This is a genomic window from Kocuria sp. WN036 (genome assembly GCF_002287015.1).
GTDB classification, from domain to species: Bacteria; Actinomycetota; Actinomycetes; order Actinomycetales; family Micrococcaceae; genus Kocuria; species Kocuria rosea.
On the sequence record NZ_NSKF01000014.1, the window covers coordinates 1 to 101840 of the forward strand.

81 protein-coding genes, 5 tRNA genes, 4 pseudogenes and 1 riboswitch are annotated in these 101840 nt (G+C 72.7%); of the genes and pseudogenes, 24 read left to right on the top strand and 66 right to left on the bottom strand.

The window, feature by feature from the left end; genetic code table 11:
* Nucleotides 1-613: pseudogene (locus CK505_RS18450) on the top strand (hypothetical protein); the annotation flags it as partial.
* A gap of 80 nt (nt 614-693) precedes the next feature.
* Here CK505_RS18450 and CK505_RS10005 read toward each other — a convergent pair.
* Nucleotides 694-2430, bottom strand: a complete 1737-nt coding sequence (locus tag CK505_RS10005) for a formate--tetrahydrofolate ligase (protein WP_017832821.1) — start codon at nt 2428-2430, stop codon at nt 694-696.
* 117 nt (nt 2431-2547) lie between these two features.
* Between CK505_RS10005 and CK505_RS10010 the strand changes: the two genes are divergently transcribed.
* Nucleotides 2548-5160: an RNA helicase gene (locus tag CK505_RS10010; RefSeq protein WP_017832822.1), complete on the top strand. Its 2613-nt coding sequence runs from the start codon at nt 2548-2550 to the stop codon at nt 5158-5160.
* Nucleotides 5161-5272: 112 nt separating this feature from the next.
* Here the strand turns inward: CK505_RS10010 and CK505_RS10015 are convergent, their stop codons facing one another.
* The 3 genes and pseudogenes from CK505_RS10015 to uvrB all read right to left on the bottom strand — a co-directional run bounded on the left by CK505_RS10015 (nt 5273) and on the right by uvrB (nt 10507).
* Nucleotides 5273-6601 (bottom strand): TerC family protein, encoded by a 1329-nt coding sequence (locus tag CK505_RS10015; RefSeq protein WP_017832823.1) that lies wholly within the window; start codon nt 6599-6601, stop codon nt 5273-5275.
* Nucleotides 6602-7141: 540 nt separating this feature from the next.
* A pseudogene (locus tag CK505_RS10020) lies at nt 7142-8101 on the bottom strand (TerC family protein); the annotation flags it as partial.
* Between the two features lie 285 nt (nt 8102-8386).
* Nucleotides 8387-10507 carry an excinuclease ABC subunit UvrB gene (gene uvrB / locus CK505_RS10025; protein WP_017832825.1) on the bottom strand — a complete coding sequence of 707 codons (2121 nt, stop codon included), beginning with the start codon at nt 10505-10507 and terminating at the stop codon, nt 8387-8389.
* A 190-nt stretch (nt 10508-10697) separates the two neighbouring features.
* Here uvrB and CK505_RS10030 point away from each other — a divergent pair, with 190 nt between their 5' ends.
* Nucleotides 10698-11552: an SDR family oxidoreductase gene (locus CK505_RS10030; protein WP_095651022.1), complete on the top strand. Its 855-nt coding sequence runs from the start codon at nt 10698-10700 to the stop codon at nt 11550-11552.
* Between the two features lie 25 nt (nt 11553-11577).
* On the opposite strand, the gene CK505_RS10035 is transcribed toward CK505_RS10030, so the two are convergent.
* The 9 genes from CK505_RS10035 to CK505_RS10075 all read right to left on the bottom strand — a co-directional run bounded on the left by CK505_RS10035 (nt 11578) and on the right by CK505_RS10075 (nt 20936).
* Nucleotides 11578-11850, bottom strand: a complete 273-nt coding sequence (locus CK505_RS10035; protein ID WP_017832827.1) for a hypothetical protein — start codon at nt 11848-11850, stop codon at nt 11578-11580.
* Nucleotides 11851-11980: 130 nt separating this feature from the next.
* A complete protein-coding gene (locus tag CK505_RS10040; RefSeq protein WP_095650979.1) occupies nt 11981-12808 on the bottom strand; it encodes a DUF1206 domain-containing protein in 828 nt (275 codons plus the stop codon).
* Nucleotides 12809-12913: 105 nt separating this feature from the next.
* Nucleotides 12914-13915 (bottom strand): sugar phosphate isomerase/epimerase, encoded by a 1002-nt coding sequence (locus CK505_RS10045; protein WP_095650980.1) that lies wholly within the window; start codon nt 13913-13915, stop codon nt 12914-12916.
* Nucleotides 13916-13961: 46 nt separating this feature from the next.
* On the bottom strand, nt 13962-15131 hold the full coding sequence (locus CK505_RS10050) for a Gfo/Idh/MocA family protein (protein ID WP_095650981.1): 1170 nt from the start codon (nt 15129-15131) through the stop codon (nt 13962-13964).
* Entirely contained in the window at nt 15128-15997 is an 870-nt protein-coding gene (locus CK505_RS10055) for a sugar phosphate isomerase/epimerase (RefSeq protein WP_095650982.1), read from the bottom strand. The genes CK505_RS10050 and CK505_RS10055 overlap by 4 nt, the downstream gene beginning before the upstream one ends.
* A 100-nt stretch (nt 15998-16097) precedes the next feature.
* Nucleotides 16098-17330 (bottom strand): substrate-binding domain-containing protein, encoded by a 1233-nt coding sequence (locus CK505_RS10060; protein ID WP_095651023.1) that lies wholly within the window; start codon nt 17328-17330, stop codon nt 16098-16100.
* Nucleotides 17330-18427 (bottom strand): ABC transporter permease, encoded by a 1098-nt coding sequence (locus tag CK505_RS10065; protein WP_095650983.1) that lies wholly within the window; start codon nt 18425-18427, stop codon nt 17330-17332. Before CK505_RS10065 ends, CK505_RS10060 begins: the two co-directional genes overlap by 1 nt.
* Nucleotides 18424-19431: an ABC transporter permease gene (locus CK505_RS10070; RefSeq protein ID WP_095650984.1), complete on the bottom strand. Its 1008-nt coding sequence runs from the start codon at nt 19429-19431 to the stop codon at nt 18424-18426. Before CK505_RS10070 ends, CK505_RS10065 begins: the two co-directional genes overlap by 4 nt.
* Nucleotides 19428-20936: a sugar ABC transporter ATP-binding protein gene (locus CK505_RS10075; RefSeq protein ID WP_095650985.1), complete on the bottom strand. Its 1509-nt coding sequence runs from the start codon at nt 20934-20936 to the stop codon at nt 19428-19430. Before CK505_RS10075 ends, CK505_RS10070 begins: the two co-directional genes overlap by 4 nt.
* 115 nt (nt 20937-21051) lie before the next feature.
* Here CK505_RS10075 and CK505_RS10080 point away from each other — a divergent pair, with 115 nt between their 5' ends.
* On the top strand, nt 21052-22272 hold the full coding sequence (locus CK505_RS10080; protein ID WP_095650986.1) for an ROK family protein: 1221 nt from the start codon (nt 21052-21054) through the stop codon (nt 22270-22272).
* An 84-nt stretch (nt 22273-22356) separates the two neighbouring features.
* Here the strand turns inward: CK505_RS10080 and CK505_RS10085 are convergent, their stop codons facing one another.
* Together CK505_RS10085 and CK505_RS18185 are read right to left on the bottom strand one after the other, a co-directional pair.
* On the bottom strand, nt 22357-23703 hold the full coding sequence (locus CK505_RS10085; protein WP_141246803.1) for a VWA domain-containing protein: 1347 nt from the start codon (nt 23701-23703) through the stop codon (nt 22357-22359).
* A gap of 346 nt (nt 23704-24049) precedes the next feature.
* Entirely contained in the window at nt 24050-24544 is a 495-nt protein-coding gene (locus tag CK505_RS18185; RefSeq protein WP_141246804.1) for a hypothetical protein, read from the bottom strand.
* A gap of 212 nt (nt 24545-24756) precedes the next feature.
* Between CK505_RS18185 and CK505_RS10090 the strand changes: the two genes are divergently transcribed.
* Nucleotides 24757-25038, top strand: a complete 282-nt coding sequence (locus CK505_RS10090) for a hypothetical protein (protein ID WP_017832839.1) — start codon at nt 24757-24759, stop codon at nt 25036-25038.
* 508 nt (nt 25039-25546) lie between these two features.
* Here CK505_RS10090 and CK505_RS10100 read toward each other — a convergent pair.
* Nucleotides 25547-26386, bottom strand: coding sequence for an SDR family oxidoreductase (locus tag CK505_RS10100; RefSeq protein ID WP_017832840.1), 840 nt, complete (start codon nt 26384-26386; stop codon nt 25547-25549).
* A 431-nt stretch (nt 26387-26817) separates the two neighbouring features.
* Here CK505_RS10100 and CK505_RS10105 point away from each other — a divergent pair, with 431 nt between their 5' ends.
* A complete protein-coding gene (locus tag CK505_RS10105) occupies nt 26818-27699 on the top strand; it encodes a manganese catalase family protein (protein ID WP_031282674.1) in 882 nt (293 codons plus the stop codon).
* A 98-nt stretch (nt 27700-27797) separates the two neighbouring features.
* Here CK505_RS10105 and CK505_RS10110 read toward each other — a convergent pair whose 3' ends face one another.
* The 3 genes from CK505_RS10110 to CK505_RS10125 form a co-directional block, all read right to left on the bottom strand.
* Nucleotides 27798-28766 carry an FRG domain-containing protein gene (locus CK505_RS10110; RefSeq protein ID WP_095650988.1) on the bottom strand — a complete coding sequence of 323 codons (969 nt, stop codon included), beginning with the start codon at nt 28764-28766 and terminating at the stop codon, nt 27798-27800.
* On the bottom strand, nt 28763-29782 hold the full coding sequence (locus tag CK505_RS19010; RefSeq protein ID WP_303621203.1) for a glycosyltransferase family 2 protein: 1020 nt from the start codon (nt 29780-29782) through the stop codon (nt 28763-28765). Before CK505_RS19010 ends, CK505_RS10110 begins: the two co-directional genes overlap by 4 nt.
* Before the next feature lie 575 nt (nt 29783-30357).
* The gene (locus CK505_RS10125; RefSeq protein ID WP_095650990.1) at nt 30358-31065 is read right to left on the bottom strand and encodes a GntR family transcriptional regulator; all 708 of its coding nucleotides are present in this window, start codon (nt 31063-31065) and stop codon (nt 30358-30360) included.
* Nucleotides 31066-31181: 116 nt separating this feature from the next.
* On the opposite strand from CK505_RS10125, the gene CK505_RS10130 reads away from it, so the two are divergent.
* The 4 genes from CK505_RS10130 (at nt 31182) to CK505_RS10145 (ending at nt 36590) form a co-directional block, all read left to right on the top strand.
* Nucleotides 31182-32348, top strand: coding sequence for a mandelate racemase/muconate lactonizing enzyme family protein (locus tag CK505_RS10130; protein ID WP_095650991.1), 1167 nt, complete (start codon nt 31182-31184; stop codon nt 32346-32348).
* A 348-nt stretch (nt 32349-32696) separates the two neighbouring features.
* Entirely contained in the window at nt 32697-34304 is a 1608-nt protein-coding gene (locus CK505_RS10135; RefSeq protein ID WP_255250931.1) for a DASS family sodium-coupled anion symporter, read from the top strand.
* Between the two features lie 208 nt (nt 34305-34512).
* Nucleotides 34513-35457 carry a phosphoglycerate dehydrogenase gene (locus CK505_RS10140; RefSeq protein WP_035923997.1) on the top strand — a complete coding sequence of 315 codons (945 nt, stop codon included), beginning with the start codon at nt 34513-34515 and terminating at the stop codon, nt 35455-35457.
* A 53-nt stretch (nt 35458-35510) separates the two neighbouring features.
* Nucleotides 35511-36590 carry a tartrate dehydrogenase gene (locus tag CK505_RS10145; protein ID WP_017832850.1) on the top strand — a complete coding sequence of 360 codons (1080 nt, stop codon included), beginning with the start codon at nt 35511-35513 and terminating at the stop codon, nt 36588-36590.
* 42 nt (nt 36591-36632) lie between these two features.
* Here CK505_RS10145 and CK505_RS10150 read toward each other — a convergent pair whose 3' ends face one another.
* Together CK505_RS10150 and CK505_RS10155 are read right to left on the bottom strand one after the other, a co-directional pair.
* The gene (locus tag CK505_RS10150) at nt 36633-38129 is read right to left on the bottom strand and encodes a sugar porter family MFS transporter (RefSeq protein ID WP_095650993.1); all 1497 of its coding nucleotides are present in this window, start codon (nt 38127-38129) and stop codon (nt 36633-36635) included.
* A 224-nt stretch (nt 38130-38353) separates the two neighbouring features.
* The gene (locus CK505_RS10155) at nt 38354-38653 is read right to left on the bottom strand and encodes a GntR family transcriptional regulator (protein ID WP_052132726.1); all 300 of its coding nucleotides are present in this window, start codon (nt 38651-38653) and stop codon (nt 38354-38356) included.
* A gap of 186 nt (nt 38654-38839) precedes the next feature.
* Between CK505_RS10155 and CK505_RS10160 the strand changes: the two genes are divergently transcribed.
* From CK505_RS10160 to CK505_RS10170, 3 genes are read left to right on the top strand one after another with little or no spacing between them, the layout of a single operon-like run.
* Nucleotides 38840-39868, top strand: a complete 1029-nt coding sequence (locus tag CK505_RS10160; protein WP_095650994.1) for a Gfo/Idh/MocA family oxidoreductase — start codon at nt 38840-38842, stop codon at nt 39866-39868.
* Nucleotides 39865-40653: a TIM barrel protein gene (locus CK505_RS10165; RefSeq protein ID WP_095650995.1), complete on the top strand. Its 789-nt coding sequence runs from the start codon at nt 39865-39867 to the stop codon at nt 40651-40653. The genes CK505_RS10160 and CK505_RS10165 overlap by 4 nt, the downstream gene beginning before the upstream one ends.
* Nucleotides 40650-41708, top strand: a complete 1059-nt coding sequence (locus CK505_RS10170) for a LacI family DNA-binding transcriptional regulator (protein ID WP_208746196.1) — start codon at nt 40650-40652, stop codon at nt 41706-41708. The genes CK505_RS10165 and CK505_RS10170 overlap by 4 nt, the downstream gene beginning before the upstream one ends.
* A gap of 103 nt (nt 41709-41811) precedes the next feature.
* Here CK505_RS10170 and CK505_RS10175 read toward each other — a convergent pair whose 3' ends face one another.
* The 5 genes and pseudogenes from CK505_RS10175 to CK505_RS10195 all read right to left on the bottom strand — a co-directional run.
* Nucleotides 41812-42981, bottom strand: a complete 1170-nt coding sequence (locus tag CK505_RS10175; protein WP_141246805.1) for a DUF4175 domain-containing protein — start codon at nt 42979-42981, stop codon at nt 41812-41814.
* Between the two features lie 228 nt (nt 42982-43209).
* Nucleotides 43210-43479: a hypothetical protein gene (locus CK505_RS10180; protein WP_017832857.1), complete on the bottom strand. Its 270-nt coding sequence runs from the start codon at nt 43477-43479 to the stop codon at nt 43210-43212.
* A 121-nt stretch (nt 43480-43600) separates the two neighbouring features.
* Entirely contained in the window at nt 43601-45358 is a 1758-nt protein-coding gene (locus CK505_RS10185; protein ID WP_095650997.1) for a BCCT family transporter, read from the bottom strand.
* 137 nt (nt 45359-45495) lie between these two features.
* Entirely contained in the window at nt 45496-46113 is a 618-nt protein-coding gene (coaE, locus tag CK505_RS10190) for a dephospho-CoA kinase (RefSeq protein WP_095650998.1), read from the bottom strand.
* 106 nt (nt 46114-46219) lie between these two features.
* Nucleotides 46220-47878: pseudogene (locus CK505_RS10195) on the bottom strand (alpha-amylase family protein); the annotation flags it as partial.
* Between the two features lie 90 nt (nt 47879-47968).
* Between CK505_RS10195 and CK505_RS10200 the strand changes: the two are divergent.
* On the top strand, nt 47969-48688 hold the full coding sequence (locus CK505_RS10200; protein ID WP_017832861.1) for a YigZ family protein: 720 nt from the start codon (nt 47969-47971) through the stop codon (nt 48686-48688).
* A gap of 114 nt (nt 48689-48802) precedes the next feature.
* Here CK505_RS10200 and rpsA read toward each other — a convergent pair whose 3' ends face one another.
* The 4 genes from rpsA to CK505_RS10220 form a co-directional block, all read right to left on the bottom strand.
* Nucleotides 48803-50293 carry a 30S ribosomal protein S1 gene (rpsA, locus tag CK505_RS10205; protein WP_035924005.1) on the bottom strand — a complete coding sequence of 497 codons (1491 nt, stop codon included), beginning with the start codon at nt 50291-50293 and terminating at the stop codon, nt 48803-48805.
* A gap of 172 nt (nt 50294-50465) precedes the next feature.
* Nucleotides 50466-51878: a GNAT family N-acetyltransferase gene (locus CK505_RS10210; RefSeq protein WP_095650999.1), complete on the bottom strand. Its 1413-nt coding sequence runs from the start codon at nt 51876-51878 to the stop codon at nt 50466-50468.
* Between the two features lie 62 nt (nt 51879-51940).
* On the bottom strand, nt 51941-54829 hold the full coding sequence (gene polA / locus CK505_RS10215; protein ID WP_095651000.1) for a DNA polymerase I: 2889 nt from the start codon (nt 54827-54829) through the stop codon (nt 51941-51943).
* Between the two features lie 84 nt (nt 54830-54913).
* Entirely contained in the window at nt 54914-55516 is a 603-nt protein-coding gene (locus CK505_RS10220) for an ANTAR domain-containing response regulator (RefSeq protein WP_031282683.1), read from the bottom strand.
* A 227-nt stretch (nt 55517-55743) separates the two neighbouring features.
* Here CK505_RS10220 and CK505_RS10225 point away from each other — a divergent pair.
* Nucleotides 55744-55827: transfer RNA gene (locus CK505_RS10225), tRNA-Leu, on the top strand.
* Nucleotides 55828-55876: 49 nt separating this feature from the next.
* Here the strand turns inward: CK505_RS10225 and CK505_RS10230 are convergent.
* The 13 genes from CK505_RS10230 to CK505_RS10290 form a co-directional block, all read right to left on the bottom strand.
* A complete protein-coding gene (locus CK505_RS10230) occupies nt 55877-56353 on the bottom strand; it encodes a PaaI family thioesterase (protein WP_095651001.1) in 477 nt (158 codons plus the stop codon).
* Nucleotides 56350-57828: a pyruvate kinase gene (pyk, locus tag CK505_RS10235; RefSeq protein WP_095651002.1), complete on the bottom strand. Its 1479-nt coding sequence runs from the start codon at nt 57826-57828 to the stop codon at nt 56350-56352. Before pyk ends, CK505_RS10230 begins: the two co-directional genes overlap by 4 nt.
* 270 nt (nt 57829-58098) lie before the next feature.
* Nucleotides 58099-59562, bottom strand: coding sequence for a glutamate synthase subunit beta (locus CK505_RS10240; RefSeq protein WP_031283259.1), 1464 nt, complete (start codon nt 59560-59562; stop codon nt 58099-58101).
* Nucleotides 59555-64225 carry a glutamate synthase large subunit gene (gltB, locus tag CK505_RS10245; RefSeq protein WP_095651003.1) on the bottom strand — a complete coding sequence of 1557 codons (4671 nt, stop codon included), beginning with the start codon at nt 64223-64225 and terminating at the stop codon, nt 59555-59557. Before gltB ends, CK505_RS10240 begins: the two co-directional genes overlap by 8 nt.
* Nucleotides 64226-64528: 303 nt before the next feature.
* Complete coding sequence (gene lgt, locus CK505_RS10250; RefSeq protein ID WP_095651004.1) at nt 64529-65419, bottom strand: prolipoprotein diacylglyceryl transferase; 891 nt, start codon at nt 65417-65419, stop codon at nt 64529-64531.
* Between the two features lie 77 nt (nt 65420-65496).
* Nucleotides 65497-66300, bottom strand: coding sequence for a tryptophan synthase subunit alpha (gene trpA / locus CK505_RS10255; protein WP_052132747.1), 804 nt, complete (start codon nt 66298-66300; stop codon nt 65497-65499).
* Between the two features lie 47 nt (nt 66301-66347).
* The gene (gene trpB / locus CK505_RS10260; protein ID WP_095651005.1) at nt 66348-68474 is read right to left on the bottom strand and encodes a tryptophan synthase subunit beta; all 2127 of its coding nucleotides are present in this window, start codon (nt 68472-68474) and stop codon (nt 66348-66350) included.
* A gap of 149 nt (nt 68475-68623) precedes the next feature.
* Nucleotides 68624-68887, bottom strand: coding sequence for an HGxxPAAW family protein (locus CK505_RS10265; RefSeq protein ID WP_017833959.1), 264 nt, complete (start codon nt 68885-68887; stop codon nt 68624-68626).
* 195 nt (nt 68888-69082) lie between these two features.
* Nucleotides 69083-69682 (bottom strand): Trp biosynthesis-associated membrane protein, encoded by a 600-nt coding sequence (locus CK505_RS10270; RefSeq protein WP_095651006.1) that lies wholly within the window; start codon nt 69680-69682, stop codon nt 69083-69085.
* On the bottom strand, nt 69675-71273 hold the full coding sequence (locus CK505_RS10275) for an anthranilate synthase component I (RefSeq protein WP_095651007.1): 1599 nt from the start codon (nt 71271-71273) through the stop codon (nt 69675-69677). The genes CK505_RS10270 and CK505_RS10275 overlap by 8 nt, the downstream gene beginning before the upstream one ends.
* A 53-nt stretch (nt 71274-71326) precedes the next feature.
* On the bottom strand, nt 71327-71707 hold the full coding sequence (gene hisI / locus CK505_RS10280) for a phosphoribosyl-AMP cyclohydrolase (RefSeq protein ID WP_017833956.1): 381 nt from the start codon (nt 71705-71707) through the stop codon (nt 71327-71329).
* Between the two features lie 78 nt (nt 71708-71785).
* Nucleotides 71786-73126: an ATP-binding protein gene (locus CK505_RS10285; RefSeq protein ID WP_255250932.1), complete on the bottom strand. Its 1341-nt coding sequence runs from the start codon at nt 73124-73126 to the stop codon at nt 71786-71788.
* A gap of 127 nt (nt 73127-73253) precedes the next feature.
* Nucleotides 73254-73919, bottom strand: coding sequence for a Pr6Pr family membrane protein (locus CK505_RS10290; RefSeq protein WP_017833954.1), 666 nt, complete (start codon nt 73917-73919; stop codon nt 73254-73256).
* Between the two features lie 150 nt (nt 73920-74069).
* On the opposite strand from CK505_RS10290, the gene CK505_RS10295 reads away from it, so the two are divergent.
* Complete coding sequence (locus CK505_RS10295) at nt 74070-74576, top strand: hypothetical protein (RefSeq protein ID WP_141246806.1); 507 nt, start codon at nt 74070-74072, stop codon at nt 74574-74576.
* Nucleotides 74577-74580: 4 nt separating this feature from the next.
* Here CK505_RS10295 and CK505_RS10300 read toward each other — a convergent pair whose 3' ends face one another.
* From CK505_RS10300 to CK505_RS10380, 17 genes are all read right to left on the bottom strand, one after another.
* The gene (locus CK505_RS10300; RefSeq protein ID WP_217987547.1) at nt 74581-75585 is read right to left on the bottom strand and encodes an AraC family transcriptional regulator; all 1005 of its coding nucleotides are present in this window, start codon (nt 75583-75585) and stop codon (nt 74581-74583) included.
* 324 nt (nt 75586-75909) lie between these two features.
* Nucleotides 75910-76674, bottom strand: a complete 765-nt coding sequence (hisF, locus tag CK505_RS10305; RefSeq protein WP_095651009.1) for an imidazole glycerol phosphate synthase subunit HisF — start codon at nt 76672-76674, stop codon at nt 75910-75912.
* Between the two features lie 42 nt (nt 76675-76716).
* Nucleotides 76717-77562 carry an ATP phosphoribosyltransferase gene (hisG, locus tag CK505_RS10310; protein ID WP_095651010.1) on the bottom strand — a complete coding sequence of 282 codons (846 nt, stop codon included), beginning with the start codon at nt 77560-77562 and terminating at the stop codon, nt 76717-76719.
* A gap of 60 nt (nt 77563-77622) precedes the next feature.
* Complete coding sequence (locus tag CK505_RS10315) at nt 77623-77886, bottom strand: phosphoribosyl-ATP diphosphatase (RefSeq protein ID WP_017833948.1); 264 nt, start codon at nt 77884-77886, stop codon at nt 77623-77625.
* A 70-nt stretch (nt 77887-77956) separates the two neighbouring features.
* Nucleotides 77957-78436: a 6,7-dimethyl-8-ribityllumazine synthase gene (gene ribH / locus CK505_RS10320; protein WP_017833947.1), complete on the bottom strand. Its 480-nt coding sequence runs from the start codon at nt 78434-78436 to the stop codon at nt 77957-77959.
* A complete protein-coding gene (locus CK505_RS10325) occupies nt 78433-79218 on the bottom strand; it encodes a GTP cyclohydrolase II (protein WP_095651011.1) in 786 nt (261 codons plus the stop codon). The genes ribH and CK505_RS10325 overlap by 4 nt, the downstream gene beginning before the upstream one ends.
* Nucleotides 79215-79889 carry a 3,4-dihydroxy-2-butanone-4-phosphate synthase gene (gene ribB / locus CK505_RS10330; protein WP_126347014.1) on the bottom strand — a complete coding sequence of 225 codons (675 nt, stop codon included), beginning with the start codon at nt 79887-79889 and terminating at the stop codon, nt 79215-79217. Before ribB ends, CK505_RS10325 begins: the two co-directional genes overlap by 4 nt.
* The gene (locus CK505_RS10335) at nt 79889-80566 is read right to left on the bottom strand and encodes a riboflavin synthase (RefSeq protein WP_095651012.1); all 678 of its coding nucleotides are present in this window, start codon (nt 80564-80566) and stop codon (nt 79889-79891) included. Before CK505_RS10335 ends, ribB begins: the two co-directional genes overlap by 1 nt.
* An 80-nt stretch (nt 80567-80646) precedes the next feature.
* Nucleotides 80647-81705 (bottom strand): bifunctional diaminohydroxyphosphoribosylaminopyrimidine deaminase/5-amino-6-(5-phosphoribosylamino)uracil reductase RibD, encoded by a 1059-nt coding sequence (gene ribD, locus CK505_RS10340; protein WP_035924014.1) that lies wholly within the window; start codon nt 81703-81705, stop codon nt 80647-80649.
* A gap of 117 nt (nt 81706-81822) precedes the next feature.
* Nucleotides 81823-81986: riboswitch (FMN riboswitch) on the bottom strand.
* 55 nt (nt 81987-82041) lie between these two features.
* Complete coding sequence (rpe, locus tag CK505_RS10345) at nt 82042-82707, bottom strand: ribulose-phosphate 3-epimerase (RefSeq protein WP_095651013.1); 666 nt, start codon at nt 82705-82707, stop codon at nt 82042-82044.
* Between the two features lie 31 nt (nt 82708-82738).
* Nucleotides 82739-84328, bottom strand: coding sequence for an RsmB/NOP family class I SAM-dependent RNA methyltransferase (locus CK505_RS10350; RefSeq protein ID WP_095651014.1), 1590 nt, complete (start codon nt 84326-84328; stop codon nt 82739-82741).
* Entirely contained in the window at nt 84325-85248 is a 924-nt protein-coding gene (gene fmt / locus CK505_RS10355) for a methionyl-tRNA formyltransferase (RefSeq protein ID WP_095651015.1), read from the bottom strand. Before fmt ends, CK505_RS10350 begins: the two co-directional genes overlap by 4 nt.
* Nucleotides 85249-85282: 34 nt before the next feature.
* Nucleotides 85283-85855 carry a peptide deformylase gene (gene def, locus CK505_RS10360; RefSeq protein WP_035924017.1) on the bottom strand — a complete coding sequence of 191 codons (573 nt, stop codon included), beginning with the start codon at nt 85853-85855 and terminating at the stop codon, nt 85283-85285.
* Between the two features lie 74 nt (nt 85856-85929).
* Nucleotides 85930-86784 carry a hypothetical protein gene (locus CK505_RS10365; RefSeq protein WP_035924018.1) on the bottom strand — a complete coding sequence of 285 codons (855 nt, stop codon included), beginning with the start codon at nt 86782-86784 and terminating at the stop codon, nt 85930-85932.
* Between the two features lie 164 nt (nt 86785-86948).
* Nucleotides 86949-87023, bottom strand: a tRNA-Val gene (locus tag CK505_RS10370).
* 50 nt (nt 87024-87073) lie between these two features.
* A tRNA-Cys gene (locus CK505_RS10375) sits at nt 87074-87144 on the bottom strand.
* A gap of 60 nt (nt 87145-87204) precedes the next feature.
* Nucleotides 87205-87277 (bottom strand) — tRNA-Gly (locus tag CK505_RS10380).
* 298 nt (nt 87278-87575) lie between these two features.
* On the opposite strand from CK505_RS10380, the gene CK505_RS10385 reads away from it, so the two are divergent.
* Nucleotides 87576-87647, top strand: a tRNA-Val gene (locus tag CK505_RS10385).
* Nucleotides 87648-87771: 124 nt separating this feature from the next.
* Here CK505_RS10385 and zapE read toward each other — a convergent pair.
* Nucleotides 87772-88833, bottom strand: a complete 1062-nt coding sequence (gene zapE, locus CK505_RS10390; RefSeq protein ID WP_017834193.1) for a cell division protein ZapE — start codon at nt 88831-88833, stop codon at nt 87772-87774.
* Between the two features lie 280 nt (nt 88834-89113).
* On the opposite strand from zapE, the gene CK505_RS10395 reads away from it, so the two are divergent.
* Genes CK505_RS10395 through ybaK form a run of 3 tightly spaced genes read left to right on the top strand, consistent with a single transcriptional unit; the run spans nt 89114 to nt 90982 of the window.
* Nucleotides 89114-90022, top strand: coding sequence for a sulfurtransferase (locus CK505_RS10395; RefSeq protein ID WP_095651016.1), 909 nt, complete (start codon nt 89114-89116; stop codon nt 90020-90022).
* Nucleotides 90019-90474, top strand: a complete 456-nt coding sequence (locus tag CK505_RS10400) for a SufE family protein (protein WP_035924019.1) — start codon at nt 90019-90021, stop codon at nt 90472-90474. Before CK505_RS10395 ends, CK505_RS10400 begins: the two co-directional genes overlap by 4 nt.
* 16 nt (nt 90475-90490) lie before the next feature.
* Complete coding sequence (gene ybaK, locus CK505_RS10405) at nt 90491-90982, top strand: Cys-tRNA(Pro) deacylase (RefSeq protein WP_095651017.1); 492 nt, start codon at nt 90491-90493, stop codon at nt 90980-90982.
* A 25-nt stretch (nt 90983-91007) separates the two neighbouring features.
* Here ybaK and CK505_RS10410 read toward each other — a convergent pair whose 3' ends face one another.
* Entirely contained in the window at nt 91008-92321 is a 1314-nt protein-coding gene (locus tag CK505_RS10410) for a S9 family peptidase (RefSeq protein WP_035924021.1), read from the bottom strand.
* A gap of 168 nt (nt 92322-92489) precedes the next feature.
* On the opposite strand from CK505_RS10410, the gene msrB reads away from it, so the two are divergent.
* The 3 genes from msrB (at nt 92490) to CK505_RS10425 (ending at nt 95095) form a co-directional block, all read left to right on the top strand.
* Nucleotides 92490-92924: a peptide-methionine (R)-S-oxide reductase MsrB gene (gene msrB, locus CK505_RS10415; protein WP_017834188.1), complete on the top strand. Its 435-nt coding sequence runs from the start codon at nt 92490-92492 to the stop codon at nt 92922-92924.
* 103 nt (nt 92925-93027) lie between these two features.
* Nucleotides 93028-93696, top strand: coding sequence for a DUF3000 family protein (locus CK505_RS10420; protein WP_095651018.1), 669 nt, complete (start codon nt 93028-93030; stop codon nt 93694-93696).
* A 103-nt stretch (nt 93697-93799) separates the two neighbouring features.
* The gene (locus tag CK505_RS10425; RefSeq protein ID WP_095651019.1) at nt 93800-95095 is read left to right on the top strand and encodes an HRDC domain-containing protein; all 1296 of its coding nucleotides are present in this window, start codon (nt 93800-93802) and stop codon (nt 95093-95095) included.
* A gap of 130 nt (nt 95096-95225) precedes the next feature.
* Here CK505_RS10425 and CK505_RS18885 read toward each other — a convergent pair whose 3' ends face one another.
* Nucleotides 95226-95669, bottom strand: a complete 444-nt coding sequence (locus CK505_RS18885; protein WP_017834185.1) for a hypothetical protein — start codon at nt 95667-95669, stop codon at nt 95226-95228.
* Between the two features lie 246 nt (nt 95670-95915).
* Between CK505_RS18885 and CK505_RS10435 the strand changes: the two genes are divergently transcribed.
* Nucleotides 95916-96353, top strand: coding sequence for a Rieske (2Fe-2S) protein (locus CK505_RS10435; protein ID WP_095651020.1), 438 nt, complete (start codon nt 95916-95918; stop codon nt 96351-96353).
* Nucleotides 96354-96360: 7 nt separating this feature from the next.
* Here the strand turns inward: CK505_RS10435 and dxs are convergent, their stop codons facing one another.
* The 3 genes and pseudogenes from dxs to CK505_RS10450 form a co-directional block, all read right to left on the bottom strand.
* Entirely contained in the window at nt 96361-98400 is a 2040-nt protein-coding gene (gene dxs, locus CK505_RS10440; protein WP_017834183.1) for a 1-deoxy-D-xylulose-5-phosphate synthase, read from the bottom strand.
* Between the two features lie 167 nt (nt 98401-98567).
* Nucleotides 98568-101393 carry an aconitate hydratase gene (locus CK505_RS10445; RefSeq protein WP_095651021.1) on the bottom strand — a complete coding sequence of 942 codons (2826 nt, stop codon included), beginning with the start codon at nt 101391-101393 and terminating at the stop codon, nt 98568-98570.
* A gap of 143 nt (nt 101394-101536) precedes the next feature.
* Nucleotides 101537-101840, bottom strand: a pseudogene (locus CK505_RS10450) (class I SAM-dependent RNA methyltransferase); the annotation flags it as partial.

Genomic DNA, 101840 nt, shown 5'->3' on the forward strand with positions numbered 1-101840 from the left:
GGCCGTCCCGGCGGTCACTGCCGCGGAGGTCGGCGCCGCCCGCGGCGGCGCGCTGCGGCGGTCCGCCCTCGCGGGTGCGGCCGCCCTGTCCCTGCTGCTCCCGCTCGGGGCGGCCGTGCCGTTCGGGCGCGCGGCCGCGGTCCTGCTGCTGGTGCTCGGCGTGCTCGCACTGGAGCGCCTGAGCGCGGTGCTCGCGCTGCGCGTGCCGAGCCGCGAGGGCCTGGACGAGATCGGGCGGGCGGTCCTCGTGGTGCCGGCCGCGGTGGCGGTCTGGGCCGTGGCGGCCCTGACCGGCCTCCCGGGGCTCGTGCCGGACGGCGCCGGAGCGCGGGCCGCCGTGCTGGCCGTGGCGCTGCTGGCGGTCGGTGCCCTGCTCCTGGCGGGGTGGGTGCAGCCCGTCTGGGCCCTCGCCGTCGTCCCGGCCGCGGCGGCCGTCGGCGGCGCCGCGTCCTGGGTGCTGTGGTCCTGGGCCGGCGGCCCCGGGTCGCTGTGGACCGACCTGGCGGCCGTGGCCGGGGCCGCCTACGCCTGGGCGGCCGTCCTGTGGTGGGCGCCCGCCGAGGGCATGCTGCGGCGGCACGGCCCCGGTGAGGAGCTGCTGCCCCGCCGGTGAGCCGTCCACTCCGGGGCGGGAACGGGGCGGGTCCCGGACCGGGCAGGTCCGCGACGAGGCGGGTCCCGGAGGGGCAGGCCTCAGAAGAGACCGGTGACGCGCCCGTCGTCGTCGATCCCGATCCGCTCGGCCGCCGGGGAGGTGCCCAGTCCCGGCATGGTGCGCATCGTCCCGCAGATCGCGTAGAGGTACCCGGCGCCCACGGCGGCGCGCAGCTCCCGGACGGGCAGGGACCACCCGGTGGGCGCTCCCTTGCGGGCCGGGTCCGCCGTGGTGGACAGGTGGGTCTTGGCGATGACGACCGGCAGCCCCCCGTAGCCGAGCTCCTCGTAGCGGGCCAGCTGGTGCTCCGCGGCCGGGGTGATCTCGAGGCCGTCCGCGCCGTAGACCCGGGTGGCGACCGCGGTGAGCTTGTCCTCGAGGGACTCGGTGAGCCCGTAGGTCGGGGTGTACCCGGCCGGGTGCTCGCACGCCGCGGCCACGGCGTCGGCGAGCTCGGCCGCCCCGGCGCCGCCCTCGGACACCGCCGTGCACACGGCCACCTCCGCCCCGGTCGCCCGGGCGATCCGGCGGATCGCCTCGTGCTCCGAGGGGTGGTCCCCGGGGAACGCGTTGATCGCCACGACCGGGGAGATCCCGAAGGACCGGGCGATCGCCAGGTGGTGGAGCAGGTTCGCCGCCCCCGCCTCCACGTCCCCGGGGTTCTCCTGGAGCATCTCCGCCGGCAGCGCCCTGCCCGGGCGCACGCTGTAGCGGCCGGAGTGGGTCTTCAGCGCCCGCACCGTGGTCACGAGCACCGCCGCGTCCGGGGTCAGCCCCGAGGCCCTGGCCTTGACGTTGACCAGGCGCTCGAGGCCCATGTCCGCGCCGAACCCGGCCTCGGTGATGACGTAGTCGGCGTGGGCCATGGCCACGTAGTCGGCGACCACGGAGGAGTTGCCGGTCGCGATGTTGCCGAACGGCCCGGCGTGGACCAGCGCCGGGGTCGCCTCGAGGGTCTGCAGCAGGTTCGGCTGGAAGGCGTCCTGCAGCAGCACCGCCATGGACCCGGCGGCCTTGAGGTCCTCGGCGGAGACCGGCTCGCCGTCGTACGTGGCGCCCACGACGATCCGGCCCAGGCGCCGGCGCAGGTCGGCGAAGGACGTGGCGAGCGAGAGGATCACCATCACCTCGGACGCGGCCGTGATGTCGAAGCCCGTCTGGCGGGGGACACCGTCCTGGTGGTCGCCGAGGCCCACCACCACGGTGCGCAGCGCCCGGTCGTTGACGTCGAGGACCCGCCGCCACGTGATCGAGCGGGCGTCCAGGCCCAGGGCGTTGCCGTGGTGCAGGTGGTTGTCGATCATCGCCGCCAGCAGGTTGTGGGCGGCCGTCACGGCGTGGAAGTCCCCGGTCAGGTGCAGGTTGAGCTTGTCCATCGGCAGCAGCTGGGCGTACCCCGCCCCCGCCGCCCCGCCCTTGATCCCGAACGTCGGCCCCATGGACGGCTGGCGCAGGGTCAGGGCGGCGGAGCGGCCGGTGGCGGCCATGCCCTGGGCCAGGCCCACCGCCGTGGCCGTCTTCCCCTCGCCGAGCGGCGTGGGGGTCAGCGACGTGACCACCACGTACCGCACGCCGCGGGCGTGCTTGCGCGCGGCGGCCTCCTCGGGGGTGGACACCTCGTCCGGGCGCGGGTCGACCTTCGCCACGAAGCGCCCGTAGGGCTCCAGGCGGTCGGCGGCGATCCCGGCGGCCGCCGCGATCTCGCTCACGGGGCGGGGCCGGGCGGCCTGGGCTATCTCCAGGTCCGAGGGCATCGGGTCGGTGACGTGCGTCATGGGGCCAGTCTGCTGGACCCGGGGCGTCCCGGCCAGTGCCCCGCCGTCCTCGCGCGGGCCCCGGCGGCGCGGAACCGGCACGGGCCGGGGCGCGCCGTCCCGATACAGTGGAGGACGATGAAACTCCTCGAAGCCCTCTCCCCCGAGCTCGGCACCCCGGGCCACCCGTACTACCGCGGCGACTTCGCCACCAACGCCCTGTCCGGGGACGAGGTCTACGAGGGGTTCCTCGGCTGGATCGCCTCCCGGGACATGGAGCTCTACCCCGCCCAGGACGAGGCCGTGCTCGAGTTCGCGAGCGGGTCCAACGTGATCCTCGCGACCCCGACCGGGTCCGGGAAGTCCACGGTGGCCGTCGCGGCGCACTACGCGGGTCTCGCCGCCGGGCAGCGCTCGTACTACACCGCCCCCATCAAGGCGCTCGTGTCCGAGAAGTTCTTCTCGCTCGTGGAGATCTTCGGCGCGGAGAACGTCGGCATGGTCACCGGGGACTCCGCGGTCAACGCCGCGGCCCCCATCATCTGCTGCACCGCGGAGATCCTCGCCAACGTCGCCCTGCGCGAGGGCCGGGACGCGGACGTGGGGCCCGTGGTGATGGACGAGTTCCACTTCTACTCCGACCCGCAGCGCGGCTGGGCGTGGCAGGTGCCGCTGCTGGAACTGCCCCAGGCGCAGTTCCTGGTCATGAGCGCCACGCTCGGAGACGTCTCCCGCTTCGAGGAGGGGATCACGGAGCTCACGGGCCGCCCGACCACGACGGTGTCCTCCGCGGAGCGGCCCATCCCGCTGCACCACTACTGGTCCGAGGATCCCATCCACGAGGCCCTCGAGGAGCTGCTGAGCACCAACCAGGCCCCGGTCTACGTGGTGCACTTCTCCCAGCTGCAGGCCATGGACCAGGCCCAGAACCTGATGTCCGTCAACGTGCTGACCAAGGAGGAGAAGGAGCGCATCGGCGAGCTCATCGCCGGGTTCCGCTTCTCGGCCGGCTTCGGCAAGACCCTCAACCGGCTGGTCCGCCACGGCATCGGGGTCCACCACGCCGGGATGCTGCCCAAGTACCGCCGGCTCGTGGAGCAGCTCGCCCAGACGGGGCTGCTCAAGGTCATCTGCGGCACCGACACCCTGGGGGTGGGCATCAACGTGCCCATCCGCACCGTGGTCATCACGGCGCTGTCCAAGTTCGACGGCGAGCGCACCCGCCGGCTCAACGCCCGCGAGTTCCACCAGATCGCCGGCCGGGCCGGGCGCGCCGGCTACGACACGGCGGGCACCGTGGTGGTCCAGGCGCCCGAGCACGTCATCGAGAACAACAAGGCCATGAAGAAGGCCCACGCCAAGTTCGGCGACGACCAGAAGAAGCTGCGGCAGGTGGTGCGGAAGAAGCCGCCGCAGGGCTTCGTGTCCTGGGGGAAGCCGACGTTCGAGACCCTGGTCGCCTCCGATCCGGAACCGCTGACCTCGTCCTTCACGGTGACCCACTCGATGCTGCTCAACCTCCTGCAGCGCCCCGGGGACCCGGTGCTCGCGGCGTGGCACCTGCTGACCCACAACCACGAGACGCGGCCGCGGCAGCGCGCCCTGCTGAAGCAGGCCATCGGCATCCTCAAGGAGCTGCGCGCCGCCGGCGTCGTCGAGAAGCTCCCGGAGCCCGACGAGGAGGGCCGCACCTGGCGGCTGACCGTGGAGCTGCAGGAGAACTTCGCCCTCAACCAGCCGCTGTCCCCCTTCGCCCTCGCCGCCCTCACCCTGCTGGACCGGGAGGACCCGGGCTACGCCCTGGACGTCGTCTCCGTGATCGAGGCGACCCTGGAGAAGCCCCGCCAGGTCCTGAACATGCAGGAGAAGAAGGCCCGCGGGGAGGCCGTGGCGTCGATGAAGGCCGAGGGCCTCGACTACGACGAGCGGATGAAGGAGCTCGAGGACGTCAGCTACGCCAAGCCGCTCGAGGAGCTGCTGACCCAGGCGTTCGAGACGTACCGCACCGGCGCCCCGTGGGTGGCGCAGTTCGAGCTGACGCCCAAGTCCGTGGTGCGGGACATGTACGAGCGCGCCATGACGTTCGGCGACTACGTGCAGTTCTACGGCCTGGCCCGCTCCGAGGGCATCCTGCTGCGCTACCTCTCCGACGCCTACAAGGCGCTGCGCCAGACCGTGCCCCTGGACCTGCTCCGGGAGGACCTCGAGGACCTCGTGGAGTGGCTGGGCGAGCTCATCCGGCAGACCGACAACTCGCTGCTCGACGAGTGGGAGAAGCTGGCCGCCGGGGAGGAGTCCCCCATGGGCACCTCCGCGGACTCCCTCGAGGAGCTCATCGACGAGCAGCCCCCCGTGATCACGTCCAACCCGCGGGCGTTCCGGGTCATGGTGCGCAACGCGCTGTTCCAGCGCGTCGAGCTGTTCGCGGACGAGAAGGACAAGGTCCTGGGCGCCCTCGACGGCGAGCACGGCTGGGACCGGGACCGGTGGGCGGACGCCATGGACGCGTACTTCGGCGAGCACGAGGACATCTACACGGACCCCCAGTCGAGGGGGCCGGGGCTGATCCGGATCGACGAGCAGCCCGAGGGCCTGCCGGGGTTCTGGACCGTGGTGCAGGTCTTCGACGACCCGGACGGCCACCACGACTGGGGCATCAACGCCCGCATCGACCTGCGGGCCTCGGACGAGGACGGCTTCCCCGCGGTGGTCGTGGACAACGTGGGGCCCATCACCGAGACGGGCCGCTGAGCCGGGGCCGCCCGGCGGTCCCTCCCACGACGACGGAGCCCCCGGTGCGCACCTGCTCGGTGCGCGCCGGGGGCTCCTGCTCCCGGTGCGCGGGGCACCGGGATGGGGTGGCTCAGACGGCGGAGCTGCCGCCGCCGCGGGGGGCGTCCGGGGTCGTGGTGCCGGCCGACTCCTGGGTCTCGGCCCGGGCACCGGAGAGGGCCTCGGCCTCCGGGGCCGGCACGGCGTCCGGCTCCGGGCCCACCCCGGTGCGCTCGAACTCGCGGTGCTTGCCGCGGGCGCGGTCCAGGAGCTCGTGGAACTGCTTCTCGGACTCGAGCAGCTCCTGGCGGTGCTTGTCGGAGATCTTCGGCATCTGCCGCTGGTACTTCGCGGCCTTCTCCGCCAGCTTCTGGCGCTCCCCGGCGGGGGCGTCCTGCGGCAGGGTCACGTACTTCTCGGCGACGGTCTGCAGGCCGTTGAGCACGCGCAGGGCCCGGCCCTTGGGGCTGTAGAGGGAGGCCAGGACGGTGATGATCAGCACCCCCACGATGACGGTCAGCGAGAGGCTGATGCCGACCTCGACGACCTCCACGTGCTCACCGTTGTTGATGAAGCCCAGGTTGTTCTCGTGCAGGGCGTGCAGGATGAGCTTGACGCCGATGAAGCCGAGGATGATCGCCAGGCCCCAGGAGAGGTAGATGAGGCGGTCCAGGAGACCGTCGATGAGGAAGTAGAGCTGGCGCAGGCCCATGAGGGAGAACGCCACGGCGGTGAACACCAGGTAGGTCTGCTGGGTCAGGCCGAAGATCGCGGGGATGGAGTCCAGCGCGAAGAGCACGTCGGTGCCGCCGATGGCCACCATCACGAGCAGCATCGGCGTCATGACCTTCTTGCCGTTCTCCATGGTGAACAGCTTGTCGCCGTCGTACTCGTCGGAGGTGTGCATGAAGCGCTTGGCGGTGCGGATGATGAAGTTGTCCGCCTCGTCGTGGGCGGACTCGGACAGCTCGCCCTTGATCAGGGAGCCGGCCGTCAGCAGCAGGATGAGGCCGAACAGGTAGAAGATCCAGGCGAACTGGTTGATCAGCCCGGCGCCCACGAAGATCAGGGCGGTGCGGGCGATCAGGGCGAACGTGATGCCGAACAGCAGGACCTTCTGCTGGTCCTCGCGCGGGACCTTGAAGGACGCGATGATGATGAGGAAGACGAAGAGGTTGTCGACCGACAGCGCCTTCTCGGTGATGTACCCGGCGTAGTACTCGCCGGCGTACCGGCCGCCCCACTGGACGAGGACGAACAGGCCGAAGAGGAGGGCGATGCCCACGTAGATCGCGGACCAGATCGCGGCTTCCTTGAGCTGCGGTTCGTGGGCCTTGCGCACGTGGAACACGTAGTCGAAGAGCAGCAGGCCGATGATGGCCGCGATGGTGACGATCCAGACGGTGAGTGAGACTTCCATGGTTCTGCTTTCGGGGTCGAGTACGGGACAGCCGTAAGTCTCTCCGCCGTTCCCGCCGGACCGTTCCGGTCCAGTGCTGGGCTCGACCGCTGCGTCCGGCCGGGTTGTGGCACCCGACGTGCTGACGTCCACAGCGCTGAGGGATACTCCCCTAGGCTCGGCCCAGTCTATACGGACGTCCCGGCCGGCACGGCCAGGGGCCCGGTCCGCCGTGCGGCGGACCGGGCCCCTCCCCGCACGGGCCGTCGAGGACGGACCCGGGCGCTCAGCCTGCGGTGGTGCTCAGTGCCGGGCCTCCCGGTGCTCCGCGTGCTCCAGGTGCCGGCTCTCGCTGTGGTGCTCCTCCGCGGTCTTGCCCGTGTGCTCGTGGAGGTCGGGCAGCTCCACGGCGGAGCGTTCCGAGGCGCCGCGGGCCGCACGGTGCTTCTGCACGAGCTCGGCCTGCACGATGCGGATCTCCTGGGTGGGGGTGCCCTCCGGGATGCCCCGGTAGACCTCGATGGCCCGGTGCAGCTCGGCGACGGCGTGGGCGGACCGGCCCTTCGGGCTGACCATCGAGGCGACCGTGGCGACCACGATGATGGCCACGATCACGCCGAGGGACACGAAGGTGGAGATCTCAGGGGCCCACCCGATGTGCTCGCCGCCGTTGATGAAGGGCACCTCGTTCTCGTGCATGGCGTGCAGGATGAGCTTGACGCCGATGAACGCCAGGATCAGCGACAGTCCGTGCTTGAGGTAGATGAGCCGCTCCATGAGCCCGCCGAGCAGGAAGTAGAGCTGGCGCAGGCCCATGAGGGCGAAGATGTTGGCCGTGAAGACGATGAACGGGCTCTGGGTCAGCCCGAAGATCGCCGGGATGGAGTCGAAGGCGAACATCAGGTCGGTCACGCCGATGGTCACGAAGACGACGAGCATCGGGGTGAAGAGCTTCTTGCCGTCCACGGTGGTGCGCAGCTTGTTGCCGTCGTACCGGTCCGTCATGGGGACCACGGTGCGCAGCCTGCGGATGAGGCCGTTCTCCTCCGACTCGTCCTCGCCGTCGTCCTTGGCCTGGTGGTACGCCGTCCAGAGAAGGAAGACGCCGAAGAGGTAGAAGACCCAGGAGAAGTTTGCGATGATCGTGGCGCCCAGCAGGATGAAGATCCCGCGCAGGACCAGCGCGATGATGATGCCCACCATCAGCACCTCCTGCTGGTACTTCCGCGGCACCGCGAAGCGGGTCATGATCACGATGAACACGAACAGGTTGTCGATGCTGAGGCTGTACTCCGTGATCCAGCCCGCCACGAACTGTGTGCCCTGCTCGGCGCCCGCGAAGGCGAACATCAGGGCGCCGAAGACCAGGGCGAGGGCCACGTAGACGCCCACCCAGATGCCGGCCTCCTTCATGGAGGGCTCGTGGGGGCGCTTGGCGACCATGATCAGGTCGAAGAGAAGGATGCAGCCGAGAACGACGAAGGAGCCGATCTCGAACCACGCGGGTAGCTGTGTGTGCACGCGAGTTCTTTCGCTTGGAGATGGGTGAGCCCGCGGGCCGGCGTCGTCCGGGGAACGGGGCGGACCGGGGCATCACGATGAGCCGCAAGTCTCTCCACCGCCCCCGGCGGGCTGGAGGCCCGGGTGCCGAGGTGCGGTCGCTGCGACCGGCCCGGCTCCGTTGCCCGGCGTGCTGACGACCGCAGCGCTGAGGGATACTCCCCTACGCGGAGAGCACTCTACCCGAACCTGGGAGAACGCCGGGAACGGACGCGGCCCCGGGTCCCGGTCCCGGCCGGAGCGGGCTCAGGCGTGCCCTGCCTGCTGCATCTGCCGCAGCTCCTTCTTGAGGTCCGCGAGCTCGTCGCGGATCCGCCCGGCGAGCTCGAACTGCAGCTCGGCGGCCGCGGCCTGCATCTGCTCCGTCATCTGCGCGATGAGGTCCGTGAGGTCCTCCGCCGGCGCGGCCGCGAACCCGTCCCGGCGCAGCTTGTCCTCCGCGGCCGTCACGGCGTCCCGCCCGCCCTTCGCCCCGGTCGGCGCGGTCTTCTTCCCGGCGGCGGCACGGCGGGCGAGCAGCTCCCGGGTGTCCTCCTCCTCGCGCTGGAGCTGGTCGGTGATGTCCGCGATCTTCTTCCGCAGCGGCTGGGGGTCGATCCCGTGCTCCGTGTTGTAGGCGACCTGGATCTCCCGGCGCCGGTTCGTCTCCTCGATGGCCGTGGCCATGGAGTCGGTGATCCGGTCCGCGTACATGTGCACCTGGCCGGAGACGTTGCGGGCGGCACGGCCGATCGTCTGGATGAGGGACGTCGTGGAGCGCAGGAAGCCCTCCTTGTCGGCGTCGAGGATCGCCACCAGGGAGACCTCGGGCAGGTCCAGGCCCTCGCGCAGCAGGTTGATGCCCACGAGGACGTCGAACGTGCCCATCCGCAGCTCGCGCAGCAGCTCCACGCGGCGGAGGGTGTCCACGTCCGAGTGCAGGTACTGGACCCTGACCCCGTGCTCCATGAGGTACTCGGTGAGGTCCTCGGCCATGCGCTTGGTGAGGGTCGTGACGAGCACGCGCTCGTCCCGCTCGACCCGCACGTTGATCTCGTCGAGGAGGTCGTCGATCTGCCCCTTGGTCGGCTTGACGACCACCTCGGGGTCGATCAGCCCGGTGGGCCGGATGATCTGCTCCACGTAGCCGTCCGCCTGGGACAGCTCGTACTTGCCCGGCGTGGCCGAGAGGTAGACGGTCTGGCCGATGCGCCCCAGGAACTCGTCCCACTTCAGCGGGCGGTTGTCCATCGCCGAGGGCAGCCGGAAGCCGTGCTCCACGAGGGTGCGCTTGCGGGACATGTCCCCCTCGTACATGCCGCCGATCTGCGGGATCGTCACGTGGGACTCGTCGACCACCAGCAGGAAGTCGTCCGGGAAGTAGTCGATGAGGCAGTGCGGGGCGGAGCCGCGGGGGCGGCCGTCGATGTGCAACGAGTAGTTCTCGATGCCGTTGCAGTAGCCCATCTGCTCCATCATCTCGAGGTCGTACGTGGTGCGCATCCGCAGCCGCTGGGCCTCGACGAGCTTGTTCTGGGACTCCAGCTCCTTCAGCCGCGCGGCGAGCTCGTCCTCGATGGACTTCACGGCCGTGGCCATCCGGTCCGCGCCGGCCACGTAGTGGGAGGCGGGGAAGACGTACATCTCCGTCTCCTCCCGGATGATCTCCCCGGTGAGCGGGTGCAGGGTGTAGATCGACTCGATCTCGTCGCCGAAGAACTCCACCCGGACCGCGTGCTCCTCGTACATCGGGATGATCTCCACGGTGTCCCCGCGCACGCGGAACGTGCCGCGGTGGAAGTCGACGTCGTTGCGCGCGTACTGCATGTTCACGAACCGGCGCAGCAGCTCGTCGCGGTCCATCTCCTCCCCCCGGCGCAGCGTGACCATCTGCGCCACGTACTCCTCGGGGGTGCCCAGACCGTAGATGCAGGACACGGTGGCGACCACGACGACGTCCCGGCGGGTCAGCAGCGCGTTGGTCGCGGAGTGCCGCAGCCGCTCGACCTCCTCGTTGATGGAGGAGTCCTTCTCGATGAAGGTGTCCGTCTGCGGCACGTAGGCCTCGGGCTGGTAGTAGTCGTAGTAGGACACGAAGTACTCGACGGCGTTGTTGGGCAGCAGCTCCCGCAGCTCGTTGGCGAGCTGCGCGGCGAGCGTCTTGTTCTGCACCATGACGAGGGTGGGCCGCTGGACGCGCTCGATGAGCCACGCGGCGGTCGCGGACTTGCCGGTGCCGGTGGCTCCGAGCAGCACGACGTCCTTCTCCCCCGCCTCGATCCTCGCGGCGAGCTCCTCGATGGCCCGGGGCTGGTCGCCGGCGGGCACGTAGTCGGAGATGACCTCGAAGGGGGCGACGACACGGTTGATCTTCTGGGCGAGGCTCATGGCACCAGGCTACGCGCCGCCCCGGACACGGAGGCCGGGTTCCTCCGGAGGCGATCGGCCCCGCGGCCGCCGGGGCCGCACGCCGGAAATACGCCGCGGGCGCCGCCCGTTGCACAGGACACACCGCCGCGCCGGGCGGGTGCCGGCGGGCCCCGCCGGCAGCGGCCGGGCCACCACCGGGAGGAACACCGTGTCCATCGTCATCACCGGCGCGACCGGCCGGCTGGGCCGTCACGTCATCAGCTCCCTGCTGCGCCTGGACGTGCAGCTGCCGGACCTCGTGGCCGCCGGCCGCGACGAGGAGAAGCTCGGCGCCCTCCGGGAGCTGGGCCTGGCCACCGTCCGGGCCGACTACACCGAGCCCGCGACCCTCGACGAGGCGTTCGCGGGGGCGGACACGGTCCTGCTGATCTCCAGCAGCGAGGTGGGGATCCGCGTTCCCCAGCACCGGAACGCGGTCGACGCCGCCGTCCGGGCCGGGGTCTCCCGCCTCGTCTACACCAGCGCCCTCGGCGCCGACCGCGGGAAGCTGCTGCTCGCCGACGAGCACCTGGCCACGGAGGAGGCGATCGCCGCGTCCGGGCTCCCGTTCACGATCCTGCGCAACGGCTGGTACACCGAGAACTTCGAGCCGGCCCTGCGGCACGCGGAGACCACCGGCGTGGTCCTGGCCAGTGCCGGGGACGGCCGGGTGGCCAGCGCCACCCGCGAGGACTACGCGGAGGCGATCGCCTCGGTCCTCGCCCAGGACGGCCACGCGGGGCAGACCTACGAGCTCTCGGGGGACGTGGCGTGGAGCTTCGACGAGCTGGCCGCCGCGCTGACCGAGGTCCTGGACCGGGAGGTGACCTACCGGCGGCTCACGCCCGAGCAGCACCTGGCGGAGCTGGAGCGGACCGGCGTGGACGAGAGCACCGCGCGGTTCCTGGTCGCACTGGACGCCAACATCGAGGACGGCGCCCTGGACCTCGTCACCGGGGACCTGTCGCGGCTGCTCGGCCGGCGCACCACGGGGCTCGTGGACGCGCTGCGCATGATGCGCTGACGCGCGGGGCCGCGGGCGGGAGTCGTCAGTTGCGGGACGTCCCGGCCCGGGGGCCGCCGCGGGAGTCGTCGCGGTGGTAGAGGTACTCGTTGCCGTGCTCGTCCCGCTCGATCACGAAGTGCTTCTGGCACTCCTCGTACCAGGCGTGGGCCCGTTCGCTCTCCCCGGCGCCGTGGGTCTCCGGCGCCACGCGATCGGCCGCGCCGTAGATCTTGAGCGCGATCTGGTTCAACCGGTCCAGGAGGCGGTAGCCCGACGACGGCGCGTCCTCGTTGACGGTGTGCTGCTCTTCAGACATGACGTCCCCCAGGTGACCGCGGTGCGGATGGGACCATTCTATTCCTCGTGCCGCGCCCCGCGAAGGCCGGTCGGCCGGCAGCTCCGGACGCCCGGGCGGCGCGCCAGGAGGGCCCGCCGGGAGGGCGCGGTCACATCCGCTGGTACCTGGCCCGGACCACCATGAAGACCCCGTAGCAGATGAGGCCCAGGGCCACGGCCCCGAGGATCCACGCCCCGAAGGGCTGCTCCTGGAGCGCCTTGAGCGCACCGTCCAGCCCCGAGGACTGCTCCGGGTCGCTGCGCACCGTGGCGACGACGACGAGCACCCCGAGCACCGCCAGGGCCACGCCCTTGGCCGCGTAGCCGGCCGTGCCCAGCCACATGACCCCCCTGCCGGCCGTGCCCGGCGGCAGGCTCTTCAGGTTCTCCCGGAAGGACCTCGTCACGCCCCGGTGGACGAAGAAGGCGCCGGCGACGACGAGGCCCAGCCCCACGGCGATCAGCAGCACCGTGCCGGCCGGGTGCGCCATGAGCCGGGCGCTGAGCGACTGGGTGGACCCGCTGCTGTCGCTCGTGCCGCCGAGGGCGTAGGTCCCGAACACGGCGCCGATGGCGCCGTAGACGACCGCCTGGCCGCCCATCTTGACGCGGTGCTTGAGCCGGTCCCGGTCCGAGCGCTGCGTCGCGCCGAAGAAGATCTCGCTGAACAGGAAGACGGCGAGCGCCGCGCAGCCGAGGAAGCACGCCCACAGCAGGACGGTGCCGCCCGGGCTGCCGGCGAGCGCGGCGACCGCCCCCGACTGGTCCGCCGAGCCCGAGCCGCCGGTGGCCACGCGCAGCGCGATGACCCCGATCATGACGTGCAGCAGGCCCGCCGCCACGTACCCGGCGCGGGCCGCGAGGACGAACCCGCGGGAGTCCGTCGCGTCGTCCGCGGCGTCGGCCGCCCTTGTGGCCTGCCGGCCGACCTCGCCCATGGTTCCTCCTGCGGTGTGGGTCTCCATCGTGCGCCTGCCGGCCGCCGGTGTCCACGACGCCGTTCGGCTGACACCGGGGTCCGCCCGGGTGCCGCCCCGGACCGGCTACTGCCGGAAGGCGGCGTCGAACGAGGCGCCGGAGGGGGCGAAGTCGAAGCGCTTCAGGAAGGCCAGGGCCTCCGGGGCGCCCCGGAGGCGGTCCATGCCGGCGTCCTCCCACTCCACGGAGATCGGTCCGTCGTAGCCGATGGCGGTGAGGGCGCGGAAGCTGTCCTCCCACGGCACGTCGCCCCGCCCGGTCGAGACGAAGTCCCAGCCGCGGCGGGGGTCGCCCCAGGGCAGGTGCGAGGACAGGACGCCGTTGCGCCCACCGCCGGTCCGCATCTTCGTGTCCTTGCAGTCCACGTGGTAGATCCGGTCCGCGAAGTCGGAGATGAACGCCACCGGGTCGATCTGCTGCCACAGGAAGTGGCTGGGGTCCCAGTTCAGCCCGAAGGCCGGGCGGTGGCCGATGGCCTCCAGCGCCCGGTGCGTGGACCAGTAGTCGTAGGCGATCTCGGAGGGGTGGACCTCGTGGGCGAAGCGCACCCCGCACTCGTCGAAGACGTCCAGGATGGGGTTCCACCGGTCCGCGAAGTCCTGGTACCCGGCGTCGATCACCTCCTGGGAGACGGGCGGGAACATCGCCACGTACTGCCAGACGGAGGACCCGGTGAAGCCGACCACGGTGTCCACGCCCAGTCTCCGCGCGAGCCGTGCGGTGTGCTGCAGCTCCTCGGCGGCGCGGGTGCGCACTCCCTCGGGCATGCCGTCGCCCCAGACCCGGGGTCCCACTATGGACTCGTGCCGGAAGTCGATCGGGTCGTCGCAGACGGCCTGGCCCTTGAGGTGGTTGGAGATGGCCCACACCCCGAGGCCGTGGCGCTCGAGGATGTCGAGCCGGTCCCGGACGTAGGCGTCGTCGTCCCACCGCCAGGCGTCGAGGTGCTCGCCGGAGACGGCGATCTCCAGGCCGTCGTAGCCCCAGCCGGCCGCCAGCTCGGCGACCTCCTCGAGCGGGAGGTCGGCCCACTGGCCGGTGAACAGCGTGTAGGGGTGGTGTCCCATCGTCGGTCCTTCGGGTCGGGGAGAGCGGTGCTCCGCTCGTCCGGGGTCAGAGGTGGACGGTGGCGCCGGAGCGCGCCGCGCTGTCCGTCACGGCGGAGAGCACCCGCTGGACCTCCAGGCCGTCCTCGAACCCGGGGGCGGCCGGGGCCCCCGTGTCGATGGCCCGCAGGAGCTCGGCGGCCTGGCTGGTGAACGTGTGGTCCCAGCCCAGGACGTGCCCGGCCGGCCACCACGCCCCCACGTAGGGGTGGGTGGCCTCGGTGACGAGGATCCGGCTGCTGCCCTGGGTGTCCGGCGGCGCGGTGGCGTCGAACAGGTGCAGCTCGTTGAGCCGCTCGAGGTCGAAGCGCAGCCCGCCCAGCGATCCGTAGACCTCGATCCCGAGGGCGTTCTTGCGGCCGGTGGCGCAGCGGGAGACCTCCAGGCCGACCACCGCCCCGGAGGCGGTGCGCAGGGTGGCCCAGGCGGCGTCGTCGACGGTCACCGGCTCGGGGCCGTCCTCCCCCGTCCGGGTGGGGACGAACGTGGTGAGCGTCCCGGAGACGGACGTGACCGGCGAGTCCAGGAGGAAGCGCACCTGGTCGACGGCGTGGGAGGCGAGGTCGCCCAGCGCTCCGGACCCGGCGGTCTCCCGGCGCAGGCGCCAGGTCATGGGCGCGTGCTCGTCGGCGAGCCAGTCCTGCAGGTAGCTGACCCGGACCTGGCGGACCCGGCCCACGCGGCCGTCCGCGATCAGCTGCCGGGCCAGCGCCAGGGCCGGCACCCGGCGGTAGTTGAAGCCCACCATGGAGTGGACGCCGCGGGTCCGGGCGGCCGCCGCGGCGGCCGCCATCCGCTCGGCCTCGGCCACCGTGTTGGCCAGCGGCTTCTCCACGAGCACGTGCTTGCCGGCCTCGAGGGCGGCCACGGCCATGTCGGCGTGCAGGTGGCCGGGCGTGCAGATGTCGACGACGTGGACGTCGTCCCGTTCCAGCACCGACCGCCAGTCGGTGCCGCTCTCCTCCCAGCCGTACCGCCGGGCGGCCTCGGCCACGTGCCCGGCGTCCCGGCCCACCAGCACCTTCTGCGCCACGCGGGGCGTGGGGTAGAAGGCGTTGACGTTGCGCCAGGCGTTGGAGTGGGCCTTGCCCATGAAGGAGTGGCCGAGCACGGCGACGCCCAGGGCGGCGCTCCCGTGGGCGGGGGGAACGGCGGGGTCGGGCACGGTGGTGGTCATGGGTGTCCTCCTGGGGACCGGGCGGCGCACGAGCGCAGGAACGCCAGTCCGTCCTCGGCGAGCTGGTCCTGGCTCTCGGCCAGGGGCCGCCAGATCGAGGCGGCGGTGGCGATGCTGGCGTTGCGGGCGGTGAAGCTCTCGATGCTGAGGGCGCCGGTGTAGCCGACGGCGTCCAGGGCGTCGAAGATTTCCGTCCAGTCCGTCTGGTCCCCGCCGGGGGCTCCCCGGTCGTTGCCGCAGACCTGGACGTGGACGAGGTGCCGGCCGGCCGCCCGGACGGCGTCGGCGGAGGAGCGCTCCTCGATGTTCAGGTGGTAGGTGTCCAGGGCCAGTCCCACGCCGTGGCCGAGCAGCGGCCCGAGGGCCTCGAGCGCCTGGGCGGTGGTGTTGAGCAGGGACGTCTCGTAGCGGTTGAGCGGTTCGATGCCGAGGACCACCCCGGCGGCCTCGGCCTCGGCGGCCAACGGGGCGAGACGGCGCCGCAGCTGCGCGTAGGCGTCCGCGCGCTCCGCCGCGTCCATCCGCCACACCCGGCCCGTGCGGGCGTAGAAGGGCCCGCACACGGCCGGCGCGCCGATGTCGTGGGCCAGCCGGATGCAGGCGCTGAGATAGTGCTGGGTGCGGGTGATCACGGCGTCGTCCGCCAGGACGAGCTCGCGCCCGGGCGCCATGGCGCCGACGAGCAGCGGGCTGAGCCCGCCGAGGGCGTCCCGCACCACCCCGGCCGAGAGGTCGCCGACGTTCTCCAGCGGGAGCTCGACGGCGTCGAAGCCCATGTCCGCGATCCTCGCCAGGAGCGGGGGCAGGTTCGCGTCGGTGAGGGGGGACTCCCACACCCAGGTGTTGACGGCGATCGGGCGCTGCACGGGTCTGCCTCCTCTCGGTGCGGTGGGCTGGATGGCGCCCCGCCCGCCGCCGGGGTCTCCCGGGGCCGGGCCGGTGGCGGGCAGGGCGCGGTCGGGCGGGTCAGGGGATGACGCGGTCCCGCCAGACGTCGGGGTAGCCCGGCAGGTCCTCGCCGCCGAACTTGGCGTAGTGGCCGTCGGGCATCCCCTCGTTGTCGGCGAGGAAGTCCGCCCGCTGCTCCTCGGTGATCGGCTCCTGCGGCAGGACCCACTCGGCGGGGACCTCCTCACCGGCGAAGATCTGCTCGAGCGCCAGCAGCGGGGTGCGCCACTGGAAGTTCGAGTACACCGGGGCGAGGCCGGTCAGGCCGGTGTCCTCCCACTTGCGCAGGTAGCTCATCTCGTCCTCGCCGGTCATCACCGGGTAGTCCGCGCCGGCGTCCTCGAACGCCTCGATGGCGGCGACGGCGCCGTCGCCGGCGTCCATCCACACGCCCTGCACGTCCCCGGTGGCGAGCTCGTCGGAGATGATCTTCTTGATCTCGGTGGGGTCGGCGCCGGTGAAGTAGTCGGTCGCCTCGATCCCGTTCTCCTCGAAGATCCGCTCGGCCGCGGCCCAGCGCTGCTCCAGGACGTCGACGCCCGGGAGGATGCGCAGGGCCACCACCTTGTCGCCCTCCTGCAGGTTGTCCACCAGGAAGTTCGCCGAGTCGATGCCCCAGGCGAAGCCGCCGATGGGGTGGATGAACGTCGTCGCGCAGTCGGTCTCCACCCCGCGGTCGAAGACCACCACCGGTTTGCCGGTCTCGCACGCGCGCTCCACGGCGGGCGTCAGGGCGGCGGTCGAGTTCGGCGAGATGATGAACCCGTCGCACTCGCCCTCGGCGATGAAGTAGTCGATGTCGGCGATCTGCGTGTTGTCGTCGTCCTGGGCGTCGCGGGTCTCCATCTCGGAGATCACCCCGGAGTCCTGGAGCACCTTCAGCTGCTCGTTCATGGTGATCCACCCGGTCTGGCGCCAGGGGTTGGAGATGGAGGCGTTGGAGAAGCACACCTTCTGCGGGCCGTCGGCGGCGAACTCCCCTGTGGCGGTCGTCTCCCCGTCGATGTACTGCGTCCAGGGCTGCTCCGGGTCCCCCTCGAAGGAGGCGGAGCGCTGGTCGAGCTGCCGGTCGTACTCCGCCTGGTCGAACCACTCGTCACCGCCCTCCGGGGCCGGCGTGGCGGCGGCCTCCGCGCCCCCCGTCTCGGCGGGCGGCGGCTCCTCCATCGACTGGTCGGTGGTGCAGGCGGTCAGTCCCAGCAGCGCTGCCGCTGCCACCACGGTGATCCTTGACTGGATGCTTCGGCGCATCATGTTCCTTCCTCGTCGGTGCCCGGGGTGGGCGGTGCTGCGATGGCACGTCTCGGCTCCTGCGCCGCCGCGGTCCGGCCGCGCCGGCGGCGCTTCCAGGTCTGGGTGCCGGCGGCGACGGCGAGGATGATGATCGCGCCCTGGACGGTGTCCCGCCAGGTCGACTGGACCCCCAGGAAGTTCAGGAGCGCGAAGAGGGTCTCGAGGGCGAAGGCGCCGGCGGCCGCGGAGAGCACCCAGCCGCGCCCGCCGCCCAGCACGACCCCGCCGAGGACCACGGCGGTGATGGCCGTGAACTCGTAGCCGCGCCCCACGGACGGGTGCACGCCGGCGTAGCCGACGAGGATGATCCCCGCCACGGTGGCGGCCAGGGAGGAGAGCATGAACGCCCGGGTGCGCACCCACCAGACCCGGGCCCCGGTCAGCGCGGCGGCCCGGGGGTTGTCGCCCACGGCGACGAGCGTGCGGCCGTAGGGCCGGCGCATGAGCCAGAGGGCGGCGAGCGCGACGACCGTCACCAGGACCACCGGGTAGGGCAGGATCCCCAGGACCGGGACGTCCTGGATTCCGCCGCGGCCGATCTGCCGGAAGCTGTCCGCGGGGTTCCCCGTCGCGGCGCCGCCCGTCCAGTAGAGCACCAGCCCGAGCAGGGCGAGCATGGTGCCGAGGGTGACGATGAAGCTCGGCACCTTCAGGAGCGTGGTGACCAGTCCGTTGACCAGGCCCACGAGCGCGCCGAGGACGAGCATCAGGACCAGGACGGGCACCGTCCGGCTGTCGTCCTGGCCGATGAGGTTGCCGGCCACGAACACCTGGGCGGTGACCACCGAACCCATGGACAGGTCGAACTCCCCGGAGACGATCACGAAGTACTGCCCGATGGCCGCGATGGCGATCGGCGCCGTGCGGCCGACGAACCGGATCAGCGAGCCCGGTTCGCCGAAGGACGGGTTGACGGCGACGGCCGCGACCATCAGCACCAGGAGGAGCACGAAGACGGCCCCGCCGGGCGTCCGCAGCCCGCGCAGCACGCGCTCGTGCCACGGTGACCGGTTCTGCTGCAGGACCGCGGTCCGGTCCGTGACGGTGGCGCTCATGCCGTGACCTCCTGCGCGGTCCGCCCGCTCCGGTCGTCGAAGCGCGCGGGCCGGCTGACCACCCGGCGCCGGGCGTAGACGGCCACGGCTACGACGATGACGATGCCGCGGACCACGTCCTTCAGGAACGGGTTGATCTGCATCACGCTCATGATGTTGTCGATCATCGCGAAGATGAGGACCCCGCCCAGCGTCCCCACCAGCGATCCCTTGCCGCCCGCCAGGAGCGTCCCGCCCAGGACCACGGCGGCGATGGAGAGCAGGTCGTACCCGCCCTGGGACCCGATCGTGGGGCTGCCCACCCCGAGCCGCGCCGCGAGCAGCAGCCCCGCGAGACCGGCCATGACGGAGCAGATGACGTGGGCGGCCACGATCGGGGTGCCGGTCCGGATCCCGGACATCCGGGCCACCCGGATGTCCCCGCCGACCGCGTACATGTGGTGGCCCAGGCGGCTGCGGGTCAGCATGAGCAGCACCGCGCCCGCGCAGGCCAGCATGATCAGCGTGGAGATGGGGACCGGGCCGATGCCCGTGGCCCCGATGAGGCGGAAGGCCACCGGGGTCTGCCCCGAGCTGCCCTTGTAGTTGGTGGCGAGGTAGCCGCTGACGACGAGCCCGGTGCCCAGCGTGGCGATGAACCCGTGGACCTTCAGCCCGGACACCACCAGGCCGTTGACCAGGCCGATGCCCGCGGAGACGACCAGGGCCAGCGCCACGCCGGGCAGGATGTTCCCGGGCTGGTTCGCCATGAGGCCGGCCGAGAGCAGGCTCGCGAGGCTGATGACGTACGGCACGGACAGGTCGAGGCTCCCCACCAGGATCACGAGCGTCTGGCCGATCGCGATGAAGCCGAGGACGCTGGTCCCGGTGAGGATCGCGGAGATGTTGCCGGCGCTGACGAAGCTGCGCCCGGTGGCGCCCACGAGCACCGTGCCGACCACGACGGTGAGCAGCACCACGAGGTAGACGATGTGGGTGGACGTGAGCCTCGAGAACGCGTTCACGGTCTCGCCCCTTCCGTGCGGGCGCCGGTGGCCAGCCGCAGCACCTGCTCCTCGGTGCTGTCCGGCGGGAGCTCACCGGCGATCCGGCCGTCGCGCAGGACCACGATCCGGCTGGACATGCCGAGGACCTCCGGCAGTTCGCTGGAGACCATGAGGATGGCCCTGCCCTCCGCGGCGAGCATGCGCATGAGGTTGTAGACGGCGATCTTGGCGCCCACGTCGATCCCTCGGGTGGGCTCGTCGAGCAGCACGACCCGCGGGTCCACGGCCAGCCACTTGGCGAGGACGACCTTCTGCTGGTTCCCGCCCGAGAGGTACTGGACCTCCTGGTCCAGGTCCCGGGCCACGACCTCCAGCGAGGAGAGGACCCCGGGGACGTCCTTGCGGGCCGCCGCGGTCCGCCGCGGGAAGACGGAGCGGATCACGCCCAGGGCGTTGTCCAGGATGGACTGGTCGAGGCTCAGCCCCTGGGACTTGCGGTCCTCCGTGATCAGGGCCACGCCCTGACGGACGGCCTGCCGGGGCGAGGTGGCCGTGTACGGCCTGCCGCCCAGCGCCATGGACCCGCGGGTGAACGGGTGGACGCCGAAGACGGCCTCCACCAGCTCCGTCCGCCCCGAGCCCTGGAGCCCGGCGACCCCCACGATCTCCCCGGCGCGCAGGGTCAGGTCGATGCCGTCGAGCTGGTCGTTGCCGCCGCCGTCGATCCTCAGGAGCTCCCGCCCCACCCCGGTGCCGGGCACCGCCTCCGGGAAGTAGGCGGAGATCGGGCGGCCCACCATCATCCGCACCAGGGCGGCGTCGTCCATGGCGGAGGCGGGCTCGGTGCCCACCACGCGGCCGTCCTTGAGGACGGTGATGGTGTCGCACAGGTCGAAGATCTCCTTCAGCCGGTGGGACACGTACAGGATGGCGGTGCCGCGCGCCCGGAGCCGGCGGACGATCGCGTAGAGCAGGTCCACCTCGGGGCCGGCGAGGGCCGCGGTCGGCTCGTCCATGGAGATGATGCGGGCGTCGTAGCTGATGGCCTTGGCGATCTCCACGATCTGCTGCTGGGCCACGGACAGCGAGCTCACGGTCGTGGTCGGCCGGATGCTGGTGATGCCCAGGTCCTCGAGCAGCTCGCTCGTCCTCGCGTTCATGGCCCGCCGGTCCACGAGCAGGCCCCGGCGCGGCTCGCGGCCGAGGAACACGTTCTCGGCCACGGTGCGGTCGGGCAGCAGGTTGAACTCCTGGAACACCGTCGACAGCCCGGCCACGTGCGCCTGGGTGGGGTGGTGGAACTCGACGGGGGTGCCGCCGATCTGCACGGTGCCCGCGTCCCGCTCGTGCACCCCGGCGAGCACCTTCATCAGGGTGGACTTGCCGGCGCCGTTCTCGCCGACGAGCCCGTGCACCTCGCCGGCGTGCAGCCGCAGGTCCACGTCCTCGAGCACCGGCACCCCGAAGAAGGACTTCGACAGGCCGGTGACGTCCAGCACCGGGGAGCTCGTGCGCTCGTTCATGCGGTCACTGTGACACGCACCACAGACTTCTGTCGACAGTCCTGCAAAAGTTGTTCCATCACTGTGCGTTTGTGACGTGCTTGACCCCCCTAAGGGGGCATGCTCTACTGAAAAAGTGCTGCAGACTCCTCCGTCGGCGCCGTCGCCGCGCTCCTCGGACTCGCCCGCCCCGGGGGCGAGCGAAGTCTTCCAGCTGCTGCGCGACGGCCGCCCGAGGACCCGGGCGGAGCTCGCCCAGCTGACCGGGCTGGCCCGCTCCACCGTGGCGTCCCGCGTGGACACCCTCATGACCCTGGGACTCGTCGCACCGTACGGCGGGGCCGCCTCCACCGGGGGGCGTCCGCCCTCGCTCTTCGCCCTGAACCCGGGCGCCCGGGTGGTGGTCGGCGCGGACTTCGGGGCGACGCACGCCCGGGCCATCCTGGCGGACCTCTCCGGCCGGGAGCTCGCCGAGGAGCGCCAGGCGCTCGCGATCGGCGAGGGCCCCGAGGCGGTCCTGGGCTGGCTCGTGCGCACGGTCGCCGCGCTGCTCGAGCGCGCGGACCGCCCCGCCGCGGACCTCGGCTCCATCGGCATCGGGCTGCCCGGTCCCGTGGAGCACGAGACGGGCCGGCCGATCAACCCGCCCATCATGCCGGGGTGGGACCGCGTCGACGTCCCCGCCCTCGTGCAGGCCCACTACGAGGTGCCCGTGCTGGTGGACAACGACGTCAACATCATGGCCCTGGGCGAGCGCAGCCTCTTCTGGCCCGCAACCACCGAGCTGATGTTCGTCAAGGTGGCCACGGGCATCGGCGCGGGGATCATCTCCGGCGGCGCGCTCCAGCGCGGCGCCCAGGGCACCGCGGGGGACCTCGGCCACGTCCGGGTGCCGCGCGGCGACGAGCTGCTCTGCCGCTGCGGCAACACCGGATGCCTCGAGGCGCTCGCCGGCGCTCCCGCCCTCGTGCGGACGCTCAACGAGCAGACCGCCAGCACGCTGTCCACCAGCCAGGACGTGATCGACCTCGTCCGCTCCGGGGACCCGCTGGCCGTGCAGGCGATCCGCCAGGCGGGGCGGGACATCGGCGACGTCCTGGCCACCTGCGTGAACCTCATCAACCCGTCCGTGATCGTGATCGGCGGCAGCCTCGCCCAGGCCGGGGAGCACCTGCTGGCCGGCATCCGGGAGGTCGTCTACCGGCGGTCCCTGCCCCTGGCCACGGAGCACCTGAGTGTGGCGCCCTCGGTCGCCGGCGAGCGCGCCGGCGTCATGGGGGCGGCGGTGCTGGCCATCGACCACGTCCTGTCCCCGGAGTCCATCGAGGCCGCGTGCGCGGCCCTCGGCGCAAGCTGAGCCCGTCGCCGCTCCGGGCCGCCTCCGGCGCTCTCGCCCCACGCCGTCGCGGCCGGCTCCGGCCGGACCCGTCCGCGCGGCGGGTCAGTCCTTCTGCAGGCGCTCGTAGTACTCGCTCCACTTGGCCTCACCGCGGTCGTAGACGGCCCGCCAGTCCTGCTGGTGCCGGTCGTCGGCGGCGCCCCAGTTGGCCTGGTGGGTCCGGTCGCCCCAGTCCCAGACCGTCGCGCCCCGCTCGTCGAAGAAGTCCCAGACCTCGCGGCGCACCTGTTCGTCCACGTCGGCGCCGAGCAGGTTGGCCACGCGCTTGCCCTGGTTGGCCTCCTCGTTGGCGGTCCGCTTGATGCGGTTGCCGACCTCATTGGCGAGCCGCTTGTTGGCGTTGCCCGCCTCGTTGATCTCCCGCAGCTCGGTGTTGCGCCACTCGTTCCAGGCCCGGGCCATCGCCGTGTTCTGCTCCCGCCAGTAGGTCTCGAGCTCCGCCCGGGAGCCGGCGCGGGTGTACTCGCCGCCCCCGGCGGCGGCGATGTCGGCCAGTGCCCGCTGGTCGGTGTCACCGGCCTGGAAGCCGATGACGTTGATCACCGGCTCGACACCGGACCCGCTCAGCCGCTCGGCAGCCGCCACGGGGTCGCCGCCGCAGGTCTCCACGCCGTCGGTCACCACGTAGACGATGCCGTCGGTCGCGTCGTCGGGAAAGTCGGCGGCGGCCTCCTCGATGGCCCGGGCCAGTGGGGTGTAGCCGGTGGGCCGCACTCCGGCGAGGACGTCCGCGAGCTCCGCGGCGTCGGCGTCACCTGAGTAGGCGACCTCGGTGGTCGTGCACGACTCCTTCTTCCCCGGCGCAGAAGTGTCCCCCGCGTTCCCGTAGAGCCGCAGGCTCACCGTGCTGCCCTCCGGCAGCTCCTCGACGAACCCGGTCAGCGCCGTGCGCGCCGCGTCCATCCGCGAGCCGTCGCCGGAGTCCCCGGCCATCGAGTCGCTGGCGTCCAGGACGAGCGCGAAGTGGTTCGTGCCCACGCTCCGGTCGCCCACCGGTCCGGTCACGGCGTCGGTGGGCTCCGCGCCGCGCTCCCCGGTGCCCGGGTCGAAGCGCACCACCGTCTTGACGTCCTCGGCGTAGTCGCCGTGGATCTGCGCGAGGATCGCCGCGCTCCACTCCCCGGCGGTGCGCGGATCACGCTCGCGGGCGGCGGCCAGCACCTCATCGTCGGTCCCGTCCTCGGCGTGCGGTCCGGGTTCGACGAGCAGGGACCGCTCCAGGGCGGTGAGTTCCCGCGGGGCGTCCTCGAAGGACACCGCGGCCAGCCCGTGCTCCACAGACCCCGGCCCGGTCTCCGCCCTGCCGGCCGAGGACGCGGTGGTGGACGGCGTGGCGGTCTCCCCCGGTTTCCCCGCGTCCCCGACGGCGCACCCTGCCAGAAGCACCACGACGCAGACGGCTGTCAGGGATGAGCACACACTGTTCCGCACGGGGACCCTTCCACGGTCATCCAGAGTTTTCCATTGCACACTATAGGCCTCACCGGTCGGGATGCCGCGGACGAGGGACACCGTCGAACGGACGCACCCGCAGAACCGTCGAGGACGGTGGTGTCCCGCTGCGGGAGCGGGTGGCCGACGGGCCGCTGCCTTCGCGTGCGGCCCCGGCATGGCCGATGGACGACGAACGCGCCGCGGGCCGGGACGGGAATCGGGGCGCTGTCCGTGCACCCGCTGCGGCGGCGGACCGGCTGCGCCCTGGCCGCATCGGAGCGGCTCGGGGTCGGTGAGCCGGTCAGCGGGTGAACTCACCGCAGGCGTGCAGCAGTGCCAGGGCTGAGGCGGTGGTGGTGTCCGTGATCCGCCCGGAGCACAGGTGCTGGAGCAGCTGCTGATCATCGGCCCACTCCACCCCGGGGATGCCGGCCGGCTCCAGTGCCTCGCCGTACTCGGCATCGGTCCGGCGCGCCACTGCGAGCAGCACGTCGATCCGCTCCTCCTTGCGCGGATCGGCGTAGAGGATCCCCAGCGGAGCGATCACCGCCGCGGACATGCCCTGCCCGAACTCCTCCTCCAGCAGCACCGCCGCCCCGGCGCGCAGTTCGTCGGGGTCGACCACCGGGCCCTGCGGGAAGATCAGCATCTGCCCGCCCGGGTCCAGTTCGGCCTGCACCAGCCCGTAGCGGGTCCGGGCGCCGGAGCCGTCGTGCACCCTCGGAATCACGACGATCGAACGCTGGGCTGGTACGGGGTGCAGCATCGCCGGTCGGTCCGGAGCGACGTCAGTCATCAAGCAGTCCTCATGTCGGGGAACGCATCGGCGCCTGCGGCCTCGGAACACGCAGGCGATGCGCACGAACAGCCTACGATCGACTGCTCAACGCAGCCCGGGAGGAGCACGTGCGGGACCTCCACAGGCTCCTCTCCCAGGTCCCAGGGTGGTTCCGCTCCGTGAGTCAGGTCACTAGGGTGGGAGGCAGGGCTCAGCACAGGAGGTTCTCCATGACCACCCCGCACAACGACGACGCCCCGGACCTCGACGACGTCATCGAGCCCGAGGGCGACGCCCTGCCCGACCCCATCCACCAGGGCCACGCCGGGATGCCCGAGCATCTCGACGACGAGGCACTGGCCGCAGCCACCGAACAGGAGCGGGTGGCCGCCGGGCTGACCGACTACGCGCCCGGGCAGGTCCCACCGGCCACCGACCCGCTGCCGGAAGACGCCTCCGAAGCGGCCGACCGCGCCCAGCGGGGTCTGCTCGAGGAGGACGGGAACGCCTGACGGGCCGTCCCACCGAAGTATGCCGTCCCATCCCTGCAAGGAGATCGACAGGGCCGAGCGAGGCAACACCAAGCACAGCGCGGAACTGGACGACCAGATGAAGCACGAGGTCGCCGGCGAGGTGGCCGGCATCCAACCCGACCACGTGGAGGAGCACCGCCAGACCGAGCCCTGGGTCGACGACGCCGACGACCCGGAGGTGCGCTCCGCGGTGGAGGAGCGCGAACGCGCCCCCCCGTCCCGACAACCAGCAGCAGCGCCCCCGGGCGGGTCGGGTCGGTTCGGTGCTGGCGAAGAACTCTCCCGCCGGGCACGACATCCGGCTTACCCGTCGGGGCGGCTCCCCGACACGACGTCCGTCGACTTCAGAGCCGGAGCCCGTTCGGATGCCCCGCGTTGCGGATTCCGGTTCCCGGCCGGCGGGCCCACCCCCGTGTGCCGTTCGGTCGTGGGCGAGGTCCCGGTGGATCCCGTCGGCACGGCCGTCCGCTCCGCGGTGGACCCGGGCTCAGAGGATCGGCTTGCCGCCGGTGACGGCGACCCGCGAGCCGGAGATGTAGCTGCCGTCGTCCGAGGCCAGCAGGACGTAGACGGGCGCGAGCTCGGCGGGCTGGCCGGCACGGCCCAGGGGTACGTCGTCGCCGAAGGCTCCCACCTTCTCCGCGGGCATGGTCGCCGGGATCAGCGGCGTCCAGATCGGACCCGGGGCCACGCTGTTGACCCGGATGCCCTTCTCGCCCAGCATCTGCGCAAGCCCGGCGGAGAAGTTCGCGACCGCCGCCTTGGTGGCCGCGTAGGGCGCCAGCTGCGGGGACGGCTGGTCGGACTGCACCGAGGAGCTGCCGATGATCGCCGAGCCCGGAGGCATGTGGGGCACGGCGGCCTTGGTGAGGTGGAACATGGCGCCGATGTTGAGCCGGAACGTGTAGTCCCACTCCTCGTCGCTGATCTCGTCGAGGCTGTCGCGGCTCATCTGGTAGGCGGCATTGGAGACCAGCACGTCGATCCGACCGAACTCCTGCACGGCCCTGTCGACGACAGCCCGGCAGTGGGCCGGGTCCGAGAGGTCTCCGCGGACCAGGACGGCGCGACGCCCGGCCTCCTCGATCCAGCGGGCGGTGTCCTGGGCGTCGTCGTCCTCCTCGAGGTAGGCGATCAGGACGTCGGCGCCCTCGCGGGCGTAGGCGATCGCGGCGGCACGGCCGATGCCGCTGTCCCCGCCGGTGATGATGGCCGCCTTGCCCGCGAGCTTGCCGGAGCCGCGGTAGCTGTGCTCGCCGCAGTCCGGGACGGGGGTCATCGCGGCCTGGACGCCGGGGACCTCCTGCTGCTGCTCTGGCTGGCTCATGGCGTGGTCCTTCCGTGGTCGAGTGGTCCGGACGGTGCGCGCGCTGCTCACCGGGCTGCCCCGATGATCAGCACACTGTCCACTTTAGATGCTCGTGACGGAGTTGTCGTGCTCCGTCCCGCGCCGCAGGCCGGGCACGACGACCAGCAGGGACGACCCGGGTCCCCGAGACCCCTCAGCCCGGTCGAACTGCTGACCCCCAACGGATTGCGCGCCCACGGGCCTGCCCCACTCCCACCTCGCACCGCCCGCAGACCCCGGGGCGGAACGACCCAGGGTGCCCGGCCTCAGCTCATCTGATACCCCCCTCCATTCAATAAGCAGGCTTCCCTTTTGGGGGCCGGATCACTAGCGTGGAGATCAGAGCCGGGAATCACGGGCGCGGTGTGCCGCGCCACCGCCGGCCGCAGCAGCCGATGACGGAGGTCAGCATGTTCTTGCACCAGCAGAAGCTCCAGTACAAGTCCACCCCCGAGGCCCCGGACGCGGTCTACGCGCGCAAGCTCCAGGAGGTGATCGGCGGGCAGTACGGGGAGATCACCGTGGCCATGCAGTACAGCTTCCAGGCCTGGAACGCCCACATCCCGGGCAAGTACCGGGACCTGCTCTTCGGAACCGCCGCCGAGGAGTTCGGTCACATCGAGATGCTCGCCACGATGGTCGCCCAGCTGTTGGAGAAGGCCCCGCTGGGCATCACCGAGGACGCCGTGCAGGGCGACCCGGCGGTTGCGGCGGTGATCGGCGGCACCGACCTGCAGCACGCGATCGTGGCCGGGGCCGGGGCACGGCCGGTGGACTCGATGGGCAACCCGTGGTCCGGGTCCTACGTCACCGCCTCGGGGAACCTGCTGGCGGACATGACCGCCAACGTCAACGCCGAGATGCAGGGCCGCACCCAGGTCGCCCGGCTCTACCACATGACCGAGGACAAGGGGATCCGGGACATGCTGTCGTTCCTGCTGGCGCGGGACACCATGCACCAGAACCAGTGGATGGCCGCGGTCAAGGAGCTGCAGGCCGACGGGCTGGAGCAGATGCCGGTGCCCTCGAACTTCCCGCAGGCCAAGGAGGCCACCGAGTTCTCCTACGACTACTACAACTTCTCCGACGGCGCGGCCGCCGCGGAGGGGTCCTGGGCCTCCGGGCCGACGCCGGACGGCAACGGGCAGTTCGGCTACCAGGACCAGCCCATGGCGGGGGTGCCGATGCCGCCTCCCACCCACCCGGACGCCCGGTTCTACGGCACCACCGAACAGCCCAACATCATGGAGAAGGCCGCTGGCAGCATCCAGGACAAGCTCAAGAAGGAATAGCCGCCGGCTGGGTCCGCACCTGAGGCCCACCGACGGACACCGTTCGTTCCCACGGAACAACGAGAAGCGGCTCCCCACCACGGGCGGGGAGCCGCTTCTCACCGGTCCGGCGACGGGACCCCACCCCAGGGTCCGGTCGAGAAGTCCACCCTCAGCCGGCCGGGGCAGAGCCCGGGAGCGGCTCCGGCTCGTCGCCCATCGCCGGTGAGGCCGGCCTCTGCCCTGGCGCCCTGCTCCCGGCGCGGCCCGTAGTAGCGGGTCAGCCAGCGGGACAGTCCGTCGAGGCCGGGGAAGAGGACGCGCTCGGTCATGTTCGCCTGGTCGAGGTGGTCGCGGATCCGCCACTTCAGACCCGCCGGGATGACGACCTTCCGGCAGAGCTCGGGGTGCTCGCCCAGCCATTCGTGCAAGGACGCCGTGGCCGCGGACATGGCGGAGAACACCGCGGCCTGGTTCACGATCCGCTCGTCCAGCGACGGAGGTTCGAAGAACAGCGGCACCGCCCGCCCGTGCTGGTCCCGGAACCGGTCGAAGTCGGCCATGCTGTATGCGACCCGCCCCAGCATGTCGGTGGTGAACAGGCCCGCCGCGTGCGCGGTGATCTCCTCGCGCAGCGGTGCCGGCAGCAGATCGTGCACCGCCGAGTAGGCCACGCACCACACCGCTCCGGGGAGGTCGTAGCAGCGCGGGTCCGCGGTGGCGAAGTGCAGCGCCACGTAGGGCGAGTTGGACCAGTCCAGCAGTCTCGTGGGCAGCCCGTTGTGCTGGGCGACGGACAGCCAGTTCCAGTCGGAGTCCCCCGGGGAGGTGTCCCGGGCGGCGTACTTGCGGAAGTTCCGCAGGATGCGGGGGTCGATCTGCTCGCTCGAGGTGCCCCGGAGCCGGAAGAGACTGGTGTCCAGGTCCCGGTCGGCCACCGCGTGGCCGCGGTAGACCACGTTGATCCGCAGGCTCCCGCCCGAGGGCTGCCAGTCGTTGTGGGTCAGGGTCGCGATCAGCCCGTACAGGTCGTCCTCGGCGATCTCGACGACCGGACCCGCACCCGCCGGCCCCGTCCCCACGCTCACCGCCGCCCCCTCACCCGTCCGGTGCCGGCGTCGACCAGCAGCGAGTCCTCGCCCGGGCCGCGCAGGCGCCGGCGCAGGGCGGTCCGGGAGTGCCCGGCGGTGCGCAGCCGGGACCCCGCGTAGGACACCCCGCCGCGCACCCGGACGGCCACGGCCGCCCACACGCACACCGACCGCTCCAGCACCCACAGCGGAACCCACAGCACCGTGCCCCCCGGGTAGACCGCTGCTCCCCCGTGCCGGCGTCGGCCGAACTCGGCCACCCCGCACACGGCCAGGGCTCCGGCCGCGCACCGCCCCGGTCGCCGCACCGCCCAGCCCAGCAGGGGCAGCAGCGACAGCAAGGCGAGCAGACGGGCGGGTTGGGCGAAGTCGTCGTAGGCCTGACGGACGCGCTGGCCGAGGAAGTGGGACACGGTGGGCGGCATCCTCCCCACCAGCACGTCCAGGGCCACGATCTCTCTCCCACCGGCCGCCCGCACGGTGCGCACGAGCTCGAGGTTCTCGAACAGGACGTAGCCGTCGTAGCCTCCCGCGTCCAGCAGGGCCGACCGGCGCACGCCCAGGGTGCCGGGCCAGTCCCCGCCCAGAGCCCGGTTGAGCAGGGTCCGTCCGGTGTCCCAGCGGGCCTGCCAGGGAAGTTGCAGATAGTAGTTCTGCGGGCGGACCACCTCGGCCTCCCCCAGCAGCCCCACGATGCGCTCCAGGGTGCCCCGGGTGTGGCGCACGTCGTCGTCGGCCACCACGATCCGTTCCTCGGCCGCCCGGCGGACACCGGTCATCACCCCCGCCACCTTGCCGTTGGCCCCCTGCCACCGATCGGGGCGCACGTGCTCGACCGTCTCCGGCAGCGCCGTGCGATGAGCTGCGAAGAGCTTCTCGGCGGAACCGTCGACGACGGTGACGGGCATCCACGTGACGACCTCGGCCAGGTAGTGGGCGAGTTCGTCCAGGCCGGTGTCGTCGGACCACTTCAGCGGCAGGACATACCGGGCATCGGCCAAGAGGCCGGACATGGGAGCGGTCCTGCGGAGGCGGCCCGGAGTCGCCTCGGCAGAGGGTTCATCGCGGCGGGCGGCCTCGGCCGGCACGATCAAGGTGTGGTCCACAGGAGCTTCCTCCATCGACAGCGGCACGCTGCGGGCCAGCTGCTCGACCACACCTCACCCTAACCACAGTTCCCTCAGGCGGACCAGGCATCATGCGGGAATCGGCTCCCCGATCCCCACGGCACCTCGCGACGATGCCGCACGACAGTGCCCCGGGCAGTCCACGGGAGGCAACCGCGGGAACCGTCCACGAGGTCCCGGGCCCGGTCGAGCACCGACAGCGGAACGGCCGCCAGCACGTTGCCCGGCGGCCGCCGAGCCACCACCGGGTGGGCGTGCGTGGGTGCGGTGCGCCGCACCACCTCCCAGGCCGGCCCGAGTGCACGCAGCCGGGTCCGGCTCAGGACCGCCTGCGGCCGCGGAAGCAGGACGTCCTCCTCGTCGTCCATCGAGGAACCGGCGGTCCGTCGGCATCCTTCCGGACGATGCACGACTGCTTCGCCGGGGCACTCCCGTGCCGTCTGCGGCCTTCCGCTGAGGGGTCAGCCGGCGTAGGAGCGGTACGACAGCTGGAGCGGGCCGCTCTCGCGGGCTTCCAGCGCGCCGGTGACAGAGGCCGTGAGGCTGTTGAGGATGTGAGCGCGGGTCAGGTCGGCAGCGGCAGGCCCATCTCCGGCGATCACCAGCTCGAGGAGCCGGTGGTGCTGGTTGAGGTCGATGGTGCGCGGCTCGTCGCCGGCGGGGAGCTCCAGTCCGATCCGCCGGTACCGGTCGGACTTGTCCCACAGATCGTCCAGCAGCCGGATCATCACGGTGTTGTGCGAGGCGAGGTAGATCGCCCGGTGGAACGCCCGGTGGGCGGTCACAGCGTCCTCACCCCAGGTGCGGGTGACGGGCAGGAGCTTCTCGGCCGCGGCCCGCATCACGGCGACCTCCTGGTCGGTGCGCCGGAGGGCGGCCAGCTCGGTGGCGGAGGGCTCCAGGGAGAGACGGACCTCCAGGAGCTGGCGCGCTTCGGAGGCGCTCATCGGCGCCACCCTCACGTCGCGGTGGGTGTCCACCTCCACCCAGTCCTCGCTGGCCAGCTGCCGCACCGCCTCGCGCAGGGGCGTGATGCTCATGCCCATCTCCTCGGCCAGGTCGTACTGCGACAGGCGTGACCCCGGGGCCAGATCGCCGGAGAGGATCCGGCGGCGCAGCTCGGTGTAGGCGATCGCCCCCTTGCTCGAGGAAACCTTCGTAGTGCTCATGGCCGCATCGCTCCCGGGTTCTTCTCCACAGGGGTTGTGCCCTGCATCACGCCCAGTGTAGTGTCCTGAACACCTTATAAGCGTCTTATAAGATATCTACCGTCAGGAAGAGGACCATGAGAATCGTCTCCGCCCACGTCGACACCATTCCGATCAGCTCCTCGATGCGCAACGCGTACATCGACTTCAGCAAGATGGACTGCACCGTCCTCGCGCTGGTCAGTGACGTGGTCGTCGACGGCAAGCCCCTGGTCGGCTACGGCTTCAACTCCAACGGCCGGTACAACGCCACGGGCATCCTGAAGGAGCGGATGCTCCCCCGCGTGCTCAACGCCCGGACCGAGGACCTCCTGGACGAGCACGGCGAGCTCTCCCCGGAGAAGGCCTGGGATCTGATGATGAGCAACGAGAAGCCCGGTGGCCACGGGGAGCGCTCAGTCGCCGTGGGCGTGGTGGACATGGCCCTGCACGACCTGGCCGCCAAGATCGCCGGGGTCCCGCTCTACCGCTGGATCTCCGACCACTACGGTGACGGCGACCCGGACCAGGACGTCTTCGTCTACGCCGCCGGCGGCTACTACGCCCCGGGCAAGACCCTGCAGGACCTGCAGCACGAGATGCGCGGATTCCTCGACGCCGGCTACGACGTGGTGAAGATGAAGATCGGCGGCACCGACCTGGCAGATGACCTCACCCGCATCGAGGCGGTCCTGGAGTGCCTGGGCGGTGACGGGTCCCGCCTGGCGGTGGACGTCAACGGCAAGTTCGACCTGCAGACGGCTCTGGAGTACGGCAAGGCCATCGACCAGTACGGCCTGTTCTGGTACGAGGAGGTCGGCGACCCGCTGGACTACGCCCTCAACGCGGCCCTGTCGGAGCACTACACCAACCCGATCGCCACCGGCGAGAACCTGTTCTCGGTCCACGACGCCCGCAACCTCATCCGCTACGGCGGCATGCGCTCGGACCGCGACTACATCCAGGTCGACCCCGCACTGAGCTACGGGCTGACCGAGTACCGCCGCGTGCTGGACATGCTCGCCCAGCACGGCTGGTCCTCCCGCCGGTGCATCCCCCACGGCGGTCACCAGTTCTCCCTGCACATCGCCGCGGCCCTGAAGCTGGGCGGCAACGAGTCCTACCCGGGGGAGTTCCAGCCCACCGGCGGCTTCACCGACGACGCCGTCGTCGTCAACAGCCGCGTGGCCCCCGGTGACCTCCCCGGCATCGGCCTGGAAGGCAAGGCCGAGTTCTACAAGGTCCTGAGCGCCCTGCACCACTGATCACCTCGAGATCGGCAGTTCCCGGCCTGATCCCGGAGACGGGAACTGCCGATCACGGCACCATCGCTTCACCCCATCAATGGCGCACCAACAAGTCCTCTGTGTGACTGCTGCCCAGGGGTACCGGTCCCGCGACCGAGCTCGTCAGCTCTTCTCCTCCTGCAGAGCGCCCGCAACCCTCCAGTGGTTCGCGACCGATGTCGACCCATGCGACATCCGCACCGTGTTCCTGCAGTCGACCCTGCTGAGTCAACCAACCCAGAAAGCGCTGCCATGGCAACATCTGCCTTGAATTCCCTATGGGGAAAACTGTGGACCTCGCACCGAGAGACCAAGCGTCTCCTGACCTTGTCGAGAATCAGGCAGTCGGCGGGGCACACCCCGACGGCCGCCGACCAGGACAAGACCAGCCCGGCGCCGGCCCAGGACGCGACGAAGGGTCCCGGATCGCCGCAGAGCCCCGGAAACCCAGGGCCTGGCTACACGCCCGCACGCCTCACCGGTCTGATCCTCGGCCCGGCACTGTCCGTGGCGGCCATGCTGTTCTTCAACCCGGCAGGGCTCTCCCCGGAAGGGCAGGCGGTCCTCGCCGTCACCCTGTGGGTGGCGACCTGGTGGATCACCGAGGCGATCCCGATCCCGGTGACCTCCCTGCTGCCCGTGGTGCTCATGCCATTGACCGGGGCCCTGGAGGGCGACGCGGTCGTCTCCGCCTACGGCAACGACATCATCTTCTTGTTCATCGGAGGCTTCACCCTGGCGATCGCGATGGAGAAGTGGAACCTCCACCAGCGCATCGCCCTCTCGATCGTCTCGGCGATCGGCACGAGTCCGAAGCGCATCGTGCTCGGTTTCATGGTCGCCACCGCCTTCCTGTCGATGTGGGTCTCCAACACCGCGGCCACGATGATGATGATCCCCGTCGGCCTGGCCGTGGTGTACCAGGCGGCCCACACGCTGCGCGGCGGGGAGCATGCAGCCGAACTGCCGAAGTTCGAGAAGTCCATCGTCTTCGGCATCGGCTACGCGGCGACCATCGGCGGCCTGGGCACCCTCATCGGCACCCCGCCCCTGGCGATTCTCGCCGCGACGACCGGGGAACTGTTCGGGGAGACCATCTCCTTCGGCCAGTGGATGATGTTCGGGGTTCCCATCGTCATCCTCCTGCTGGCCTTCACCTGGTTCTTCCTCACCAACGTCTCGTTCAAGGTGCGGTTCAAGCACCTTCCCGGCGGTGCAGAGCTGATCCGCAGTGAGAAGAAGGCACTGGGCGCGATGTCGCACGAGGAGAAGGCCGTGCTCGCGGTCTTCCTGGGCGTGGCCTTCCTGTGGGTGACCCGCTCCTTCATCTGGGAGGACGTGCTCCCGGGCATCAGCGACGGCATCATCGCGATCATCGCCACCGTGGTCCTGTTCACCCTGCCCACCCGCCGTGCCGACGAGAGGCGCATCATGCAGTGGGAGGACTCGAAGAAGATTCCGTGGGGGATCCTCCTGCTCTTCGGCGGAGGCCTGGCCATCGCGGCGGGGTTCGTCGAGACCGGCCTGTCGGGATGGATCGGAGAGCAGCTGCGCGCCCTCGACGGGGTCGACGTCATCCTCATCATCCTGCTGGCCACCGCCCTGGTGCCGTTCATGACCGAGATCACCTCGAACGCGGCCACCGCCACCATGATCCTGCCGGTCATGGCAGCGTTCGCGATCGCTCTGGGCATCCACCCCTTCGCCCTCATGGTGCCCTGCGCCATGGCCGCCAACTGCGCCTTCATGCTCCCGGTGGGCACACCCCCGAACGCGATCCTGTTCGGCACCGGGAAGGTGACGATCATGGAAATGGTCAAGACCGGCTTCTGGTTGAACATCGCCGCGCTCCTGCTCATCGTCGCCGCGGTGCTCTACGTCCTGCCGTCCCTGTGGGGCATCGATCTGATGTCCACCCCGGCGGCCTTCCAGTGACCCACCATTCCGGCCCGGCACCCGTGCAGCCGTCACTCGAGGGCAGCCCAGAAAGCCACCGGTGATCCCGTCACCGGTGACCTCGGCGCCCGGCATCCCGGGTGCCGAGGTCGCCGGGACGGCGCGCTCGAGCTTCCCCGTCCCAGGGCACCGCACCGAGAATGACTGAGACACCACACACCACACCACACATGGAGGACACCCGATCGTGGGACGCATCCTGATCACCACCGACTACCTCGTCCCCGGCGACGACGTGGACCGGCTCCTGCGCCGGCACGGCCACGAACCCGTGCACTCCCCCTCCACCGGAACCCGACAGCCCGGCGATCGGGCGGTGTTGTTCGACGGCATCGACGGGGCCATCCTGGCCAGCGAACCGGTCACCGCCGACATGCTCACCGACGCCCACAGTCTGAAGGTCCTGGCTCGCAGCGGCGTCGGGTACGACTCCATCGACGTGCCCGCCGCCACCGCCGCCGGCATCCGGGTGTGCAACGCCCCGGGCACCAACCACCACTCCGTGGCCGAGCTGACCATCGGGCTGATCATCATGGCCGCCCGCCGCCTGGCCGACGTCACCACCGCCGTCCGGGCCGGCCGGTGGCCCCGCGACGCCGGCCACGAGCTCCGGGGCGCCACCCTGGGCATCATCGGCTACGGGCCCAGCGGCCGGGCCACCGCCCGGCTCGGTGCCGCCCTGGGAATGACCGTCATGGTCAGCACCTCCCACCCCGACGCCGATGATCCGTCGGTAGAGTTCACCGACCTCGACACCGTCATCCGTACCGCCGACTACCTGTCCCTGCACACCCGGGCCGGTGGCACCACCGGGCGGCTCATCGACGCGCCGCGGTTGCAGGCGATGAAGCCGACCGCGGTGCTGGTCAACACCGCCCGCGGCTCCTTGGTGGACGAGAACGCCCTGGCCGCCGCCCTGCGCGACGGCAGCATCGCCGCCGCCGCCCTGGACGTGCTCGAGACCGAACCGCTCCCCCAGGACAGCCCGCTGCGGGCCCTGGAGAACGTCATCATCACCTCCCACCTCGCCGGCCAGACCGTCGAAGCACGCGCGCGCGCCGGGCTGGCCGCAGCCCAGGCCGTCATCGACGTCCTCGCCGGCCGCGAACCGGCCCACCCGGTGGACCGCTGAGCCCCACCGTCAACCCTGCAACGTCACCAGCACAGATCAAGGAACAGATCCTGATGTCGAACACCCACCGCATTGCGGTCATCCCCGGCGACGGAATCGGCACCGAGGTCGTGCCCGAAGGACTGCGCGTCCTGGACACGGTCGCCGCCGCCTTCGAGCTGAATCTCGAGTTCGAGCACTTCGACTTCGCCTCGGCGGCCTACTACTCCCAGCACGGCAAGATGCTGCCCGACGGGTGGTTCGACCAGCTCAACCAGTTCGACGCCATGTTCTTCGGGGCCGTCGGCTGGCCCGAGGTCGTCCCCGACCACGTCTCGCTGTGGGGAAGCCTCCTGCAGTTCCGCCGCCACTTCGACCAGTACGTCAGCCTGCGCCCGGTCAAGCTCCTGGCCGGGGTCCCCAGCCCGCTGGCCGGCCGTACACCCGGAGATGTCGACTTCTATGTCGTCCGCGAGAACACCGAAGGCGAGTACTCCAGCATCGGCGGGAGACTGTTCGACGGCACCGAGCGGGAAACCGTGATGCAGGAGACCGTGATGACCCGCACCGGTGTCGACCGGATCCTCAAGTACGCCTTCGACCTGGCCCGGACCCGCCCCAAGAAGCACCTGACCTCGGCGACGAAGAGCAACGGCATCTCCATCACCATGCCGTACTGGGACGAGCGCGTGGAAGCCATGGCCGCCGCCTACCCCGACATCGACGTGGACAAGTACCACATCGACATCCTCACCGCGAACTTCGTCATGCACCCCGACTGGTTCGACGTTGTCGTGGCCAGCAACCTCTTCGGCGACATCCTCTCCGACCTCGGACCGGCCTGCACCGGAACCATCGGCATCGCCCCCAGCGGCAACATCAACCCCGAACGCAAGCACCCCAGCCTCTTCGAACCCGTCCACGGCTCCGCCCCCGACATCGCCGGCAAGGGCATCGCCAACCCCGTCGGACAGATCTGGGCCGCCGCCATGATGCTGGACCACCTCGGCGAAGCCGACGCCGCCGCCGCCGTCACCACCGCCATGGAAGAGGTGCTGGCCGGCGGGCCCCAGGCCCTGACTCCCGACATGGGCGGCAGGTCCACCACCGAGGAGCTGGGCAAGGCCGTCGCAGCAGCCATCACCACGCCCTGACCCGCCCACCCCACGGCCTGCGCGCGGGTCACGCCGTGGGGCTCAGGACCGGTGGGCGTCGGCGGGCTCGGCGACCTGGTAGATCGCTCCGGTGGAGACGTCCTCCTCGAGGTCCTCCAGGGAGCGGTTGCGGGTCTCGGGGACCTGGGTGGCGACGAAGATCAGGGCGAGGACGCCGATGCCGGCGAAGAGGAAGAACGTGCCCGAGATCCCGACCGCGGCCACGAGGGACGGGAAGAACAGGGCCAGGAAACCGTTCATGGTCCAGCCGAAGAACACCGAGATGCCGATGCCCAACCCGCGCATGTGCAGCGGGAAGATCTCTGCCAGCCACACCCAGACGGCGACGTTGAGGAACGTCTGCATCGAGAGCACGAAGGCGACCACGAGGACGAGGATCACGATCGGGCGGGCCGGGTTGCCTTCGGGCAGGAGGTTGCCGGCGATGCCGATCAGCAGGTGGCAGGTGGTGGTGAGGCTCAAGCCGATGATGAAGGTCTTGCGCCGGTCGAGCCGGTCCATGTTGTACAGGGCGATGATGCCACCGATCACCGCCACGACACCGAAGGCGATGTTGGCCAGCACGGCCTGCTGGGCGGTCATCCCGGACTCCTCCAGGATGCGGGTGCCGTAGTACATGACGGAGTTGATGCCGGTCAGCTGCTGGGTCATGGACACCCCGATACCGACCAGGATGATCCGCAGCAGCCACTTGTTCGTCAGGACCGCTTTCAGCCCGATCTGGTGGGCCTGGACCTCGATGGCGGCGATGCGCTCGATCTCCTGCAGCTCGGCCTTGGCCCGGTCGGCCGGGCGGACCGTCTCCAGCACCGCCAGGGCCTCGTCGTACCGGCCCTTCTCGGTGAGCCAGCGCGGGGACTCGGGCATGCGCAGCATCCCGATGAACAATCCGATCGCCGGCAGCGCGGAGACGGCGAACATGATCCGCCAGATGCCCTCCACGACGTCGCCGAGGGTGACGGCGATGATCGCGTTCATCACGAAGGCGGCCAGCTGGCCGAACACGATCGCCAGCTCGTTGCGGCCGGTGATCGACCCGCGGATCTCGTAGGGGGCGAGCTCGGCCAGGTACACCGGCACCACCGTGGAGGCTCCACCGACGGCCAGGCCGATCAGGATCCGCCCGCAGACCAGGACCGTGTACCCGGTCAGGGAGAACGTTCCCTCCTCAGCAGGCGTGGGGGTGAGGACCACCAGGGCGGTGCCGGCGAAGAACAGCACGGCCAGCAGGATGATCGTCCTGCGCCGGCCCCAGGCATCCGAGACCCGGCCCCAGACCAGGGCGCCGACGGCGGCGGCGAAGATGAGCGAGCTGATCACCACGCCCAGCTGGAGCAGGTTCAGCCCCAGGTCCTGGGCCATCGGCCCCTCGGCGCCGTTGGTCACACCGGTGTCGTAGCCGAACAGCAGCCCGCCCAGGCAGGCCACGACCGAGATCAGTCCGAGCCGCTTCCGGTGCGGCCCCTGGGTCAACGGCGGGAGGGCGACCCGGCTGTCGCTCGGAGAATGGTGGGACATGGGAACTCCTTGGGTGATGACCTCGTGAAGCACGGTCGAACCGTGTGCGGCACCGGTCGGATGGTGGGTTGTTCGTGCGGGTGGATCGGGGATCGGCCGAGAAGGCAGGACGCCGCTGAAGGCCGGCGGGCGTGCCGGCGGAATGCGCTTCGCCGCCCGGACGGGCTCGCGGCTTCTCCGGTCGGTTGCCGCACCCGACATCCGGTGCGACGGTCGCGAAACGTCTACAGCGACTGCTGCGACGTGGAGTGCGCCGGAGGGCGCGCCCACCGGTGGGGCGGGGTGACGTGCGTGCCGGATCCGGGGGTGCGTACCACCAGGCCGGCCTCGACCAGATGCTGCAGAGCGCTGCGCACGGTGACCCGGGCAATGCGCAGTCGGGACGCGAGCTCGAGCTCGTTGTCCAGCTTGGTGCCCGGCGCCAGATCCCCGCTGTGGATTACCCCTTCCAGGAGGAGGGCGAGTTGGTGGTAGAGGGGCACCGGGGAGTTCCTGTCGATCGGCAGGAACAGCGTTGCGGTCATGAAAGGTCTCCTCTTCTGGCCGGGCCTCGGCCCTTCGACGCGCTGCCGGAAACTTGTTCGGCAGAGGTGTTGGCGATCACACTAATACGTACTAGTGTTTCTGCCAAGGGTTTGTCAGGACATATTGAGGACACCGTTCCCGGGCATCCCCTTCCGCGCTCCAACCCTGACCTGAAGGAGAATCCCGTGTCCGAGCCCCGTACCCTGAACATCGGCCTGATCGGCGCCGGCCGGATCGGTTCCAGCCATGCCGAGCTGATCACCCGCACCGTGCCCAACGCCCGACTGGTCGCGATCGCCGATCCCGTCGAGGGCGCCGCGGCACGCCTGGCGGAGGCGTTGTACGTGCCTGCGGCCTACACCGACATCGCAGAGCTGCTGGCCGACCCGGAGGTGGAGGCGGTGGTGATCACCGCACCGGCCCGGTTCCACACCGAGCTGGTGGAGCAGGTCGCCGCGGCCGGCAAGGCGATCTTCTGCGAGAAGCCGGCCGGGATGACGCTGGAGGAGATCGACCGGGTCCACCAGGCCGTCGAGACCCACGGAATGCTGTTCCGGATCGGGTTCAACCGCCGCTTCGCCGACGGATTCCCGCAGGCCCGGGCGGCCATCGAGGCCGGGCGGATCGGCTCCCCGCAGCTGCTGCGCTCGACCACCCGCGACCCGGGACTGGCGAACCCCGGCGCGGTGGCCCCGTGGACGATCTTCCTGGAGACCCTGATCCACGACTTCGACACCCTGAACTTCCTCAACCCCGCCGCCCGGGCGGTACAGGTCCACGCGGTGGCCGACGCCCTCGTGGCCCCGGACTTCAAGGACGCCGGGCTGCTGGACACCGCCGTGGTCACCATCCGCTACGACAACGGGGCGATCGCCACCGCCGAGGCCAGCTTCTCGGCCGCCTACGGCTACGACACCCGGGCGGAGGCCTTCGGCTCCGCCGGCATGGTCACCGCCGGGGACCTGGCGGCCTCGAGCATGCGCTACTACGGCCCGGAGGGTCTCGCCGCGGAGACCGTCCGCGCCGACACCCAGTCGATGCGCGGCGCCTACACCGCGGAGCTGCAGGCCTTCACCGACACCGCCCTCGGGCACCTCTCGCCGGGTCCGGGGGTGGAGGCGGCCCGGGACGCGCTGCGGATCGCCCTGGGCTGCGTCGAGTCCTGCCGCACCGGCGCCCCGGTGAGCCTGGACCCGGTGGGAGCCACCCGATGAGCGGCTTCACCCTGGCGGCGAGCGCGGAGATGGTCTTCGTCGACCTGCCGTTCGAGCAGCGGGTGCGCCGGCTGCACGAGGCCGGGTTCGAGGTGGAGATCTGGGACTGGACCGCCAAGGACCTGCCCGCCCTGGCCGCCACCGGGGCCCGGTTCGGGTCGATGACCGGCTACGTGCGCGGGGCCCTCGTGGACCCGGACGGGGCGGCGGAACTGCTGCGCACCGCAGAGGACTCGCTGGCCGCCGCCGAGGTCGTCGACTGCCCCCGGCTCAACGTCCACGGCACCGGCCTGGACCCCCAGGGGCTCCCCGTGGTGCCACACGAGGTGGTCACCGGGGCGGACTGGCTGGCAGCGGCCCGCACGCTGGAGCGGCTGGCCGTCCTGGGCGAGCGCCACGGGCGGGTCTTCACCCTGGAGAACCTCAACCGCGCCGTCGACCACCCGGGGGTGCCCTTCGGGGCGGCCGAGGACACCCTGGCGCTGGTCGCGGCGGTGGACAGTCCGCACCTGCGGCTGAACCTGGACCTCTACCACGCCCAGATCGGGGAGGGGAACCTGGTAGAACTGTGCCGGAGGGCCCTCCCGTACGTGGGGGAGATCCAGGTGGCCGACGTCCCCGGGCGGTGCGAGCCGGGCACCGGGGAGATCCACTTCCCCCGGGTGGCCACCGCCCTGGCCGAGGCCGGATACGAAGGAGTGATTGCGATGGAGGCCTTTGCCGCCGCCGACCCCGAGCTGGCGCTGAGACGATTCCGGGACGCCTTCACCGTTCCCTGCCCGTGAGCCCGGACGCCCCGGGGCGGGAAGCCCCCGGCCACCCGTCCGGGCGCCGCGTCACCATGCGCGACGTCGCCCGGGCGGCCGGGGTCTCCCAGCCCCTGGTCTCGATCGTCTTCCGCGACGCCCCCGGCGCCAGCGAGGAGACCCGGGCCCACGTCCTGCGGGTCGCCGCCGAGCTGGGCTACCGCCGCGACGAACGTGCCCGGCTGCTGCGCCAGGGCCGCTCCCGGCTGCTGGGGGTGGCCTTCGAGCCCGTGCAGCCCTTCCACGGAGAGATCCTCGACGGTATCCACACCGCCGCCCAGCAGCGGGGCTACGACGTCGTGCTCTCGGCCGTCACACCGCACCGGGCGGAGGACGCCGCGGTGGAGGCCCTGCTGCGCGACCGGTGCGAGGCCCTGGTCCTGCTGGGCAGCGCCCTGCCACGGACCCGCCTCGAGCAGATCAGTGCGACCCTGCCGGTCGTCTCCGTCACCCGGGCTTTCGACGCGGCGGCCTTCGACAGCGTGGCCACCGACGACCACCGCGGCGCGGTGCTGGCCGTGGAGCACCTCCTCGACCTGGGGCACCGGCGGATCGCCTACATCGACGCCGACCGCGAGGCCGGCGGGGCGAGGCGCCGGGCCGGCTACCAGGACACCATGGCCGCCGCGGGCCTGGTCGACGAGATGCTGATCGTGCGCGGTGGCGCCTCGGAGGCCGGCGGCGCCACCGCCATCACCGGGCTCCTGGCCCAGGACCCCGCGCCGACCGCTGTCATCGCCTTCAACGACCGCTGCGCCGTCGGGGTGATCAGCCAGGCCCGCGTCCTGGGCCGGTGCGTGCCCGAGGACCTGTCGGTGGTCGGCTTCGACGACTCCGAGCAGGCGTCCCTGCCCTACCTCGACCTCACCACCCTGGCCCAGGACCCCTGCCTGCTCGCGCACACCGCCGTGGACCTGGCGCTGCGCCGCTTGGATGCGACGGCTGAGAACACCGCGGTGACCGGCGAGCACGTGGTGCTCCCCGCCCAGCTGGTCACCCGCACCAGCACCGCACCCGTCCCCGCTGCCCCCTGAGGCGGCTCCCTCGCCACTCCGGCCCAGGACCGAGCAGGCGGCACTTGCGGGACGGGGCCCTTCCGCACCGATCAGGAACCCCGCCTGTCCCCCGATGAACGGACTACACGGGGCCCCCGACGAGGTCGTGCCGGGGCACGCTGCGCTTCACGAGCAGGTACGGGGCCCACAGCAGGGCCGCGGAGAGGACGGTCAGCCCGAAGCCGATCATCGCTGTCCGCTCGGCAGCCGACCCCATCTCCACGCTGCCCACCAGCACCGAGAAGGAGATGACCACCAGCAGAAGCCAGCACACCAGCCCGTGGAACCAGCGCAGGCCACGGCGCAGCGGCAGGAAGAAGAGCGCGGCCGCCGGCAGGACCACGAGGAGCTCCAGCGGCCAGACGGCGGCGGGCAACCACCCGTGCTGGACGAGGTAGGGCAGCAGGAAGCCGGCGCTCAGGGCGTACATGCCGGCGAACCATGCACCGAGGATCCAGTGCCGGCCGGTGGGCCGCTGACGCGCCTCCTGCAGCGCGGGGTCCCGGCGCTCCGCCTGCTCCTGGGCCTGCGCGGCGTTCTGATGCCAGCGGTTCTCCAGCCGGATCGTGTTGTCCAGCCACCCGCCGGTGGCGGGGAAGGGGATGACCTCTTCGGTGGTCGCGAGGTGCTCGAGCTGGGCCTCGGGGCCGAGGTAGGCCTCGCCCTTCCACGAGAGCGGCCGGGCGGTGTAGCCCAGTTCCACGCCGTGCTTCCGCAGCGCTGCGATCCAGACGTCGACCGCGGGGTCCTTGTGCGAGGAGAAGGGGACGCTCGTGATCCGGCGGCTCCCGTCCTGGTCGAACAGGATGTGCAGGACGGGGGCCGTCTCGGTCAGTGTTCCGCCGCCGTTCTCGACGAGGATCGTGCGGCGCAGGATCCGGTAGGAGGCCACGACGGAGGCCACGGCCTCCCACGGGATGGCCCGGCGGACCGGTGCGTCGGCGCCGAAGGTGTTCCACTCGGTCGTCTCGATGCCGGTCTCGCGCAGGGTATAGGTCGAGCGGTGGCGGGCGTGCCAGGCTCCCCTGCGCACCAGGTCCACCGTCCTGACAAGGAGCAGGACCCCGGCCGCCACGAAGACCAGAGTGAACAGCAGCCACGGGTTCCAGAACGCGATCATCAGCCAGACGGGGACGCCGATGAAGAGCGCGACGATGGCCGCGACGAAGAACAGGCCGACCACCGCGGCGCCGCGCCAGAACAGGTCCTCCCGCTGCTCGCTCTGGACGTGGACGACCGGACTGTCAGTCACGGCGGTCCGGGAGACGGGGTGGGGATCCGGTGTCACGACAGGTGCTCGCTCTCGGTGCAGGGGCGGGTGCGTCCCGGGCAGGGGTGTTCCGGCGCTCTCGGAGCCTATCGGGGACCAGGGCTCGGGGCGCTGACCCGACACGGCGCCGTCCCGTCGCCTCCGCCCGTCCGGAGAGCGCACGCAGAAGGGCGGGGAGCCTCCGGAGGCTCCCCGCCCTTCGCGAGAGTTCTAGTTGCGCGAGCTGCCGGTGTTCGTGCCCTCGCCGGAGTCGTCCCGGTGGTAGAGGTACTCGTTGCCGTGCTCGTCCTTCTCCACGTAGAAGTGTTCCTGGACCTCCTGGTACCAGGTCTGGGCGGCCTCGCTCATCCTCTCGCCCTCCTGCGCCTGGGCCAGCCGGTCCCCCGGCCCGTAGACGCGCATCGCGATGGCGTTGAGCCGGTCGAGGATGCGGTGCTGCTGCTCGCCGTCCCGGTTGGTGTTCTGCCTGTTCCGCGCCATGACGTCCCCCGTTGCCGACTGTGATGGTGATCACCAGTCTAGCGCCTGGGTGCCGGCACGGACCGGGCCCACCGGCGGGTGTGACGCCGGTGGGGCCATACGGTCCCTGGTGTGCGGGCGGCTACTCGACGTCGCGGATCTGCTTGAGGGAGCCGGTGCTCGTGCGGTACTCCCGCACGTAGTCGGGCTGCTCCGGGTGCTCGATGGCCGGGGCGTTGGCCGGCTCCGAGCCGTGCACGTAGTCCGGGGCCACGACGATCTCCTCGTCCACCTCGGCGCCGGTGGAGGTGCGGCGGCGGAACTCCTCGGGCGGCAGCACCCGGCGCCACTGGCGGGTGGGCAGGACGCCCACCTCCCCGGCGTCCTCGCGCAGGGCCCGGAGCAGCGAGTAGATCATCACGTACCCGAGCACGAAGAACGGCAGGCCGATGAGGATCGCCACGTTCTGCAGCGCGGCGAGCCCGGTGGCGCCGGTGGCGGTCAGCAGGATCGCGGCGATGAGGCCGATGGCGACGACCCAGAACACGCGCTGGTGCACCGGGGACTCCTCCTCGTGGCCGCTGCCCATGGTGTCCATGACCAGGGCGGCCGAGTCGATCGAGGTGATGAAGAACAGCACCACGATGAGCACGCCCACGGCGGAGGTGACGGTGGAGAACGGGAAGTTCTCGAGGAAGACGAACATCGCGCCGGGGATGTCGCCCTCGTCGACGACGGCCTCCACGAGCCCGCCCCCGCCGTTGAGCTCGATGTCGAACACGCCCATGCCGAAGATCCCGAACCAGATGACGGAGAACAGCGTGGGGAAGGCGAGCACCCCGGAGACGAACTGGCGGATGGTGCGGCCGCGGGAGATGCGGGCGATGAAGATGCCCACGAACGGGGACCACGTGATGGTCCACGCCCAGTAGAAGACGGTCCAGCCGCTCTGCCACCCGGTGTCCGCGAGCGAGTCGTTCCAGAAGGCGAGCGCCGGGAGCATCGACAGGTACGTGCCGGCGGACTCGACCATGCCCTTGAGCATCAGCACGGTGGGCCCGGAGACGAGGATGAAGACCAGCAGGGCGATCGCGATGAGGATGTTGGTGTTGGACAGCCGCTTGATGCCCCGGTCGAGGCCGAGGGCCACGGAGACCGAGGCGACGAGGCTGACGGCGGCGATGATGAGGATCTGCGACAGCGCCGACTCGGAGATGCCGAAGAGCCGTGCCAGGCCGCTGTTGATCTGCATGGTGCCGAGCCCGATCGAGACGGCCACGCCGAAGAGGGTGCCGACGATGGCCAGGATGTCGATGAGCCGCCCGACCGGCCCGTGGATGCGCTCCCCCAGCAGCGGCTGGAACATGGAGCTCACCCGCGGCGGGAGGTTGCGCTTGTACATGAAGTAGCCGAAGGCCAGTGCCGGGAGGGTGAAGATCGTCCAGGTGTGCAGCCCGAAGTGGTAGAGCGTGAAGCCCATCGCCTCGGTGGCGGCCTCCATGGAGGCCGGCTCGACGCCCTGCCGGGGCGGGTTCGCGAAGTGGTTCACCGGTTCGGCGACGGCCCAGAACATCAGGATCGTGCCGATGCCCGCGGCGAAGAGCATCGAGAACCAGGACAGGTTGGTGTGCTGGGGCCGTTCGTCGTCGGCCCCGAGCCGGACCTGACCGAAGCGGCTGACCATGAGGTAGATCAGGAACAGCAGGAAGACGGTCACACCCAGGATGTAGAACCAGCCGAGCTGTTCGATCACCCAGGTCGAGCCGTCCGCGAAGACAGCGTCCATGGACTCCGTGAACACCAGCGTCAGGACCACGAACGCGGCGATCACCAGCGCGGAGCCGAAGAAGATGGTGGGACTGGTCCGCAGTCGCAGGGAGTCGTGCAGTCTGTTCAACATCGCCGTGCTTCCCCGGCTGCCCTCGGCCTCGGACGAGCGGACGGCCGCCGTGTCTCGGTTGTGTGCGTCGGTCGTGTGGATCGGTGGTGCGTTCTGGTTGCTACGACCCTACCGCGTGGTCGTCCTGAGGCGGAGGCTCACTCCGGGGGCGGCGTGGACGCCAGGCGCGGCTCCACGTGCCACTCCCACCACGCGTCCACGCGGTCGAGCAGGTGCTGCACGGTGCCGTCGTTGACCAGCACGGTGCTGGAGACGGCGGCCCGCTCCTCGTCGGTGGCCTGGGCGGCGATCCGGGCGCGGGCGTCGGCCTCCGTCATGCCGCGGTCCTCGACCATCCGCCGCACGCGCTCCTCCGCCGGGGCCTGGACCGTGAGGACGAGGTCGAAGCGCCCGTGCTGGCCGGTCTCCACGAGCAGCGGGATGTCCTCGACCAGGACGGCGTCCTCCCCGGCCGCGGCCGCGAGCCGCTCGGCCTCCGCCCGGACGAGGGGGTGGATGATCGCGTTGAGCCGGGCGCGCGCCTCCGGGTCCGCGAACACGCGGGCGCCGAGCGCGGCCCGGTCCAGGCGGCCGTCCGGGGTCAGCACGGAGGGTCCGAACTCCTCCACGATCCCCTCGAGGCCGGGCCGGCCCGGCTCCTGCAGGGCGCGGGCGATCGCGTCGGCGTCGACCACGGTGGCCCCGAGCTCCATGAGCCGCCGGGAGACCGTGGACTTGCCCGAGGCGATCCCGCCGGTGAGTCCGATGGTCAGCATGGGACCATGCTATCGGCCGGTCCCGGCCGCGCCCCGCCGGGCGCTCAAGCCTCCCGGCCCCGGCCACGGTGGTCATGACGTCCGGCAGCGTGCCGGGCCCGTGCGCCCGCTGCACCCGCAGCCAGCGGTACCCATAGCCCTCCAGGGCCAGCTCGGCCGAGGAGTCGGCGTCGAGGGTGCACGTCCCGCTGCCCAGCAGGTCCAGCAGCTCGGTGCCCTCCTCCTCGTCCGGCAGCCGCAGCGGCACCGTGGTGGGCTCGGCGGAGAAGTTGTGCAGCGCCACGATGCCGGAGCCCTCCCACGAGCACCGGTGGGCAAGGACCTCCCGCCGCGGCTGGTCCAGGACCTCGGCGGGCCCCCAGGCCAGCTCGGTGCACTCGCGGTAGCGGCGGGCCAGGGCGGTGACGAAGTTCAGCAGGGAGTCCGGGTCCCGCTTGGCGTCGGCCACGTTCACGGCCGCGGGGCCGAACTCTCCTTCGACGACGGGGCCGGAGAGGTCCTCGGCGCCGGCGGAGGAGAACCCCCCGTTGCGCCCGGAGGTCCACTGCATGGGCGTGCGGACGGCCATGCGGCCCTCGGCGGCGAGGTTCTCGCCCATGCCGATCTCCTCGCCGTAGTACAGCACCGGGGTGCCCGGCAGGGAGAAGAGCAGCGAGTAGACCATCCGGATGCGCTGCCGGTCCCCGTCCAGCATGGGCGGCAGCCGCCGGGTGAGGCCCCGGCCGTAGATCTGCATGCGCTCCTCTGGCCCGAAGGCGGCGAAGACCTCCTCCCGCTCGGACGCGGAGAGCTGGTCGAGGGTGAGCTCGTCGTGGTTGCGCACGAAGTTGGCCCACTGGGCGTCCTGCGGGATGCGGGGCCGGTTCTTCAGGGCGGTCGCCAGCGGCCCGGCGTCCCGGCGGGCCAACGAGAGGTAGAGGTTCTGCATGGCCACGAAGTCGAAGATCATGGTCAGCTCCCCCGCGTCCTCCGTGCCGAACAGCTCGAGCTGCTGCTGGTAGGGCAGGTTGACCTCGCCCAGCAGGGCGGCCCGGCCGTTGCGGCGGTTGGCGAACCTGCGCAGCGAGCGCAGGAACCCGTGCGGGTCCGTGAACCCGCCCTGGTTCTCGAAGTCGTCGCCCTGCGCCAGCGTGAGCAGCTGGGGGATCCCGTCCACGCGGAAGCCGTCGAGGCCCAGGTGCAGCCAGAACCCGACGATCTTCGCGATCTCGTCCCGCACCTTGGGGTGGGAGAGGTTGAGGTCGGGCTGGTGGCGGTAGAAGCGGTGCAGGTACCAGTGCCCGGTGATCTCGTCCCGGGTCCAGATGCCGCCCTCCTGGTCGGGGAACACGGCCTTCCCGGAGGTGTCCGGCGGCTCGTCGGCCCGCCACACGTAGTAGTCGCGGTACGGGTTGTCCGTGCTCGAACGTGCGGCCTGGAACCACGGGTGCTGGTCGGAGGTGTGGTTGACCACGAGGTCGGCGATGACCCGCAGACCGCGGTCCTGGGCGGTGCGGACGAGCTCCACGAGGTCGCCGAAGCTGCCCAGCCGCTGGTCGACGCCGTAGAAGTCGGTGATGTCGTAGCCGTCGTCCCGGTTGGGCGAAGGGTAGAACGGCATGAGCCACAGGCAGGTGACGCCGAGCTCCGCCAGGTAGTCCACCCTCTCGGCCAGCCCGGCGATGTCGCCGACGCCGTTGCCGTCCGTGTCCAGGAACCGCTCGACGTCCACGCAGTACACGACCGCCTGCTTCCACCAGAGGTCGGAGGTGTCGGCGATGCGCATGTCTGCTCCCTCGGTCGCGGCTGCTCCCCTGTCTAGCACCCCGTCCCGGTCCCGTCGAGGGCGCGCGGGGCCCGGCCTAGAGTGGGGAGCATGGACCCGGACCCCCTGCTCAGCCGCGCGACCCGGTACACGACGCTCGCCGCGGGCACGGAGGCGGTGGCCGAGCTGGAGATCAAGCGCTCCCGCTTCCTGGCAGTGCTGCGCCGGGCGCCCACGGAGGCCGAGGCCCGGGCCCTGGCCGAGGAGCTGCGGCGCGGATTCCACGACGCCCGCCACCACTGCTCGGCGTTCGTCCTGGGCCCGGACCGGGACGTGCAGCGCTCCTCCGACGACGGCGAGCCCGCCGGCACCGCGGGCCTGCCGATGCTCGAGGCCCTCGTGCTGCGGCGCACCGCCACGGACGCCGCCGGCCGGGACGTCACCGACCTCTCGGACGTGAGCGCCGTGGTGGTCCGCTGGTTCGGCGGCACCCTGCTCGGCGCCGGCGGGCTGGTCCGGGCCTACTCCGAGGCCGTGTCCCAGGCCCTCGACGGCGCGTCCCTGGTGGTCCGCCGGCGGCAGCGGCTCTACCGGCTCCCCGCCTCCCACGCGGACGCGGGCCGGATCGAGAACGAGCTGCGCGCGGCCGGGACCACGGTCCTGGACACCGCCTACGGGGCGGCCGGCGCGGAGCTGGGCCTCGCCCTGCCCGACGACGACGCGGCCGTCGCCGCGCTGCACTCCCGCGTGGCCTCGCTGACCGCCGGCGCCGGTGTCCTGCGGCCCGTCGGCACGGACTGGGTGGACACCCCCGCCGGCAGCCGGCCCTGAGCGGCGCCCGGCCGGTCCGGCGGCCCCGGGAACAGCACGACGGCCCCCGCCCTGCGAAGGGTGGGGGCCGTCGTGGTCAGCGCCGTGCGGAACGGCCTGGCGGTGCCTGTCGGATCAGGCTCCGGTCAGCTTCTCGCGCAGAGCGGCCAGGGCCTCGTCGGAGGCCAGGGTGCCGGAGTCGGCGGCCGGGGCCTCGGAGGAGTAGCTGGTCGGGGCCGGCGCGGACGAGGAGGAGGACGAGGAGGACGAGGACGAGGAGCTCGTCGTGCCGCCGGCGGCGGCCTCGGCGTCCTCGGCGATCGACTTCCGGACCTGCTCCTTGTGCGCCTCCCAGCGGGACTGGGCGTCGGCGTACTGCTGCTCCCAGGCGGCGCGCTGGGTCTCGTAGCCCTCGATCCACTCGTTGGTCTCGGGATCGAAGCCCTCGGGGTACTTGTAGTTGCCCTGGTCGTCGTACTCGGCGGCCATGCCGTACTGGGCCGGGTCGAACTCGGTGGAGTCCGGGTCCACGCCCTCGTTGGCCTGCTTGAGCGACAGCGAGATGCGGCGGCGGTCCAGGTCGATGTCGATGACCTTGACGAACAGCTCGTCGCCCACGGAGACGACCTGCTCGGCCATGTCCACGTGGCGCTGGGCCAGCTCGGAGATGTGCACCAGGCCCTCGATGCCGTCCTCGACGCGCACGAACGCGCCGAAGGGGACGAGCTTGGTGACCTTGCCCGGCACGACCTGCCCGAGGGCGTGGGTGCGGGCGAACAGCTGCCACGGGTCCTCCTGGGTCGCCTTCAGCGACAGGGAGACGCGCTCGCGGTCCATGTCGACGTCCAGGACCTCGACGGTGACCTCCTGGCCGACCTCGACGACCTCGGAGGGGTGGTCGATGTGCTTCCAGGACAGCTCGGAGACGTGCACGAGGCCGTCGACGCCGCCCAGGTCCACGAAGGCACCGAAGTTGACGATCGAGGAGACCGTGCCCGTGCGGACCTGGCCCTTCTCGAGCTTGTGCAGGAAGTTGGAGCGGACCTCGGACTGGGTCTGCTCGAGCCAGGCACGGCGGGACAGGACCACGTTGTTGCGGTTCTTGTCCAGCTCGATGATCTTCGCCTCGATCTGCTGGCCGATGTACGGCGCGAGGTCGCGCACGCGGCGCATCTCGACGAGGGAGGCGGGGAGGAAGCCGCGCAGGCCGATGTCGAGGATGAGGCCGCCCTTGACGACCTCGATGACGGTGCCGGTGACGACGCCGTCGTCCTCCTTGATCTTCTCGATGTCGCCCCAGGCGCGCTCGTACTGAGCCCGCTTCTTGGACAGGATCAGGCGGCCTTCCTTGTCCTCCTTGGTGAGGACCAGAGCCTCGACCTCATCACCCACGGTCACGACCTCGTCCGGGTCGACATCGTGCTTGATGGACAGCTCGCGGGACGGGATGACGCCCTCGGTCTTGTAGCCGATGTCGAGAAGGACCTCGTCGCGGTCGACCTTGACGACGGTGCCCTCGACGAGGTCGCCGTCGTTGAAGTACTTGATGGTCGCGTCGACAGCGGCGAGGAAGTCCTCGGCGGACCCGATGTCGTTGACGGCAACCTGCGGGGTGGTGGTGGTCATGTAGTAGGGGCTCCGATGGGGATAGTTTGTGATCAGTCGGAACGGAGATTGTCCGGCCGGACCGCGGCCGTTCCGAAGGATTGCTGGACAGGGCACGTGCAGAGCACGCACCGGGTCAGTCTACGGACGGAGGAAAAGGGGCGCAACACGCGACCCGCCGTGCCGCGCGGGCTCAGAACTGTGTGACGCCGTACGGGGCGGTCGGGGTCTCCATGAAGTCCTGCAGGTCCCGTAGCGAGTCCTCGTCCCGGGCCACGATCAGTCCCGCCTGCGCGAGGGTGCTCGCCTTCACCGCCCCGAGGTACAGGGACCCGAGCACGTCCACCCGCATCGCCACGTCGGCCCCGTCGGGCAGCTCCACCGCGGGGACCGACCGCCCGGCGTCGTCGTCGGCGGTGCGGGGCCGGTCGCCCAGCCGCTCGACCACGGGCGTGCCGCTGCTGGTGTCCAGTGCCCAGACGCCGTCGGCGTAGCCCATCGAGTCCACGAGGGAGATCACGATCCGCCCGCGGAAGGTGTACGGGCGGGCCTCCAGCGCGGCGGCGGGGTCCAGGACCCGCACCCACACCTTGTCGGACTCCGCGGTGACGCGGTACTTGGCCCGGTCCGCCATCGCCCACACCAGCGGGTCCTCCACGGGGGCGCGGCCGAAGCGGACCTGGTCCACGAGGTCCAGGGAGGTCACGAACTCCCACAGGGCGATCGACACGTCCGGGGAGGCGCCCACGAGGTCGAGCACCGTCAGGGTCAGCGGGTAGGAGGTGTTGGGCTCGAACCGGTAGGTCACGTAGCCGTCCGGGCGCATCGCGTCGTCGTAGTGCACGGCGCAGCGCACCTCGGGGTCCGCCTTCTGCGGGGTGATGGCGTACTCCCCCGTGTACTCGGGCCAGTGGTAGGCCACCCGGCTCACCGACCCGTGGGAGCTCTCGTGGAAGCGCTGGAAGAGCACGGGGGCGAGCTGGCGCACCGCCTCGCCGTCGGCCATCTCCACGCTGCCCACGGTCGGGGCCTTGAGCTGCAGGCGGGTCGTGGCGTCCACGGTGACCTCGCGGTTGAACGTGGCCGCGCCGAAGCCGAACCGGCCGTAGATGGTGGCCTCGGTCGCGGTCAGCAGCGCCACGGGGTAGCCGTCCCGCCGGGCGCGGTCGAGCTCTCCCGTCATGAGCCGGCGCAGCAGCCCGCGGCGGCTGTGCGTGGGCCGCACGGTGACCTCGGAGATGAGCCGGGCCCGCAGCAGCCGGCCGCGGCCCGCGTTGAGCGAGCCCTCCCAGGAGGTGAAGGTCGCCACGGGCCGCCGGGTGGGGAGCGCCGCCTCCGGCACGGCGTGCGGGTACGCCGCTCGCAGCCGCACCCGCTCGGCGTGCATCCAGGACAGGGTGCGCTCGAGGGTCTCGTCGGTCGGCTCCGCCTGGTGGAAGCCCTGCCGGATGGCCCGCACCCACTCCACGGCGGCCGGGTTGGCCGCGACGCCGCCGGGGCCCACGCCGAACTCCGCGAAGGTGTAGTCGTGCCCGCCGGCCGAGTAGGACTCGGTCACGGTGCCGGGGGTGGACGGTGTCGTCGGAGCGTCGTGCTGGGGGTCCATGGTGGGTTCCTCGTTCGCGGTGGGGTCGGGGAGCGGGCCGGCCGGGGCGCCGGTCCGGCCGGTCAGTGGGCCGCCTCGTGCCAGGAGCGGCCCGCGCCGACGTTGACCTCCAGCGGCACGGACAGCTCGGCGGCGCCGCCCATCTCCTCGCGCAGCACCCGCTCCACGGTCTCGCGCTCCCCGCGCACGACCTCCACCACGAGCTCGTCGTGGACCTGCAGGAGCATCCGGGAGCCGAGGCCCTCGTCGGCGAAGCGCCGGTCCACCCCGAGCATCGCCTTCTTGATGATGTCGGCGGCCGAGCCCTGGATGGGGGCGTTGAGGGCGGCGCGCTCGGCCATGGAGCGCAGCTGCCGGTTGTCGCTGGAGAGGTCCGGGAGGTACCGGCGGCGGCCGTCGATCGTGGCCGTGTAGCCGTCCTCGCGGGCCTGCTCCACGACGCCGCGCAGGTAGTCGCGCACCGCCCCGAACCGGGTGAAGTAGTCGCTCATCAGGGTGCGGGCCTCGTCGACGGGGATCCGCAGCTGCTTGGAGAGCCCGAAGGAGCTCAGCCCGTAGACCAGCCCGTAGCTCATGGCCTTGACCTTGGAGCGCATGGGCGCGGTGACCTCCTCCGGGGCCACGCCGAAGATCTTCGAGCCGACGAAGCGGTGCAGGTCCTCGCCGCTGCGGAACGCCTCGATCAGCGCCTCGTCCCCGGACAGGTGCGCCATGATGCGCATCTCGATCTGGGAGTAGTCGGCGGTGAGCAGCTGCTCGTAGGCCCGCCCGTCCTCCGGGCGCCCGACCACGAACAGCCCGCGGATGCGGCGGCCCTCCTCGGTGCGCACGGGGATGTTCTGCAGGTTGGGGTTGGTGGAGGACAGCCGGCCGGTGGCGGCGACGTTCTGCATGTAGGTGGTGTGCACACGGCCGTCCTCGGCGATGGCCTTCTGCAGGCCCTCGACGGTCTGGCGGAGCTTGTTGGCGTCCCGGTAGGCCAGCAGGCCGGCGAGGAAGCGGTGCCCCTTGGAGTCCGGGTCGGTGCGGGTGAGCAGCTCCGCCACGGCGTCGGCATCGGTGGTGAAGCCGGACTTGATCTTCTTGGTCTTCGGCAGCCCCAGCTCCTCGAACATCACCTGCTGCAGCTGCTTGGTGGAGCCGAGGTTCACGGGCTCCGCGATCTGGGCGTGCGCCTCCTGCTGCGCCTGCTCGATCACCCGGGCGAAGTCGTCGAGCAGGACCTGCACCCCCTCGGGGTCCACGGCGATCCCGGCGAGCTCCATCCGGCCCAGCACCACGGCCAGGGGCAGCTCGAGGTCCGTGAGGAGGGCGGTCTGGTGGGTCTCGGCCAGCTTCTCCAACAGGTGCTCGGAGAGCTGGACGGTGGCGACCGCCAGCTCCGCCTCCCGCCGGAGCACCGCCGGGGCGGGCCAGGGCTCGGCGTCCAGGGCGAGCTGCTGCTGCCCCTCGGCGGCGGGGCCGTCCGCGGCGGGGGCCACCGCCAGGCCCAGCCGGTCCTCGAGCAGCGCGGGGAGCTCGTAGCTGCGCCGCGCCGGCTGCAGCAGGTAGGCCGAGAGCTGGGGGTCGTCCACGACCCCGGCCAGCGGCAGGCCGCGCACCGCGAGGGACTTCCAGACGTCCTTGAGCCCGTCCACGATCTTGGACCGGTCCGCGTCGGCCAGCCAGCGGGCCAGTGCGGACTCGAGGTCGGAGTCGGCGGCCGCGAGGTCCAGGAACAGCGCGGACGGCTGGTGGCCGCCGCGGGCGAGGACCACTCCGGAGAGCTCGCGGGCGCCCGGCAGCACGGGGTCGTCGTCGCGGTGCAGGGCGTGCAGCACCACGGGGCCCTCCCCGCCGGCCAGCCACTGCTCGAGGTCCTCGGCGGTGCCGGGGCGCTCCACCTCGCCCAGGCCGAGGTCGGCCGGCGGGGCCGCCTCCTCGGCGGGGCGCCCGAAGGCGTCGAAGAGCCGGTTGCGCAGGCCGTCGCCGAACTCGAGGTCGTCGAAGACCTCCCCCACCGCCTGGGCGTCGGGCACGGGCAGGCCGGCGTCGGCGAGGTCGACGTCCAGCGCGAGATCGGTGATCAGGCGGTTGAGCCGGCGGTTGCGCTCGACGTCGGCGCGGTGCTCGCGCAGCGCCTCGCCCTTCTTGCCCTTGACGCGGTCCGCGTGCGCGAGGATCGCGTCGACGCCGCCGTAGGCGAGGATCCACTTGGCCGCGAACCCCGCTCCCACGCCGGGGATCCCGGGGAGGTTGTCGGCCTGCTCCCCGGTCAGGGCCGCGAGGTCCGGGTAGTGCTGGGGCGGCACCTTGTACTTCTCCACCACGGCGGCGGCGTCCATGTGCTTGAGGTCGGACGGGGTGCGCCCGGGGTAGACCACCGTGACGTGCTCGTCGATCATCTGGAAGGCGTCCCGGTCCCCGGAGAAGACCAGCACCTCGTAGTCCTGCTCGGCGCCGCGGCGGGCGAGGGTGGCGAGGACGTCGTCGGCCTCGTGGCCCTCGGCGGTGACCACGGGCACGCCCAGGGCGTCGAGGATCCGGCGGATCTGCGGGACCTGCCCGTGGAACTCCTCGGGCGTCTCGTCCCGTCCGCCCTTGTACTCCTCGTACTCCTGGGAGCGCAGAGTGGGGCCGTCGAGGTCGAAGGAGACCACCAGGTGGGTGGGCTTCTGCTCGCGGATCAGCTTCACGAGCGTGTTCACGAAGCCGTAGACGGCCTCGGTGTGCCGGCCGTCGGAGGTCACGAAGGCGGGCCCGCCGCCGTACTCCGCGGCGCGGGACAGCGCGAAGAACGCGCGGAACGCCAGGGAGTGACCGTCGACCAGCAGCAGCTTGCGCTCGGGCCGGGAGACCGGGTGGGGGATCTCGACGTCGACGGGGTGGTCGGTGTCGGTCCCGACGGTCACCGTGCGGACAGCGGTCTCGGGGCTCGGGTCGGTCTGCGTGTGCTGCGTCGTTTTCTCCACGGACCCATCCTAGGGCCGGGCGGGAGCCGGGACCGGCGGTCCGCCAGGGCCCGGCGGGTCAGCCGGCGCGGCCGGACGGTGTGCTCAGGCGACCTGGTTGATGATGGCCTCGGCGACCTCCCGCATGGACAGCCGGCGGTCCATGGAGGTCTTCTGGATCCAGCGGAACGCCTCGGGCTCGGTGAGGCCCATCTTGGTGGTCAGCAGCGACTTCGCGCGCTCCACGAGCTTGCGGGTGGCGAACTGCTCCTTCATGTCCGAGACCTCGCGCTCGAGCGCGGCGATCTCCTCGGCTCGGGAGATCGCGATCTCGATGGCGGGCACGAGGTCGTCCACCGTGAACGGCTTGACCACGTAGGCCATGGCCCCCGCCTCGCGGGCCCGCTCCACGAGCTCCCGCTGGCTGAAGGCCGTCAGCAGGACCACCGGGGCGATCCGGTCCGAGGCGATCTGCTCCGCCGCGGTGATCCCGTCGAGGACGGGCATCTTCACGTCCATGAGCACGAGGTCGGGGCGGTGCTCGCGGGCGAGCTCCACGGCGCGCTGGCCGTTGTCGGCCTCCGCGACCACCTCGTAGCCCGCATCTTGGAGCATTTCCACGATGTCCAGGCGGATCAGGGTCTCGTCCTCGGCGACCACCACCCGGCGGGCCGGGCGCAGGTCGTTCTCCGCCGCCTCGCCGGACAGGTCGTCGCGGGTCTCGGGCTCCTCCGCCGGGGAGGGGTTCGGCTGCTCCGTCACGCTGACTCCTTGGCTGCTGGTGCGTCGTTGCCCGCGCCGCGCGGGCGGCGGGGCCGGCGGCGCCAGACTGCCCGGCGCCGCGCGTTCCGTCCGATCAGCCCCAGCCTATAACTGTTGTAGAGTGGTCGAGCGCAGGAGCCGCCCTCCCGAGGCGGCGCGGACTGCGACCGCAGGCCCAAGTGGCGGAATTGGCAGACGCGCCGCACTCAAAATGCGGTTCCCCTGGAGTGTGGGTTCGAGTCCCACCTTGGGCACCAGCACCCCGGACCTCTCGGTCCGGGGTCTTCTCGTCCCACCCCCGTGCCGTCAGCCCGCGGCGCCCCGCTCCCGCACCAGGTTGGTGACCCGGGCGGTGGACAGCCGCCGCCCCCGCTCGTCGGTCATCACGACCTCGTGGACGGTGAGCGTGGCGCCCAGGTGCAGCGCCGTGCACGTGCCGGTGACCGTCCCGGAGGCCACGCCGCGCTGGTGCGTCGCGTTGACGTCGACACCCACCGCGTACCGCCCCGGACCGGCGTGCACGCTCGCCGCGGTCGAGGCGAGCGTCTCGGCGAGGACGCAGTGCGCTCCCCCGTGCAGGATCCCGCCCGGCTGCGTGTTCGGCTCGACCGGCATCGTGGCGACCGCCCGCCCGGGCGTGAGCTCCGTGAACCGGATGCCCATCGCCCGGGCCAGACCGCCCATCCCGTGACCGGGGAAGGCGGCGTGCAGCTCCTCGGGGACCCCGTGCTCGCGCAGGTCCCGGGAGTGCTCCTCGGGGGTCATGGCCGGGGGGTTGCTCACCCCTCCCGCCACGGTCCCACGCGCTCGCGCCGCTGCCCGCTGCCCAGCAGCTCCCCGGCGTCGGCGACGTCGCCCACGCGGTGCACCTTGACGAGGTTCGTGGTGCCGGCGACCCCTGGGGGCGAGCCGGCGCAGATCACCACGAGGTCGTCCTTGCCGGCCAGGCCCTGCTCCTGCAGGTGCAGGTCGACCTGCCGGGTCATCTCGTCGGTGTGGTCGACCTTCGCGACCTGGATGGGCTGCACCCCCCACAGCAGGGACATGAGTGCGGTGACGAGGGGCTCCGGGGTGAAGGCCAGGATCGGGTGGGCCGGGCGCAGCCGGGAGAGCCGGCGGGCGGAGTCCCCGGACTGGGTGAACGTGCAGAGGTAGCTGACGTCGAGCTGCCGGGCGATGGTCACCGCCGCCCGCGTCACCGCACCGCCGCGGGTGCGCGGCTCCGTGCCGAGCGCCGGGACCCGCTCCAGGGCCTGGGACTCGATGGCCTCGATGATCCGGGCCATCGTCTCGATCGTCTCGATCGGGTACTTGCCCACCGAGGTCTCCCCGGAGAGCATGACCGCGTCGGCGCCGTCGAGCACGGCGTTGGCGCAGTCGGAGGCCTCGGCCCGGGTGGGGCGCGGGCTGTCGATCATCGACTCGAGCACCTGGGTGGCGACGATCACGGGCTTGGCCCAGCGCCGGGCGAGTTCGATGGCGCGCTTCTGCACGATCGGGACCTGCTCCAGCGGCAGCTCCACGCCCAGGTCCCCGCGGGCGACCATGATGCCGTCGAACGCGTCGATGATCTCGTGCAGGGCGTCCACCGCCTGCGGCTTCTCGATCTTGGCGATCACCGGCAGCCGCCGGCCCTCCTCGTCCATGATCTCGTGCACGCGCACGATGTCCTTGGCATCGCGCACGAAGGACAGGGCGATCAGGTCCACGCCGCGGCGCAGGGCCCAGCGCAGGTCGTCCTCGTCCTTGTCGGACAGGGCCGGGACGTTCACGGCCACACCGGGAAGGTTGATGCCCTTGTTGTTGGACACCGCCCCGCCCACGACCACCTCGGTGGTGACGGTGGTGTCGGAGACGGCGGTGGCGCGCAGGGCGACCCGGCCGTCGTCGATGAGCAGCGGGTCGCCCACGTTGACGTCGCCCGGCAGGGCCTTGTGCGTGGTGGAGCACAGGCTCGCGGTGCCCTCGACGTCCTCGACGGTGATGGAGAACACGTCGCCGGGGAGCAGCTCGTGCGGGCCGTCCGCGAAGCGGCCGAGCCGGATCTTCGGCCCCTGCAGGTCCGCGAGGATCGCGACCGTCTGCCCGGCGTCCGCCGAGGCGCGCCGCAGGTTCTCGTAGGACGCGTCGTGCACGGAGTGGTCGCCGTGGCTCATGTTGAGCCGGGCCACGTTCATGCCGGACCGGATCGCCTGGGAGAGGTTCTCGTACGAGGAGATGGCCGGGCCGATCGTGGCCACGATCTTTGCTCGTCGCATGTGTGCCGCCTTGGGTCGAGGGATGCCACCGGGGAGGACGCGCACAGCACTGCGGCCGGGGGCTCCGTCGCGCAGGACACGACGCAGCTCCCGGCCGCACTGCCTGGATGTCCGCCCTGGGGCGGGAGGTCGTTCCCAGCCTACCAACGCCGCCGCCGGTGTCGAGGCGCCCGGCCCGTCGGCCCGCCCCGGACGTGCGACGGCGCGGGCCGCCTCCCCCTCTCGGAAGGGGGCGGCCCGCGCCGCGGGACCGTGGGGCCCGGTGCCGTCCTACAGGGTGAGGTCGATGGCCCGGTCGGTCGGGGCCACGGGCTCGGGCAGACGGGTCGAGCCCATGAGGAACCGTTCGACGGCGGCCGCGCAGGCGCGGCCCTCGGCGATCGCCCAGACGACGAGGGACTGGCCGCGGCCGGCGTCGCCGCACGCGAAGACGCCGTCCACGCTGGTCATGTACCGGTCGTCCCGGGCCAGGTTGGTCCGGCCGTCCAGCTCGGCGCCGATCTGCTCGGTGATGTCCTCGGACTCGTTGCCGGTGAAGCCCAGGGCCAGGAAGACGAGGTCCGCCGGGATCACCCGCTCGGTGCCGCCCTTGGGGGCGCGCCGGCCGTCGGGCAGGTACTCGGTCTCGGCGACCTTCAGGCCGGTGAGCCTGCCGCCCTCCCCCACGAACTCCACGGTGGAGGCCATGTAGGTGCGGTCGCCGCCCTCCTCGTGGGAGGTCGAGACCTCGAAGACCTTGGGCATCATCGGCCACGGGTCGGCGTCGGAGCGGTCCGCGGCGGGCTTGCGCCCGATCGCCAGGGACGTGATCGACGCCGCGCCCTGGCGGTTGGCGGTGCCGATGCAGTCCGAGCCGGTGTCGCCGCCGCCCAGGACGATGACGTGCTTGCCCGCCGCGGAGATCTGGTCCTCGACCTCGTCGCCGGCCACCACGCGGTTGCCCTGCACCAGGTAGTCCATCGCGAAGTGGACGCCGTCCAGGTCCCGGCCCGGGATCTCGAGGTCCCGCGGCCGGGTGGCGCCGGTGGCGACCACCACGGCGTCGTAGCGGCGCTTGAGCTGGTCCCAGGTGATGTCCTTGCCGATCTCCACCCCGGGGCGGAAGCGGGTGCCCTCGGCGCGCATCACGTCGAGGCGCCGGTCGAGGACCTCCTTCTCCATCTTGAAGTCGGGGATGCCGTAGCGCAGCAGCCCGCCGATGCGGTCGTCGCGCTCGTAGACCGCCACCGTGAACCCGGCCTGGGTCAGCTGCTGGGCGACCGCGAGGCCGCCGGGCCCGGAGCCCACGACCGCCACGGTCTTGCCGACCAGGCGCTGGGGCACGTACGGCTTGACGATGCCCTCGTCGAAGCCCATCTCCCCGATCGAGTACTCGATCTGCTTGATGGTCACCGCCGGCTGGTTGATGCCGAGCACGCACGAGGACTCGCACGGGGCCGGGCAGACCCGCCCGGTGAACTCCGGGAAGTTGTTGGTGGCGTGCATGCGCTCGACCGCCTCGGCGTCGAGGCCCCGCCACACGAGGTCGTTCCACTCGGGGATCAGGTTGCCGAGGGGGCAGCCCTCGTGGCAGAAGGGGATCCCGCAGTCCATGCACCGGCCGGCCTGCTTCTGCAGGACCCCCCGGTCCTGGGCCTCCTGGACCTCCTTCCAGTCCATGATCCGGACGGGCACCGGCCGCTTGGGGCGGTCGACGCGCTCGGTCACCTTCATGAAACCGCGCGGATCAGCCACGGGTCGTCACCTCCAGGATCTTGTGCCAGGCCTCGTCGCCGTCGGGGTCCTGCCCCTGGCTCCGGGCCTCTTCGCGGATGCCCTGCACGGCGGCGTACTCCCGCGGCAGGACCTTGGTGAAACGCCCGAGCGTGGCCACGGGGTCGGCCAGGAGCCGGTCCGCGAGCTCGGAGCCCGTCTCCTCGGCGTGCTTCGTGATGAGCGCCAGCACGACTTCGGCGTCCGCCTCGTCCAGGGGCAGCAGCTGCAGCTCGCCGCCGTCGCGCGCCTGCTTGTTGACCGAGGTCTCGGCGAGGTCGATGACGTAGGCCACGCCGCCGGACATGCCGGCGCCGAAGTTGCGCCCGGTGCGGCCGAGCACCAGGGCGGTGCCGCCGGTCATGTACTCGCAGCCGTGGTCGCCGATGCCCTCGACCACCGCCGTGGCGCCCGAGTTGCGCACCAGGAACCGCTCGCCCACGGTGCCGCGCAGGAAGATCTCCCCGCTCGTGGCGCCGTAGCCGATCACGTTGCCCGCGATGACGTTCTCGGAGGCCTCGAACACCGCGTCCCGCTCGGGGCGCACGATGATCCGCCCCCCGGACAGGCCCTTGCCGCTGTAGTCGTTGGCGTCGCCCTCGAGCCGCAGGGTGATGCCCTGCGGGAGGAACGCGCCGAGGGACTGGCCGGCCTGGCCCGTGAGCGTCACGTCGATGGTGTCGTGGGCGAGGACGTCCGTGCCGAACGTCCGCGTCACCACGTGGCCGAGCATCGTGCCGACCGCGCGGTCCGTGTTGATGATGTGCTGCTGGATCCGCACGGGCTCGCGCTTCTCCAGGGCGGCCCGGGAGAGCCGGATCAGCTCGTTGTCGAAGTGCTTCTCCAGCTCGTGGTCCTGGCCGCGCATGTTGCGCACCGCCGCGCCCCGGTGCTCGAGCACCGTGGAGTGCAGGATCGGCGAGAGGTCCAGCCCGTGCGCCTTCCAGTGGTCGATGGCGTCCTTGGTCTCGAGGACCTCGGCGTGCCCGACGGCCTCCTCGATCGAGCGGAACCCGAGCTGGGCCAGGTACTCCCGGACCTCCTCGGCGATGAACTCGAAGAAGTTCACCACGTGCTCGGCCCGCCCCGTGAACCGCTTGCGCAGCTCCGGGTTCTGGGTGGCCACGCCTACCGGGCAGGTGTCCAGGTGGCACTTGCGCATCATGATGCAGCCCTCGACGATCAGCGGCGCCGTGGCGAAGCCGAACTCCTCCGCGCCGAGCAGCGCGGCGACGATCACGTCCCGGCCGGTCTTCATCTGCCCGTCCGCCTGGACGACCACGCGGTCCCGCAGCCCGTTGAGCATCAGCGTCTGCTGGGTCTCGGCGAGGCCGAGCTCCCAGGGGGCGCCGGCGTGCTTGAGGGAGTTCAGCGGGGCCGCGCCCGTGCCGCCGTCGTGCCCGGAGACGAGCACCACGTCCGCCTTGGCCTTGGTGACGCCCGAGGCCACGGTGCCGATGCCGATCTCGGAGACCAGCTTGACGTGCACCCGGGCCTGCGGGTTGGAGCGCTTGAGGTCGTAGATCAGCTGCGCCAGGTCCTCGATCGAGTAGATGTCGTGGTGCGGCGGCGGCGAGATCAGGGACACGCCCGGGGTGGAGTGGCGCGTGCGGGCGATCCACGGGTACAGCTTCTGGGCCATGAGCTGGCCGCCCTCGCCGGGCTTCGCGCCCTGGGCCATCTTGATCTGGATGTCGTCGGCGTTGGTCAGGTACAGGCTCGTGACGCCGAACCGGCCGGAGGCCACCTGCTTGATCGCCGAGCGCCGCTGCGGGTCGAGCAGCCGGTCGACGTCCTCGCCGCCCTCACCGGTGTTGGACTTCGCGCCGAGCCGGTTCATCGCGATCGCCAGGGTCTCGTGCGCCTCCTGGGAGATGGAGCCGTAGCTCATCGCCCCGGTCTGGAAGCGCTTGACGATCGAGCTGACGGGCTCGACCTCCTCGAGCGGCACCGGCTTGCGGTCCGCGGTGAAGCCGAGCAGCCCGCGCAGGGTCAGCAGCTTCTTCGTCTGGTCGTCCACGAGCTTCGTGTAGGACTTGAAGATGTCGTAGCGGCCGGTGCGGGTGGCGTGCTGCAGCCGGAAGACGGTCTGGGGGTTGAACAGGTGCGGCGGGCCGTCCCGGCGCCAGTCGTACTCGCCGCCGGTCTCGAGGTCCCGGTGGGGCTCGGTCACGCCGTCCGCCGGGTACGCCCGGCGGTGGCGGGAGGCCGTCTCCTCGGCGATCACGTCGAGGCCGATGCCGCCGATCTGGGTGTGGGTGCCGGTGAAGTAGTCGTCCACGAGCTCGCGCGACAGGCCGAGGGCCTCGAAGACCTGGGCGCCGCAGTAGGAGGAGACCGTGGAGATGCCCATCTTGGACATGATCTTCTGCACGCCCTTGCCCAGGGCCTTGATCAGGTTGTGCACCGCGTGCTCGGTGGTGATCCCGGTGAGGTCGCCCGAGCGGACCAGCTCCTCCGCGGACTCCATCGCCAGGTAGGGGTTCACCGCGGACGCGCCGTAGCCGATGAGCAGCGCCACGTGGTGGACCTCGCGCACGTCGCCGGCCTCCACGACCAGCGCCACCTTGGTGCGGGTCGCGGAGCGCAGGAGGTGGTGGTGCACGGCCGAGGTGAGCAGCAGCGACGGGATCGGGGCCCACGCGCCGTTGGAGTCGCGGTCGGAGACGATCACGTACTCGACGCCGCGGGCCACTGCCGCGGAGACCTTCTCGCAGATCTCCGCGATCCGGGCGCGCAGGGACTCCGCGCCGCCGTCGGGGCGGTACAGGCCCCGGACCTTGAGGGCCGCGGGCATCCCGTCCTCGCCCTCGAGGTGCAGGAACTGGTCGAGCTGGTCGTTGTCGATGACCGGGAAGTCCACCGCGACCTGGCGGGTGCGGACCCGCTCGGTGGTCAGCAGGTTGCCGGAGGGGCCCACGGAGCCGCGCAGGCTTGTGACGAGCTCCTCGCGGATGGCGTCCAGCGGGGGGTTGGTGACCTGGGCGAAGGACTGCACGAAGTAGTCGAACAGGGTGCGGGACTTCTCGGAGAGCACGGCGATCGGGGTGTCGGTGCCCATCGCGTAGATGGGCTCGGCGCCCTTGGCCGCCATGGGCCCGACGATCATCTTCAGCTCCTCCTGCGTGTACCCGAAGGTCTTCTGGCGCAGGGTGATGGAGGAGCGCGGGTGGATCATGTGCTCGCGCTCGGGGAGGTCCGTGATGTCGACGATGTTGCTGTCGGCCCACTCCTCCCACGGGGCGGCGGAGGCGATCTGGGCCTTGATCTCGGCGTCCTCGACGATCCGGCCCTGCGCGGTGTCCACGAGGAACATCGTGCCCGGGGACACGCGGCCCTTGCGCACGATCTTGCGGTCCCCGACGTCGACGACGCCGACCTCCGATGCGAAGACGACCAGGCCGTCGTCCGTGACCCAGAACCGGCCGGGGCGCAGCCCGTTGCGGTCCAGCAGGGACCCGACCTGCACGCCGTCGGTGAAGGCCACCGCGGCGGGCCCGTCCCACGGCTCCATGAAGGAGGCGTGGTAGCGGTAGAACGCCTTGCGGGCGGGGTCCATGGTCTCGTGGTTCTCCCAGGCCTCCGGGATCATCATCATCATGGCCTGGGTGACCGGGCGGCCGGAGAGCACGAGCAGCTCGGCGACCTCGTCCAGGGACTGCGAGTCGGAGGCGCCCTCCGAGCAGATCGGGAACAGCTCCTCGGGGTTGCGGCCCAGCAGCGGGGACTTCAGCTGCGACTGGCGGGCGCGCATCCAGTTCCGGTTGCCCTTGACGGTGTTGATCTCGCCGTTGTGCGCGAGCGTGCGCATGGGCTGGGCCAGCGGCCACGAGGGGAAGGTGTTGGTGGAGAACCGGGAGTGCACGATCGCGAGCTCGGTGGTGAACCGCTCGTCGGACAGGTCCGGGTAGAAGGGCTCGAGCTGCTGGGTGGTCAGCATGCCCTTGTAGACGATCGTGCGCGAGGACAGCGAGGGGAAGTAGACGCCGGACCGGTTCTGGGCGCGCTTGCGCAGCCGGAACGCCTTCTGGTCCAGGCGCCGCCGGGCGGCCTCGTCCTCGGGGGCCGGCGTGGTCTCGGCCACGAAGAGCTGCACGAAGTAGGGCATGACCTCCCGCGCGGACCGGCCCACCACGGACTCGGCGATCGGGACGGGCCGCCAGCCGAGGACCTGCAGCTCCTCGGAGCGCGCGAGATCCTCGAGGGCGCCCTGGATCCGCTCCGCGTTCTCCCCGCCGTGCGGGAGGAACGCGGTGCCCACGGCGTAGCCGCCCAGGGGCGGCAGCTCGAAGTCCAGCACGGCGCGGAAGAACGCGTCCGGCAGCTGGGTCAGCAGCCCGGCGCCGTCACCGGTGCCCTCGTCGCCGCCCACGGCGCCGCGGTGCTCCAGGTTGCGCAGTGCCGTCAGCGCCGCGTCGACGATCTCGTGGCTCGGGGCGCCGTTGAGGGTCGCGACCACGGCGAGGCCGCACGCGTCCTTCTCCTCGTCCGGGTGGTAGAGGCCCTGCTCCTCGGGCGCGTTGGAGAACTGCTCGAACGGGGACTCCGGCTGCTCCTGCGCGGTCTCGGCGGGATCGGCCGGACGCGGGTCCGTGCCGCCCTGGGCGGAAGTGTCACCGGGGGTGCCGGCCGGGGTAGAGGTCATGACTGACGTCTCCTCACCATGGGATGCGGTCAACAGGAGCGGCCCCCGCGGCAGAGCTCCGGTCGGGAGGTGCCGCCGGATCGTGAGCTGCCGCCGACGTCCTCGAGCAGTGGTCGAAGAGGTGCCGGGCGGCGGAAGGGCCCCGTTCCAGGAATGTCCGACGATGGACGATCGTGGCGTGCACCGGAGCGGTGGACGTGGTTCACCCGTCCGCCCGTCAGGCGCTGGAAAAATCTAGCACTCAGATGTTACAGCTCTGAAAACTCTCCGGCCAGGAGCCCCGGTGCGGCCCCCGGTGCGGTATCAGGCGCGCGAGGGCTCCACCGCGGCGCCGCGGGCCCTGCGGCGGCGGAGCACCGCCGCCGCGAAGAGGGCCAGCCCGAGCAGCACGAGCCCCAGGGCGGTCCACACGTGCACGCGCAGGCCCAGCACCATGAGGGACGGGTCGATCCGCAGGAACAGCTCGATGAGCATCCGGCCCAGGCCGTAGTGGACCAGGTAGAGCGCGAAGAGGCGGCCGCCGTCCAGGCGGAACCGCCGGTCCAGGGCCAGCAGGAGCACCACGCCGAGCAGGTTCCACAGGGACTCGTAGAGGAACGTGGGGTGGAAGAGCGTGTCGGCCGGCAGCCCGGCCGGGAAGTTCGGGCTGCCGGGGTCGATCTCGAGGCCCCACGGCAGGGTGGTGGGCCGGCCGAAGAGCTCCTGGTTGAACCAGTTGCCCCAGCGCCCGATCGCCTGCGCGAGGAGCAGGCCGGGTGCCGCGGCGTCGGCGAAGACGGCCAGGGAGACGTTGTTGCGGCGGCACACCCACCACGCGGCCGCCGCGCCGAAGGCCACGGCCCCCATGATCCCGAGGCCTCCCTCCCAGATCCGCAGCGCGTCGACGGGGTCGGCGCCCGGGCCGAAGTAGCCGGCCGGGTCGGTGATGAGCACGTGGTAGGCGCGGGCGCCCACGATCCCGGCGGGAACGGCCCACATCACGATGTCCCACACGATCTCCGGGTCCAGCCCCCGGGCCGCCCAGCGGCGCGTGGTCAGCCACAGCGCCGCCGCGATGCCCGCGAGGATGCACAGCGCGTAGGCGTGCACGGTCAGCGGGCCGAGCGAGAAGCCGGACCAGTCCGGGGAGGGGATGCCCTGCCGGAGCGGGGCGCTCATCAGGGCGGGCACGGGGGGAACGGCGCTCAGCAGCATGCGGTGGGGCCTCGGCTCGTGGGGTCGTCGGGACGGGCGGCCCCGCCCGGAGGAGGGCGGGGCGCCACGTCACGCTATCAGGCGCGCCCGGCCAGTTCCCGGGCCAGCGCGCCCACGGCCTCGGGGCCGCCGTCGGCCAGCGCCTGCACGAGGGCGGTGCCCACGATGACGCCGTCCGCGTAGGCCCCGATCTCCTCGACGTGCTCCCGGCGGGAGACGCCCAGGCCCACGCACACGTGCTGGGCCCCGGCGGCGCGGGTGTCCGCCACGAGCTTCTCGGCGACGTCGGAGACGGCGTCCCGGGCGCCGGTGACACCCATCACGGAGACCGCGTAGACGAAGCCGCTCGCGGCCTTGACCACCAGGTCGAGCCGCTCCCGCGAGGAGGAGGGCGCCACCAGGAAGATCCGGTCCAGGCCGTGGGCCTGGGACGCGGCGAACCACTCCCGGGCCTCGTCGGGGATCAGGTCGGGGGTGATCATCCCCGCTCCCCCGGCCTCGGCGAGCCGGCGGGCGAACGTGTCGACGCCCATCTGCAGGACGGGGTTCCAGTAGGTCATCACCACGGGCACCGCGTCGGTGCGCTCGGCCACGGCACGGACCACGCGGAACACGTCGGCCACCCGGAACCCGTTGGCGAGGGCCGTGGTGGTCGCGTGCTGGATCACCGGCCCGTCCATGACGGGGTCCGAGTACGGGATGCCGATCTCGATGACGTCGGCGCCGTTGGTGCCCAGGGCCACGGCCGCCTCGATGGACTCGTCGACGGTCGGGAAGCCGGCGGGGAGGTAGCCGACGAGGGCCGGCCGGCCCTGGTCCCGGCACTCGGCGATGCGCGCGGCGAGCCTCGAGCCGGGGTCGGCGCTCAGGCCCGGCGGCAGGAGGCGGGAGGCGAGGTCCGCCCCGGGGGTCTCGTGTCGGGTGGTGCTCACAGTCGCTCGCCCTTCTCACCGAGCTCGGCCTCGGCGCTGTCGTCCGGTAGCATCCCGAACCATTCCGCGGCGGTCGCCACGTCCTTGTCGCCGCGCCCGGAGAGGGAGACCACGATGATCTTCTCCGCGGCCGCCTCCGGCCCGAGCTCCTCCACCCAGCGCCGGCCGATCTTCAGCGCGCCGGCCAGGGCGTGGGAGGTCTCGATGGCGGGGATGATGCCCTCGGTGCGGCACAGGAGCCGGAAGGACTCCATCGCCTCCACGTCGGTGATCGCCTCGTAGCGCGCCCGCCCGATGTCGTGCAGGTAGGAGTGCTCGGGGCCCACGGCCGGGTAGTCCAAGCCCGCGGAGATCGAGTGGGACTCGAGCGTCTGCCCGTCCTCGTCCTGCATGAGGTAGGTCCGGGCGCCGTGCAGCACCCCGGGGCGGCCCAGCGAGATCGTGGCGGCGTGGCGTCCGGACTCCACGCCGTCCCCGCCGGCCTCGAGGCCGTAGAGCTCCACCGAGGGGTCGTCCAGGAAGCCGTGGAAGATGCCGATCGCGTTGGACCCGCCGCCCACGCAGGCCGCGACGGCGTCCGGGAGGCGCCCGGCCTGGGCCAGGATCTGCTCGCGGGTCTCCTCGCCGATCTGCTCGTGGAAGTAGCGGACCATCGCGGGGAACGGGTACGGCCCCGCCGCGGTGCCCAGCAGGTAGTGGGTGTGCTCGACGGAGGCGACCCAGTCCCGCAGGGCCTCGTTGATCGCGTCCTTCAGCGTGCGGGAGCCGTTGGTCACGGGCACCACGGTGGCTCCCAGCAGCTCCATGCGCGCGACGTTGAGGGCCTGGCGCCGGGTGTCCTCCTCGCCCATGTAGACCACGCACTCCATGCCGAACAGGGCGGCGGCGGTGGCCGAGGCCACGCCGTGCTGGCCGGCGCCGGTCTCGGCGATCAGCCGGGTCTTGCCCATCCGGCGCGCCAGCAGGGCCTGGCCGAGCACGTTGTTGATCTTGTGCGAGCCGGTGTGGTTGAGGTCCTCCCGCTTGAGGAAGATCCGGCACCCGGCCTCGGCGGCGAAGCGCTGGGCCTCGGTGAGCAGGGAGGGCCGGTTCGAGTAGTCGCGGGAGAGCCGCTGGAACTCCGCGGTGAACTCCGGGTCGGCCTTCGCCTTCTCGAACACGTCCGTGAGCTCGTCGAGCGCGGCGATGAGGGACTCGGGCATCCACCGGCCCCCGAAGTCCCCGAAGTACGGTCCGGGGGCCTCGCGCAGGGAGGCGGCCTCCGCGGCGACGGCCTCCGCCTCGGCCTCGGGGACGTGCCGCCGGGCGCGCGCGGCGGCACCGGCCGCGCGGAAGGCCGCGATGGTGGACGCGGGCTCGGCGCTGCGCACGAGGGCCTCGCCGACCAGGACGGCCTTGGCACCGTGCGAGGCGTAGAGGGCGATCTGCTCCTCGCCCTCGACGCCGGACTCGGCCACGATCACCGCGTCCTGGGGCAGGAGGCCGGCGAGCCGGCCGAAGGTCTCGACGTCGGTGTCGAGGGTCTTGAGGTTGCGGACGTTGACGCCCACGATGCGGGCGCCCACGGCGACCGCCCGCTCGATCTCCTCGGGCGTGTGCGTCTCCACCAGGGCGTGCATGCCCAGCTCGTGGGTCAGCGCGAGGAAGCGGCGCAGCTCGTCGTCGGAGAGGGCGGCGACGATCAGCAGGACGAGGTCGGCCCCGTGGGCGCGCGCCTCCCAGATCTGGTACTCGTCGACCGTGAAGTCCTTGCGCAGCACGGGCACCCCCACCGCCGCGCGCACGGCGTCGAGGTCCGCCAGGGAGCCGTTGAAGCGTCGCTGCTCCGTCAGCACGGAGATCACCGAGGCCCCGCCGTGCTCGTAGGCCGCGGCCAGGCGCGCCGGGTCCTCGATCGGGGCCAGCGCGCCCTTGGAGGGGCTCGAGCGCTTGACCTCGGCGATGACCTGCACGGCGTCCGTGCTGGGTCCCCGGAGCGCCGACTCGGCGTCCAGGGCCGGCGGCCGCTGCGCGGCGGCCCGGCGGAGCTCGTCGAGGCCGACGCGCTCACGGCGCTCCGCGAGATCCGCCCGGACGCCCTCGATGATGGCGTCCAGGACCGTCCCGGTGCTCTGTTGCGACATGGTTTCCTGTCCTCTCGGCGGCGCTGGCCGCGCTGGTGCGTTCGTGGGCCGCGCCCGGACCGGGCGGGGACGGCGACCGGTCCCTTCCGGGGACCGGTCGGCCCGTGCGCGTGCCGCGCTCCCGGGGCCGGCCCGTGCCGGCCCCGGTCTCAGCCCTGGTGCTGGCGCGCCTCGTGCTTGCGCTGCTCGGAGCCGCTGCCGTGGCCCATCCTGCTCAGCACGGCGCCGGCGACGAGCCCGACGACGACCAGCACGATGCCCGCGATCAGCAGGGCGGTGCTGCCCACCGTGAAGCCCACCACGCCGACGATGACGCCCACCGACATGATGCCGACGGTCACCCACGCGGCCAGCGTGTTGCCGTGCCCCACGAAGCCGGTGTGGTCGAGGACGATCTCGTTTCCGTTTGCCATGTTGTTGCACTCCCGATTTCCCTGCCGGAGCCGGCCGGCTCCGCGCGCACGGCCCCGGCGGGGCGCGGCGGTTGCTGACAGTCTGTCCCGTCCCATTGTGCCACCCCTCGGCCCGCGCCCGCGCACGCCCCACGGGGCCCCGGGGCGCCCGCTGCCCCGCCGCGGCGGGCCCGGGCCCCGGGGCGGGCAGGGTGCTCAGGCGGTGGGGTCGTGGCCCTCGGTGAGGGCGTCCCACGAGTCGATCTCGTCGCCGGAGCGGGCCGTCGCGGCCGGGGGCCCGTCCGCCCCGGAGCGCTCGTAGCGCCGGGCCGCGGTCCAGGTGCGGCCGGCCACGAGGGCCCAGGCGCCGCACAGCGCCACGAGCGCCGAGGCGGCCGCCGCGAGCGGGGGCCAGGCGGTGACGGCGAAGTCGCCGCCGGCGTTGATCATGCCGGTGGCCTCGCCCACGGCGGTCTGCGCGGCCCCGGCCGGATCGGCCAGCACGGCCACGGACGCGGCCAGTGCGCCGAGGCCGGCGAGCACGACCACCACGGACACCACGGTGCGCAGCACCCGGCCGGAGATCGCCGTGGTGAGGGCACCGGCGGCCGCGACGAGCCCGAGGGCGGTGACGGCCGGCGCGGCGTCGGACCCGGCGACGTCCACGGTCACGGGCTCGAGCGTGGTCTGCACCGTGGCGGAGACCCAGGTGGCGGCCGAGCAGGCGAACACGGCCAGGGCGGCGACCAGGGTGGCGAGCACCACCGTGGACCGCCGGGACAGCGCCGCCCGCCGGGAGCCGCGGGCCTCAGGCACGCCCGGCGCCCGTCTCCGGCACGGCCACCCGGTCGAGGTCCAGGGCGTGCAGCCGCTCGGCGAGCAGCACCGCCCGCAGCGGTGCGGTGGCCTTGTTGAGGGACTCGAGGGCCTCGGTCTCGGGGTCGGAGTCGGCGACGATCCCGCCGCCGGCCTGGACGTAGGCCTTGCCGTCGACGAGCAGGGCCGTGCGGATGGCGATGGCCATGTCCATGTCCCCCGCGAAGTCGAGGTAGCCGACCACGCCGCCGTAGACGGCGCGGCGCAGGGGCTCGTACTCGTCGAGCAGGCGCAGGGCCCGGGGCTTGGGCGCCCCGGAGAGGGTGCCGGCGGGGAACGTCGCGGCGAGCACGTCGTAGGCGGTGGCGTCCGGGCGCATCCGGCCGACGACGTTGGAGCACAGGTGCATGATGTGGCTGAAGCGCTCCACCTCCATGAACTCCGTGACCTCCACCGAGCCCGGGACGGCGATCTTGGAGATGTCGTTGCGCGCGAGGTCCACGAGCATGAGGTGCTCGGAGCGCTCCTTCTCGTCCTGGAGCAGGTCCCGCTCCAGCGCCAGGTCCTCCTCGACCGTGCGCCCGCGCGGGCGGGACCCGGCGATGGGGTGGGTCACCGCCTGGTCCCCCGTGACGGTCACGAGCGCCTCCGGGGAGGAGCCGACGATCGAGAAGGGACGGCCGCCGGCGTCCTCGAAGCTGTACAGGTACATGTACGGGCTGGGGTTGATGGCGCGCAGCATGCGGTAGACGTCGAGGGAGTCGGCCGTGCACTCGGTCTCGAAGCGCCGGGAGACGACCACCTGGAAGATGTCCCCGTCCACGATGGCCTTCTTGCCCTCCACGATGGAGTTCATGAACAGGGTGCGGTCCCAGCTCTGGTCGACCTTGGACTCGAGGTCCCCCCGGATCTCGTCGCTGCCGGTGAGCGTCGAGGCCGTGCCGTGGCCGAGGGGCCGGGCGAGCCGCTCGAGCATCGCGTGCACCCGGTCCACGGCGTCGGCCCAGGCCTCGTCGACGCGCTCGTCGGTGTCGTCGAAGTTGATCGCGTTGGCCACGAGCATCACGGTGCCGTCCGTGTTGTCGTGGACGGCGATGTCCGAGACCAGGTTCATGGCCAGTTCGGGGATGCGCAGGTCGTCCTCCGGCGGGTGCGGGAGCTTCTCCCAGCGGCGCACGGCCTCCCAGCCGACGAAGCCCACGAGCCCGGAGGTCAGCGGGGGGACGTCCTCGAAGCGCTCCGTGTGCAGCAGCGCCATGGTGTCCCGCAGCGCCTCGACGGGATTGCCGCCGGTGGGGGCGCCGGCCGGGGCCTGCCCGATCCAGTGCGCCTCGCCGTTCCGGGCGGTGAGCGTGGCCCGCGAGTTGGCGCCGATGAAGGAGTAGCGGGACCAGACGCCGCCCTCGGCGGCGGACTCGAGGAGGAACGTGCCCGCCCGGGCCGCCCCGTCCTCGAGGGCGAGGGCCCGGTAGAGACCGATCGGGGTCATGGCGTCCGCGAGGATCTTGACGCGGACGGGGATGACGCGGCGCTCCGCGGCGAGCGCGCGGAACTCCTCGAGCGTGGGGCTGATGCTGCCCAGGTCCTGCATGGGTGTCGACCTGACTTCCTGGTGGCGGACGGGAGGGAGGAGGGTGGCGGGGCTCAGACGGCGGCGACGGCGCCGAGGTCGCGGCCGTCGAAGCAGCTGCGGGTGCCGGTGTGGCAGGCCGCCCCGGTCTGGTCGACCCGGACGAGGAGGGCGTCGCCGTCGCAGTCGAGGCTCACGCTGTGCACGGCCTGGACGTGCCCGGACGTGTCGCCCTTGCGCCAGTACTCCTGGCGGGAGCGGGACCAGAACGTCACGCGGCCCTCCGTGAGGGTGCGGCGCAGGGCCTCGTCGTCCATCCAGCCCAGCATGAGCACCTCGAGGGTGTCGTGCTGCTGCACCACGGCGGCCACGAGGCCCGAGGGGTCGCGCTTGAGCCGCCGGGCCACGGCGGGGTCGAGGACGTCGGTTCCGGTGTCGGGGGTCTGCTCGCTCATCGCCACCCATCCTATCGACCTGTCCGGGAGGCCCGGCCCCCGGCGTCCCCCGGCGTCCGCCGGGGACCTCCGGAGCCGTCAGGGGGCCTCCGGCCGGGCGCACCACCGGAGCCCGTCCGTGTCCTCGCCCGTGTCCTCGCCCGTGTCCTCGTCCGTGTCCTCGTACTCGTCGGGGGACTCCCCTGTGTCCGCGTGGCCGAGCAGCCGGCGGGTCAGCGCCTCCCGGCCGGAGAGGAGCCCGTCGAGGGCGGCGGACAGGTCCGCGTCCGCCGCGTCCTCGCCCCGGACGGCCGCCGCGAGGACGGCCCGGCGGACCAGCTCCTTCGGGAAGGAGCCGGTGGTCCCCTCCGCGCGCGCCGCCGCGGCGTCGAGGGCGGCGGCGGAGAACCGCTGCTCCCCCGCGTACCGCCGGAACAGCCGGGACCGGGCGTCCGCGTCCGGCAGCGGCACCTCGACCGCGAGGTCCACGCGCCCGGGGCGCTCGGCGAGCGCCCGCTCCAGCACGGCCACGCGGTTGGTCGTGAGCACGAACGCGACGTCGGCGTCGCCGTCGAGCCCGTCCAGGGCGTCGAGCACCTCGAAGAGCACCGGCTGGGGCCCGGGCCCGAGGTCCCGGTCCATCGCCACGAGGTCGACGTCCTCGAGCACCACGATCGACGGCTGGAAGGTGCGGGCCACCTCGGCGGCGGCCCCGATGAGGTGCAGGCCCGACCCGGTCAGCAGGATCGCCGTGGTCCCCGGGGTGACGGAGAGCAGGTGCCGGACCGTGAGGGTCTTGCCGGTCCCCGGCGGGCCGTGGAGCAGGATCCCGCGCTTGAGGTGCTGGCCCGCGGCCCGGAGCGCGTCGCGGTGCTCCCCGATGCCCACGACGTGCCCCACCACCTGCTCCAGCAGGCCCGGGGGCAGCACGATCTCGTCGGCGGGCACGTGCGGGCGCGGCAGGAACGTGGCCCCGGCCTCGCTGCCGTACTCGGTGGCGGCGAACGAGAGCACCTGGCCGCGCAGCACGCTGCGCTCGAGCATCAGCGCCCGCAGCCGGGCGAGGAACGTGGCGCAGACGGCGGGGTCCGCGGCGAGCACCTCCAGGACCACCTGCGACCGGCCGTACTCGGGCCGGGGCATGCGCTGGAGCACGGCCACCGGCACCCCGTCCACGGTGAGGCACCGGATGCCGAACGCGACGACCTGCCGCTCGGTGGCCGGGCCCGTGGCCCGGGTCGCGTAGTCGACGGGGCCGATGTCGGCCCCGGAGTACGGGGCCGTGAGCAGCTCGGCGAGGCCGAGGTCGTCGCGGCTCCGGCCGCCGCTGACGCCGAGGAGGGAGCCCGGCCCGTCCCCCGACAGCTCGGCGAGGGCGATGTCGACGTCCGCCAGGCGGTGCGGGGCGAAGTCCTCCGAGACCACGGGCAGGGTGCGCACGTCCGCGCCGAGCACCGCGGACAGGTGCCGCCCGAGCGGCGTGGGCTAGTCCCCGCGCTCGGGCGGCAGCGCGGCGAGGCGGTCCACCAGGCGCCGGAACGAGCGCAGGAGCTGGGCGTCGTCCGGATCAGGGACCGGGCCGGCGGGAGAGGAGTCGTCCATGGGCCGACCCTACCGGGACGGTGGGCAGACGGGTGGCGGCGACGGTCAGGAAGGACACCGCGAGGATCAGCACGGACAGCCCGAGGGCGTAGGTGCCCACCGCGCGATAGCCGCCCACCAGGGCGGGGTCGAGGAAGAAGTACGGGTACCAGCCCACCAGCTGCCCCCGGACCAGGGTGTACACGGCCCACAGCGCCGGGAACACGGTGGACGCCCAGGTGGCGGCCCAGCGCAGCCGCCGGCGGCCCGGGCACAGCAGGAAGTCGGCCACGGCGTAGACCGGCAGCACGAAGTGCAGCACCTGCGAGGACAGCGGGACGAGGAAGAGGTGGCCGAACAGCTCCGCGTTGGCCAGCAGCACCCCGAACACCGCCCCGGAGACCACGGTGTAGGTGGTGGCCATCGCCCGGAGCCCGGTCAGCCAGCCCGGCTCCTGGGCCCCGGCGGCGGTGTGCAGGAGGGCCAGCAGCACGGCCAGGATCAGCAGCACGGCGCTGTGGACCGTGAAGTAGCTGAACAGGTTCGACCCCAGGCAGGTGCGCGTCACGAAGGCGCAGTCCGCCCGCGAGACCAGGGCCCAGACCGCGACGGCCAGGGCGCAGGCCCGGGCGGCGACGACGACGACTCGCACGTTCGTCCTCCTCCCGGCCGTCCGGGCTCCAGGATAGGAGTTCCGGCACCCGCAGGCCGTGCCCGCCCGCCCGTGGCCCTGCCGGGTCGGGTCGGCGGCGCCTATGGTGGGAGCAGGACCAGAGCGGCGACGGCGGGCGGGACCGAGACGATGCATCCCAGGACGGCGACGGGGCGGCGCCCCGCCCCCGGCACGGCGGTGGCCGCGCTCGTCGTCGCGGTGCTGTGCGGATGCGGGAGCCCCGGCGCCCCGGGCCCGCCGACCGGCTCCCCCACTGCCGCGGCGCCCCCGGCCTCCCCCGCTGCGTCGACCGCTCCCGCCACGGACGTCACGTGGGGCGCCTATCCGGACCGCCGGGAGGCGTGCGCGGCGGTCGCCGACGACCTCCTGGTGCTCGCGCTGCTGCCGGCCGGCCTCTCGGCGGGCCCGACCGTGGCGGAGGTGCAGGACGTCGAGGACGAGGTCGAGGCCGTGCGCGGGGCCGCTCCTCCGGCGCTGGCCGCCGACTACGCGCGGGTGCAGCTGCTGGTCGACTCCTACGGTGAGGACCTGGCGGAGGATCCCTCGGCGCGGTTCGACGGGCAGGCGCTCGACGAGGCGCTCGTCCCGGTGCGGGACTGGTTGGAGGGGACTTGCCGGGACGGGGACCGAGCCTGAGGTCTCAGCGGTGCAGCGTGGTGCCGGGCGGCTCCCCGAACCGGGCCCGGTAGGCGGTCGCGAAGCGCCCGGGAAGGCCGAAGCCCCAGCAGGCGGCGACGGCCGCGACCGTCGCTCCCCCGGCCGGGTCGGCCCGGAGCAGCTCCTGCCGGGCGGCGTCCAGGCGGGCCTCCCGCAGGTAGCCGACGGGGGTGCGGCCGAGCTCCCGGCGGAACGCGGCCTGCAGCCCGCGGGGACTCATCCGTGCCGCCGCGGCGATCTCGGCGAGACCGACGTCCTCGTGCAGGTGCTCGTCGACGAAGGCGACCGCCCGGCGCACCTGCGCCGGCAGCGCCGGTGCGCTCTCCGACGGCGCCGGCTGCGCCAGGAAGGTGTTCGGGAAGCAGTGCAGCAGGGCACCGGCCAGCGACCGGAACGCCTCGGCCCGCACCAGGGGCGTGCGCAGCGCCTCCGCGTTGGGCAGCAGGTCCCGGTGGAAGTGCCGGACCTGGGCCAGCCAGTACCGCGTCATCTGCGCGGACACGGGCGTGCTGCCCGTGAAGCGCAGCGCGAAGTCCGGGGCGCCGAGCAGGTTGCGCGCGATCGCCTCGACCGAGCGGGCGTCCAGGACCACGGTGCTCAGCTCCAGCAGCCCGTCCCACCGGCCGCCGTACAGACCCTGGGGCAGCAGGAACGGCAGGGTCGTGCCGATGCGCTCCTTCCCGGAGCTGACCGTCAGCCGCCCGGTCAGCACGTGCACGACCGAGTACGTGCCCGAGACGTCGCCCGTGCCGGAGGACTCCGAGGTGGACAGCCGGAACCGGTGCGCCAGGAGCGGGCCCGTCGAGGCCGCCGCCATGCGCAGCTCGAACGAGCCGTCGGTGGGCGGGCGCATGCCGAGACCCGTGTAGAGCTCGGACATGGCGGCGATGCCCCGGTCGGCGTCGTTCGTGGCGAACGACGTCCGGCGGACCGGGTCCGCCGCGGGGCCGGAGTTCTCGCCCGGGGCGGACGGCTCGGTCGTGGTCATGGATGTCCTCGGCATGTGCAGGGCGGCCCCGTTCCGGGGCCGCCCCGCGTGCGGTGCGCTATCGGCGGTTGAGGAGGCCGCGCAGCATGCCGCCCAGACCGCGGCCGCTCCTGCCCGCGCCCGCCTGTCCGGCGGCGTTCATTCCGCGGGTGCCCCGGCGTCCGCCGGCGGGGCGGCCGGCGGTCCCCCCGGCACGTCCGGTGAAGCTCCTGATGATGCTGTTCAGTCCCACGGTGGACTCTCCTTCGGGTCGGCCTGTCGAGCGACTGTCGTCAGCTCACTGTCGACTCTACGCCCGGTGGCCGTCCCGGACCACGGGGCCGTTCAGCGGACCTCGTGGCCGGCCGCGCGCAGCGCGTCCTTGACCTCGGCGATCGCGTGCACGGGACCGAAGTGGAAGATCGAGGCGGCGAGCACGGCGTCCGCGCCCGCGTCCACCGCCGGCGGGAAGTGCTCGGGGGCGCCCGCGCCGCCGGAGGCGATCAGGGGCACGTGCACCCGGGCGCGCACGGCGCGGATCATCTCCAGGTCGAAGCCCGCCCGGGTGCCGTCCGCGTCCATGGAGTTGAGCAGGATCTCCCCCACGCCGCGGTCCTCGGCCTCCTGCGCCCAGTCCAGGGCGTCGAGACCGGTCAGCGTGCGCCCCCCGTGGGTCGTGACCTCGAAGCCGGAGGGCGTGTTGCCCGTGCGGCGGGCGTCGAGGGAGAGGACGAGCACCTGGCTGCCGAAGTGCCCGGTGATCTCGTCGATCACGCCGGGCCGGGCGACCGCGGCGGTGTTGATGGACGCCTTGTCCGCGCCGCAGCGCAGCAGCCGGTCGACGTCGGCGACCGCGCGGACGCCGCCGCCCACCGTGAGCGGGATGAAGACCTGCTCGGCCGTGCGGGAGACCACGTCGAAGGTCGTGGCCCGGGCGGCCGAGGACGCCGTGACGTCGAGGAACGTCAGCTCGTCCGCACCGGCCTCGTTGTAGCGCTTGGCGAGCTCCACCGGGTCACCGGCGTCGCGCAGGTTCTCGAAGTTCACTCCCTTGACGACTCGACCGGCGTCGACGTCCAGGCAGGGGATGACACGTACGGCAACGCCCACGGGCGGCACCTCCTCGGCTGCGGGGATGGGGCGGGAAGGGGGTCAGATCCGGGCGGCCTGGATCGGGGAGACCAGGATGGCGCGGGCCCCGACGTCGTAGAGGGCGTCCATGACCTTGTTGGTCTCGGACTTGGGGACCATGGCGCGCACGGCCCAGGCGTTGCCGCGGCCGAGCCGGGAGATGGTGGGCCCCTCCATGCCGGGGGTGATCCGGGTGGCGGCCTCGACGTACTCCTCGGCGACGTCGTAGTCCATCAGCACGTACTGCCGGGCCACGAGCACGCCCTGCAGGCGCCGCCGGAGCACGGCCAGGCCCTCGGGCTCCCCGGCCGCACGGCTGCGGATGAGCAGCGCCTCGGAGGTCATGATGGGGTCGCCGAAGACCTGCAGGCCCGCGGCGCGCAGGGTGTTGCCGGTCTCCACGACGTCGGCGATCGCGTCCGCCACGCCCAGCCGGATGGAGGACTCCACGGCGCCGTCGAGGCGGACCACGGAGGCCTCCACGCCCTGCTCGGCGAGGTAGTCGCGCAGCAGGCCGTCGTAGCTCGTGGCGATCCGCCGGCCCGCCAGCTCGGTGATCGAGGAGAACTCGCCCGCCGGGCCCGCGAACCGGAACGTGGAGCGGGCGAAGTCCAGCCCGAGGTCCTCGTCGGCGTGGGCCCCGGAGTCCAGGAGCAGGTCCCGGCCGGTGATCCCGACGTCGAGGATGCCCCCGCCCACGTACACCGCGATGTCCCGGGGGCGCAGGTAGAAGAACTCGACGTTGTTCTCGGGGTCCACGAGCACCAGCTCGCGGGAGTCCCGCCGCTGCCGGTAGCCGGCCTCCTTGAGCATGGTGACGGAGGACTCGGACAGGGCGCCCTTGTTGGGCACTGCGACACGCAGCATGGGGTTCCTTCTCGGCTCAGGGAGTTCGGTGGGGCGGGGACGGACGGTGCGGCGGGGCGCTCAGAGGTGGCGGTAGACGTCCTCGAGCCGCAGGCCCTTCGCGACCATCATCACCTGCACGTGGTAGAGCAGCTGCGAGATCTCCTCCGCGGCCTGCTCCGAGGTCTCGTACTCGCAGGCCATCCAGACCTCGGCGGCCTCCTCGACGACCTTCTTGCCGATGCCGTGCACGCCGGTGTCGAGTTCCCGGACCGTACCGGAGCCCTCCGGTCGGGTCACGGCTTTGTCGCTGATCTCGGCGAAGAGGGTCTCGAAGGTTTTCACGACTACCAGGGTAATGGGTCCGCGACGGCCTCCGGACCGGCGCGGGCCCGCAGGCCCCGCGGGACGGGGCTCAGACCCCGAGGGAGCGCAGCAGCAGCGCGGTGCGCACCGCGGCGGCCGTGGCCTCGTAGCCCTTGTCCTCCTGGGAGCCCTCGAGCCCGGCGCGGTCCAGGCCCTGCTGCTCGGTGTCGCACGTGAGCACGCCGAAGCCCACGGGCACGCCGGTGCGCACCGACACGTCCGTGAGGCCCTGCGTGGCCGCCGAGCACACGTAGTCGAAGTGCGGGGTGCCGCCGCGCACGACCACGCCGAGGGCCACCACGGCGTCGAGGCCCGGGGCGAGGCGGGCCGCGGCGACGGGCAGCTCGAAGCTGCCGGGCACGCGCACGACCGGCGCGTCCCGCACGCCGGCGTCGGCGAGCGCGCGGCGGGCGCCGTCGACCAGCCCGTCCATGATCTCGGTGTGCCAGCTGGAGGCGACGACGGCGACGCGCAGGCCGCTCGCGTCGTCGGTGCTGAGGTCGATGTCGGGGGCGCCGTGTCCGCTCATGGGGTGTGGTCTCCTGTGCCGTTGGTGGTGCTGTCGGTGGTGCTGTCGGTGGTGCTGTCGGTGGTGCTGTCGTACGTGCGGTCGGTCGTGCTGTCGGTGCTGCGGTCGGCCCGGCCGCCGGGCTCCGCCGCGGGGCCGCGGTGGGCGGTGGGGTCGTCGACGTGGCGCAGGCGGTGCCGCATGCGGTCCCGCTTGGTGACGAGGTAGTCGTGGTTCTCCGGGCGGGCCGGCACCTCGTTGGGCACCATGGCGACCACCTCGATCCCCAGGTCGGCCAGGCGCTCGGCCTTGGCGGGGTTGTTGCTCAGCAGCCGGATCCGGGTCAGCCCGAGCCGGTGCAGGATGGCCGCCGCGGCGGTGTAGTCCCGGGCGTCGGCGGGCAGGCCGAGCAGCTCGTTCGCCTCGACCGTGTCCGCCCCGCCGTCCTGGAGCTTGTAGGCGCGCAGCTTGTTCACCAGCCCGATCCCCCGGCCCTCGTGGTTGCGCAGGTAGATGAGGGTGCCGCCGTCGTCGGAGATCCGGCGCAGCGCCAGGTGCAGCTGGGGCCCGCAGTCGCACCGGTAGGAGCCGAAGACGTCCCCCGTGAGGCACTCGGAGTGCAGCCGCACGAGCGGGGGCCGGCCCACGGGCACGCGGTCCGAGGAGGGCGCGGTGAGGCTGAGGTGCTCGGCGACCGCGTCCCCGGGCCCGCCCGGCAGCTGCCAGCCGATGACCTCGAACCGGCCCTCGGGCGTGGGCACCACCACGGGCTCGGAGCTGACCAGGGGGGCGTCCGGCCTCATCGGCGGTCCTCCTGCAGCTGCGCCGCCAGGTCCTCGATGCTCACGAGCGGGATGCCGTGCCGGTCGGCGAAGGCGCGCAGGGCGGGCAGCCGCATCATCTCGCCCTCGTCGTGGACGAGCTCGGCGATCACGCCGACCGGCTCGAGCCCGGCGAGGGAGCACAGCTCGACGGCGGCCTCGGTGTGCCCGCGTCGCACGGCGACCCCGCCCTCGGCGGCCCGGAGGGGCAGCACGTGCCCGGGCCGGGTGATGTCCCCGGGCCCGGCCGCGGGGTCGGCCAGCACCCGGGCGGTGAGCGCGCGGTCGGCGGCGCTGATGCCGGTGCTCACCCCGAGGCGGGCGTCGCACGTGACGGTGTAGGCGGTGCCCTTCGAGTCCTCGTTGACGTCGACCATCGGGGGCAGCCGCATCGCGTCGGCCCGCGCCCCGGTCATGGGCACGCACACGACGCCGGAGCTGTGCCGGATGGTGAAGCCCATCAGCGCGGGCGTGGCGTGCTCGGCCGCGAAGACGATGTCGCCCTCGTTCTCCCGGTCGGCGTCGTCCACGACGACGACGGGCCGGCCCTGGGCCATGGCCTCGACGGCCGCCCCCACGGGGTCGAGCCGGATCTCCCCGGTCGCCCCGTCGCCCCCGCGGCCGGTCCCCTCGTGGGTGCTGCTGGTCCGCATCATGCTCCTTCTCCTGCCGTGGTCCGGGCCGTCTCCGGCGCCGGGGTGCTGTCGGTCCGGGCGAAGGCCAGCAGGCGCTGGGCGTACTTCGCGAGGACGTCGACCTCGAGGTTGACGGACGCGCCGACGGGGCGGCGTCCGAGGGTGGTCTCGGCGAGGGTGGCCGGGATGAGCCCGACCTCGAACCAGTGCTCCCCGGCACCGGGGGCGCTGACCGCCGTCACCGTGAGGGACACGCCGTCCACGGCGACCGACCCCTTCTCGGCGAGGAACGGGGCGAGCTCGGCGGGCACGGCGACCCGGACCCGCTCCCACTCCCCCAGGTCCTCGCGGACCGTGACCGTGCCCGTGCCGTCGACGTGGCCCTGGACCACGTGCCCGTCCAGCCGCCCGCCGGCGGGCACGCAGCGCTCCAGGTTCACGGTGTCCCCGGCGGCCAGCGCCCCGAGGTTGGTGCGCACGAGCGTCTCGCCGATGACGTCGGCCAGGAACTGCCCGGGGCCGATCTCCTCGGTGCGCGTGGCCGTGAGACAGACCCCGTTGACGGCGAGGGAGCCGCCGTGCGGCAGGTCGGCCACGAGCGGGCCGGCGTCCACGAGGAGGCGGGCGCTCGTGCCGTCGGGGCGGGGGTCGACCGAGCGCACGGTGCCCTGGCCGGCGACGATTCCTGTGAACATGCGGTGCTACCTCTGTCTCTGTCCTGGTCTCTGACTCTGTCTGTCTGTCTGTCGGTCGGTCTTCGGGGCCGGCGGTCCGCTCAGTCCGGCGGGACGGGCCGCAGGTGGATCCACAGGTCGGGGCCGAGCTGCTGCACGGGCCCGCCGCCGGCGGGGTCGAGCCGCCACCGGGAGGCGTCCGCGAGGGTGCCGATGCCCAACTCCTCGAAGGCGGGCCGTCCCGCCCCGAGCACGAGGGGCGCCTGGTAGAGGCTGAGCTCGTCGACGAGCCCCGCGCGCAGGAAGCCGGCGGCGACGGTGGCCCCGCCCTCGATCAGCACGTGGCGCACGCCGGCGTCGTAGAGCTCGGCCAGGGCGGAGTGGGGGTCGTGGGTGGCGACGTGCCGGAACCGCCCGTCGGTCCCGCGGATCGCGGCGTCCCGGGGCACGGGGCGCAGGCCCATGGCCACGCGCAGGGGCTGCCGCGGGACCACGCCGCCGTCGCCGGTGCGGGCGGTGAGCCGGGGGTCGTCGGCCAGGACCGTGCCGCTGCCCACGAGGACCGCGTCGGCGCGGGCGCGCAGGTCGTGCCCGTGCTCGCGGGCCGACGACGACGTGATCCACCGGCTGGTCCCGTCCGCGGCGGCGATCCGGGCGTCTAGGCTCTGGGCGACCTTCAGGGTCACGAACGGGCGCTGGGCGCGCACGGTCTCGCCCCAGCGGTCGTTGAGCCGCTCGGCGTCCTCGGCCAGCAGCCCCGAGCGGACCTCGAGGCCCGCGGCGCGCAGGGTGGCGGCTCCGCCGGCGGCGGCGGCGGTGCGGTCGGGGGCGCCGTAGACCACGCGGGGCACACCGGCCTCCACGATCGCCTCGGCGCACGGGCCGGTGCGGCCCCAGTGGTTGCACGGCTCGAGGGTGACGTACATGGTGGTGCCCCGGAGGTCGGTGCCGGCGGACCCGGCGCGCTCCAGGACGTCGACCTCGGCGTGGACGGTGCCCGCCCCGCGGTGGTGGCCGACGTGCAGGATCCGCCCCTCGGCGTCGACGAGGACGGCTCCGACGAGGGGGTTGGCCCCGCGCGGGCCGCGCGCCGCCGCGTGCAGGGCGGTCCGCATGACCGAGCGCTCGGCGTCGTCGCCGGTCCGGTGCTGCGGGTCCATCACGTCGTCCTTTCCCGGGGCGGAACCGGGGCGCAGGACAACGGTGCCGCCGTCGGGACCCACGGGTCCGGACGGCGCCGTGGCGGGTGCCGTCGACGGCGCGCCACGAGGGCCGTTGAACGTGTTGCCTTCCATCCAGACTGTGACTGTCGGTACCGGAGTTCCACCGGTTCGGCCGGGCGACCCGTCGGTGCGGGCGCTGGGCGCCCGCAGGGACGTGGTCGTCCGGTTCGCGGACTGTGACCGCCGGTTCGGACTTCCACCGACCCCGGAACACGTTGTTCGTGCCCCGATTATGTCACAGGGCGTGCCCGCGGCGGCCCGCGGCCGGCCGGCTCAGGACTGCGCGGAGCGGGCCGCCCCGCGCAGGGCCGTGATCGCGGCCCCGGGGTCCTCCGCGCCGTAGACGGCGGAGCCCGCCACGAACGTGTCGGCCCCGGCCTCCGCGGCCCGCACGATGGTCTCCTCGGTGATCCCGCCGTCCACCTGCAGCGCCACCCGTCCCCCGCCGACCCGGATCGCCTCGGCGGCCCGGCGGATCTTCGGCAGCGTGACGTCGAGGAAGGCCTGGCCGCCGAAGCCGGGCTCCACCGTCATGACCAGGAGCATGTCCAGCTCGGGCAGCAGGTCGAGGTACGGCTCCACGGGGGTCGCGGGGCGCAGGGCCATCCCGGCGCGGGCGCCGTGGGCGCGCAGCTCGCGGGCCAGCTTCAGCGGGGCGCGCGCGGCCTCGGCGTGGAAGGTGACCGACTCGCAGCCGAGCTCGGCGTAGCCCGCGGCCCAGCGGTCCGCGTCCTCGATCATCAGGTGCACGTCCAGCGGGAGGGGGCTGACGGCGAGGATCCGTTCCACGAGGGGCATGCCCAGCGTCAGGTTCGGGACGAAGTGGTTGTCCATGACGTCCACGTGCACGGCGTCGGCGGCGGCGATCCGGCCCAGCTCGGTCTCGAGGTTGACGAAGTCGGCGGAGAGGATCGAGGGGTGGATGCAGGTGCGGGGCACGGGGACTCCTGGTGGTCGGGCGGTCGGGGGCTCAGCGCTTGCGCAGCAGGGCCAGGAACATGGCGTCCGTGCCGTGGACGTGCGGCCACAGCTGGACGGTCGCGGGGCCGGCGTCCCCCGCCCACGGGCGGGACGGGTCGCGGTCCCCGTCGAGGCTGCCGGGCAGGGCCGCGGCCCGGACCGGCGCCAGGGCGTCGACCAGCTCGGCGTCCTCGCGGCGGGCCAGCACGTCCTGGACCACGGCGAGGGTCTCGGCCGCGTGCGGGGAGCAGGTCGCGTAGGCGACCAGGCCGCCGGGGCGGGCGACGTCCAGGGCGGCGTGCAGCAGCTCCCGCTGCAGCGGCCCGAGCTCCGCCAGGTCGCGAGGGGTGCGCCGCCAGCGCGACTCCGGGCGGCGGCGCAGCGCCCCGAGGCCGGTGCACGGGGCGTCGACGAGGACCCGGTCGAAGCCGGCCTCCTCGACGGGGCGGCCGCCGAGCAGCTCGTCGGCGGCGCGCCCGTCCCCCGTGCGCACCGTCCAGGCGCGCTCCGGGACCGGCCGCAGGGCCCGGCGCACGAGCTCGGCCCGGTGCGGGGCCACCTCGTTGGCCGTCAGGTGCGCCCCCTGCCGGTCGGCGAGCGCCGCCAGCAGGGCCGCCTTCCCGCCCGGGCCGGCGCACAGGTCCAGCCAGCGCCCGCCCCCGGCGCCGCCGTCGGCGTCCTGGCCGGCGGCGAGCAGGGCGCGGGCGACGAGCTGGGACCCGGCGTCCTGGACGCGGACCCCGCCCTCCCGGACGGAGGCGAGCCGGTGCAGGTCGCCGCCGCTGCTCAGCGCCGAACCCGAGACGAGCGTCCCCTGCTCCGCGCCGGCGGCGAGGGCCTCGTCGAGGTCGCCGAGACCGGGCAGGGCCACGAGGTTGACCACGGGGGCGGCGTTGTCCGCCTCGAGCAGCGCCTCGAGCTCGGCGGCGTCCCGCCCGTGGGCGGTGAGCGCCTGGCGCAGGGCCCGGACCACCCACGCCGGGTGGGCGTGGGCCAGGCCCAGGCGGGCGGTCTCGTCGACGGCCTCGGCGGTCAGCTCCGCGATCCACGCGGGCAGGTCCCGGGCCGCGACCTTGCGCAGCACCGCGTTGACGAGCCCGCCGGGGCCCGCGCCGATGACGGCCCGGACGAGGCCCACCGTCTGGTCGAGGGCCGCGTGGTCGGGCACCCGCATCGCGAGCAGCTGGTGGGTGCCCAGGCGCAGGGCGTCCAGCACCGCGCCGTCGAGCTCGCCCAGGGGCCGGTCGACGCACCGTGCCAGCACGGCGTCCCAGGTGCCCTGCCAGCGCAGCGCCCCGTAGGCCAGCTCCGTGGCGAAGCCCGCGTCCCGCCGGTCCAGGCGGTGGGCCCGGACCAGCTTGGGGAGCACGAGGTTGCCGTAGGCGCCCTCCTCGGACACCGCGCGCAGGGTCTCGAACGCCGCCAGCCGGGCCGGATCGGCCCGCCGCGTGCGCCCCGCGGGCGCCGACGAGGAGAAGGCGCGGTCGGACTGCGCCCGCCGGTTGCGCTCGTGGCCCCTCGCGCTGCGCCGCGGGCCTCCCGGTCGCCGGTCGCGGTCGCCCCGCCGGTCTCCGCCCTGCCTGTCCTCGTGCCCGCTCACTGGAACACCACTTCCTCTTCCGTGCTGCGGCCCCGCGCCCAGGCGGTGGCCTCCATGGTCTTCTTCCCCGCCGGCTGCACCCGGGTGAGCTGGACGGCGTACGAGCCCGTGCCCACGAGCACGGCGTCCCCGCGCAGGACGCACCGGCCCGGGGCGAGATCCCGGACGTCGGGCCGGGGCAGCACGAGGTCGAGCTTGAGCCGGCGCTCGTCGAGCCGGGTCCACGCCCCGGGCTCGGGGGTCGCCCCGCGCACCCGGTGGGCCACGGCCACGGCGGGGTCCGACCAGCGGACCCGCCCGTCCTCGGCGGTGAGCTTCGGGGCGTGGGTCACGTCGCCCTGCTGCGGGGCCGGGCGCGCGGAGCCGTCGACCACGGCGCGCAGGGAGTCCGCCAGCAGCGGCGCCGCGGTGCGGGACAGGCGCTCCAGGACCGTCCCGGCCGTGTCGTCGGGACGGACCTCGTCGGTCATCGTGCCGAGGACGGGCCCGGTGTCCAGGCCGGCCTCCAGCAGGAAGGTGCTGGCCCCGACCACCGTGTCCCCGGCCATGAGGGCCCGCTGGACGGGGGCGGCGCCGCGCCACTGCGGCAGCAGGGAGAAGTGCAGGTTGATCCAGCCGTGCGGCACGGCGTCCAGGGCCGCCTGCGGGACCAGGGCCCCGTAGGCGACGACGGCGGCGACGTCCGCGCCCAGCCCCCGGATCCGCTCGGCCAGCTCGGCGTCCACCCGGTTGGCCTTGAGCACGGGCAGGCCCCGCCGCCCGGCCTCCTCGGCCACGGGCGAGGGGGTGAGCACCTTCTTGCGACCCACGGGGGCGTCGGTGCGGGTGAGGACGGCCACGATCTCGACGTCGGGCCGCTCGGCCAGGTGGACCAGGGGCGGCACGGCGACGGACGGCGTGCCGGCGTAGAGGATCTTCACGGCTCTCCTGACGGGTGGGGACGGGGGGCGGGATTCAGGCCGGGCCGGCGCCGAAGGAGCCGGCGCCGAAGGAGGTGCCCACGTGCGCGGCGCGCTGCCCGGCCACGCCGCGCACCACGCCGTCGTAGCCGGCGGCGCGGATGGCCCGCATCGCGTCCCGCTTCTCGGCGCCGGTCAGCCGGTCGACGTAGAGCCGCCCGTCCAGGTGGTCGGTCTCGTGCTGCAGGCAGCGCGCCAGCAGGCCCGTGCCCTCGACGGTCACGGGGGCGCCGTGCTGGTCCAGGCCGGTGACCCGGGCCCAGTTCCGGCGCGGGGTGTCGTAGGCCAGTCCCGGGACGGAGAGGCAGCCCTCGCCGCCCTCCTGGGGCTCCTCGCCCACCTCCAGGACCGGGTTGACCACGTGTCCCGCGCCGCCCTCGACCGCCCAGGTGAACAGCCGCACGCTGACGCCCACCTGGGGCGCGGCGAGGCCGACGCCGCCGACGTCCAGCATCGTCTCGTGCATGTCGGCGACGAGCCGGCGCAGGGCGTCGTCGAAGGCCGTGACCTCCTCCGCGCGGGTGCGCAGGACGGGATCACCGATGGTGCGGATGGGCAGGACGGACATGGCGGGACCTCGCTCTCGACCCGGCAAGTCTACGGGCCGCCCGTCCCCCCGCGGGCACGCGGGGCGCTCCCGGCCTACGCCTGCTCGCGCAGCGGCGGGGGCGGCACGGGGCGCAGGGCGGGGCCGGCCGCGGCGAGGGCCGTCTCCTGGGTCCACAGCCGGTGCAGGGCGCAGAACTTGTACCAGTGCTGCTCGAGCACCGCCGGGACGGCCTGCACGGGCACGACCTCTGTCTCGCCGACCGCCACGCCCAGCAGCAGGTCCGCGCCGCCGTACGCCCACGGCTCCCAGGTGCCGGCGTCCGCGTCCACGAGGGACTCCTCCGCCTTGAGCCCGGCCACGAGCTGGGTCACGACCTTGGGGTCCAGGGACTTCACGCGCCCGTCCCGGTCCGTGCCCTTCGTCTTGTAGTCGATCAGGCACACCTTGCCCGCGATCCGGGCCACGAGGTCGAGGGTCCCCGCGTAGCCCACGGTGGAGTTCCACACCGTGACCTCCACGGCCAGCGGCTCGGGGGCGTAGAGGTCCCACCACTCGTCGAAGCGCGAGGCGAAGCGCTCCTCGCCGTGCTCGGCCAGCGCGGCCCGCGCCTCCGCGGCCCGGTGGGGCCGGCCGAGGGCCCGCAGGGCGATCTGCTCGGCGTAGGTGTGCACGCGGTCCCCGCGCGCCGCGGCCTCGTCGCGGTGCCGCTCGGCGGCCTTGGCCGCGTCGCGCACCACGGCGCGCAGCTGTGCCGGCGAGCCCAGGGCCGCGCGCAGCCGGTCGTCCCGCACGGCGGCCTGCGCGGCGGAGTAGCCGTACCACCCGTCCAGGTCCGTGGCGGCCCGGGAGAGGACCGTGGTGATGGAGGGGACGGTCGCCTGGTCCGCCACGGACCTCGCGTACATCCGCCCGTACTCGGTCTGTTCCGCCAGCCTGGGCTGTGTCACGCTGCTCGTCGCCTCTCCCTCGCCTCGCCCCGGGGCCCGGGGCGGTCCCGGTGCTCCGGGTCCTGCCCCGCAGGCTACCGACCGCCTCGGACACGGCGCCCGCCGGGCGGTGCCGTGTCCGGGCACGACGAAGGCCCCGGCTCGTGGAGCCGGGGCCTTCCAGGTGGTGCGCGATACTGGGATCGAACCAGTGACCTCTTCCGTGTCAGGGAAGCGCGCTACCGCTGCGCCAATCGCGCTCGACCGGCGGTTCCCGAGGGAGACCGTCAAGCGTGGTGGGTGTGCACCGAGGTGGAGACGGGATTCGAACCCGCGTAGACGGCTTTGCAGGCCGCTGCCTAACCACTCGGCCACCCCACCGGGACCTGGTCCTTGCGGACAGGGCCGTCGGTCACGACATCGTTCATGCCGATCACTGCGAGCGGACGACGGGAGTCGAACCCGCGACATCCACCATGGCAAGGTGGTGCTCTACCAGCTGAGCTACGTCCGCATGTCTTGCTTCGGTCGATCTCTCGATCTTCCGATCAGGAACTCTAGCACAACCGTTCCGGCGGTGTTCGCGCCGGTCCGGGGCGTGCAGGCGTCGACGGGATCGGTGTCCTGGGCGGCCTCGCAGCCGCTCCGCTCGCCGGAACCCGTCGGTGTTCCTGACAGGTGGAGACTTTACGGGACCCTTTTCCGAAACGCCAAATCCCCCGGGGAGCCGCGGCGCGGTGGGTGCCGGCGGACCGTGCCCGCCCCCGAATTGGCCCGCGGCCGGGATGTGGGTTATGGTTTTCGAGCAGTGAGCGCGATTGGCGCAGTGGTAGCGCGCTTCGTTCACACCGAAGAGGTCACTGGTTCGAACCCAGTATCGCGCACGAGCAGTGCACAGAGGGCCCCGGCTGGAATTCCAGCCGGGGCCCTCTGTCGTCGTCGGTGCGCCCTGACGACGCGCGGGCCCGTCCCTCCGGGCGCCGCGGCGCCCGGAGGGGGTGCGGGCGCTCAGACCGCGGAGACGTCCCCGAGGATGCCCTCGCGGGCCAGCGCCGTGAGGCGGGAGACGGCGCGGAAGTACTTCTTCTGGTAGCCGCCGGCCATCATCTCGGCCGTGAAGACCTCGTCGAAGGGCCGGCCGGAGGCGATGATCGGCAGGTTCTTGTCGTAGAGCCGGTCCGCCAGCACCACGAAGCGCAGGGCGACGGCCTGCTGCTCGATGGTGTGCACGTCGCGCCAGACCACGGCGTCGATCCCCTCGAGGAGCTTGCGGTACCGGGAGGGGTGCACGCTCGCGAGGTGCTCCACGAGGTCGGCGAACCGGTCGGCGGCCACGACGCGGCCCGGGAAGTGCTCCTCCACGGCCCGGTCGAGCTCGCCGTCGGACAGCGGCGCCGGGGCCTGCGGCAGGCCCCGGTGGCGGAAGTCCTCGCCGTCGATGCGCAGCACCTCGAACTGGTCGGCCAGCACCTGGATCTCCCGCTGGAAGTCCTGCGCGGCGAAGCGGCCCTCGCCGAGCGATCCGGGCAGGGTGTTGGACGTCGCCGCGATCCGCACGCCGGAGTCGGCGAGCTCGCGCATCAGCCGGGACATGAGGACCGTGTCCCCGGGGTCGTCGAGCTCGAACTCGTCGATGCACACGAGGCTGTAGGCGCTCAGGGCGTCGACGGCCTTGCGGAAGGTCAGGGCCCCCACGAGGTTGGTGTACTCCACGAAGGTGCCGAACGCCTTGGGACCGGGGACCGCGTGCCACAGGGACGCGAGCAGGTGGGTCTTGCCCACCCCGAAGCCGCCGTCGAGGTAGATCCCCGTCCGGACCTCGTCCTTGCGGGGGCCCCCGCCGAAGAGCTTCGTGAAGAACCCGCCGCCGGAGCCGGTCGAGCGGTTGACGGACTCCGCGAACTTCCGCAGTTCCCGCACCGCCTCCGCCTGGGACGGCTGCTGCGGGTCGGGGCGGTAGGTGTCGAACGAGACCTCCCCGAAGCGCTCCGAGGGCCGGAACGCCGACAGCAGTTCGTCGGCCGACACCTGGGGGCGCCGCTCGGTGAGGTGTTCGATCTGGATGCTCACTTGGGAGACCTCTCTGTCCGCCGCGCCCGGCGGTTCGCTGGTTCGGCGCGCCGAGCGGCGCACGCGCGTGCTCCGGCGATTTTACCGGCTCCCCGTCGCCCGGGACGCGCCCGCCGCGTCATCAGGGCGGCGGCACCGCCGCGACGGGGTCGCGGCAGGGCCGGGCCGGGGCCCCGGCGGCTCCCCGGCGGGGGCGGTCCGCCGCCGGGACCACTACCCTGGAGGGGAAGCCGGTCCGCGAGGACCCGTTCCCCTGATCCCCACCCCGGAAGGAGTCCCCATGGGCGTTGCCGTGGAGAACAACGAAGAATTCGCGCAGTACGCGCACCCCGAACGACTCGTGTCCACCCAGTGGGTCGCCGAGCACCGGGACGACCCCGGGGTCGTCGTGGTCGAGTCGGACGAGGACGTCCTGCTCTACGAGACCGGCCACGTGCCCGGCGCCGTGAAGATCGACTGGCACACCGACCTGAACCGTCCCGACACCCGGGACTACGTCGACGCCGCGGAGTTCGCCGAGCTCATGGCGCGCAAGGGCATCTCCCGCGACACCACAATCGTGGTCTACGGGGACAAGTCCAACTGGTGGGCCGCCTACGCGCTGTGGGTGTTCGAGCTGTTCGGCCACCCGGACGTGCGGCTCATGAACGGCGGGCGGGACAAGTGGGTCGCCGAGGGCCGTGAGCTGTCCACGGAGAAGGTCGTGCCCGAGCGCGCCGACTACCCCGTGGTCGAGCGCGACGACGCCCCGATCCGCGCCTTCCAGGAGGACGTGCTGGCCCACCTGGGCGAGGAGCCGCTGATCGACGTCCGGTCCCTGCCGGAGTACACGGGCGAGCGCACGCACATGCCCGAGTACCCCCAGGAGGGCACGCTGCGCGGCGGGCACATCCCGACCGCGGCGTCCGTGCCGTGGGCGCGGGCCGCCGCCGAGGACGCCACGTTCCGCTCGCGCGAGGAGCTCGAGGCGATCTACCGCGACGAGGTCGGGCTCTCCCCCGACGACGACATCATCGCGTACTGCCGCATCGGCGAGCGCTCCAGCCACACGTGGTTCGTGCTCAAGCACCTGCTGGGCTACGACAGGGTCCGCAACTACGACGGCTCCTGGACCGAGTGGGGCAACTCCGTGCGCGTGCCGATCGTCCGCGGCGAGGAGCCCGGCGAGGTCCCGGGGTCGGCCCGATGAGCGGGGCCCTGCCCGCCCAGCTCGAGGAGCTCGTCGCGGACTTCACCGCCGTGCCGCAGGAGGACAAGCTCGAGCTGCTGCTCGACTTCTCCCGCTCCCTGCCGGCGCTGCCGGACCGCCTGGGCGAGCACCCGGAGGAGCTCGAGCAGGTGGTCGAGTGCCAGTCGCCGCTGTTCCTGACCGTCGAGTGGGAGGAGGGCGCCGTCCCCGGCCCCGGCGCCCCGGTGCGGCTGTTCTTCTCCGCCCCGGCGGAGGCCCCGACCACCCGCGGCTTCGCCTCGATCCTGCACGAGGGCCTCGATGGGCTCCCGGCCCAGCAGGTCCTGGACGTCCCCGACGACCTGCCGGAGCGCTTCGGGCTCACCCAGCTGGTCTCGCCCCTGCGGATGCGCGGGATGTCCGCGATGCTGGCCCGGATCAAGCGGCGCGTCCGCGAGCTCCAGGACGCCTGAGGCCCCGGGCCCCGGCATGGCGAAGGCGTCCCGCGGGGCGGGCCCCACCGCAGCCGTCGCGCTCCTGGCGCGGGAGCGCGTGGCCTTCACCGTGCACGAGTACGCCCACGACCCTGCGGCCGCGTCCTACGGGCTGGAGGCCGCCGCCGCGCTGGGGCGCGACCCGGGCCAGGTGTTCAAGACGCTGCTGGTCGTGCACGAGCGGGACTGGGCGGTCGCGGTGCTGCCCGTCTCCGCGCGGCTGTCCCTGCGCGCGGCCGCGGCCGCCCTGGGCTGGAAGCGGGCCGCCCTGGCCGAGCCCCGGCTCGCGGAGCGGCGCACCGGCTACGTGGTGGGCGGGATCTCGCCCCTCGGGCAGAAGACACCCTCCCCCACCCTGCTCGACGACTCCGCGGAGGCATGGCCCACGGTCCTCGTCTCCGGCGGGCGGCGCGGGCTCGACGTCGAGCTGCCCCCGGCCGAGCTGCTGCGGCTCACGGGCGGGCGCACCGCCGCGCTGCGCTCCTGACCCGCGCCGCGGTCCGGACCGGACCTCAGCTCCGCTGCGCGCGCACGGGCCCGAGGGTCCTGGCGTCCTGGGCCAGCCGGGCGGGCAGCCAGCGCCGCACGGCGTCCTCCCAGCGCTGCGGGTCCACGTTCCACTCCTTGGTGTGCCGGGCGCGGGCGAAGGGCACGAACTCCACGAGCCGGTTGAGCTCCGCGAGCCGGCGGGAGCTGGCGGCCGGGACGAACTCGTCGTCCACGGAGTGCAGCACCAGGGTGGGCGTGCGCAGGTGCTCGGACCGGGAGAGCCAGTCGAGGGCCTGGAGGTCCACCGGAGCGGCGAGACCGGTCAGCATCCGCCCCGCCGGGTGGGAGATCAGGTTCGTGGCCAGCCGGCCGATCCCCGAGGGGATCCGGCGGGAGCGGGAGTGGTGGGCGATCAGCTCGAACCAGTCGACCACCGGGCCGGTGAGCACGAGGGCCGCGATGTCGTCCCGGTAGAAGGACAGGTCGGCCGTCTGCAGCGAGATCGCCCCGCCCATGGACCAGCCGAAGAGCACGATCTGGGTGGCGCCGCGGGATTTCGCGTAGCTGATCGCCGTCTGCACGTCCTTCCACTCCGTGAAGCCCAGCCCGTACCGGAAGTCGTGCGTGGGCGGCGCCTCCCGGTCGTTGCGGTAGGAGATCAGCAGTGAGGTCAGCCCGAGCTCCCGCGCCACCGGCACGGCACGGACCGTCTCCATCCGGTTGGCGCCGCGCCCGTGCACCATGATCGCCCACGGACCCGGGAGCACCCGGGGCCGCTCACCCTCCGGGGTCGGCCCGCCCTCCGCGGGGACCACCCAGCAGGGCGCCGGCCCGACCTCGATCGGGATCTCCACCTCCTCGAACGGCAGGCCCGCCGCCCCGGGGTCCGGGTAGACCGTCCCGGACCAGAAGCCGCGGGTCGCCCGGGAGAGGTCCCCCGAGTAGACCTCCTCGACCACCCGGGTCACGGTGCCCTCCCGGGGGGAGTAGGAGCGGATGGCGCCGATCCGGGCGTGACCGCGGCCCGCGTCGAAGCGCAGGCTGTAGGTCCCCGCCACGGTCGTGTCCACCGTGGCGGGGAGCCGCACGAGCGTCGTCGCGGACGGGTCGCCGTCCTCGCCGGTACGGGTGACGCCGAGGATCTGCAGGTCCTCGGAGCGGTACTTCGGCGGGACCACCACCTGCCGCGCGAAGTAGGCGGCCGCCGCGCTCGAGAGCCCGAAGGACAGGGACGCCGCCCCCACCGTGACGGCCGCGCCCACCACGGCGCCGCGCGCCCACTGCGTCGCGGACTGGGGCTCGGGGGCGGCGGGGACCGGCAGGGGGCGACGGGGCATGCCCCCCAGTCTTCCACGCAGCCCGGGCATAACCGGGAGGGACGCGTCGTTGTGCTGGCCGGGCGGTCCGCGCCCCGCAGGCCCCGCGCCGCCCCGTGCGGACCGCCGGGCGGGCCCCGTGCGGGGACCGCCGCCCGGAGCACCGACCACATCCCGGAGGATCACACCATGAGCGAGACCACCAGGCACGGCGACCGCCCCGACGCCACCGGACGGACCGAGGAGGACTGGCGCTCCATCCTGTCCCCGGAGGAGTACCACGTGCTGCGCGAGGCGGGCACGGAGCGGCCCTTCACCGGCGAGTACTGGGAGACGAAGGCCGAGGGCGTCTACGAGTGCCGCGCGTGCGGGGCGGAGCTCTTCCGCTCCGACACCAAGTTCGACGCGCACTGCGGCTGGCCCTCCTTCTACGCGCCGCTGGCCGAGGACCGGGTCCGCTACATCAAGGACACCGCCCTGGGCATGGAGCGGGTGGAGGTCCGGTGCGCCGCCTGCGACTCGCACATGGGCCACGTCTTCGGCGGCGAGGGCTTCCCGACCCCCACGGATCTCCGGTACTGCATCAACTCCGTCTCCGTCCGCCTCGTGCCCGCCGGCTCCTGAGCGGTCCCGCCCGGACGGGACCGGGGTGACCGGGACCACGCCGATCGCGCGCTCGCGGCGTGGCACGAGGGGCCGGGACGCCCCGACGGCCTACCCTTCCAGTGTGAGCGCGGTGAACGGCCTGACCGAGGTGTACCAGGACTTCCAGGACGCCCTCGAGCAGCTGCGCCGCACCGGCCACCGGGAGGGCGTCGAGCTCACGGCGATCCCGGCCCCGACGCACCTCGCGCCGTTCGCGGCCGCGGTGCGCGCCGAGGTGCGGCGACCGCCCGCACCGTCCCGCGCCCCGGCCCTCACGGCCGGTCCGGCAGCGGCGCAGGACGCCGGCACGGCCGCCGTCCCGAACCGGGCGCCCGGCGCCCCGGAGGACGAGCTCGCCACGGGACGCTTCGTGCTCCTGCACGACCCGTCCGAGCCGACGGCGTGGGGCGGACCGTTCCGCATCGTCACCTGGGCCCGCGCGGCCGCGAGCCGCGAGATCGGCTGCGACGACACGGCGGGCGCGAACGCGTGGACCTGGCTCCTCGAGGCCCTGGAACGCCACCGGGCCGGATATTCTCGGGAGGGCGGCACCGCGTCCCGGGTCCTCGCCGAGGGCTTCGGTCTGCTCGGCGACCAGGAGGAGGGGGCCGACGTCGAGCTGCGGGCCTCCTGGACGCCCGACGGCTCCGACGTGGCACCGCACCTGGCGGCCTGGGCCGACACGGTCTGCACCTTCGCGGGCCTGCCGCCGTACCCCCGGGGCGTGACCGTGCTGCACCCGCGCCGCTGACCACCGAACCGACCGCGCCCCGCCGGGGCCGACACAGAATCGAAGACGCTCCTTGACCAGCCCAGCCGACCGCCGATCCGCGCCCGACGAGCCCTCGACCCCCGTGGTCGCCGGCTTCGAGGACTTCGAGATCCCCGACAGCGTCCACCTCGCGGCGCCGTTCGACGGGATCCCTCCCGTCATCGACACCGTGGCAGGACTGGAGCGGGCCGCCGCCGCCGTCGCCGCGGGCTCCGGCCCGGCGGCGATCGACACCGAGCGGGCGTCGGGCTTCCGCTACGGGCAGCGCGCCTTCCTCGTGCAGCTGCGGCGCGAGGGCGTGGGCACCGTGCTGATCGACCCGGAGGCCACCGGTTCGCTGGCCGTGCTGGGCGAGGCGCTCTCCGGCGTCGAGTGGGTGCTGCACGCCGCCACCCAGGACCTGCCCTCCCTGCGCGCCCTCGGCATGGAGCCGGACCGGCTCTTCGACACCGAGCTGGGCGGGCGCATCGCCGGGCTCCGGCGCGTGGGCCTGGCCGCGGAGACGGAGGAGCTGCTGGGCTACACGCTGGCCAAGGAGCACTCCGCCGTGGACTGGTCGAAGCGGCCCCTGCCGAGGGACTGGCTGAACTACGCCGCGCTCGACGTGGAGATGCTCATCCAGCTGCGCTGGGCCATGGAGGAGCTGCTGCGGGAGAAGGGCAAGCTGGACTGGGCGCTCCAGGAGTTCGAGGCCGTGCGCACCGCCGAGCCCGCTCCCCCGCGCCAGGACCCGTGGCGCCGGACGTCGGGGATCAACAAGGTGAAGGGCCGGCGCCAGCTCACCGCGCTGCGCGGGCTGTGGGAGGAGCGGGAGCGGCTCGCCCAGCACAAAGACGTCGCCCCCGGCCGGCTGCTGCCCGACGCCGCCCTGGTCGCCGCCGCGGCCGCCATGCCGCGCACCGTGCCGCAGCTCCTCGACACCCCCGGCTTCCACGGCCGGCTCGCGGCGCGGGAGGCGCCCCGGTGGCTGCGGGCGATCGCCGAGGCCCGCACGGCCACGGAGCTCGTCCCCTTCACCGTGAAGTCCGACGCCCTGCCGCCCGTGAAGGCGTGGGAGGTCAAGCGCCCCGAGGCCGCAGCACGGCTGCGGGTCCTGAAGCCGCTCGTGGCCGAGCTCGCCGAGGCGCACGAGCTGCCCACCGAGAACCTGCTCACCCCCGAGCACCTGCGGCGCTTCTGCTGGCAGCCGCCGAAGAGCACCACCGACCAGGCGGTGGCGGACCGCCTGCGGGACCTCGGGGCGCGCCGGTGGCAGGTCGAGCTGACGGCCCCGGTCCTCGGCCCGGCCTGGCGGGAGCTACGGGCCCGCAAGCGCGCGGCGCGCCAGGTGGAGCGCGACCAGCCGCCGGCCGGGGACGAGGGCGAGCCCGCAGCGTGAGCCGCTCCCTCCGGGGACGGAGGAGGGGCCCCGGCCGACGGCCGGGGCCCCTCCTCCTGTGCGGGCCGGGCTCCGCTCGCCCCGCGGCCCGCGCCCTGCGGCAGCGGTGCTGCGGGCGGGCGCCGGCGGGTCAGTGCTGCGTGTCGCCGGGGGCCGGGTGCGGCTCGGCCGGGTCCAGGGGGCTCTCCGGGGTCACCGGCTTCGCGTCCTGCAGGTCGGCGTAACCGGTGGTCGAGGTCCCGGCGGTCGAAGCCCCCGTGGCGGCGGCACCGCTGGAGGATCCCGTGCCGGCCGAGGACCCGGAGACCTTCTCCTTGACGGACGAGGAGGCGTCGGCGGCCTTGGTGCCCACGGTGTCCGCCGCCTTCTTGGCGCTGTCGGCCAGCTTCCCGCCGACCACGGGCACCTCGGACTTCACCCAGTCGGTGCCCTCGGAGACCTTCTCCTGGACCTTGGGGTCGTGCCACGTCTTCACGGCGTTCTGCTTGAGGGCCTCGTAGCTCTTGCGGCCCGAGGCCGAGCCGACCACGAAGCCGACCCCGAACCCGGTGACGAAGATGAGTCGCTTGATCATGGTGCTGTCCTTCCGTCCGTCCCGGCGCGGCGGCCGGGCCCGAGGACGAGCCGGTCGTGCACGGCCCGTCCCGCTGACTGATGTCTTCATCATCCTACTGATGAACCGGCGCGGCGGACACCGGCCCCGTGCGGCTCCGCTCACAGCGATCACCGCACGGGGCGCCCTCGGGCAGGCAGCGCCCGGGGGTGGGGCCCGGCGCCTAGACTGACGGCGGACCCGCACCCCGCCGTCGAGAGGACCCCGATGCCCGAGCGCCCGACCACCCCGTCCGCCCCGTCCCGGCGCACGGTCCTCGGCCTGGCCGGGGCCGGCTCGACCGCGGCGCTCACCGCGTGCGCCGCCGACGCCCCGCCGTCGACGGGCGGCGGCCCCGCCCCCGCAGCGTCCGGCCCCGTGGACGCGGGCGCCCTCGAGGACCTGCCGGTGGGCTCAGCGGTGAAGTTCGACCGGGACGGCGTACAGGCCGTCGTGAGCCGCCCGGACCCGGACACGGTCGTCGCGTTCTCCCCCGTGTGCCCGCACCAGGGGTGCATGGTGGCCCCGCAGGAGGAGCTCTACGTCTGCCCGTGCCACTCCTCGCAGTTCGACCTCACGACCGGCGAGGTCCTGGCCGGACCCGCCGAGTCCGGGCTGGAGCCGTACCCCGCGAGCGTGGCGGACGGGCGGATCCTGCTCGGCTGAGCGGGGCTCAGCCCCGGTGCGACCGCGGCAGCGACGCCCCGCGGGCGTCCTCGGCCGTGTCGGGCACGGCACCCTGGCCGGCGGCCGCGCCCTGCACCGGGCGCGCGTAGGGCACCCGGGTGCCGAGCACGGAGGCCAGCGTGTCCTGGGCGACGCGCTGGGCGGTCAGGCCGACCCGCGCGAGGACCTGGGAGCGGGAGCCGTGCAGGAGGAACTCCGTGGGCAGCCCCACCTCGTTGAGGGCGGTGTCGACGCCCGCCGCCCGCATCTCCTGGCGGATCCGGGAGCCGATCCCGCCGGCGCGCACGCCGTCCTCGACGACCACCACGATCCGGTGCTGGGCGGCGAGCTCGATGACCGAGGCCGGCACGGGCAGCACCCAGCGGGGGTCGACCACGGTGGAGGTGACGCCGTGGGCCTCGAGCCGGTCGGCCACGTCCAGCGCCAGAGCGCTCATGGCGCCGACGGACACGAGCAGGACGTCCCGGCGGGCGCCCTCGGTCCCGCTCTCGCCGCCGCGGCGCGCGAGCACGTCCACCCCGTCCGCCAGCCGCTCGACGGCCGGGACGGGGGCGCCCACGGCGCCCTTGGGGTACCGGATGACGGTGGGGGCGTCGTCGACGGCCACCGCCTCGCGCAGCTCCTCGGTCAGAGTGGGCTCGTCGCGCGGTGCGGCCAGGTGGAGCCCGGGCACGATCTGGAGCAGCGCGAGGTCCCACATGCCGTGGTGGCTGGGGCCGTCCGGGCCGGTGACCCCGGCCCGGTCGAGGACGACCGTGACGCCGGCCCGGTGCAGCGCCACGTCCATGAGGAGCTGGTCGAAGCCGCGGTTGAGGAACGTCGCGTAGAGGGCCACCACGGGGTGGAGGCCGCCGTAGGCCATGCCGGCGGCCATGGCGATGGCGTGCTGCTCGGCGATGCCCACGTCCACGACCCGGTCGGGGTGGGCGGCCTGCATCTTCTGCAGCCCCACGGGGATGAGCATGGCGCCGGTGATGCCGACGACGTCCTCGCGCTCGTCGGCGATCCGGGCGATCTCGTCGCGGAACACAGCCGTCCAGCTGCGCTCGGAGCTCGTGGCCGTGGAGCGGCCGGTGACGGGGTCGATGACGCCCACGGCGTGGAACTGGTCGTCCACGTTCGCGGTGGCGGGCCCGTAGCCGTGGCCCTTCTCGGTGATCGCGTGCACGATGACCGGCCCGCCGTAGTTCTTGGCGTTGCCCAGGGCCTGCTCGACGGCTTCGAGGTCGTGCCCGTCGACGGGGCCGACGTACTTCATGCCGAGGTCCTCGAAGATGCCCTGGGGCACCACGACGTCCTTGATGCCCTGCTTCATCCCGTGCAGACCGCGGTAGAACATCTCCCCGACGGGGCCGGAGTGCTTCAGCAGGTCCTTCACGGTCTCGAGGGTCTGCTCGTAGCGGCGGTCGGTGCGCACGGCGTCCACGCCCTGCTGCACGCTGGCCTGGAGCTCCGCGAGGTGGTTGGCGAAGCCGCCGACGGTCGGGGCGTAGGAGCGGCCGTTGTCGTTGACCACGATGACGACCTTGCGGTCGCGGTCGGAGGCGATGTTGTTGACGGCCTCCCAGGCCATCCCGCCGGTGAGCGCCCCGTCCCCCACCAGCACCACCGTGTGCCGGTCGTGCTGACCGGTCATCGCGTAGCCGCGCGAGATGCCGTCGGCCCAGGACAGGGAGGAGGACGCGTGGGAGGACTCGACGATGTCGTGCTCCGACTCGCGCCGGTCCGGGTAGCCGGCGAGACCGCCCTCCTGGCGCAGGGTCTCGAAGTTCTTGCGGCCGGTGAGCAGCTTGTGCACGTAGGACTGGTGCCCGGTGTCGAAGACGACGGAGTCCTTGGGCGAGTCGAAGACCCGGTGCACCGCTAGGGTCAGCTCGACCACGCCCAGGTTGGGTCCCAGGTGGCCGCCCGTCGCGGAGACGTGGGTGACGAGGAACTCGCGGATCTCCTCGGCCAGCCGGCCCAGCTCCGCGCGGCTCAGTCCCGCGAGGTCCTCGGGCCCGGACACCCGCTCCAGCACGCTCATGGTTTCTCCCGCAGTCCTCGGCGTCGTGGTCGCTCGCGCCGTCGGTCCCGGGGGACCGGGGCGGCGCGCTCCCCCGATCCTACTCGTTCGCCCCGACAGGGCCGACGACGCGCAGGGGCCCGGTCCGTTCCCGGACCGGGCCCCGGCGTGCTGCGAACGCCCTGGGATCAGGACTTCGCGATGTTCCTGAGCACGTACTGCAGGATGCCGCCGTTGCGGTAGTAGTCCGCCTCGCCCGGCGTGTCGATGCGCAGGACCGCGTCGAACTCGACGGTGGAGCCGTCCTCCTTCGTGGCGGTGACCTTGAGCGTCTTCGGGGTGGTGCCCTCGTTGAGCCCGGTCACGCCCTGGATGTCGAAGGTCTCCGTGCCCTCCAGGCCGAGGGAGTCCGCGGACTCCCCGGCCGGGTACTGCAGCGGGAGCACGCCCATGCCGATGAGGTTCGAGCGGTGGATGCGCTCGTAGCTCTCGGCGATGACGGCCTTGACGCCCAGCAGGGAGGTGCCCTTCGCGGCCCAGTCGCGGGAGGACCCGGAGCCGTACTCCTTGCCGCCCAGCACGACCAGCGGGACGCCGGCCTCCTGGTAGTTGATCGAGGCGTCGTAGACGGCGGCCTGCGGGCCGCCCTCCTGCGTGAAGTCCCGGGTGAAGCCGCCCTCCACGCCGTCCAGGAGCTGGTTCTTGATCCGGATGTTGGCGAAGGTGCCGCGGATCATGACCTCGTGGTTGCCGCGGCGGGAGCCGTACGAGTTGAAGTCCTTGCGCTGGACCCCGTTCTCGATGAGGTACTTGCCGGCCGGGGTGTCGGACTTGAACGAGCCCGCCGGGGAGATGTGGTCGGTCGTGACCGAGTCGCCCAGCTTCAGCAGCACGCGGGCGCCCGTGATGTCCTCGACCGGGGTCGTCTCCATCGTCATGCCCTCGAAGTACGGGGGCTTGCGGACGTAGGTGGACTCGGGGTTCCACTCGAACGTCTTTCCGGTGGGGGTGTCCAGGTTCTGCCAGCGCTCGTCGCCGTCGAAGATGGTGCCGTACTCGCGGGTGAACATCTCCGTGTCGATGGACGCGTCGATGATCTTCTGCACCTCGGCCGGGTCCGGCCAGATGTCCTTGAGGTACACCTCGTTGCCGTCGGCGTCCTGGCCCAGGGACTCGCTCTCGAAGTCGAAGTCCATGTTGCCGGCCAGGGCGTAGGCGATGACCAGCGGCGGGGACGCCAGGTAGTTCATCTTCACGTCCGGGTTGATGCGGCCCTCGAAGTTGCGGTTGCCGGAGAGCACCGAGGTCACGGCCAGGTCGTTGTCCTGGATGGCCTGGGAGATCTCGTCCTCGAGGGGACCGGAGTTGCCGATGCAGGTGGTGCAGCCGTAGCCCACGATGAAGAAGCCGAGCTCCTCGAGCGCCGGCACCAGACCGGACTTCTCGTAGTAGTCGGTGACGACCTTCGAGCCCGGGGCGATCGAGGTCTTGACCCAGGGCTTGGCCTTGAGCCCCTTCTCGACGGCGTTGCGCGCCAGCACCGCGGCGGCCATCATGACCGACGGGTTCGAGGTGTTGGTGCACGAGGTGATCGACGCGATCGAGACCGCGCCGTGGTCGAGCTCGAACTCGCGGCCGTCGGGCATGGTCACGGGGACCTGCTTGCTCGGGCGGCCGTCCTCGGCGAAGGCGTGGTGCTCGCGCGGGCGGTCCGCCTCCGACTGGTGGTCGTCCGCGGTGTAGCCGGGGGCGTCCGAGGCCGGGAAGGACTGCGCCGCGACGTCGTCCACGGTGTCGCCGGAGGCGTTGTCGTCGACGTGCGTGGCGTAGTTCTTGATGTCCTCGTGGAACTGCGCCTTCGCGTCGGTGAGCGAGATGCGGTCCTGCGGCCGCTTCGGCCCGGAGATCGAGGGGACCACGGTGGAGAGGTCCAGCTCGAGGTACTCCGAGAAGGTGATCTCCTCGGACGGGTCGTGCCACATGCCCTGTTCCTTGACGTACGCCTCGACGAGGTCGATCTGCTCGTCGGAGCGGCCGGTCAGGCGCAGGTACTCGAGGGTGACGTCGTCGATCGGGAAGATCGCGGCGGTGGAGCCGAACTCGGGGCTCATGTTGCCGATGGTGGCGCGGTTGGCCAGGGGCACGGCGCCGACGCCCTCGCCGTAGAACTCGACGAACTTGCCGACCACGCCGTGCTCGCGGAGCATCTCGGTGATGGTCAGCACCACGTCGGTGGCGGTGGCCCCGGACGGGATCTGGCCGGTCAGCTTGAAGCCGACCACGCGCGGGATGAGCATGGAGATGGGCTGGCCGAGCATCGCGGCCTCGGCCTCGATGCCGCCCACGCCCCAGCCGAGCACGCCCAGGCCGTTCTCCATGGTGGTGTGCGAGTCGGTGCCCACGCAGGTGTCCGGGTAGGCGCGCAGCACGCCGTCGACCTCGCGGGTCATCACGACGCGCGCCAGGTTCTCGATGTTGACCTGGTGGACGATGCCCATGCCCGGGGGGACGACCTTGAAGTCGTCGAACGCCGTCTGGCCCCAGCGCAGGAACTGGTAGCGCTCCCCGTTGCGCTGGTACTCGATGTCCATGTTGATCCCGATCGAGTCCGAGGTCCCGAAGGAGTCGATCTGCACGGAGTGGTCGATCACGAGCTCGGCCGGGGCGAGCGGGTTCACGCGGGCGGGGTCGCCGCCGAGGTCCGCGATGGCCTCGCGCATCGTCGCGAGGTCCACGATGCAGGGCACGCCCGTGAAGTCCTGCATGATCACGCGACCCGGGGTGAACTGGATCTCGATGCTGGGCTCGGCCGTGGGGTCCCAGTTGGCCAGGGCCTCGATGTGCTCGGAGGTGATGTTGGCGCCGTCCTCGGTGCGCAACAGGTTCTCGAGCAGAACCTTCAGGCTGTACGGGAGCTTCTGCGCACCCTCCAGCGTGTTCAGTCGGAAAATCTCGTATTCGGTGCCTTTGACGTCGAGTACGCCCTTGGCCCCGAAGCTGTCCACTGTGCTCATATGCGTGGAACTCCTCTCGCCACCGTCTTGGAAACGCCCGCGGGAGGACACCGGCGAAGGGCCGGAGGTTCTCCCGTGAACAGTCATCCGCCAGTGTAGCCCGTGTGAGCCCGGTGACTCCGAACGACTCCCGGCGGTCGCCGTCACGCAGCGGGCGGCGGCGTCCGTCCGGGCTCCAGGACCGCCAGCGTCTCGACGTGATGGGTGTTCGGGTACATGTCGAAGGCGCGCACCGACCGCACGTGCCACCCGGCGCGGCGGAACCGGCCCAGGTCCCGCGCCAGCGTGGCCGGGTCGCACGCGAGGTAGACGATCCGGCGCGGGGCCAGCGCCACGAGCTGGTCCACGACGGTCCGCCCGGCGCCCGCCCGGGGCGGGTCCAGGACCACGACGTCGGGGCGGGCCGCGCCGCTCCGGGCCGGGCGGCCGCCCCGCGCCGGCCGGCGG

Excerpts from the sequence above, each read along its gene's own strand:
- CK505_RS10210 (WP_095650999.1), bottom strand. The coding sequence starts at position 51,878 with ATGGACCCCCAGCACGACGCTCCGACGACACCGTCCACCCCCGGCACC.
- CK505_RS10090 (WP_017832839.1), top strand. The coding sequence starts at position 24,757 with ATGACCACCCCGCACAACGACGACGCCCCGGACCTCGACGACGTCATC.
- CK505_RS10035 (WP_017832827.1), bottom strand. The coding sequence starts at position 11,850 with ATGTCTGAAGAGCAGCACACCGTCAACGAGGACGCGCCGTCGTCGGGC.
- CK505_RS10165 (WP_095650995.1), top strand. The coding sequence starts at position 39,865 with ATGAGCGGCTTCACCCTGGCGGCGAGCGCGGAGATGGTCTTCGTCGAC.
- lgt (WP_095651004.1), bottom strand. The coding sequence starts at position 65,419 with ATGCTGCTGAGCGCCGTTCCCCCCGTGCCCGCCCTGATGAGCGCCCCG.
- CK505_RS10130 (WP_095650991.1), top strand. The coding sequence starts at position 31,182 with ATGAGAATCGTCTCCGCCCACGTCGACACCATTCCGATCAGCTCCTCG.
- CK505_RS10395 (WP_095651016.1), top strand. The coding sequence starts at position 89,114 with ATGGGCGTTGCCGTGGAGAACAACGAAGAATTCGCGCAGTACGCGCAC.
- CK505_RS10075 (WP_095650985.1), bottom strand. The coding sequence starts at position 20,936 with ATGAACGAGCGCACGAGCTCCCCGGTGCTGGACGTCACCGGCCTGTCG.
- uvrB (WP_017832825.1), bottom strand. The coding sequence starts at position 10,507 with ATGAGCCTCGCCCAGAAGATCAACCGTGTCGTCGCCCCCTTCGAGGTC.
- CK505_RS10100 (WP_017832840.1), bottom strand. The coding sequence starts at position 26,386 with ATGAGCCAGCCAGAGCAGCAGCAGGAGGTCCCCGGCGTCCAGGCCGCG.
- CK505_RS10105 (WP_031282674.1), top strand. The coding sequence starts at position 26,818 with ATGTTCTTGCACCAGCAGAAGCTCCAGTACAAGTCCACCCCCGAGGCC.
- CK505_RS10045 (WP_095650980.1), bottom strand. The coding sequence starts at position 13,915 with ATGGGACACCACCCCTACACGCTGTTCACCGGCCAGTGGGCCGACCTC.
- rpsA (WP_035924005.1), bottom strand. The coding sequence starts at position 50,293 with ATGACCACCACCACCCCGCAGGTTGCCGTCAACGACATCGGGTCCGCC.
- CK505_RS18185 (WP_141246804.1), bottom strand. The coding sequence starts at position 24,544 with ATGACTGACGTCGCTCCGGACCGACCGGCGATGCTGCACCCCGTACCA.
- hisI (WP_017833956.1), bottom strand. The coding sequence starts at position 71,707 with ATGAGCGAGCAGACCCCCGACACCGGAACCGACGTCCTCGACCCCGCC.
- ribH (WP_017833947.1), bottom strand. The coding sequence starts at position 78,436 with ATGAGCGGACACGGCGCCCCCGACATCGACCTCAGCACCGACGACGCG.
- CK505_RS10125 (WP_095650990.1), bottom strand. The coding sequence starts at position 31,065 with ATGAGCACTACGAAGGTTTCCTCGAGCAAGGGGGCGATCGCCTACACC.
- dxs (WP_017834183.1), bottom strand. The coding sequence starts at position 98,400 with ATGAGCGTGCTGGAGCGGGTGTCCGGGCCCGAGGACCTCGCGGGACTG.
- CK505_RS10145 (WP_017832850.1), top strand. The coding sequence starts at position 35,511 with ATGTCGAACACCCACCGCATTGCGGTCATCCCCGGCGACGGAATCGGC.
- CK505_RS10400 (WP_035924019.1), top strand. The coding sequence starts at position 90,019 with ATGAGCGGGGCCCTGCCCGCCCAGCTCGAGGAGCTCGTCGCGGACTTC.
- CK505_RS10155 (WP_052132726.1), bottom strand. The coding sequence starts at position 38,653 with ATGACCGCAACGCTGTTCCTGCCGATCGACAGGAACTCCCCGGTGCCC.
- CK505_RS19010 (WP_303621203.1), bottom strand. The coding sequence starts at position 29,782 with ATGTCCGGCCTCTTGGCCGATGCCCGGTATGTCCTGCCGCTGAAGTGG.
- ribD (WP_035924014.1), bottom strand. The coding sequence starts at position 81,705 with ATGGACCCGCAGCACCGGACCGGCGACGACGCCGAGCGCTCGGTCATG.
- CK505_RS10325 (WP_095651011.1), bottom strand. The coding sequence starts at position 79,218 with ATGAGGCCGGACGCCCCCCTGGTCAGCTCCGAGCCCGTGGTGGTGCCC.
- pyk (WP_095651002.1), bottom strand. The coding sequence starts at position 57,828 with ATGCGACGAGCAAAGATCGTGGCCACGATCGGCCCGGCCATCTCCTCG.
- CK505_RS10040 (WP_095650979.1), bottom strand. The coding sequence starts at position 12,808 with ATGGGCGAGGTCGGCCGGCAGGCCACAAGGGCGGCCGACGCCGCGGAC.
- CK505_RS10185 (WP_095650997.1), bottom strand. The coding sequence starts at position 45,358 with ATGTTGAACAGACTGCACGACTCCCTGCGACTGCGGACCAGTCCCACC.
- CK505_RS10010 (WP_017832822.1), top strand. The coding sequence starts at position 2,548 with ATGAAACTCCTCGAAGCCCTCTCCCCCGAGCTCGGCACCCCGGGCCAC.
- CK505_RS10015 (WP_017832823.1), bottom strand. The coding sequence starts at position 6,601 with ATGGAAGTCTCACTCACCGTCTGGATCGTCACCATCGCGGCCATCATC.
- CK505_RS10265 (WP_017833959.1), bottom strand. The coding sequence starts at position 68,887 with ATGGCAAACGGAAACGAGATCGTCCTCGACCACACCGGCTTCGTGGGG.
- coaE (WP_095650998.1), bottom strand. The coding sequence starts at position 46,113 with ATGCTGACCATCGGACTCACCGGCGGGATCGCCTCGGGCAAGTCCACG.
- CK505_RS10060 (WP_095651023.1), bottom strand. The coding sequence starts at position 17,330 with ATGCGCCGAAGCATCCAGTCAAGGATCACCGTGGTGGCAGCGGCAGCG.
- CK505_RS10180 (WP_017832857.1), bottom strand. The coding sequence starts at position 43,479 with ATGGCGCGGAACAGGCAGAACACCAACCGGGACGGCGAGCAGCAGCAC.
- CK505_RS10005 (WP_017832821.1), bottom strand. The coding sequence starts at position 2,430 with ATGACGCACGTCACCGACCCGATGCCCTCGGACCTGGAGATAGCCCAG.
- CK505_RS10410 (WP_035924021.1), bottom strand. The coding sequence starts at position 92,321 with ATGCCCCGTCGCCCCCTGCCGGTCCCCGCCGCCCCCGAGCCCCAGTCC.
- CK505_RS10275 (WP_095651007.1), bottom strand. The coding sequence starts at position 71,273 with ATGCAGGACCTGGGCAGCATCAGCCCCACGCTCGAGGAGTTCCGCGCG.
- CK505_RS10200 (WP_017832861.1), top strand. The coding sequence starts at position 47,969 with ATGGACCCGGACCCCCTGCTCAGCCGCGCGACCCGGTACACGACGCTC.
- CK505_RS10435 (WP_095651020.1), top strand. The coding sequence starts at position 95,916 with ATGCCCGAGCGCCCGACCACCCCGTCCGCCCCGTCCCGGCGCACGGTC.
- CK505_RS10065 (WP_095650983.1), bottom strand. The coding sequence starts at position 18,427 with ATGAGCGCCACCGTCACGGACCGGACCGCGGTCCTGCAGCAGAACCGG.
- CK505_RS10150 (WP_095650993.1), bottom strand. The coding sequence starts at position 38,129 with ATGTCCCACCATTCTCCGAGCGACAGCCGGGTCGCCCTCCCGCCGTTG.
- CK505_RS10300 (WP_217987547.1), bottom strand. The coding sequence starts at position 75,585 with ATGACCACGACCGAGCCGTCCGCCCCGGGCGAGAACTCCGGCCCCGCG.
- trpB (WP_095651005.1), bottom strand. The coding sequence starts at position 68,474 with ATGTCGCAACAGAGCACCGGGACGGTCCTGGACGCCATCATCGAGGGC.
- ybaK (WP_095651017.1), top strand. The coding sequence starts at position 90,491 with ATGGCGAAGGCGTCCCGCGGGGCGGGCCCCACCGCAGCCGTCGCGCTC.
- CK505_RS10335 (WP_095651012.1), bottom strand. The coding sequence starts at position 80,566 with ATGTTCACAGGAATCGTCGCCGGCCAGGGCACCGTGCGCTCGGTCGAC.
- msrB (WP_017834188.1), top strand. The coding sequence starts at position 92,490 with ATGAGCGAGACCACCAGGCACGGCGACCGCCCCGACGCCACCGGACGG.
- ribB (WP_126347014.1), bottom strand. The coding sequence starts at position 79,889 with ATGCGGACCAGCAGCACCCACGAGGGGACCGGCCGCGGGGGCGACGGG.
- gltB (WP_095651003.1), bottom strand. The coding sequence starts at position 64,225 with ATGACCTCTACCCCGGCCGGCACCCCCGGTGACACTTCCGCCCAGGGC.
- def (WP_035924017.1), bottom strand. The coding sequence starts at position 85,855 with ATGTCCGTCCTGCCCATCCGCACCATCGGTGATCCCGTCCTGCGCACC.
- CK505_RS10445 (WP_095651021.1), bottom strand. The coding sequence starts at position 101,393 with ATGAGCACAGTGGACAGCTTCGGGGCCAAGGGCGTACTCGACGTCAAA.
- CK505_RS18885 (WP_017834185.1), bottom strand. The coding sequence starts at position 95,669 with ATGATCAAGCGACTCATCTTCGTCACCGGGTTCGGGGTCGGCTTCGTG.
- CK505_RS10295 (WP_141246806.1), top strand. The coding sequence starts at position 74,070 with ATGCATCCCAGGACGGCGACGGGGCGGCGCCCCGCCCCCGGCACGGCG.
- CK505_RS10050 (WP_095650981.1), bottom strand. The coding sequence starts at position 15,131 with ATGACCACCACCGTGCCCGACCCCGCCGTTCCCCCCGCCCACGGGAGC.
- hisG (WP_095651010.1), bottom strand. The coding sequence starts at position 77,562 with ATGCTGCGTGTCGCAGTGCCCAACAAGGGCGCCCTGTCCGAGTCCTCC.